General features: G+C 65.3%; 120 protein-coding genes and 2 tRNA genes (2 of these 122 cut by a window edge). 52 read left to right on the top strand and 70 right to left on the bottom strand.

Translation table 11 applies throughout. From position 1 onward, the window contains the following. From NO347_RS08065 to NO347_RS08090, 6 genes are all read right to left on the bottom strand, one after another. Nucleotides 1-783, bottom strand: partial view of a sensor histidine kinase gene (locus NO347_RS08065; RefSeq protein WP_256289111.1) — the 5' portion only. The gene continues 384 nt to the left of window position 1, outside the view; 783 of the gene's 1,167 nt are visible here — the first part of the coding sequence; its start codon is at nt 781-783; its stop codon lies off the left edge, out of view. 174 nt (nt 784-957) lie between these two features. Beyond that, the gene (locus NO347_RS08070; protein ID WP_256289112.1) at nt 958-2,019 is read right to left on the bottom strand and encodes an AbrB/MazE/SpoVT family DNA-binding domain-containing protein; all 1,062 of its coding nucleotides are present in this window, start codon (nt 2,017-2,019) and stop codon (nt 958-960) included. 133 nt (nt 2,020-2,152) lie between these two features. Next, nucleotides 2,153-3,058, bottom strand: coding sequence for a phosphate ABC transporter ATP-binding protein PstB (gene pstB, locus NO347_RS08075; RefSeq protein WP_256289114.1), 906 nt, complete (start codon nt 3,056-3,058; stop codon nt 2,153-2,155). After that, nucleotides 3,051-4,685 carry a phosphate ABC transporter permease PstA gene (pstA, locus tag NO347_RS08080; RefSeq protein WP_256289116.1) on the bottom strand — a complete coding sequence of 545 codons (1,635 nt, stop codon included), beginning with the start codon at nt 4,683-4,685 and terminating at the stop codon, nt 3,051-3,053. Before pstA (NO347_RS08080) ends, pstB (NO347_RS08075) begins: the two co-directional genes overlap by 8 nt. After that, complete coding sequence (gene pstC / locus NO347_RS08085) at nt 4,685-5,812, bottom strand: phosphate ABC transporter permease subunit PstC (protein WP_256289117.1); 1,128 nt, start codon at nt 5,810-5,812, stop codon at nt 4,685-4,687. Before pstC (NO347_RS08085) ends, pstA (NO347_RS08080) begins: the two co-directional genes overlap by 1 nt. Before the next feature lie 79 nt (nt 5,813-5,891). Beyond that, a complete protein-coding gene (locus NO347_RS08090) occupies nt 5,892-7,097 on the bottom strand; it encodes a substrate-binding domain-containing protein (protein WP_256289118.1) in 1,206 nt (401 codons plus the stop codon). 139 nt (nt 7,098-7,236) lie between these two features. Between NO347_RS08090 and NO347_RS08095 the strand changes: the two genes are divergently transcribed. Next, the gene (locus NO347_RS08095) at nt 7,237-8,235 is read left to right on the top strand and encodes a halo transducer protein (protein WP_256289119.1); all 999 of its coding nucleotides are present in this window, start codon (nt 7,237-7,239) and stop codon (nt 8,233-8,235) included. Between the two features lie 65 nt (nt 8,236-8,300). Here NO347_RS08095 and NO347_RS08100 read toward each other — a convergent pair whose 3' ends face one another. Further along, a complete protein-coding gene (locus tag NO347_RS08100) occupies nt 8,301-8,930 on the bottom strand; it encodes an SOUL family heme-binding protein (RefSeq protein ID WP_256289121.1) in 630 nt (209 codons plus the stop codon). 138 nt (nt 8,931-9,068) lie between these two features. Here NO347_RS08100 and ddfA point away from each other — a divergent pair, with 138 nt between their 5' ends. Next, nucleotides 9,069-9,329, top strand: coding sequence for a DdfA family disk-determining factor (gene ddfA / locus NO347_RS08105; RefSeq protein WP_256289123.1), 261 nt, complete (start codon nt 9,069-9,071; stop codon nt 9,327-9,329). A 261-nt stretch (nt 9,330-9,590) separates the two neighbouring features. Here ddfA and NO347_RS08110 read toward each other — a convergent pair. Together NO347_RS08110 and NO347_RS08115 are read right to left on the bottom strand one after the other, a co-directional pair. Further along, nucleotides 9,591-9,664, bottom strand: a tRNA-Ile gene (locus NO347_RS08110). A gap of 226 nt (nt 9,665-9,890) precedes the next feature. Continuing rightward, nucleotides 9,891-10,376 (bottom strand): FxsA family protein, encoded by a 486-nt coding sequence (locus tag NO347_RS08115; protein WP_256289124.1) that lies wholly within the window; start codon nt 10,374-10,376, stop codon nt 9,891-9,893. 135 nt (nt 10,377-10,511) lie between these two features. Here NO347_RS08115 and NO347_RS08120 point away from each other — a divergent pair, with 135 nt between their 5' ends. Beyond that, nucleotides 10,512-12,230, top strand: coding sequence for a DUF255 domain-containing protein (locus NO347_RS08120; protein WP_256289126.1), 1,719 nt, complete (start codon nt 10,512-10,514; stop codon nt 12,228-12,230). Nucleotides 12,231-12,296: 66 nt separating this feature from the next. Continuing rightward, the gene (locus NO347_RS08125) at nt 12,297-13,118 is read left to right on the top strand and encodes a TrmB family transcriptional regulator (protein WP_256289127.1); all 822 of its coding nucleotides are present in this window, start codon (nt 12,297-12,299) and stop codon (nt 13,116-13,118) included. Between the two features lie 36 nt (nt 13,119-13,154). On the opposite strand, the gene mptA is transcribed toward NO347_RS08125, so the two are convergent. The 5 genes from mptA to NO347_RS08150 form a co-directional block, all read right to left on the bottom strand. Next, the gene (gene mptA / locus NO347_RS08130; protein ID WP_121569874.1) at nt 13,155-14,084 is read right to left on the bottom strand and encodes a GTP cyclohydrolase MptA; all 930 of its coding nucleotides are present in this window, start codon (nt 14,082-14,084) and stop codon (nt 13,155-13,157) included. 124 nt (nt 14,085-14,208) lie between these two features. Further along, nucleotides 14,209-14,604 (bottom strand): DUF7124 domain-containing protein, encoded by a 396-nt coding sequence (locus NO347_RS08135; RefSeq protein ID WP_256289255.1) that lies wholly within the window; start codon nt 14,602-14,604, stop codon nt 14,209-14,211. Nucleotides 14,605-14,707: 103 nt separating this feature from the next. Then, complete coding sequence (locus NO347_RS08140) at nt 14,708-14,938, bottom strand: DUF7979 domain-containing protein (RefSeq protein WP_256289128.1); 231 nt, start codon at nt 14,936-14,938, stop codon at nt 14,708-14,710. A 157-nt stretch (nt 14,939-15,095) separates the two neighbouring features. Then, on the bottom strand, nt 15,096-16,340 hold the full coding sequence (locus NO347_RS08145; protein ID WP_256289130.1) for an NAD(P)/FAD-dependent oxidoreductase: 1,245 nt from the start codon (nt 16,338-16,340) through the stop codon (nt 15,096-15,098). Between the two features lie 87 nt (nt 16,341-16,427). After that, nucleotides 16,428-17,252, bottom strand: a complete 825-nt coding sequence (locus NO347_RS08150; RefSeq protein WP_256289132.1) for an NAD(+)/NADH kinase — start codon at nt 17,250-17,252, stop codon at nt 16,428-16,430. A gap of 214 nt (nt 17,253-17,466) precedes the next feature. On the opposite strand from NO347_RS08150, the gene NO347_RS08155 reads away from it, so the two are divergent. Beyond that, the gene (locus tag NO347_RS08155) at nt 17,467-18,810 is read left to right on the top strand and encodes a KaiC domain-containing protein (RefSeq protein ID WP_256289134.1); all 1,344 of its coding nucleotides are present in this window, start codon (nt 17,467-17,469) and stop codon (nt 18,808-18,810) included. A 22-nt stretch (nt 18,811-18,832) separates the two neighbouring features. On the opposite strand, the gene phoU is transcribed toward NO347_RS08155, so the two are convergent. From phoU to NO347_RS08180, 5 genes are all read right to left on the bottom strand, one after another. Continuing rightward, nucleotides 18,833-19,510 (bottom strand): phosphate signaling complex protein PhoU, encoded by a 678-nt coding sequence (gene phoU, locus NO347_RS08160; protein ID WP_256289136.1) that lies wholly within the window; start codon nt 19,508-19,510, stop codon nt 18,833-18,835. A 119-nt stretch (nt 19,511-19,629) separates the two neighbouring features. Further along, entirely contained in the window at nt 19,630-20,508 is an 879-nt protein-coding gene (gene pstB / locus NO347_RS08165; RefSeq protein WP_256289138.1) for a phosphate ABC transporter ATP-binding protein PstB, read from the bottom strand. A 10-nt stretch (nt 20,509-20,518) separates the two neighbouring features. Continuing rightward, on the bottom strand, nt 20,519-22,174 hold the full coding sequence (gene pstA, locus NO347_RS08170; RefSeq protein ID WP_256289140.1) for a phosphate ABC transporter permease PstA: 1,656 nt from the start codon (nt 22,172-22,174) through the stop codon (nt 20,519-20,521). Between the two features lies 1 nt (nt 22,175). Further along, nucleotides 22,176-23,135 carry a phosphate ABC transporter permease subunit PstC gene (pstC, locus tag NO347_RS08175; protein ID WP_121569881.1) on the bottom strand — a complete coding sequence of 320 codons (960 nt, stop codon included), beginning with the start codon at nt 23,133-23,135 and terminating at the stop codon, nt 22,176-22,178. 66 nt (nt 23,136-23,201) lie between these two features. Continuing rightward, on the bottom strand, nt 23,202-24,254 hold the full coding sequence (locus tag NO347_RS08180) for a PstS family phosphate ABC transporter substrate-binding protein (protein ID WP_256289142.1): 1,053 nt from the start codon (nt 24,252-24,254) through the stop codon (nt 23,202-23,204). A 364-nt stretch (nt 24,255-24,618) separates the two neighbouring features. Here NO347_RS08180 and NO347_RS08185 point away from each other — a divergent pair, with 364 nt between their 5' ends. Next, nucleotides 24,619-25,620 (top strand): phosphate signaling complex PhoU family protein, encoded by a 1,002-nt coding sequence (locus NO347_RS08185; protein ID WP_256289143.1) that lies wholly within the window; start codon nt 24,619-24,621, stop codon nt 25,618-25,620. Between the two features lie 25 nt (nt 25,621-25,645). Here NO347_RS08185 and NO347_RS08190 read toward each other — a convergent pair whose 3' ends face one another. After that, nucleotides 25,646-26,023, bottom strand: a complete 378-nt coding sequence (locus NO347_RS08190; protein WP_256289144.1) for a 30S ribosomal protein S8e — start codon at nt 26,021-26,023, stop codon at nt 25,646-25,648. A 327-nt stretch (nt 26,024-26,350) separates the two neighbouring features. On the opposite strand from NO347_RS08190, the gene NO347_RS08195 reads away from it, so the two are divergent. Continuing rightward, entirely contained in the window at nt 26,351-26,863 is a 513-nt protein-coding gene (locus NO347_RS08195; RefSeq protein ID WP_256289145.1) for a DUF5813 family protein, read from the top strand. 24 nt (nt 26,864-26,887) lie between these two features. On the opposite strand, the gene NO347_RS08200 is transcribed toward NO347_RS08195, so the two are convergent. After that, nucleotides 26,888-27,118, bottom strand: a complete 231-nt coding sequence (locus NO347_RS08200; protein WP_121569886.1) for an Lrp/AsnC ligand binding domain-containing protein — start codon at nt 27,116-27,118, stop codon at nt 26,888-26,890. Next, entirely contained in the window at nt 27,118-27,801 is a 684-nt protein-coding gene (locus tag NO347_RS08205; protein ID WP_256289146.1) for a potassium channel family protein, read from the bottom strand. Before NO347_RS08205 ends, NO347_RS08200 begins: the two co-directional genes overlap by 1 nt. 156 nt (nt 27,802-27,957) lie before the next feature. Between NO347_RS08205 and NO347_RS08210 the strand changes: the two genes are divergently transcribed. Both NO347_RS08210 and NO347_RS08215 read left to right on the top strand, forming a co-directional pair. Next, a complete protein-coding gene (locus NO347_RS08210) occupies nt 27,958-28,191 on the top strand; it encodes an Lrp/AsnC family transcriptional regulator (RefSeq protein WP_256289147.1) in 234 nt (77 codons plus the stop codon). 153 nt (nt 28,192-28,344) lie between these two features. After that, entirely contained in the window at nt 28,345-28,665 is a 321-nt protein-coding gene (locus tag NO347_RS08215) for a DUF7991 family protein (protein WP_256289148.1), read from the top strand. Nucleotides 28,666-28,706: 41 nt separating this feature from the next. Here NO347_RS08215 and tmk read toward each other — a convergent pair whose 3' ends face one another. Next, complete coding sequence (gene tmk, locus NO347_RS08220) at nt 28,707-29,306, bottom strand: dTMP kinase (RefSeq protein WP_256289149.1); 600 nt, start codon at nt 29,304-29,306, stop codon at nt 28,707-28,709. Nucleotides 29,307-29,428: 122 nt separating this feature from the next. Between tmk and NO347_RS08225 the strand changes: the two genes are divergently transcribed. From NO347_RS08225 to cofG, 5 genes are all read left to right on the top strand, one after another. Continuing rightward, nucleotides 29,429-30,355 carry a complex I NDUFA9 subunit family protein gene (locus NO347_RS08225; protein ID WP_256289150.1) on the top strand — a complete coding sequence of 309 codons (927 nt, stop codon included), beginning with the start codon at nt 29,429-29,431 and terminating at the stop codon, nt 30,353-30,355. Between the two features lie 219 nt (nt 30,356-30,574). Further along, nucleotides 30,575-31,756, top strand: a complete 1,182-nt coding sequence (locus NO347_RS08230) for a tubulin/FtsZ family protein (RefSeq protein WP_256289151.1) — start codon at nt 30,575-30,577, stop codon at nt 31,754-31,756. Then, on the top strand, nt 31,725-32,510 hold the full coding sequence (locus NO347_RS08235; RefSeq protein ID WP_256289152.1) for a hypothetical protein: 786 nt from the start codon (nt 31,725-31,727) through the stop codon (nt 32,508-32,510). The genes NO347_RS08230 and NO347_RS08235 overlap by 32 nt, the downstream gene beginning before the upstream one ends. 17 nt (nt 32,511-32,527) lie before the next feature. Next, nucleotides 32,528-33,238 (top strand): 2-phospho-L-lactate guanylyltransferase, encoded by a 711-nt coding sequence (cofC, locus tag NO347_RS08240; RefSeq protein ID WP_256289153.1) that lies wholly within the window; start codon nt 32,528-32,530, stop codon nt 33,236-33,238. Between the two features lie 64 nt (nt 33,239-33,302). After that, the gene (gene cofG, locus NO347_RS08245) at nt 33,303-34,481 is read left to right on the top strand and encodes a 7,8-didemethyl-8-hydroxy-5-deazariboflavin synthase subunit CofG (RefSeq protein ID WP_256289154.1); all 1,179 of its coding nucleotides are present in this window, start codon (nt 33,303-33,305) and stop codon (nt 34,479-34,481) included. Between the two features lie 25 nt (nt 34,482-34,506). On the opposite strand, the gene NO347_RS08250 is transcribed toward cofG, so the two are convergent. The 3 genes from NO347_RS08250 to cofH all read right to left on the bottom strand — a co-directional run bounded on the left by NO347_RS08250 (nt 34,507) and on the right by cofH (nt 37,828). Further along, nucleotides 34,507-35,055 carry a metal-dependent hydrolase gene (locus NO347_RS08250; protein ID WP_256289155.1) on the bottom strand — a complete coding sequence of 183 codons (549 nt, stop codon included), beginning with the start codon at nt 35,053-35,055 and terminating at the stop codon, nt 34,507-34,509. A 58-nt stretch (nt 35,056-35,113) separates the two neighbouring features. After that, nucleotides 35,114-36,271 carry a tubulin/FtsZ family protein gene (locus NO347_RS08255; protein ID WP_256289156.1) on the bottom strand — a complete coding sequence of 386 codons (1,158 nt, stop codon included), beginning with the start codon at nt 36,269-36,271 and terminating at the stop codon, nt 35,114-35,116. 147 nt (nt 36,272-36,418) lie between these two features. Continuing rightward, nucleotides 36,419-37,828 (bottom strand): 7,8-didemethyl-8-hydroxy-5-deazariboflavin synthase subunit CofH, encoded by a 1,410-nt coding sequence (cofH, locus tag NO347_RS08260; protein WP_256289157.1) that lies wholly within the window; start codon nt 37,826-37,828, stop codon nt 36,419-36,421. Between the two features lie 150 nt (nt 37,829-37,978). On the opposite strand from cofH, the gene NO347_RS08265 reads away from it, so the two are divergent. Beyond that, nucleotides 37,979-39,016, top strand: coding sequence for a phosphoribosylaminoimidazolesuccinocarboxamide synthase (locus tag NO347_RS08265; protein ID WP_256289158.1), 1,038 nt, complete (start codon nt 37,979-37,981; stop codon nt 39,014-39,016). 90 nt (nt 39,017-39,106) lie between these two features. Here NO347_RS08265 and NO347_RS08270 read toward each other — a convergent pair whose 3' ends face one another. After that, nucleotides 39,107-39,250 (bottom strand): hypothetical protein, encoded by a 144-nt coding sequence (locus tag NO347_RS08270; RefSeq protein WP_256289159.1) that lies wholly within the window; start codon nt 39,248-39,250, stop codon nt 39,107-39,109. A gap of 118 nt (nt 39,251-39,368) precedes the next feature. Beyond that, the gene (locus NO347_RS08275; protein WP_256289160.1) at nt 39,369-40,358 is read right to left on the bottom strand and encodes a formyltetrahydrofolate deformylase; all 990 of its coding nucleotides are present in this window, start codon (nt 40,356-40,358) and stop codon (nt 39,369-39,371) included. Between the two features lie 189 nt (nt 40,359-40,547). Here NO347_RS08275 and purS point away from each other — a divergent pair, with 189 nt between their 5' ends. The 3 genes from purS to NO347_RS08290 all read left to right on the top strand — a co-directional run bounded on the left by purS (nt 40,548) and on the right by NO347_RS08290 (nt 42,213). After that, a complete protein-coding gene (purS, locus tag NO347_RS08280; protein ID WP_256289161.1) occupies nt 40,548-40,799 on the top strand; it encodes a phosphoribosylformylglycinamidine synthase subunit PurS in 252 nt (83 codons plus the stop codon). A 111-nt stretch (nt 40,800-40,910) separates the two neighbouring features. After that, nucleotides 40,911-41,588, top strand: coding sequence for a phosphoribosylformylglycinamidine synthase I (purQ, locus tag NO347_RS08285; protein ID WP_121569901.1), 678 nt, complete (start codon nt 40,911-40,913; stop codon nt 41,586-41,588). A 115-nt stretch (nt 41,589-41,703) separates the two neighbouring features. After that, entirely contained in the window at nt 41,704-42,213 is a 510-nt protein-coding gene (locus NO347_RS08290; RefSeq protein WP_256289162.1) for a TspO/MBR family protein, read from the top strand. 78 nt (nt 42,214-42,291) lie between these two features. On the opposite strand, the gene NO347_RS08295 is transcribed toward NO347_RS08290, so the two are convergent. Then, nucleotides 42,292-43,389, bottom strand: coding sequence for an archaeosine biosynthesis radical SAM protein RaSEA (locus NO347_RS08295; RefSeq protein WP_256289163.1), 1,098 nt, complete (start codon nt 43,387-43,389; stop codon nt 42,292-42,294). A gap of 169 nt (nt 43,390-43,558) precedes the next feature. On the opposite strand from NO347_RS08295, the gene NO347_RS08300 reads away from it, so the two are divergent. Continuing rightward, a complete protein-coding gene (locus NO347_RS08300) occupies nt 43,559-45,496 on the top strand; it encodes an aldehyde ferredoxin oxidoreductase family protein (protein WP_256289164.1) in 1,938 nt (645 codons plus the stop codon). 243 nt (nt 45,497-45,739) lie between these two features. Here the strand turns inward: NO347_RS08300 and NO347_RS08305 are convergent, their stop codons facing one another. Next, nucleotides 45,740-46,654: an MBL fold metallo-hydrolase gene (locus NO347_RS08305; protein WP_256289165.1), complete on the bottom strand. Its 915-nt coding sequence runs from the start codon at nt 46,652-46,654 to the stop codon at nt 45,740-45,742. Nucleotides 46,655-46,769: 115 nt separating this feature from the next. On the opposite strand from NO347_RS08305, the gene NO347_RS08310 reads away from it, so the two are divergent. From NO347_RS08310 to NO347_RS08340, 7 genes are all read left to right on the top strand, one after another. Then, nucleotides 46,770-47,168 carry a DUF5778 family protein gene (locus NO347_RS08310; RefSeq protein WP_256289166.1) on the top strand — a complete coding sequence of 133 codons (399 nt, stop codon included), beginning with the start codon at nt 46,770-46,772 and terminating at the stop codon, nt 47,166-47,168. Between the two features lie 69 nt (nt 47,169-47,237). Continuing rightward, a complete protein-coding gene (ahbB, locus tag NO347_RS08315; RefSeq protein WP_256289167.1) occupies nt 47,238-48,308 on the top strand; it encodes a siroheme decarboxylase subunit beta in 1,071 nt (356 codons plus the stop codon). Between the two features lie 32 nt (nt 48,309-48,340). Continuing rightward, nucleotides 48,341-49,123 carry a precorrin-2 dehydrogenase/sirohydrochlorin ferrochelatase family protein gene (locus tag NO347_RS08320; RefSeq protein WP_256289168.1) on the top strand — a complete coding sequence of 261 codons (783 nt, stop codon included), beginning with the start codon at nt 48,341-48,343 and terminating at the stop codon, nt 49,121-49,123. After that, complete coding sequence (gene hemA / locus NO347_RS08325) at nt 49,108-50,508, top strand: glutamyl-tRNA reductase (RefSeq protein WP_256289169.1); 1,401 nt, start codon at nt 49,108-49,110, stop codon at nt 50,506-50,508. The genes NO347_RS08320 and hemA overlap by 16 nt, the downstream gene beginning before the upstream one ends. A 117-nt stretch (nt 50,509-50,625) precedes the next feature. Continuing rightward, entirely contained in the window at nt 50,626-50,901 is a 276-nt protein-coding gene (locus NO347_RS08330; protein ID WP_256289170.1) for a 4a-hydroxytetrahydrobiopterin dehydratase, read from the top strand. 1 nt (nt 50,902) lies between these two features. Then, nucleotides 50,903-51,274 carry an LWR-salt protein gene (lwrS, locus tag NO347_RS08335; protein WP_256289171.1) on the top strand — a complete coding sequence of 124 codons (372 nt, stop codon included), beginning with the start codon at nt 50,903-50,905 and terminating at the stop codon, nt 51,272-51,274. Nucleotides 51,275-51,376: 102 nt separating this feature from the next. Further along, nucleotides 51,377-52,084 (top strand): HAD family hydrolase, encoded by a 708-nt coding sequence (locus NO347_RS08340; RefSeq protein WP_256289172.1) that lies wholly within the window; start codon nt 51,377-51,379, stop codon nt 52,082-52,084. A gap of 41 nt (nt 52,085-52,125) precedes the next feature. Here the strand turns inward: NO347_RS08340 and NO347_RS08345 are convergent, their stop codons facing one another. Next, nucleotides 52,126-54,039 (bottom strand): molybdopterin biosynthesis protein, encoded by a 1,914-nt coding sequence (locus NO347_RS08345; protein WP_256289173.1) that lies wholly within the window; start codon nt 54,037-54,039, stop codon nt 52,126-52,128. Beyond that, entirely contained in the window at nt 54,036-55,331 is a 1,296-nt protein-coding gene (locus tag NO347_RS08350) for a molybdopterin molybdotransferase MoeA (protein WP_256289174.1), read from the bottom strand. Before NO347_RS08350 ends, NO347_RS08345 begins: the two co-directional genes overlap by 4 nt. A gap of 213 nt (nt 55,332-55,544) precedes the next feature. Here NO347_RS08350 and NO347_RS08355 point away from each other — a divergent pair, with 213 nt between their 5' ends. From NO347_RS08355 to speB, 5 genes are all read left to right on the top strand, one after another. Further along, entirely contained in the window at nt 55,545-55,913 is a 369-nt protein-coding gene (locus NO347_RS08355) for an Hsp20/alpha crystallin family protein (RefSeq protein ID WP_256289175.1), read from the top strand. A 7-nt stretch (nt 55,914-55,920) separates the two neighbouring features. Continuing rightward, nucleotides 55,921-57,597 (top strand): ABC1 kinase family protein, encoded by a 1,677-nt coding sequence (locus NO347_RS08360; protein WP_256289176.1) that lies wholly within the window; start codon nt 55,921-55,923, stop codon nt 57,595-57,597. Nucleotides 57,598-57,789: 192 nt separating this feature from the next. After that, on the top strand, nt 57,790-58,230 hold the full coding sequence (locus NO347_RS08365; protein ID WP_256289177.1) for a DUF5518 domain-containing protein: 441 nt from the start codon (nt 57,790-57,792) through the stop codon (nt 58,228-58,230). Between the two features lie 90 nt (nt 58,231-58,320). Further along, on the top strand, nt 58,321-58,695 hold the full coding sequence (locus NO347_RS08370; RefSeq protein ID WP_121569916.1) for a translation initiation factor IF-5A: 375 nt from the start codon (nt 58,321-58,323) through the stop codon (nt 58,693-58,695). Nucleotides 58,696-58,701: 6 nt separating this feature from the next. Then, entirely contained in the window at nt 58,702-59,532 is an 831-nt protein-coding gene (speB, locus tag NO347_RS08375; protein ID WP_256289178.1) for an agmatinase, read from the top strand. A gap of 60 nt (nt 59,533-59,592) precedes the next feature. On the opposite strand, the gene NO347_RS08380 is transcribed toward speB, so the two are convergent. Continuing rightward, entirely contained in the window at nt 59,593-60,039 is a 447-nt protein-coding gene (locus NO347_RS08380; protein ID WP_256289179.1) for a pyridoxamine 5'-phosphate oxidase family protein, read from the bottom strand. A gap of 167 nt (nt 60,040-60,206) precedes the next feature. Here NO347_RS08380 and NO347_RS08385 point away from each other — a divergent pair, with 167 nt between their 5' ends. The 6 genes from NO347_RS08385 to NO347_RS08410 all read left to right on the top strand — a co-directional run bounded on the left by NO347_RS08385 (nt 60,207) and on the right by NO347_RS08410 (nt 66,637). Next, entirely contained in the window at nt 60,207-60,971 is a 765-nt protein-coding gene (locus NO347_RS08385) for a Nif3-like dinuclear metal center hexameric protein (protein ID WP_256289180.1), read from the top strand. Between the two features lie 76 nt (nt 60,972-61,047). Continuing rightward, entirely contained in the window at nt 61,048-63,363 is a 2,316-nt protein-coding gene (locus NO347_RS08390; protein WP_256289181.1) for a methyl-accepting chemotaxis protein, read from the top strand. A gap of 1 nt (nt 63,364) precedes the next feature. Next, entirely contained in the window at nt 63,365-64,060 is a 696-nt protein-coding gene (locus tag NO347_RS08395) for a bacteriorhodopsin (protein ID WP_256289182.1), read from the top strand. A gap of 75 nt (nt 64,061-64,135) precedes the next feature. Next, nucleotides 64,136-65,239, top strand: coding sequence for a deoxyhypusine synthase (locus NO347_RS08400; RefSeq protein WP_256289183.1), 1,104 nt, complete (start codon nt 64,136-64,138; stop codon nt 65,237-65,239). A 385-nt stretch (nt 65,240-65,624) separates the two neighbouring features. Next, nucleotides 65,625-65,927 carry a hypothetical protein gene (locus NO347_RS08405; protein WP_256289184.1) on the top strand — a complete coding sequence of 101 codons (303 nt, stop codon included), beginning with the start codon at nt 65,625-65,627 and terminating at the stop codon, nt 65,925-65,927. A gap of 101 nt (nt 65,928-66,028) precedes the next feature. Then, on the top strand, nt 66,029-66,637 hold the full coding sequence (locus NO347_RS08410) for a translation initiation factor IF-2 subunit beta (RefSeq protein ID WP_121569924.1): 609 nt from the start codon (nt 66,029-66,031) through the stop codon (nt 66,635-66,637). Nucleotides 66,638-66,919: 282 nt separating this feature from the next. On the opposite strand, the gene NO347_RS08415 is transcribed toward NO347_RS08410, so the two are convergent. Then, on the bottom strand, nt 66,920-67,150 hold the full coding sequence (locus tag NO347_RS08415; RefSeq protein ID WP_256289185.1) for a PAC2 family protein: 231 nt from the start codon (nt 67,148-67,150) through the stop codon (nt 66,920-66,922). Nucleotides 67,151-67,378: 228 nt separating this feature from the next. Here NO347_RS08415 and NO347_RS08420 point away from each other — a divergent pair, with 228 nt between their 5' ends. Further along, entirely contained in the window at nt 67,379-67,750 is a 372-nt protein-coding gene (locus tag NO347_RS08420; RefSeq protein WP_256289186.1) for an Hsp20/alpha crystallin family protein, read from the top strand. A gap of 72 nt (nt 67,751-67,822) precedes the next feature. After that, entirely contained in the window at nt 67,823-70,036 is a 2,214-nt protein-coding gene (locus NO347_RS08425; protein ID WP_256289187.1) for a CDC48 family AAA ATPase, read from the top strand. 16 nt (nt 70,037-70,052) lie between these two features. On the opposite strand, the gene NO347_RS08430 is transcribed toward NO347_RS08425, so the two are convergent. Together NO347_RS08430 and NO347_RS08435 are read right to left on the bottom strand one after the other, a co-directional pair. Beyond that, nucleotides 70,053-70,556, bottom strand: a complete 504-nt coding sequence (locus tag NO347_RS08430) for a hypothetical protein (RefSeq protein WP_256289188.1) — start codon at nt 70,554-70,556, stop codon at nt 70,053-70,055. A 101-nt stretch (nt 70,557-70,657) separates the two neighbouring features. Further along, nucleotides 70,658-71,716, bottom strand: coding sequence for an inorganic phosphate transporter (locus NO347_RS08435; RefSeq protein WP_256289189.1), 1,059 nt, complete (start codon nt 71,714-71,716; stop codon nt 70,658-70,660). 94 nt (nt 71,717-71,810) lie between these two features. Here NO347_RS08435 and NO347_RS17360 point away from each other — a divergent pair, with 94 nt between their 5' ends. Together NO347_RS17360 and NO347_RS08440 are read left to right on the top strand one after the other, a co-directional pair. Further along, nucleotides 71,811-72,092 (top strand): DUF7577 domain-containing protein, encoded by a 282-nt coding sequence (locus NO347_RS17360; RefSeq protein ID WP_425492359.1) that lies wholly within the window; start codon nt 71,811-71,813, stop codon nt 72,090-72,092. 123 nt (nt 72,093-72,215) lie between these two features. Next, nucleotides 72,216-73,538 (top strand): APC family permease, encoded by a 1,323-nt coding sequence (locus NO347_RS08440; protein ID WP_256289190.1) that lies wholly within the window; start codon nt 72,216-72,218, stop codon nt 73,536-73,538. A 496-nt stretch (nt 73,539-74,034) separates the two neighbouring features. Here the strand turns inward: NO347_RS08440 and NO347_RS08445 are convergent, their stop codons facing one another. Continuing rightward, nucleotides 74,035-74,970 carry a tyrosine-type recombinase/integrase gene (locus NO347_RS08445; protein WP_256289191.1) on the bottom strand — a complete coding sequence of 312 codons (936 nt, stop codon included), beginning with the start codon at nt 74,968-74,970 and terminating at the stop codon, nt 74,035-74,037. Beyond that, complete coding sequence (locus NO347_RS08450; RefSeq protein WP_256289192.1) at nt 74,970-75,476, bottom strand: hypothetical protein; 507 nt, start codon at nt 75,474-75,476, stop codon at nt 74,970-74,972. Before NO347_RS08450 ends, NO347_RS08445 begins: the two co-directional genes overlap by 1 nt. Before the next feature lie 363 nt (nt 75,477-75,839). On the opposite strand from NO347_RS08450, the gene NO347_RS08455 reads away from it, so the two are divergent. Continuing rightward, complete coding sequence (locus NO347_RS08455; protein WP_256289256.1) at nt 75,840-77,051, top strand: inorganic phosphate transporter; 1,212 nt, start codon at nt 75,840-75,842, stop codon at nt 77,049-77,051. On the opposite strand, the gene NO347_RS08460 is transcribed toward NO347_RS08455, so the two are convergent. Further along, nucleotides 77,052-77,483 (bottom strand): universal stress protein, encoded by a 432-nt coding sequence (locus NO347_RS08460; protein WP_256289193.1) that lies wholly within the window; start codon nt 77,481-77,483, stop codon nt 77,052-77,054. Nucleotides 77,484-77,642: 159 nt separating this feature from the next. On the opposite strand from NO347_RS08460, the gene NO347_RS08465 reads away from it, so the two are divergent. Beyond that, a complete protein-coding gene (locus NO347_RS08465; protein ID WP_256289194.1) occupies nt 77,643-78,788 on the top strand; it encodes a cobalamin-independent methionine synthase II family protein in 1,146 nt (381 codons plus the stop codon). Between the two features lie 126 nt (nt 78,789-78,914). Continuing rightward, nucleotides 78,915-79,544: a class I SAM-dependent methyltransferase gene (locus NO347_RS08470; RefSeq protein ID WP_256289195.1), complete on the top strand. Its 630-nt coding sequence runs from the start codon at nt 78,915-78,917 to the stop codon at nt 79,542-79,544. A 46-nt stretch (nt 79,545-79,590) separates the two neighbouring features. Here the strand turns inward: NO347_RS08470 and NO347_RS08475 are convergent, their stop codons facing one another. The 4 genes from NO347_RS08475 to NO347_RS08490 all read right to left on the bottom strand — a co-directional run bounded on the left by NO347_RS08475 (nt 79,591) and on the right by NO347_RS08490 (nt 81,843). Then, nucleotides 79,591-80,433: an ion transporter gene (locus NO347_RS08475; protein WP_256289196.1), complete on the bottom strand. Its 843-nt coding sequence runs from the start codon at nt 80,431-80,433 to the stop codon at nt 79,591-79,593. A 472-nt stretch (nt 80,434-80,905) separates the two neighbouring features. Next, a tRNA-Val gene (locus NO347_RS08480) sits at nt 80,906-80,980 on the bottom strand. 84 nt (nt 80,981-81,064) lie between these two features. After that, nucleotides 81,065-81,598, bottom strand: a complete 534-nt coding sequence (locus NO347_RS08485) for a cob(I)yrinic acid a,c-diamide adenosyltransferase (RefSeq protein ID WP_256289197.1) — start codon at nt 81,596-81,598, stop codon at nt 81,065-81,067. Next, nucleotides 81,595-81,843, bottom strand: a complete 249-nt coding sequence (locus NO347_RS08490) for a glutaredoxin family protein (RefSeq protein WP_256289198.1) — start codon at nt 81,841-81,843, stop codon at nt 81,595-81,597. Before NO347_RS08490 ends, NO347_RS08485 begins: the two co-directional genes overlap by 4 nt. 84 nt (nt 81,844-81,927) lie before the next feature. Between NO347_RS08490 and NO347_RS08495 the strand changes: the two genes are divergently transcribed. Next, on the top strand, nt 81,928-82,122 hold the full coding sequence (locus NO347_RS08495) for a zinc finger HIT domain-containing protein (protein WP_256289199.1): 195 nt from the start codon (nt 81,928-81,930) through the stop codon (nt 82,120-82,122). A gap of 53 nt (nt 82,123-82,175) precedes the next feature. Here NO347_RS08495 and pyrF read toward each other — a convergent pair whose 3' ends face one another. Continuing rightward, on the bottom strand, nt 82,176-82,988 hold the full coding sequence (gene pyrF / locus NO347_RS08500) for an orotidine-5'-phosphate decarboxylase (RefSeq protein ID WP_256289200.1): 813 nt from the start codon (nt 82,986-82,988) through the stop codon (nt 82,176-82,178). Between the two features lie 174 nt (nt 82,989-83,162). Between pyrF and hmgA the strand changes: the two genes are divergently transcribed. Beyond that, entirely contained in the window at nt 83,163-84,374 is a 1,212-nt protein-coding gene (hmgA, locus tag NO347_RS08505) for a hydroxymethylglutaryl-CoA reductase (NADPH) (RefSeq protein ID WP_256289201.1), read from the top strand. Between the two features lie 16 nt (nt 84,375-84,390). Here the strand turns inward: hmgA and NO347_RS08510 are convergent, their stop codons facing one another. The 4 genes from NO347_RS08510 to NO347_RS08525 form a co-directional block, all read right to left on the bottom strand. Then, nucleotides 84,391-84,750, bottom strand: a complete 360-nt coding sequence (locus tag NO347_RS08510) for a hypothetical protein (protein ID WP_256289202.1) — start codon at nt 84,748-84,750, stop codon at nt 84,391-84,393. Between the two features lie 3 nt (nt 84,751-84,753). Next, on the bottom strand, nt 84,754-85,290 hold the full coding sequence (locus NO347_RS08515; protein ID WP_256289203.1) for a DUF5817 domain-containing protein: 537 nt from the start codon (nt 85,288-85,290) through the stop codon (nt 84,754-84,756). Between the two features lie 94 nt (nt 85,291-85,384). Next, on the bottom strand, nt 85,385-86,647 hold the full coding sequence (icd, locus tag NO347_RS08520) for an isocitrate dehydrogenase (NADP(+)) (protein WP_256289204.1): 1,263 nt from the start codon (nt 86,645-86,647) through the stop codon (nt 85,385-85,387). Nucleotides 86,648-86,815: 168 nt separating this feature from the next. Next, the gene (locus NO347_RS08525; protein ID WP_256289205.1) at nt 86,816-87,679 is read right to left on the bottom strand and encodes a hypothetical protein; all 864 of its coding nucleotides are present in this window, start codon (nt 87,677-87,679) and stop codon (nt 86,816-86,818) included. Nucleotides 87,680-87,866: 187 nt separating this feature from the next. Here NO347_RS08525 and NO347_RS08530 point away from each other — a divergent pair, with 187 nt between their 5' ends. Beyond that, nucleotides 87,867-88,547, top strand: coding sequence for a DsbA family oxidoreductase (locus NO347_RS08530; protein ID WP_256289206.1), 681 nt, complete (start codon nt 87,867-87,869; stop codon nt 88,545-88,547). Between the two features lie 61 nt (nt 88,548-88,608). On the opposite strand, the gene NO347_RS08535 is transcribed toward NO347_RS08530, so the two are convergent. After that, nucleotides 88,609-88,995: a winged helix-turn-helix transcriptional regulator gene (locus NO347_RS08535; RefSeq protein WP_256289207.1), complete on the bottom strand. Its 387-nt coding sequence runs from the start codon at nt 88,993-88,995 to the stop codon at nt 88,609-88,611. 120 nt (nt 88,996-89,115) lie between these two features. On the opposite strand from NO347_RS08535, the gene NO347_RS08540 reads away from it, so the two are divergent. Both NO347_RS08540 and NO347_RS08545 read left to right on the top strand, forming a co-directional pair. Next, nucleotides 89,116-90,144, top strand: a complete 1,029-nt coding sequence (locus tag NO347_RS08540) for a ring-cleaving dioxygenase (RefSeq protein WP_256289208.1) — start codon at nt 89,116-89,118, stop codon at nt 90,142-90,144. Then, the gene (locus NO347_RS08545; protein ID WP_256289209.1) at nt 90,141-90,797 is read left to right on the top strand and encodes an alpha/beta hydrolase; all 657 of its coding nucleotides are present in this window, start codon (nt 90,141-90,143) and stop codon (nt 90,795-90,797) included. Before NO347_RS08540 ends, NO347_RS08545 begins: the two co-directional genes overlap by 4 nt. 42 nt (nt 90,798-90,839) lie before the next feature. On the opposite strand, the gene NO347_RS08550 is transcribed toward NO347_RS08545, so the two are convergent. Further along, nucleotides 90,840-91,535, bottom strand: coding sequence for a metallophosphoesterase family protein (locus tag NO347_RS08550; protein ID WP_256289210.1), 696 nt, complete (start codon nt 91,533-91,535; stop codon nt 90,840-90,842). A 162-nt stretch (nt 91,536-91,697) separates the two neighbouring features. Between NO347_RS08550 and map the strand changes: the two genes are divergently transcribed. From map to NO347_RS08565, 3 genes are read left to right on the top strand one after another with little or no spacing between them, the layout of a single operon-like run. After that, the gene (gene map / locus NO347_RS08555) at nt 91,698-92,588 is read left to right on the top strand and encodes a type II methionyl aminopeptidase (protein ID WP_256289211.1); all 891 of its coding nucleotides are present in this window, start codon (nt 91,698-91,700) and stop codon (nt 92,586-92,588) included. Between the two features lie 5 nt (nt 92,589-92,593). After that, the gene (locus NO347_RS08560) at nt 92,594-93,205 is read left to right on the top strand and encodes an HIT family protein (protein ID WP_256289257.1); all 612 of its coding nucleotides are present in this window, start codon (nt 92,594-92,596) and stop codon (nt 93,203-93,205) included. A 24-nt stretch (nt 93,206-93,229) separates the two neighbouring features. Next, nucleotides 93,230-94,201 carry a cation diffusion facilitator family transporter gene (locus NO347_RS08565; RefSeq protein WP_256289212.1) on the top strand — a complete coding sequence of 324 codons (972 nt, stop codon included), beginning with the start codon at nt 93,230-93,232 and terminating at the stop codon, nt 94,199-94,201. A 99-nt stretch (nt 94,202-94,300) separates the two neighbouring features. Here the strand turns inward: NO347_RS08565 and NO347_RS08570 are convergent, their stop codons facing one another. The 20 genes from NO347_RS08570 to NO347_RS08665 all read right to left on the bottom strand — a co-directional run. Next, the gene (locus NO347_RS08570) at nt 94,301-94,888 is read right to left on the bottom strand and encodes a S26 family signal peptidase (RefSeq protein ID WP_425492364.1); all 588 of its coding nucleotides are present in this window, start codon (nt 94,886-94,888) and stop codon (nt 94,301-94,303) included. A 163-nt stretch (nt 94,889-95,051) separates the two neighbouring features. Next, entirely contained in the window at nt 95,052-96,305 is a 1,254-nt protein-coding gene (locus NO347_RS08575) for a tRNA (N(6)-L-threonylcarbamoyladenosine(37)-C(2))-methylthiotransferase (RefSeq protein ID WP_256289214.1), read from the bottom strand. Nucleotides 96,306-96,374: 69 nt separating this feature from the next. Next, nucleotides 96,375-97,520: an ABC transporter permease gene (locus NO347_RS08580; protein WP_256289215.1), complete on the bottom strand. Its 1,146-nt coding sequence runs from the start codon at nt 97,518-97,520 to the stop codon at nt 96,375-96,377. Next, nucleotides 97,517-98,182, bottom strand: coding sequence for an ABC transporter ATP-binding protein (locus tag NO347_RS08585; protein WP_121569949.1), 666 nt, complete (start codon nt 98,180-98,182; stop codon nt 97,517-97,519). Before NO347_RS08585 ends, NO347_RS08580 begins: the two co-directional genes overlap by 4 nt. After that, complete coding sequence (locus NO347_RS08590; protein ID WP_256289216.1) at nt 98,179-99,360, bottom strand: COG1361 family protein; 1,182 nt, start codon at nt 99,358-99,360, stop codon at nt 98,179-98,181. Before NO347_RS08590 ends, NO347_RS08585 begins: the two co-directional genes overlap by 4 nt. Nucleotides 99,361-99,525: 165 nt before the next feature. Further along, nucleotides 99,526-100,995: a preprotein translocase subunit SecY gene (gene secY, locus NO347_RS08595; RefSeq protein ID WP_256289217.1), complete on the bottom strand. Its 1,470-nt coding sequence runs from the start codon at nt 100,993-100,995 to the stop codon at nt 99,526-99,528. Between the two features lie 3 nt (nt 100,996-100,998). Further along, nucleotides 100,999-101,499, bottom strand: coding sequence for an uL15m family ribosomal protein (locus tag NO347_RS08600; protein WP_256289218.1), 501 nt, complete (start codon nt 101,497-101,499; stop codon nt 100,999-101,001). After that, nucleotides 101,496-101,960 (bottom strand): 50S ribosomal protein L30, encoded by a 465-nt coding sequence (locus NO347_RS08605; RefSeq protein ID WP_256289219.1) that lies wholly within the window; start codon nt 101,958-101,960, stop codon nt 101,496-101,498. Before NO347_RS08605 ends, NO347_RS08600 begins: the two co-directional genes overlap by 4 nt. Further along, nucleotides 101,960-102,613 (bottom strand): 30S ribosomal protein S5, encoded by a 654-nt coding sequence (locus NO347_RS08610; protein WP_256289220.1) that lies wholly within the window; start codon nt 102,611-102,613, stop codon nt 101,960-101,962. Before NO347_RS08610 ends, NO347_RS08605 begins: the two co-directional genes overlap by 1 nt. After that, nucleotides 102,610-103,164, bottom strand: coding sequence for a 50S ribosomal protein L18 (locus NO347_RS08615; protein WP_121569955.1), 555 nt, complete (start codon nt 103,162-103,164; stop codon nt 102,610-102,612). Before NO347_RS08615 ends, NO347_RS08610 begins: the two co-directional genes overlap by 4 nt. Further along, entirely contained in the window at nt 103,164-103,619 is a 456-nt protein-coding gene (locus NO347_RS08620) for a 50S ribosomal protein L19e (protein ID WP_121569956.1), read from the bottom strand. Before NO347_RS08620 ends, NO347_RS08615 begins: the two co-directional genes overlap by 1 nt. After that, nucleotides 103,619-104,323: a 50S ribosomal protein L32e gene (locus NO347_RS08625; protein WP_121569957.1), complete on the bottom strand. Its 705-nt coding sequence runs from the start codon at nt 104,321-104,323 to the stop codon at nt 103,619-103,621. The genes NO347_RS08620 and NO347_RS08625 overlap by 1 nt, the downstream gene beginning before the upstream one ends. Nucleotides 104,324-104,326: 3 nt before the next feature. Beyond that, a complete protein-coding gene (locus NO347_RS08630) occupies nt 104,327-104,863 on the bottom strand; it encodes a 50S ribosomal protein L6 (protein WP_121569958.1) in 537 nt (178 codons plus the stop codon). A 4-nt stretch (nt 104,864-104,867) separates the two neighbouring features. Then, nucleotides 104,868-105,260 (bottom strand): 30S ribosomal protein S8, encoded by a 393-nt coding sequence (locus NO347_RS08635; protein ID WP_121569959.1) that lies wholly within the window; start codon nt 105,258-105,260, stop codon nt 104,868-104,870. A gap of 2 nt (nt 105,261-105,262) precedes the next feature. Beyond that, entirely contained in the window at nt 105,263-105,439 is a 177-nt protein-coding gene (locus tag NO347_RS08640; protein WP_049985035.1) for a 30S ribosomal protein S14, read from the bottom strand. Beyond that, a complete protein-coding gene (locus NO347_RS08645) occupies nt 105,436-105,957 on the bottom strand; it encodes a 50S ribosomal protein L5 (RefSeq protein WP_256289221.1) in 522 nt (173 codons plus the stop codon). The genes NO347_RS08640 and NO347_RS08645 overlap by 4 nt, the downstream gene beginning before the upstream one ends. Next, the gene (locus NO347_RS08650) at nt 105,954-106,679 is read right to left on the bottom strand and encodes a 30S ribosomal protein S4e (RefSeq protein ID WP_256289222.1); all 726 of its coding nucleotides are present in this window, start codon (nt 106,677-106,679) and stop codon (nt 105,954-105,956) included. The genes NO347_RS08645 and NO347_RS08650 overlap by 4 nt, the downstream gene beginning before the upstream one ends. Then, complete coding sequence (gene rplX / locus NO347_RS08655; protein ID WP_121569962.1) at nt 106,676-107,041, bottom strand: 50S ribosomal protein L24; 366 nt, start codon at nt 107,039-107,041, stop codon at nt 106,676-106,678. Before rplX ends, NO347_RS08650 begins: the two co-directional genes overlap by 4 nt. Nucleotides 107,042-107,053: 12 nt before the next feature. Beyond that, nucleotides 107,054-107,452, bottom strand: a complete 399-nt coding sequence (locus tag NO347_RS08660; RefSeq protein ID WP_121569963.1) for a 50S ribosomal protein L14 — start codon at nt 107,450-107,452, stop codon at nt 107,054-107,056. Next, nucleotides 107,452-107,630 carry the 3' portion of a 30S ribosomal protein S17 gene (locus tag NO347_RS08665; protein WP_121569964.1) on the bottom strand. Its footprint extends 148 nt past the window's final position, so only the last 179 of its 327 coding nucleotides appear in the window; its start codon lies beyond the right edge, outside the window — the gene reads right to left on this strand; it ends in the stop codon at nt 107,452-107,454. The genes NO347_RS08660 and NO347_RS08665 overlap by 1 nt, the downstream gene beginning before the upstream one ends.

The following is a 107,630-nucleotide window of genomic DNA, read 5'->3' on the forward strand; positions in this document are numbered from 1 at the left end:
GCCTTTCGCGAGGTAGCCGAGATCGACCGCGTCGACGTTCCCCGAGAGCGGTTCGCCGCGAACGAGATCGAGGAGGCTCTCGGTGAGGCGGTCCATTCGGTCGACGGCACCGCGTGCGGCTTCGAGATGCCGCCCGTCGCCCTCGGTGCCGACGACGAGGTCGAGGTGTCCCGACGCGATACCGACCGGGTTCCGGAACTCGTGGGCGACGAGCCCGGCGAACCGGTCCAACCGCTCGTTTTTCCGCGCCAGCGCCGACTCCCGCTCGTCGAGCGCGGCCGCGTGATCGAGACGGTCGAGCGTCGTTGCGAACGCCTGGCCGATCAGCCCGGCGAGCGCGGCGTCTTCGCCGTCGACGCTCGTCGCATCGGGCCGCTCCGGCCGACCAGGACGCCGAAAGCACAGCACTCGAGTGTCGTCGACGGGCACGACGAACCCGGTCGTCTCACCATCGTCGACGACAACCTCGTCGGTGGCGAGTGCCTCGCGCGCAGCGGCGGAAATAGAGTCAGCCGGAGCGACACGCCCGCCGTCCGATCCGACTGCGGCGCCGTCGCCCCCTTCAGCTTCCACGTCGGTACCGGCGACGCGCTCGACGGCGACCGACTCCCGCTCGGAGTCGACGGCGCACAGTCGAACGTCGGCGACGCCGAACAGTTCTGCTGTGGCCGCGGCAGTTCGCTCGAAGAGGTCCGCCTTCGACTCTGCAGCGGCGATGTCACACGCAGCACCCCGGCACCGTCGCAACGTCGCTGCCGGCTCCCGCTCGGAGTCTGTAGCCATACACTCTCTCGGAGCGTTTCCCGAATGAGTGCTGCTAAGAACACTCAATAGTGGTCTGTGCCGACAATAGCGGTCCGGTACTCACGCAGCGGTGCCGAGCGCGGGACCGACGCAACCCGCTGGCGGTGCGCAAGACCGTGAATGCGGCTCGAAGAAGCGCCTACAGACCGCCGTTTACTCGTCGGCACCGCTGGCGACGCGGGAATCCGATCCCTCGTCGGAGTCGACGCCGACGCGCACGTCGTCGCTGGTGTGACCCTCTCGGATCGCAGCGCGAAGCCCGACGGTTGCGATGCGTCCCGCGCAGTCGGCCGTTCGACGGATGCGCTCTACCGCGTTCGTCGTCCGATAGTCCGCGTCGGCGGAATCGAACAGTCGTCGGTCGATCGACTCAGCCGTCGCGCGGACGTCGTCCCGCGCTTCGAAGACGAACCAGATGGCGTCGGGGTCGGGAGCGAACGTCGCGTCGACGGCGGTCTCGACCGCGTCGCGAGCCTGCGTCGCGACCGCGTCGATCTCGGCTGCGAGGTCGGCGTCGATCGGCTCGTCTACGTCGGCTGCGGTACTCGCGATCCGGTCGGCGTGCGTCGCGACCTGTGCGAGTTCGGCGGCCATCTCGTAGAACTGGAACAGTTCCGGACGGCTCTCGCCGAGGCTGTCGACCTCGTCCAACCGCGAGAGACTCCGCACGAAGTAGCGCTCGACCATCCCGTGCAGTCGGTCCCCGCGATTGTCGCTATCGGCGACGGTCGACGCCGGGCCGTCACCGAGCAGCGCGGCCGTCGCCTCCCGGTGTCGCGACAGCGCGACGAACTGGAGATGCCGAACCGACTGCCGAACCGACACCTCCTCGGAGTTGAGGACGTTCCGGATCTCGACGTGTGACTCCGACTCGTCGGCGACGGTCACGCCGGCCATCGCTCGCGTGACCGATCGCAGGGCGGTCCGCTGTTCGCCCGTGAACTCGCCGTCGGCTTCGATGTGGATTTCGAGCGCGCCGGTCGCGTAGGCCGCTCGAAGGAGCCTGGCGAGTTGCGTCGCCGTCTCATCTGAGATCGTCAGATCGATGCGTGCCGCCTCGCGCTCGTCGGCCGTCTGGACGACCAGCAAGCCGTCGATGTGCGTATGAAGGTCGACGACCGCGCCCGCGGAGAGGCCCTGCTCATCGGCCCACTCGCGCGGCAGCGACACCGTGTACGTCCCGTTGCTGACTCGTTGTATCTTCCGTGTCTCCATCGTAAACTTCGGTCTCTCGGGTCGGTCGCAGTCTCTACTCCGGGGTCAGTCGTCCGGACGGTGCCAGCAGTGTCACGGCGCGTCGAGTGGGGGCCGGGCGGCCGACAGCGGCACGCGGGAGGGCGAAGCCGGGTTATCCGAACTTGCCGCTGATGTAGTCATCGACACGCTGGCTCTGGGGATCCTCGAACACCTGGTCGGTGTCGCCGTACTCGGCGAGTTCGCCGCCAGTCAGGAAGACAGCGGTCTGATCCGAGATGCGGGCGGCCTGCTGCATATTGTGCGTCACGATGACGACCGTGTAGTCCTCCGCGAGGTCGTGGATGAGCTCCTCGATCTTCGCGGTCGCGATCGGGTCGAGCGCGGAGGCGGGTTCGTCCATCAGCAACACCTCGGGGTCAGTCGCGAGCGCGCGAGCGATACAGAGTCGCTGCTGTTGCCCGCCCGAGAGCCCGAGGGCGTTGTCGTCGAGGCGGTCGGAGACTTCCTCCCACAGCGCGGCCTGCCTGAGCGAGCGCTCGACCAGTCGTTCTTCGGCGTCCTCGTCGCTTCGCCCGAAGACCTTCGCGAGGAGGCTGGTGTCGATGTCGCCGTGCTTTCGCGGGCCGTAGGAGATGTTGGCACGAATCGACTTCGGGAACGGGTTCGGTGACTGAAACACCATCCCGACGCGCTTTCGGAGCTCGACCAGATCGACGCCGTCTTGGTAGATCTCCTTGCCGTCGAACGCGACCGAGCCGTCGACGCGTGCGGAGTTGATCCGATCGTTCATCCGGTTGAGACACCGGAGGAACGTGGACTTCCCGCAGCCCGACGGCCCGATGAGCGCCGTGACGCTCTGTTCGGGGATGTCCATCGAGACGCTCTTGAGCGCGTGGTCGTCGCCGTAGTAGACGTCGAGGTCCTCGACGGCGAGTTTCGTGCGGCCGTCGAACTCGTACTCCGTCCACTCCGAGCGCAGCTTCTCTTCTGATTCGCCGCTCGTGGTCTGCAGCGGCTGGGTCGTATCCTTTCGTGGGTTCTGTTTGGTCTCACTCATAGTCGAGTTTCCTCCGGAAGTAGTATCGCGTCACGATGCCGACCGCGTAGAACGACAACACGACCAGCAGTAGGATGAGCGCCGTCGCCCAGCGGAACTGGTCGGGGTTGCCGACGTTTCCGGACGCGCCGACACCGGCCGTGATGAGCGCGTAGAGCTGATACGGGAGCGCAGACGTCGCCTGCAGCAGTTCTGGATTCGAGACGAACGGCGGGGCAGCCGTGAACTGGAAGCCGCCGATCACGTCGGCGGTCTGGCTCCCCGGGACGAACACCCCGCCGGCCATCGTCAGGAGAATCGGGGCCGTCTCGCCGGCGATCCGGCCGACGCCGAGGATCGTCCCCGTGACGACACCGGGCAGGGCGGCCGGGAGCACGACGCTGCGGATGGTCTGCCACTTGGTGACGCCGAGTGCCGCGCTCGCGTCCCGGTACTCGTCGGGGACCGAAAGCATCGCTTCGCGGCTCGTGATCACCACAAGTGGGAGCAGCATAAAGCCGAGCGTCAGCATCCCCGCGAGCAGCGACTTCCCGTTGCCGAACCGGGGGATGAGGAACGCGAACCCGAACAGACCGAAGACGATGCTCGGGGTGCTCCACAGTCCGTTGGTCGCTACCTCGACGACCTGCGTGAAGCGACCGCGCTCGGCGTACTCGGTGAGAAAGATCGCCGCGCCGACGCCGAGCGGGACCGCGAACAGCACCGCGCCGACGACGAGCCAGAACGTCCCCACGATCGCCGGGAGGACGCCGTTGAGGTCGTTGAGGAGGCCGACGCCGTTCATCGCGAACGGCAAGTAGACCGGCCAAGAGAAGGTGACGCTCGCGCCGAACAGCGCGACCGTCGACTCCGGACCGACGCCGGGACCGAAGGTGAGGCCGCGGAAGAGGCCCGGAACGCCCTTGAAGACGGTGAACGCGACGAGCGCGAAGAGCACGCCGACGATCGCGGCCGCGTTCAGATAGACGAGGAGATACGCGCCGACGCGACGGCCGCGGGCGCCGAAGCCGCCGTAGGCCTTCGCGGCGGCCCAGCCGGTCAGGAGCGCACAGAAGACCGTCACGACGGGCACCATAAATTCGGCCGTCAGCGACGCCTTCTGTTCCCAGCCGAGGTCCCAGACCGACGTCGGCGCGATGTAGCCACTGAGAAAGACGAGGCCCACGAGCGCGGTCACGACGCCAGCGGGGAGCGTCGAGCCGACGTCCTCACGCGGGAGGACGGTCGCCGCGAATCCGGCTGCCCCCGTCAGAATCGCCCCGAGAAGCCAGCCGGCGAGACCGAGGCCGAGCACCTGGGAGGCGACGAGCCCGCCGACGACGAGCCAGATCAGCGTGAAGGCGACGGCGGCGACGATGCCGGCGTCCGGCCGCGGGTTCGTCTCGACGGCACCGAACCGGGAGCCGACGCCGAACACGACGACGGCGACACCCTGGACGAGCAGGAGGCCGCCGAGAAGCGGGAGCGTCGGAACGCCGGCGAGCGTACCTGTGAGTCCGACCACCTCGAACATCGCGGCGAGACCGAGTCCGAAGAGCACCGAGGCGACACCCACCGCGAGCGCCGCGACCGCGTCAGCACCCGAGGTGTCCTCTCGGACCAGTCGGGTTCGCGTCGCACCCGCCATCAGACGTCACCTCCGAACTTCTTGCGCATCCGCCACTCGACGTACTGCGACCCGACCGAGATGACGAGGACGGTGACAAACAGGATGACGCCGGCGACGAACAGCGCGTCCATCTGGAGGCCGTCTGCCTCGCCGTAGTTCCGGGCGATGAGCGACGTCAGCGTCTCCTGTCCGTAGAACACGTTGTACAGCGGGTCCGTGAGTTTGGGGACGCCGCGGAGCATCACCGTCGCGGCCATCGTCTCGCCGATGGCCCGGCCGACACCGAGGAGGACCGCCGCGGAGACACCGGAGAAGGCGGCCGGCAGCGTGATCGACGTCATCGTCTGCCAGTCGGTCGTGCCGACCGCCAGCGATCCGCTCTTCATCGACTCCGGCACGCTGTTGAGCGCGTCCTCGGCGACGGAGACGACCGTCGGCAGCGCCATCAGGCCGACGACGACGCCGACGAACAGGTACGTCCCCTGACCGAGGATGTTGAACTGATCGGACGCCCACGGACTCAGGACGGTGAATCCGATGAAGCCGTAGACGATCGACGGAATCCCGGCGAGGATCTCGACACCGGGCTTGACTAATTCACGAACGGTTCGCGGTGCGATCTCCGAGAGAAACAGCGCGGCAGCGACGCCGAGCGGCGCGGCGACGGCGGTCGCGACGAGCGTGACCATAACCGTCCCGTGGATCATCGGGACCATCGAGTAGCGGATCGGCGAGGAGACCGCATCCCACTCCGGTTGGATGAACATCCGGAGCCCGGGGATCTCGATCCCGAACACCGTCGCGCTCTCGTAGAAGACGACCGGAACCGCCTCGACGAAGATGAACGCGGTGATGAGGATCAAGATCAGGATCGTGGACACCGTCATCGTCAGCGTGAGAAGCCGTGCCGTCAGGCCCTGGTGTCGGAGCCAACCGTAGCTGGCCGTGACGAGGAAGACGGCGAAGGGAACGATCGTGTACGAGGAGACCGCGAGGAACCCGACGAAGGCGGTCAAGAGCGCGGCCGTCATCACGCCCACGACGGCGAGCGCCTCCCGGTCGGTCTCGTCGACGAAGTTACGGAAGCGTCTGACGAGGTGCCCGAGCGCCTCCGCGTCGGTGTCTTCGCTAGTTGCCTGTGCCATCGTTGCTGAACGTGTGCATCGTATGAGTGGATAAATGGACGAACTGGTTGTACGGCGAGGCGAGTTGCGACAGCCGGCGTTACACCTGCTCAGGGAGCTTCGCCTTCTCGGCCTCGATGTCGGCGGTCGGCAGCGGGATGTAGTTGTTCGCTTCGACGAACACCTGCTGGCCGAAGTCCGTCAGGAACATATTCATGAACGCGGCCTCGCGCATATCCGTGCCGCTGGGGGTGTCCTCCGTGATCTTCGTGTACTGGTGGAGGTCACGGTTGAGCGGGTACGCGGAGTCGAAGATCGTGTTCTCTGCGTCCTTGTCGGGCTCGTACAGCGTGCCCTCGAACTCGATCCCGATCGGGAGGACGGTGTCGCTCGTGAACGCCAGCGCCATATACGCGATGGAGCCCTCGTTCTGCGAGACGGCCTGGGCGACCTGCTGGTTCTGACCGAACCGGGTGTCGACGCCCGGCATCGGGGCGTCGGCGGAACCCAGCATATTGAGCCGGAACGCGGTGTCCGTCCCGGAGCCTTCCGCACGGCCGATCACGTAGATCTCCTGATCCGGACCGCCGACTTCGCTCCAGTTGGTGATCTCGTCCTGGTAGATCTTGCGGACCTGCTCACCGGTGAGCTGTGTGACACCGTTGTTGTAGACGTCGCTACTGACGACGACCGGCTGGCCGTCGCGACCGAGGACGTGGTCGACGACTTCCTCTTCGGCTTTGCTCTCGCTCCAGCCGAGTTCGGCCGTGATCGGACCCGAGGAGTTGCCGATGTCGACGAGGCCGTCGACGACCGACTGACACCCGGTACCCGAGTGGCTCAGGCCGATGCTGGTCGGGAACGGCGGCGTCGCCTGTTGACCGCCCGGCTCGAAGCCGTAGAGGCTCGCGAAGTAGTCGGCGATGCGCATATCCGGCTCGCCGAGCGCCTCCCACCCGGGAACAGTGTTGCCCTCTTCGGGGTTCGAGCCCCAGTATTCACCGTCGTCCGGCGGTGCGTTGGCGTTCCAGTAGGAACTCCCTTTGTTTGCGATCGGGTAGACCGTCGAGGAGCCCTCGGCGGTGAGCATCGAGGGGCCGCTGCTGCCACTCTCGGAGGACGCCGTGTCCTGGCTCGACTGTTCGGTCGGCGTGCTCTCGTCCGCAGCAGCCTCGGTCTCCGCGTCCCCACCGGAGTCCGACTGCCCCGAGCAGCCCGCGAGCCCGGCGGTGCCGACGGCGCCAGACGCAATTAGAAACTTCCGACGTGATACTCGGTCCGCGAGACGGTCTGATTCACGCGTCATCAACTGGATCGAATCCGTATCGGACAAAAGCGGTTTATAATAGGGGTCTATGCGTCTCCACGCCCGTACCGAGGGATGGGTTCCGAGCGTAACAGTATAGCCCGCACACACCCGTCTATAGCCCTATATACACCACAGTATGAACGAACGACAGGACGTAAACCGTCTCGCTGGCAACGCGTCGATAATGACCCGGAAGCGAACGGACGACGAGGACGACGGCGTCGTAGGACTGTCGACGGACGCGGCGGCGGAGGCGATCGTCGCCGCAGGCCCCGAACGCGACCCCGAGACGGTACGGTCGGTGCTCGGCCACGTCACCGACGGCGACCGGGTGACGCGCGATGGGATCGAAGAGACTGTCTCGGACACCTCGAAGATGCTCGCGACGGCCGAGACGCGCGCCGAACTCGGAGAGATGGCGCTCGACGACGCGCGGGACACCGCCGAGGGCGTCGCAGATCTCGATCTCGTCCGCGGGCGCTTGGACCGCTACGAGACGACGCTCGATGAAGTCACCACGCGTGTTCGCGAACTGGGATCCGAGCTTCAGCGCGTCTCGAACCCCGATGACGACCCCGACGACCTCTACGAGTCGCTTATCGGACTCCGACGCGTCGCGTCGGGGGCACAGGACGTCCAGCAGCGAGCCGACGAGCTGCAGCTCGACATCGAAGACTTCGAGACGTGGCTCACGACGCCCGAGCGGAGACAGAGCGCCCTCGAAGAGGACGTCGACGCCGTCGCGGAGGCGCTCGACGTCATCGCGCCGGGAGACGATCCTGACGCCGAGACGTGGGTCGACGCGGTCTTGCGCGCCGAACTGACGGGACTGCTCGTCGCCGACGTGCGCGCCGAACTCGACGACCACCGGCAACTGAACGCGTGGGACGACGCCGACGGCGAGTGGGTCGACGCGATCGAACGCCGGCTCGACGAGATCGACGCACGCGCCCAGGAACTCGGCGACGACCTCGCCGCCACCGCACGGCCCGCGTGGCGTGATCAGTACGGCAACCGGATCGACGCTTTCCGGGCCACGCTCGAATCGGTCGACCCGCCCGTCCCGTGGGGGGAGGTCCAGGCAGAACTGGAGCGGGCGCGCTCGCTCGACGAGGCGTACCCGCAGTCAGCGTAGACGGGACGAGACGGGCCGGCAGGTGTCGGGCCGTCTTCGGTGGACTGCTCCTCAGATTCGGTGGATCACCCATCGTCTTCGACCTCCACGACGACCTCGTTCCGGCGCATAAACGGCGGTGTCCACGGGTCGTTGTACCGGAGAAGCGAGGGGTCGCCGACGGGGTCGATGACAGCCCGATCGAGCGCCGCGAGGAGCGCTCGCTCCTGCCGTGCGACCCGCCATCGGGGTGCGTACCAGGAGAACTGTTTCACGGCGACAGTCCGCTCGGGTTCGGTGGTGAGTGTCACCGTCGACGCCGTCGGTTCCGGCGCAGTGTCGGGACCGTACTCCGGCGGCAGGTAGAAGGCCATCCGCACCGCGTCGCCGTCGCCGGTCGATTCGGTCCGCACCGGGGCCGTCATCGAGACGGACGCCCCCTGCGTCTCGACGGGTGCGGTCATCGAGATCGACGTTTCGCCTTCGTTAGCGCCCGAGATGTATCTGAACAGTCGGCGAAACGCTGTGATCTGATCGGACGCCGTCGTTTCGGCGAGCACCAACTGCGGATACCGCCGTACTTCGACGCCGTCGAGCGTTCGCACGCGTTCGAACGGGACTGACTCGGCCGACCGGGTCGCGTACAGTCCCCACGCGATCCAGCCGGCGAGGACCGCCCCGCCGCCGACGAGCGCGGCTCTGGTGAGTCTTCCCATACGTACTGTTCGCTCGGCAGACAGATTAATTCCGCCCCCAAACCGATGCGCAGACGACTCTGACCAGTCGGCTTCGGATGCTCGTGTAAAAAAACTTTCCTGACGAACGTTTATATGTGATGTGCCCCAGGCTGCACTATGGCCGGCGTAGAGCCGACGACGTCCGAACGTGTTGTCGAAGCAGTTGCGGAGGCATCCGAGTGCGACGTGTTGGAACTCCCCCCGCTGTACGAGTCGATCGATCCGGACGCACTCGAGGCACTCGTCGATGCGATGGCGAACGGCGATATTTCGTTCACCTACGCGAATCACCGAGTCACCGTCGATAGCGACGGGACAGTCAGCGTCGACGCCGACGTCACAGAGCGCATCGAGAGACTCCCAGCCGACGACGACTAAGCGTCTCGGGAATCCGGTCGGGGCCGCTCCCGGTTCCGGCGACCGCTACGAACAGCGTCGCCGTCGGTGACCGATCTGCTTCGGGCTCAGTTGCACACGCTACTGTAGGCCGTCGTCGACGCTGACGCCACTGACGAGAGAGGTACAGAGAACGCGCTTTGGATACACGAGTCGCTCTCGAGTGTGAGTATCGCACGAAGTTAGATGGCTGGGGAGTTGGGGCCCCAACCACGGCCGGTCGGAGACCGACCGTGTGGAAGGTGGGCCAACACGGATTTGAACCGTGGACCTCCCGGTTATCAGCCGAGCGCTCAACCTGACTGAGCTATTGGCCCAGGCGAGCGCATCTACTCGTTGTTCGATGAGTAGTTTAAGGGTTTCCTTTCGGTAGCGGCTTGCGACGCAGTCACCCGATCAGCGACGGCGAGACGTGACAAAGGCGGGATCAAAATCAGTCGACAGAATCGGGACGCGCGTGGTCATACTGTCGGACAGACGTTCGTGAATTATGTTCGCACCCACGGGGTGCCGATGATTTTCACATCGTTCTGTCCGACAGTATCAGGAGTTGTCGTCGCCGGGGCGGCCGTACTCCTCGGGGTCGAGATTCACGACGTCGTCGTCGCCCGGGAAGCCGCCGACCCAGACGTTCCCCGAGACGAAGCCGCCGGTCTGTTTGTCCAGATACGGCCGGACCACGTAGCGCTTCAGGACGCCGCGGATCGGATAGCGCGTGAACGGCAGCGCGAGCGTGAATCCGAGGACGTCGGTGACGATGCCGGGCGTCAGGAGGAACGCCCCCGCGGCGATGAGGAGGCCGCCGTCGAGCAGTTCGTTCGTCGGAAGCTCGCCCGTCGCGGTCTTCCGCTGGAGTTTCGAGAGCGTGTGGCGGCCCTCGGCCCGGACGAGCAACATCCCGAGGAGCCCCGTGAGGACCACGAGAAGTACCGTCGGAACGAAACCGATCGTCGAGGCGACCGGTAACAACAGGAGCGTGTCGGCGAGTGGGATGGCCAACAGGAGCGCGATGACCCAGCGCGTCTGCATACGCCACCGTTTGGGACCGCCGTTCATAGCCCTTGTGTCGTGCGGGTCGGCGTCTCGGCGACGAAAGTTGTGAGCGCGGCGGTGCGAGTGAACGTGCCTCGAAGGGCTTACCCGCCGGCACGTCGGAGCACAGGTATGACCGACGACCGGACGCACGTCGAGTGGCGCGAGTGGGGTCCCGCGCCGTTCGAGGAGGCTCGCGCGGCCGACCGCCCCGTCCTCCTCGCGCTCACCGCCACGTGGTGTGACAGCTGTCACGAGATGGACGCCGAGACGTACGCCGAGCCGCGGATCGCCGCCAACGTCAACGACGGCTTCGTGCCGGTTCGCGTTGACGTCGACCGCCGACCGCGCGTCCGCGAGCGATACAATATGGGCGGCTTTCCCTCGACGGTCTTCTGTACGCCGTCGGGGAAGGTCATCACGGGCGCGACGTACCTCGGTCCCGACGGGATGCGGCAGGTACTCGCTTCCGTTCGCGACGTCTGGGCGGACCGCGGCGAGGACGCCGGGCGGATCCCGCGCGCGCTGGCCGGCAATCCGACGCCTGCAGGTGCGGTCGACGAGCGAATCGAAGCGCACCTCGCCGGCCAACTCGACGAGAAGTGGGATCCGCGATTCGCCGGCTGGGGCGACGGCGCGAAGTTCCCGCTGCCGCGGACGATCGAGTTCGCCCTGAAGCGGGCGCGCGAGCAGGCCACTGAGACGCTCGGCGTCGTTAGCGAATCGCTATACGACCACGACGCTGGCGGGTTCTACCGCTACGCCGAGGGTCGCGATTGGACAGACCCGCACCGAGAGAAAGTGCTCGACGCGAACGCCGCCCTCATTCGAGCCTTCGCGAACGGCTACCTCTACACCGGCGACGAGACGCTGCTCGACCCCGCCTACGGGACGCGGGACTTCCTCGTCGACCGCCTCTGGAACGGCACCGCCTTCGGCGGGAGCGTCGCCCCGGACGACGACTCGAACGGCGACGGTGACGACGACGGGTTCGGACCGCGCCGCGATCTGACGGCCTTCGCCGGTGGCAACGCCCTGACTGCGGACGCGTTCCTCACCCTCGCGGGCTACACCGACGACGAGACGTCGCGGGAGTACGCCGAACGCGTCCTCGACGCGCTCGCGGCCGATTTCGTCGACGACGACGGCGTCGTCTCTCACTTCGATCCGGCCGCAGGGACTGACGAATCCGCCGACGAAAGCGACGGGGCAGTCCCCGAACTACTCTTAGAAGATCAGGCGCGCGCCGTCGCAGCTTTCACGCGCGCGCGGCAGGTCCTCGGCCCGGACGCGCTCGCGACCGAAGACGGTCCGCTCGAACTGGCGCGCCGCATCGCCGACGTCGCCATCGAGGAACTCCAGGAATCCGACGGCGCGTTCCGCGACGGCCCCGACGTGGACGTCGGCCTGCTCGACGAACCCCTGCGCCCGCTCGACGGCGGCGTCGAGATGGCGGATGCGCTGGTGGACCTTGCCGCGCTGCTCGATCAGACGGCCGACTCCGACGACGAAACAGGTCAGGGCGACCGCTACGCCGACGCGGCCCACGACGCCGTCGCCGCCTTCGCCGGCGCGTGGGACCGGATCGGCGTCCAGGTCGCCGGCTACGGTGCCGTGACCGCTCGACTCGTCCGTCCCGACCTCGTGATCGGCGTCGGCGACGCCGCCGGCGCGGACCTCCACCGCGCGGCCCTCCGCGTGGCCGACCACGAGGCGGTCGTCGTTCCGGACGCGCCGGCCGTCTCCGCCGGGACGGCCACTGTACGCCGAGGCGCGGAAACGCGCGAGGCGACCACGCCCGAGGAGTTGATGCGGGCCGTTTCGGCGCTCACCGACGGCACACAGGGGTAGTTCCGAGAACGCTCGCGGCGTGTAAACCTCCGATTCGTTTTTATTCGTGGGCTTGGAGAGTGAGGTATGGCGAGTCTGAGGGACCTCGGGTTGTCCGAATACGAAGCGCGTGCGTATCGGTCGTTACTCCGGACGGGAGCGACAACCGCCAAAGAGTTGTCGCGAGCGAGCGACGTGCCGATGGGCCGGATCTACGACGTTCTGAACAGCCTCGAACAGCACAATCTGGTTCGGAGTCAGGCGGCGAGCCGACCGAAGAAGTACGTCGCCGTCGAACCCGACACGGCGCTCGATCGACTCTTAGAGAACAAACGGCGAGAGCTTCGCGAGAAAGCCGAGCAGTACGAGAGCGTCGTCGACGACCTCACAGACGAACTGGAGACCGCAGAGCCGGTCGAAAGCCAGTTCTGGACGGCTGCGGTGGGGACCGAGGAGTCCGTCGAACTCCTCGTCGAGCGCCTCGCGGCCGCGGACGACTCGCTGGTGGTCGTCGCGGGCGCCGTATCCCCACAGTTCGATCTGGGTGCGGTCGGAAAGCGCGTCGTCGAGGAACTGGAGGCTGCGCTGGACCGCGGGGTCGACGTGTCCGTACTGATGGCGCCGGAACTCGTCGAATCGCTGCCCGAGAGCGTCGGCGAGCGCTACACCCAGCGGCTGGCGAATCATCCCGCATTCTCAGTTCGAACGGCCCCTGGACTCTCCGGGACGTTCGAGCTCATCGACGACGTGGAAGTCTGTATCGAGGTCCCGAACCCGCTGGATCCCGCCCAGGCGTTCGCGATGATCGACCTGAAAGACCCCGACTTCGCGGCTGACGTGCGCGAGATGTTCGACCCGCAGTGGGAGGCCGCCGAACCGCTCGCGTTGTCGTCACTCGGCGGCGAGTAGCGTCAAAAATCCGGGCGAACGTCAGCCAGTCGGTTGCTACTGGTTGTCGACTTCCGCCCGAAGCTGTTCGAGCGTAACCTCGCGCTCGGCGTGGGCGTTGTGCTGGTGGATCGACTCGTCGTTGGACTGCTTCATATGGACGACGGCGTCGTCGTCTAAGTGGTCGAACTCCTCGACGACCTGTTCGGCCATCGAGCGGACGCAGTCTTCGACGAACTTCGCGTCCGCGTGCGCCTGATACGTCATGTGGTCCTCGTCCGGGCGCTTCGCGAGGTTGTAGATCCGCGCGGACATCGAGTCGCGAGCCAGCTCTGCGATCTCCCGGAGGTCGACGTCGGGCGAGCCGTCGGCGGTGATCGTGAGCGTCGCGTGGCCGCGCTGGGAGTGACCGGGCTGGGGGACCGTATCGAGGAACTCCTCGATGGTCCCGTCGTCGACTTGCAGGTCCTGCAGAACCTCGCGGGCGCGAGAGGCCGACATCCCCTGTGAGCAGGGACAGACGGTCATCCCCGTCACTTCCGCACCGATCTCCTCGCGAGTGCCCTCGTCGGTCGCCGTCGCGCTGGCGACGATAGTGATCGTGCTCTGTGTCGGGAGACCGCTCGCCGGCGTGTCCTCGCGGATGACGTAGTCGGCCGTCATCCGCACCTCCGCGGTCGATGTGTAATCGTGCTTCGCGAGGAGACGTTCGGCCGCGTCGCCACACATGTCTTCGACGCGGTAGGCGGGCTCCGAGACGGCCGCTTCGAGAGTCTCGTCGATGACCTGCATATTCCGACTCATATCGATCCCCTTCCGACCGCTCGGGAGGTCGACGAACACCTCGAACTCCGCCATCAGAACGAGCGGTCGTTTGCCGTCGCGGGCGATCTTCACTAGTTTGTCGACGCCCGTGACGCCGACCTGACTTAACCCGACGGTTACGTCGGGCTGGCTCGCTTGCACGTCAGGAAGCTGGTGACTCATTGTCACACGGGAAGGACGCAGTTTGATTAACGCTTTCGTTAGCCGAAGTTTGAGAGTGAAGTTCCCGACGCCGCGTCGGGTAGAGGCGGTTCCGTCGCGTTCCGTCTCCCGACGAAAGCGCCGCCTACGGCCAGTCGTCGCGCCCGCTGGACTCGAAGGGATCTTCCTCCTCGTCGGCGTCACCAGCGAGTTGCCAGCCGGCCGCTTCGGCCGCCTGTTCGAGCGGGAGGTACTCCCAGCCGGCCGCCTCGGCGACGTCGGCGTCCGCGTCGGTGGTTCCGACCAGGACGTGTCGGTCGGTGTCGAACTGCGCTTTCACGTTTTCGAGGCTCTCGCGAACGCCTCGCGGCCCCGAGAAGAAGTCCTGTCGGACCCGGTGCTTCCGCGTGAAGTTCGTGACGACGTAGGTGGGCTTCTCACTCACGACGCCGACGTACTCGGTCCACTGACGGGCGTCGTTGAACACGGCATTCGGGTCCGCGAGGCCGCGAAGTGCCTCTAACTCGAACGCCAGCGTCATATCGGCGTCGCCGCCGGGGCCACCCGAGGGCTCGTCGCTCATACCTGCCCCTATCGCCTACCCGCCGAAAACTGCATCGGTCCCCCACAGTCGAGAGCGAAGATCAGATGATGCGGTAGTACTCGGTGAAGCGAACGACGTCGCCGGTCGCGAGTCCGGCAGCGTCGACTGCGCGGTCAGATCCGGACACTGCGTCGAGGAACTCCCGACGAGCGGCCGGCGTGAGCTGATCGAGGTCTCGGACGTGGTCGGTCGGACCGACGTCTGACGGGTCGCACTCGACGACGACGGTTGCGACGTCCGCACCCCCCGAGCCGCCAATAGATCGTGACATATGGTACCAATATACATTGTAGATCATAAAGATTTTGGGCAGGTGACAGACCGGTGGGTCCGGCCAGCAGAGGTCGCGGCCGAAACCGTCGCGTAGAGCGACGGACAGCAGTGGAAAAGAGAGCGTGTAGAACGCGACTGGGGTCCGTCTGTTACCGTTACTCGGCGGGCGTCTCTTCGAGGTCGAGTTCGTCGATCTCGAAGTTCTGCTGCATCAGGACGTCTTTCTGATCGGCGACGTCGCGCCGTTCGCGCATCAGCTTCTTGTACTTCGACTGCGGCGAGAGGTCGCCGATGAGGACGCCGCCGACGATCTGGCCGTCTTTGAACGCCAGGCGCCGCCACTCGGTGTCGGAGTACTTCGCTTCGGCCTCGTCGTCGCCCAGAGTCGGATGCCCGAAGGAGAGGAACGGGAAGTCGAAGTGGGTGATCGAGTACGAGGAGACCCACTCGAAGGGCTCGGAGCCGTAGTCGACCATATTCTGCGCGGCGATCGTCCCCTGCTCTTTCGCGGAGCCCCACGCGCCGTTCTGCGCGCGCTCGCCGAGGATGAGGTCGTTGAACTCGGTGATGTCGCCGGCGGCGAAGATGTCCTCGTGGTTCGTCTGCATATACTCGTCGACGACGATGCCGTCGTTGCACTCGATCGGCGTGTCCTGCAGGATCTCCGTGTTGAAGTTCAGCCCGATCGCGATGCCGACGAAGTCGGCGTCGTACTCGTCGCCGTTGGGGTCGACGGCGGTCGTCACGCGACCGTCCTCGTCGGTCTCGAAGTGATCGACGCCGGACTGGAAGACTGGCTCGACGTCGCGCTCTCGCAGCGCGTCGTGGATGATCTCTGCGCCCTCTTCGGAGAGCGCGTAGCGCCACCAGCAGTCACCGCGCATCAGGTACTTGCCTTCGACGTCCTGGGCGGCCGTGATCGCGGCGAGGTCGATCCCGAGCAGGCCCGCCCCGACGATGACGGAGCTGTCGGCCTGTTCCATGTGGGATTTGATCGCGCGGGCGTCCTGGAACGTCCAGAAGTGGTGGACGCCGTCGGCGTCGGAGTTGTCGACCGGGAGCTGTGTCGGCGTCCCGCCGGTCGCGATCAGCAGTTTGTCCCAGGCGTACTCCTCGCCCTCGTGGGTCTCGACGGTGTGGCCGTCGACGTCGATATCGACGACGAGCGTGTTGAGTTGGAGGTCGATGTCGCGCTCGTCGTACCACGATTCGTCGTGGATGGAGATCGGCGCTTCGGGGAGTTTCCCCTTGGCGAACTCCTTGATCAAGATCCGATTGTACAGGGCCTCGCCCTCGTCCGTGATGACGGTGATCTCGGCGTCGGGTTGCTCCTCGCGGAGGGTCTCGGCGGCGGAACTGCCGGCGACACCGTCGCCGATGATCACGTACGACTGAGTCATATTCGAGCGGTTCGGGTTCGGGGTTAATGGGGATTGCTATATTGCTGGCCTCCGACGAAACGTCGGCGACTGCACGCGGCGAACCCGTTACTCCAACTTCTTGAGCGCCTCGAAGAAGTCCGACGCCGGGCCAGCCATCCGAACGGGATCCTCGGCGATCTCGACGGTGACGTCGGCCGGCGGTTCGACGCGCTCGCGGATGCGCCCGTCGACGACGACAACGGCGTTCTCGGTTCCCTCGACAGTAACCGAGACCGTGGCGTCGCGGTCGACGACGAGCGGCGGCATCCCCTGCGCGCCAGCCATCTCGGTGACGACGAATCCCGAGACGCCCGGGTGGATCAGTGGTCCGTCCTCGCTGAGATTGTACGCGGTGCTGCCGGTCGGCGTCGCGATGAGGACGCCGTCTGCGTGTCCGGTGGCGTAGCGCGAGCCGTCGACGCGCACCTCGACCGATGCGCCGCCGCCGTGGCCGCGGCGAGCGCCCTGGACGACGACCTCGTTGACCGCCGAGGGGAGTTGCCAGTCCTCGCCGCTGGCTGCGAGCCGCGGCATCGACCGCGTCGGGAGTTCGCCCGCCTCCCGGAAGTTTCGCACCTCCTCCATCACAGCCTCGACGGCGTCCTCGGGGTTGACGGCGTTGAGGAAGCCGACCTCGCCGAGATTGACGCCGAGGATCGGCGTCGTACGCGCGCCGTGGGCCGCAAAGAGGAACGTTCCGTCGCCGCCGATACTCACCACGAGGTCGGCCGCGTCGAACGCCTCGATCGGCCGCCCCGGCACGCCGAGTTCGTCGGCCGTCGCCGCATCGAGCCACACCGTGACGTCCGCCGAGACGAGTCGCTCCCGGAGGTCGCCGGCCAGACGGGCCGTCCGGTCGTTACCCCATTGCGCGACGATGGCCACCTTCATCTCCGTCGCCAGGTTCGACGCGACGTCAAAAAAGGGCTCCGTCACGCGTCGGTCATCGCTCGCGAGCGGTCACTGCCACCGGCGCACACGGGCAACATTGATACCCGCGCCGGTCCTCTCGTTTCGACGACGGCGATGGAACACAGCGGCCACCACGTGGGGCGTCGGAGTCGAGCGTCGCAGCCTGACCCGAGCAAGGGGGCGGGTGACGGCTATGAGTGACGACGACGATTGGTTCGAGCGCGCGCTTCGGGAGGACGACGAGAGCGAAGACGCCGACGAGGACGGCCGCGAGGACGGCAAGCGCGACGGCGACGTAGCGGTGGAGCGGGAGCCAACGACCGCCGAACCGCACGGCGAGTCGCCGATCGATGAGACCGAAGGCGAAAGCGGAAGCGAGGACGAAAGCAAAGCCGGAAGCGAGGACGAAAGCAAAGCCGGAAGCGAGGACGAAAGCCAGGTCGAGCCCCAAGCCGCCGCTCGCGATACCGAGGGCGCGCGAAGCGACGAAGAAACTGACCAGCAACTCGGAGAACAGGCAGCCTCCACCGAGGGCGACTCCGGAGGATCCGACGAAAGTAGCGGCCCCGCCGGTAGCGAGCCCGGAGCGACGAGCGACGAGAGCGCCGGTGATAGCCCGTTCGAGGAGGACTTCGCCTCGGCGCTCGAAAACGCCCCCGAGCCGGGGTCCGGAGTCGGAGCAGCGATGGGCGAGGCTTCGGAATCGAGCCCGCCCGACGAAGGTGGGTCGGAGAGTCCGTTCGGCCCCGCGGACGCCGGCGCAGGCGACGGCGACGACTTCGGCTTCGCGAACTTCGAGGACGACACCGACGATTTCGACGAGGAGTCCTTCGATTCCGACCTCGAACGGCTGGACATCGGGATCGGAGGACTCGACCAGATGATCCTCGGCGGCGTCCCGCGACGGTCCCTGATGGTGGCCGTCGGGTCCGCCGGGACGGGCAAGACCACGTTCGGCCTGCAGTTTCTGAATCACGGGCTCGAAAACGGCGAGGACGCGGTCTACATCGCACTCGAAGAGAGCCACGAGCGAATCCTCGCGACCGCGGGCGAGAAGGGCTGGGAGTTCGAGCGCTACGTCGAGGAAGACCGCCTCGCCATCGTCGACATCGACCCGATCGAGATGGCGAACAGCCTCGACAGCATCCAGAACGACCTCCCGGAACTGATCAAAGAGTTCGGCGCGGATCGGCTGGTGCTCGACTCCGTCTCGCTGCTGGAGATGATGTACGAGAGCGCGCAGAAGCGACGCAGCCAGGTCTTCGGCTTCACGCGGGCGCTGAAGAGCGCCGGCATCACGACACTTCTGACCTCCGAGGCGAACGACGACAATCCCTACACCTCGCGGTTCGGAATCGTCGAGTACCTCGCAGACGCCGTGTTCGTGCTGCAGTACGTGCGGCCGAGCGACTTCCGCGAGACGCGGCTGGCAATCGAGATTCAGAAGATCAGAGACGCGAATCACTCCCGAGAGACGAAGCCATACGAACTCACCGCCGAGGGGATCAGCGTCTACCGGCAGGCGAACATCTTCTGAGAAAGAGAATCGAGTCCGCGAGTCAGTACAGCAGTTCGGCGTCGTCTTCGATCATATACAGCGTCCGCGCGGCGATGTTGACCGCGTGGTCGCCGACGCGTTCGAGGTCGCGGACCGTCAAGAGCAGTCGCGAGATGTCCTGTAGATAGGCTTCGGCGTCCTCGCTCCCGTCACCGAAGGGATCCTGCTCGATGAGGTCACGGACGACGATGGAACTGGCGGCCTCACACATCGCGTCGAGGTCGTCGTCGCGGTCGGCGACCTCGTAACACGCTTTTGGGTCCTCGTCGGCGTAGGCAGCCATCGCGGATTCGAGCATCTCCAGCGTCTCGACGCCGATCTGCTGGACGTCGACTTCGGGGAACACGTCCCGGTCGGCGTCCATCGCGTACTGCGCGAGGTTCACCGCGAGGTCGCCGATACGTTCGAGATCGGTGATGATCTTGAACGACGCGGCGATGAACCGCAGATCGGAGGCCACGGGCTGCTGAAGCGCGATCAGATCTACGCACTGGCCTTCGAGGTCGAGGTACATCTGGTTCACCTCGTCGTCGCCGTCGACGACTTCCTCGGCGGTGGCCTCTTTTTTCTGTTCGAGCGCGTCGAGGCCGAGTCGCAACCGTTCGGCGACGACCTCGCTCATATACAGAACGTCGTCTCGGAGATTCGAGAGCGACTCCTGGTACTCTTGTCGGGGCATACCTGTCGGCACACAGGACGGCAGTATAAGAGTGTCGCGAAGGAGAGGCACAGGCGAGAACAGCGAGCGGCGAAACGCAGAGCAGCGAAAGGGAGAGACAGAGACAGAATCGACGGACGTTACCCGAACTTGCCGGTAATGTAGTCTTCGACCCGCTGGCTCTCGGGGTTCTCGAAGATCTTCTGGGTGTCGTCGAACTCGACGAGTTCGCCCCCGGTCAGGAAGACGGCGGTCTGATCCGAGATGCGGGCGGCCTGCTGCATATTGTGCGTCACGATGACGACCGTGTAGTCTTGGGCGAGTTCCTCGATCAAATCCTCGATCTGGGAGGTCGCGACCGGGTCGAGCGCGGACGCGGGCTCGTCCATCAGGAGGACTTCCGGGTCGGGCGCGATGGCGCGAGCGATGCAGAGACGCTGCTGTTGGCCGCCCGAGAGGTCCAGGCCGGACTCGTCGAGTTGGTCTTTCACCTCGTCCCAGAGCGCGGCGCGCTTGAGCGACTCCTCGACGATTTCGTCGTAGTCGCCGCCTTTGTCCTGGATCTTCAGCCCGTAGGTGACGTTTTCGTAGATGCTCTTCGGGAAGGGGTTCGGCTTCTGGAACACCATCCCGACGCGGCGGCGGAGCGCCACGGGGTCGACGTCGTCGTCGTAGACGTTCTTCCCGCGGAGGTAGAGATCGCCCTCCACGCGGGCGCTGTCGATGAGGTCGTTCATCCGGTTGATACACCGGAGGAACGTCGACTTCCCACACCCCGAGGGGCCGACCATCGCGGTCACACTCTTCTCGGGGATGTCCATCGTGATGTCCTGTAGCGCCTGATCGTCGCCGTACCAGACGTTGATGTTCTCCGCGCTGACGACCGTCTCTCGCCTGCTCGGCCCGCCGGAGGAGGAGACGCTCCCGCTGACGTCGGTCTGGATGAGCATCTCGTCGTCCGTCGGGTCGGGCGAGCTATCCGCGCGCGCGTTTGATTCGTTCGTATTCTGTTGACTCATTGGCTGAAATTCACCCTGTTCGCTCAAACTTGTTCCGAAGCACGATCGCAACCGAATTCATCGCGAGGAGCACCGCGAGCAGCACGACCACGCCGGCGGGGACGGCCTTCGTGTAGAAGTCCTCGCTGGCGAAGAGACTCGACCACGCGTACACCTGCAGCGGCATCGCGCTCACCTTCGAGTTGAGCGCGGTCGGGAGGCTGAACACGACGTTCGGCGCACCGATCATAATGAGCGGTGCCGTCTCGCCGATCGCGCGACCCAGCGCGAGGATCGTCCCAGTCAGGATGCCGGGGAACGCCTCGGGGAGGACGACGTTGCGAACGGTCTGCCAGCGCGTCGCGCCCATCCCGTAGGACGCCTGTCGGAGGTCCGAGGGGACAGACCGGATCGCCTCCCGTGAGGAGATGATGACAATGGGGAGAATCAAGAGCGCGAGCGTCGCGCCGCCGACGAGGACCGTCCCCGCGGACTGCCCGAGGTACGTCACGAAGACGCCGAGCCCGAGCAGGCCGTAGACGACGGATGGAACGCCCGCGAGATTCGAGATGTTGACGTCGACGAAGCGCGTGAGCGCGTTGTCGGGCGCATACTCTTCGAGGTAGACGGCCGCGCCGACGCCGAGCGGGAACGACAGCGCCGCGACCGTCGACATCAGGAGGATCGAGCCGCCGATCGCCGGGTACAGCCCTGCGTCCACCGCTGAACCGCTGTGGGAACTCGTCAGGAACTGCCAGTCGACCCACGACTGGGGGCCGGCGAAGCCGAACGCTTCGACCGCTGCGGCACCCACGAGCGCGCCGCCGACGACCGTCGCGGCGAATCCCAGCCCGATAGGCGTTCCGTCCTCGCCGAACGCACCCCGCCAGGCGTACGTCGACGTCGGCACGAGCGCGACGGCGGTCACGACGACGGCAGGGACCGGATTGAGACCGACGAACGGCCCGACGACCGCGCTCGCGACGCTCACAGCGAACGCAGCGAGTCCGGCGTACAGCCCCGAGCGAGCGTCGCGAACGCCGGCGACGTACGCGCCGACCGCGGCAGCGGAGCCCCCGCCGACGACGGCCGCGACCATCATCCAGTCGACCGGGATCACGGGAATTGACTGGACGAACTGGACGAAACTCGGGACGACCTGCGGGAGGCCCGCGGCGTCACCGATCGGTCCCGGCAGGCCGAAAAGCGAGAGATAGAAGGCGAGCGAGGTCGCGACGAGCCGCGTCGTGAACGAGATCCGATGGGAGTTCCGGGTGAGCACGACGGCGACCGCGGCGGGAACCGCGAGTCCGAGCGCGAACGAGAGCGCGACGAGCGGTGGGACCACGTCGACGACGAGGAGCCCGACGCCCCCGCTGAACATCAGCGAGACCACGAGCAGTCCAATGAGGAAGACGCCGAACGAGAACGCTGCGCGGTCCCGCGTGCGGACGTACGCCCCGACCAAAAGCGTCGGTACGACGAGCGTGAAGAAGTAGGTGAGATACCAGCCGGGACCCGCAGTGAGCGGCCGGATCGCGTCGTTGGCGACGTACACGAGGAGTACCGCCAGCGTGACGATGCCGAACATCGTCGCCGCGATCAGCAGGTATCTGAAGACCGTACCGACGGTCCGGCTGACCTGTCCGAACCCTTCGATTTCTCCGTGTTCGGTTTCGGTGGCCATCTCAGTACTCCTCCCGGTACCGCTGTGCGACGAAGTCGCTGATGACGTTCATAACGAGCGTGATGACGAAGAGGACGAGACCGATCGCGAAGAGGCTGCGATACGCCAGCCCGCCCCCGGTGATGTCACCGAGGAGCAGTTGGACCATCGCGGCCGTCATCGGGAGCGATCCCTCGAGGAACGAGGCGGGGTTGACGGGGTTCAGAAACTGCGCGCGCGACCCGGCAGCGATCGTGACAGCCATCGTCTCGCCGATGGCGCGCGAGAGCGCGAGGATGAACGACGAGAAGATGCCCGAGAGCGCCGCGGGGACGACGATGCCGGTCGCGACGTCGAACTTCGTCGCGCCCATCCCGTACCCGGCCTGCCGGAGGTCGTCGGGGACGGCCGACATCGCGTCCTCGCTGATGGAGGCGACCATCGGGATGATCATAATCCCGACGACGATGCTCGCCGAGAGCATATTGAACGTCCCGATCTGTGGGATCACGGTGGCGAGCGCCGGGGTGATGTAGATGAGTGCGAAGAAACCGTAGACGACGGTCGGCACGCCCGCGAGAATCTCGAGTGCGGGTTTGAGCACCGAGCGAGCCCGCTGGCTGGCGTACTCGCTGAGATAGATCGCCGTCGCGACGCCGAGCGGAATTGCGATGACCGCCGAGCCGATCGTGATCATCAGCGTCGCCGAAACCAAAGCGAGGACGCCGAACTCGCCGCTGTTGATCTGCCAGGTCGTGCCGGTGAGAAAGTCGACGAGCGACGCCGTCTCCCCGGTCACGCCCATCAGCGGGGCGGTGATAGTGAAGAACTTCGCCGCCTCAGTCACGAGCAACACGACGATACTGATCGTCGTCACGATGGACAACGCCGCGCACAAGAAAAAGAACGTCCGCGTCAGGAGTTCTCGCGGGGAGTTCTCCGTCTGCCGCGTGAGGTCGGTTTCCAACTCGTCTGTGCTCATTGTGTATTCAGATTATTGTGGGATGAAAAAGCGCTTCGTTAGACGTACGAGCGCGGCACGCGTTGTCTAGTTCGATCCGTCGACGGCGTCGTCGATTCGGGTCAGCATCGCCTGCTGTTCGTCCTCGCTGAGCGGGACGTATCCAACTTCCTCGGCGACGATTTCGCGACTCGTCGCGTTCTCGATCCAGAAGCGCGTGAACGCCTCGATGTGGGCTTCCTGCAGCGCCGAGACCTTCGGGTAGGTGAAAAGCGGCCGCGACAGCGGCGTGTAGTCACCCGAGAGCGCCGTTTCGAGCGACGGTTCGACGTAATCGCCCTCGCCGTCTTTGACCGAAACCGCCTGCACGGAGTCCTGATTCTCGCTGTAGTAGGCGAATCCGAGATAGCCCATCGCGTACTTCGAGCCGGTGACGCCCTGAATGATGGTGCGGTCCTGCTCGGTCGGCGAGTAGTCCTGTCGGTGGCTTGTCTCTTCGCCGAGGATCGCCTCGTGGAAGTAGTCGTAGGTCCCGGAGGCGTCGGAGGGACCGTACAGTTCGAACGGCTCGTCGGGCCACTCGGAGTTGATGTCGGCCCACGTCTCCGGCGAGGAGTCGGCCGACCAGATCTGCTTCAGTTCTTCGACGGTAAGCCCCTCACCGATCCAGTCGTTGTCGTTGTTGACGATGACCGTCAGGGCGTCGGTCGCGACCTTGAGTTCTACGGGTTCGACGTCGTTGCCCGAACACTGGTCTTCTTCCTCGGGCTGAATCGGTCGCGACGCGTTGTTGAAGTCCGTCTGGCCCGTACAGAAGTAGTTCGCGAAGCCGCCACCGGACCCCGTCGACTGGAGACTGACGTTGACGTCGCTGTGAGTCTCCTGGAAGCGCTGGGACATCGCCGTCGCGAGCGGGAAGACCGTCGAGGAACCGGCGATCGCGATGTCACCGGAGAGCGCCTGTGACCCGCTGTCGGTTCCATCCGAGCCGGACTCGTCGCCACCCGACGTCGGTTCCGCAGTGGAGTCGCCGCCCGTGTTCTGCTGTGTGCAGCCAGCGAGACCGGCGACGCCGAGCCCGCCGGATGCGAGAAGGAACTTGCGACGTGAAACACTACTGCGCTTGGATTGGCGCGTCATTATCACTCCGTATCCGTAGGCAGGATAAAACGGCTACTAATACAGCTATATAGAAAAAATATCAGTACGTACTCTATGGTCGAGTCTGAAACTGCTGTTTTCGGGACTCTGAGAGCGACTGTTCGGGCAAACTGACGCCAGTATTTTGTTGGTATTTCGCATACTACACTAATAAAATTCAGTTACAGAACTATTTTGGAGAAATAGTGTTAATAAAACATATTATGAGCAGATATGGATTCGATCAACAAGTGCGGTTGTGAGAACCCCCCGTCGTGGGAACACACTACATAAATAGGAGCGTTCGCCGATTCTATATATAGTAATGGTCAAGTTTATACTATGGGGTTCACAACGGCCAGATATGGTCGAAACGCGGAAGGTGCAGGTCACCGGGGGGTCGACGTTCACAGTTTCAATCCCGAAGGAATGGGCGACTGAAAACGACGTCTCGGCCGGAAGCGTCGTCGAATTTTACCCCGAGGGTGATTCACTATTCTTGGCACCGGCGAACGGTGAGGAACGAACCGAGGGAGCGCTCGACGTAACCGACCTCGAAGGCGACGAACTCACGCGCGCGGTGATGACGATGTACGTCAGTGGCTTCGACATCATCTCGCTCGAGAGTTCGCGGATCACGACCGATCAGCGACGGACGATTCGGGAGGCGACCCAGAGTCTCGTCGGTCTCGAAGTCCTCGAAGAGACGCGCGATAAGGTCGTCATCCGCGACCTGCTGGACTCCGCCGAACTGTCGATCCACACCGCCGTCAGGCGGATGCGGCTCATTTCGCTGTCGATGCTCGGGGACGCCATCGACGCGCTCGCGGAACTCGATACGGATATGGCCCGCGACGTCATCCAGCGCGACGACGACGTCGACCGCCTGTGGATGGTCGTCTCGCGGATCTTCCGGGCGACGCTGCGGACGCCGAAGGCCGCCGAGGAACTCGGACTCCCCCGGGAGGTCTGTTTCGACTACCAGTCCGCGGCGCGACAGCTCGAACGCATCGCCGACCACGCGACGAAGATCGCACACCTCACCTTAGAGTTCGAGAAGCCAGTTCCCGACGAGGTCATCAGCGCGCTCTACGAACTCCACGAGGAGTCCCGCGAGATCGTCGACGACGGAATGGACGCGCTGCTCACAGACGACAGCGACGAGGCGACCCGGCTGGCCAACGACGCCCGCGAGTCGGTCCAGGCCATCGACGAGCGCGCTCGCAAGATCGACGAACTCCTGCGTGATCTTGATCCCGCACGCGCGCAACTACTCGGGCTGATCGTCGACTCCGTGTCGCGGAGCGCCGACTACGGCGGCAACATCGCCGAAACGGCGCTGCAGAAAGCCGCGCCGACCCCCTAGGATCGACGCGTAGTTCCGAGAAGAGTTACTCTTCGTCGACGAGAACGGCGTTGATCTGACCGGTCTGCCCCGGACGGGACGTCACGCGGGCCGTGCCCTCGCTCGTCTCGATGATCGCGCCCTTCGTGATGATGTTCCGTCGAACGTAGTTGACGTTCGCGGGGTTCTCGACCACGTTTTCGATGGTCGCTTCCTCGACTTCGCCGTCGATCGCGACCTGCGCAACGTTCGCCGAGAGGGCGCGGACCTTCTTGTTCTGGCCGCGTGCGTCGACGACCTGGAATCGCGGCTCGCCGACGGTCGTTTCGGTTGGCTGACGGCCGAGCTGGTGGCGCGTCTTCTTGTGCGAGCGTCGGCGTCGACCGCCGGTCCGCTTCCGCTTCGAACGTCCTTGGTCCTGCATACGGGATAACTGACCGGGTGAGTACTTCAATCGCTCGAATCGATGACGCGACGCAGACACTGTGGAGACGGCGTCGAGCGACCGACAGCGACGTCTCTCGGGAGTCGACGTCGCGGAAAAGGTAGCAGCCGTCCGGGAACAGCCCGGACGGCCGCTGCCGCCCTGAATTGGTCCCCGCTGACGCTTCGGCCCTCCAGACGAAGCGTCACTTGGCGGGAAGAGTGGGAACCACTTAAACGTGCCGCACCCGGAAACCGTTTCGCCCTCGTTGACATATATAGAGCCCGGCGCGAGACGTTTTTGTCGCTACGAGTCCTTTGGGAGACAATGAGTGAGAGCGACGCCGTCGCGCGCGCCCGGCGCGCCGCGGAACAGCACGATTCCTTCGAACGACTCGACGACGGACGCTACGCAGTAACGACGACCGCCTTCGACGGCGAGGTCGTGATCGACAGCGACGGCGGCGCAGCCGTGTTCGCCGTCACCGTTCGCGTGCCGATGCTCGATGCCGTCACCGAAGACCACGTCGCTCCGGTCGTCGAAGACGGCTGGTTCGACACGCTCGCGCTTCGGCTCGAAGACGTCGACGGGGCGTTCCGCGGCACCGACGACCCCGACGTCACGGTCGAACGAGACGGCGAACGCGCGGTCCTGAACGTCGAACTCACCGACCTCGACGCCAACCGCGCTGCGGCCGACGCGGTCGCCGCCGTCGAGTACGTCGAAGGGACCTACGTCGAGGGGATCATCCCCGGCTACGACTACACGGAGCCAGTGACGCATCTCATCCAACGGGCGGCAAGCACGGGCGGCGGGACGAAGGGCGGGACGCCGCTGTAGGGCCGAGACGACGGTTCGCAGCGGTCAGTCCATCGCGATGTACGTCTGGGTGTGTTCGATACCGGCCATCTCGTGGATCGACGTCGCGATGTCTTTGACGTCGCCGGGGCTCTCTACGCGGACTTTCACGATGTAGTCGATGTCGCCGGCGACGACGCTGACGCTCTCGACTGCGTCGTCGACCGACGACATCGCCGATTTCAGCCGATCGACGTCGCCCGTCGAGGCTTTGACCATCACGTAGGCGGTGACCATCAGACCGCACCCCCCTCGGGCGCGAGTTTCTCTCCGACGATGAGCTGTCTGGCCTCTTCGAGCACGTCGAAGTCGGCGAGGACGGCGAGCCGATCACCGACTTCCAGCGAGTCGTCAGACAGCGGGAGCCCCATCGGCTTGTCGGCCTTGCCGAACGCCAGGATCCGGGCGTTCGCCGGGAGTGCGACTTCCTCGATCGTGTACCCACGCATCGGCGACTCCTCGGTGACGGTCATCAGGACCACCTGGAGGTTCTGCGCGATATCTGCGATCGCGCGCACCGAGCCACCGAGCAGTGCGTTCTTCGCGCCCAGCGCGCCGAGGCGTTCGGGGTAGACCACCTCGTCGACCTCGTCGGCGTACTTGTGGTAGACCTCCTCGCGGTAGTCCTCGTCGACGCGGAGCACCGTCCACGTGTGGTGGTACTTCGCGATCGAGCACGCCGCGAAGTTCACGTTGAGGTCGGCCGTGAGCGCCCCGAGGCCGTCGGCGTCTTCGATGCCGGCCTCGACGAGGACTTCCTCGCGGGAGCCGTCGCCTTCGACGACCTCGAAGCCGTCTTCGCGGGCGCGCTCGACCCGATCGCGGTTCTGTTCGACGAGCGTGATCTGGTGCCCTTCGTCTCTGAGAACCCGGGCGGTCCGGAGTCCCACGCGACCTGCACCAATGATAACGAACCGCATACGAATGAGGTACGCCGGCGGGCGTGAATAATGTTTCTCCGGAACGTCCCTGTACGATTCGTCGGTCCGGTCTCGTTCCGACCCGTCCCATCGAGTCAGCGTGGTACGCCACTCGCGGCACAAATGCTATGAAATGGTATCACGTACCGTGGTAGTATGGTTCACGCGTTCATTATGGTGAAGACCGACGCCGGGGAGTCAGAGCGACTCATCGACTCTATCCGGGAACTGGCGAACGTGACCGAGGCGCACATCGTCGCGGGCGCGTACGACATCATCGCCGAGGTGGACGCCCCCGAGGTGTACAAAGTCCTGAGCACGTCCTCGACCGAAATCCAGGGGTTCGAGGGCGTCACCGACACCAAGACGTACATCTCGATGGACGAGTAGCCGCCGCAGGCGGGGAAGACTGCTGCGGACGGGAAAACCGCCGCAAACGACGGAACCGCGCGAACGACGCGTCGGTAGCGACGCGCAGTCGCTCGGGCGGGGCGAACGCCGCGGAGCCGAACGCGTAAAGTCCTCGGCGCCCCTACTCCCGGTATGGTCTCGGTCGTCGGACTCGTGCTGTTCGGGGCGGTGCTCGTGGTGCACACGCTGCTGGCAGCCGTGCTGACCCGTTTCTTCCGCCTCCGATTGAACACCCAGTGGGGATACGTCGTCTACTCGTTCGCGCTCATCCCGATCGCGCTGCTCGTGACGACGCTCGTCTTCTTCGGGATCCTCCCGATCGGCGCCGGTCTGAACCTCGGTGCGACGGCGCTTCTCGGTGCGGCCATCGCGCTCCCGCTCGCACTCGGATTCACCATCGACACGCTCTATATTCCGGCACCGGAGGAGTACGACCTCCCGGACCGACAGTGAGCCGGTAACGAACCTCCCCCGCGCTGCTTGGCCTCGGACAGCTATCGGTCTGCGACCAGCCGCTCGACGTGTCCTTCGACGGCGTCGATCACGTCCGGGAGCGACTGGGTCGCGTCGACGCGGACGAACCGCTCGGGGTCGCTTTCGATGAGTCGCTCGTAGTTCTCACTGACTCGTTCGAGGTACTCCGCGTGTTCGAACTTGTTCGTCGCGCCCGCCCGCTCGGCGGCCGTCTCGGGGTCGACGTCGAGATAGATCGTCGCGTCCGGCGGATGGGTGAAGACGTCGTGGATCTCCCGGATGTACGTCAGCGGGTCCCGACCGCCGGCGAGATACGATTCCGCGAGCGACGCCGCTTGATATGCGAACCGCGAGTCGGTGTAGCGGTCGGAGACGACGAGCGTCCCGTCTGTGAGCGCCGGTCGCACGACGCGAGAGAGATGGTCCGCGTGATCGGCAGTAAACAGGAACAGCTCGGCCAGCGGGTCGGCGTCGTCGTCGTGCATCGAGCGGGTGACGGCGTCGCCGTACCAGGAATCGGTCGGTTCACGGGTGAACACCGCGTCGGGGTAGTCGTCTCTGAGGGCCTGCCAGGCGGTGGTCTTCCCGCTCCCGTCCAGTCCCTCCAGCGTGAGGAGCATAGTTCGAGATGGCGGATCGGGGAGTAAAATCCCACCGAGTCGCTGCGACGCGCCGTCGAGGCACCCGTGCGTCGACGGAAACGGCAGTTAGCTTTACGTCGACACGGAGAGATATCACGGGTATGAAAGTACTCGTCGTCGGCGGGAGCGGATTCATCGGAAGCACCCTCTGCCGGGAGCTGAAGGGCCGGGGGCACGACGTAACCGCACTCTCGCGAAGCCCCAGCGGCCAGGACCTTCCGAAGGGCGTCAACAAAGTGATGGGAAACGTCACCGACTACGGTTCCATCAAGGGCGCCTTCGAGGGGAAAGACGCAGTCTACAACCTCGTCGCGCTCTCGCCGCTGTTCAAACCGAGCGGCGGCGACAAGATGCACGATCGGATCCACAGACAGGGCACCGAACACGTCGTCCGCGCGGCCGAGAAACACGACGTCCGGCTCGTTCAGATGAGTGCGCTCGGTGCCGATCCCAAGGGTCCGACAGCGTACATCCGGTCGAAGGGCGAGGCCGAGGAGATCGTCACCGAGTCCGTCCTCGACTACACGATCTTCCGTCCCTCGGTCGTCTTCGGCGAGGGTGGCGAATTCATCTCGTTCACGAAACTGCTCGCGCCGCCGTACCTCAGCGCGCTTCCGGGCGGCGGCAAGACCCGGTTCCAGCCCATCTGGGTGGGCGACCTCGTGCCGATGCTGGCCGACGCCATCGAGTCCGACGAGCACGTCGGAAAGATCTACGAGATCGGCGGCCCGGACAAACTCACGCTGGCGGAGATCGCGCGGATGATCCACAAGTCCGACGGCCGGTCGACGACGGTCGTGCCGGTCCCGATGGGACTCGCGAAGGTGGGGCTCACGATCGGCGGCGCCATTCCCGGCTTCCCGATGGGCAAAGACCAGTTCCGCTCGCTGCAGTTCGACAACGTCACCGACGACAACGACGTCGACGCCTTCGGCGTCGGGACCGGCGAACTCACCACGTTGGAGGCGTACCTGAACGGGCGCGCGGGCGACGCTGGGACCGCTGCCACTGCGGCGAGTTCCGGGTGAGACCGACGCGTTGTCGCCGCTTTTGACTCACTGCGCCGAATTTAAATCCTGAGAAATAGGTCCTGACCTGACGGGTACAGCGGTCTAATGACTCATTAACGCCCACTCGCAGTACTGCGGTTTCGGTGGTACGCCTCTCGTTCTGCCCGTTTCACACCATCACAAGGTTTATGTCCGCGTTTGCACTGGGATACACCCAATGGCGAGGGGACCCGATAAATGAAGCTCGCAATGATCGGTTTCGGGCAGGCCGGGGGAAAGATCGTCGACAAATTCGTCGAGTACGATAAGCGCCACAACTCGAATATCGTCCGCGCGGCAGTCGCGGTCAACACGGCGAAGGCCGACCTGATGGGATTAGAACACATCCCGAAGGACCAGCGGGTCCTCATCGGTCAATCGCGCGTGAAAGGCCACGGCGTCGGCGCCGACAACGAACTCGGCGCGGAAGTCGCCGAGGAAGACATCGACGAAGTCCAAGGGGCGATCGACAGCATCCCGGTCCACGAGGTCGACGCGTTCTTGGTCGTCGCCGGTCTCGGCGGCGGTACCGGCAGCGGCGGCTCGCCCGTTCTCGCGAAACATCTCCAGCGAATCTACACCGAACCCGTCTACGGATTGGGGATCCTACCCGGAAGCGACGAAGGCGGGATCTACACGCTGAACGCCGCGCGGTCGTTCCAGACGTTCGTGCGGGAAGTCGACAATCTGCTCGTCTTCGACAACGACGCCTGGCGGAAGACCGGCGAGTCCGTCCAGGGCGGCTACGACGAGATCAACGAGGAGATCGTCACCCGCTTCGGCGTCCTCTTCGGGGCCGGCGAGGTCGGCCAGGGCAGCGAAGTCGCCGAGAGCGTCGTCGACTCCTCGGAGATCATCAACACGCTGGCCGGCGGCGGCGTCTCGACGGTCGGCTACGCCTCCGAGACGGTCGAAAACGAGTCTTCGAGCAGCGGGCTGCTCTCCCGGATCACCGGCGGCAACGAGGAGACGGAACTCGACACCGCACACACGACGAATCGAATCACCTCGCTCGTTCGAAAGGCCGCGCTCGGCCGTCTGACGCTCCCCTGTGAGATCGAAGGCAGCGAACGCGCGCTGCTCGTGATGGCCGGTCCCCCGCGGCACCTCAATCGGAAGGGAATAGAGCGCGGTCGCAAGTGGATCGAAGAGCAGACCGGTAGTATGGAAGTCCGCGGCGGCGACTACCCCATCAAGGACTCCGGAAAGGTCGCGTCCGTCATCCTCCTCTCGGGCGTGACGAACGTGCCCCGCATCAAGGAGCTCCAGCAGGTCGCCATCGAGGCACAGGACAACATCGACGACATCCGAGAGGAGAGCGAAGACAATCTGGAGAATCTCATAAACGATGACGAAGACGAGCTGGAGTCGCTTTTCTAAGCTCGCGTTAGCCTGTCTCTTCGTCCTCTCGGTCGCCACGGTCCCCGGAGCAGCCGTCTCCGTCGGCGACTCGGACGTCACCAGCGACGCTGAGGTCGGGACACAGGTCACTGCGACAGCTACGCTGACAGAACTGTATCAGAACCCCTCGCTCGAATCGTGGACGCTCGCCGGGCAGACGGACCTGACCGACGTGACGTGGACGGTCTACTACTACGACCAGACCGGCGCGAAAGTCGATCAAGAGTCCTTCGACGGGCAGTCCTTCTCGGGCGCCGAGGTCGCGACGTCCGACGGGACGAACGAAGTCGAAGTCGAAGTGACCGGTACGGTCCCCGAAGTCGCGTCGTACTCCTACGAGCCCGCACAGACGTTCACCGTGATCGGACTCGAACAGACGCGTCAGGGCGGTTCCACGAACGAGATCGACAGCTGGAACGCGACGTACTACACCGGTGAGAGTCGCGAGGCGCGGAACGCGATCGACGAGGCGTCCGCGGACGTCGAGCAGGTGAACTCCCAGGAGGCCGAACGGTCGCTCGGAAACGCGATCGACGCCTACAACGGCGAGGAGTTCTCGCTCGCGAGCGATCTCGCCGAGCAGGCCCAAGAGCAGGCCCAACAGACCCAGCAGTCCAATCAACTGATGCAGTACGCGCTGTACGGCGTCGGTGGACTCGTCGTGATCGGCCTCCTCGTCGGCGGCTTCCTGTACTGGCGCTCCCAGCAGCAGGGTCACGACAAACTCGGCTGAGTCTCTCCTCTTCTGCGATGCACGTCCTCGTTCCGTACACGAATCAGAACCCGAAGAGTCGCCTCGCGCCCCCGCTCTCGCGGTCCGAGCGCCACGAGTTCTCGCTCGCGATGCTCCACGACGTCGTCGACGCCGTCCGGGAGACGGGCCACGAGCCCGAGTTGCTCCTCTCGGCGCCCCTCGATGAGGGTACCGCGGGCGATGGTGCCGACGAGTCGTCGACGGTCGACGATACGGGGAGTCGGCCCGAAACCGAATTCGACGCAGGCCCCGTAGATTCTCTTTCAGCGACCATCGACGACAGACCACTCACGGCAGCGGTGAACGGAGCGCTCGATCGGATCGGCGGGGAGACGAGCGCGGTGGCGATCGTGATGGCCGATCTCGCACTCGCGACGCCGGCGGCGCTCCGTCGACTGTTCGCCGTCGGTGGCGACGTCGCGATCGCGCCGGGCCGCGGCGGCGGGACGAACGCACTCGTCGTTCGCGACCCCGCGTTCTCGGTCGACTACCACGGCGCGTCCTATCGGGACCACCGCCGCATCGCCGAGGAGGCAGGGCTCGCGGTCGACACCGTCGACTCGATGCGGCTGGCGACCGACGTCGACGAGCCGGCAGACCTCGCCGAAGTACTGTTGCACGGCCGCGGACGCGCTCGCGAGTGGCTGCAAGACGCTGGCTTCGGGATCGACACCAGCGACGGACGAGTCGGCGTCGACCGATCGTGATCCGCCTCGGCGGCGTGCCGGAGTGCGACTGTTTTTGTACGTCCGACCGCGAAACGTGACCACGATGTTCCCCGCGGCCGAGGAGTACGGCGTCGACGTTACGATCGAGGAGTCGGCGGTCGACCGACTGCTGTCGGTGACGCCGGCGGACGTCGCGGCCGCGCCGGAGCTCACCTTCTCGCGGAACGTCTTCCTGCCGTTGACGACCGCCTGTCGCTACACCTGCACGTACTGCACCTACTACGACGTTCCGGGCGAAGCGACGCTCCTCTCGCCGGACGAAGTCCGCGATCGACTGCGCGTCGGCGCCGACGCCGGCTGTACGGAGGCGCTTTTCACCTTCGGCGACGAACCGGACGAACGCTACACAGCGATCCACGACCAACTCGCCGAGTGGGGCTACGACGACATTCTCGGCTACCTCCGTGACTGCTGTGAGATGGCACTCGAAGAGGGCCTCCTGCCGCACTCGAATCCGGGCGATCTGACCGAAGCCGACTTCGAGCGCCTCGCGCCGGTCAACGCGAGTATGGGAGTGATGTTAGAGACGACCGCGGACGTGCGCGCACACACGGGCACGCGACGGAAGACGCCGGGGCAGCGGCTGAACACGATCCGCGCAGCGGGGGAGGTCGGTGTCCCCTTCACGACCGGTCTTCTCGTCGGCATCGGCGAGTCGTGGCGTGACCGCGCCGAGAGCCTCCTCGCGATCCGAGAGCTCCACGAGCGCTACGATCACGTCCAGGAGGTGATCGTCCAGAACGTCGTCCCGAACGAGCGCTCGGATTTCGAGCAGCCGTCCGTCGACACGATGCGGCGGGCTGTCGCGATGGCGCGCGCCGCGCTCCCCGCGGAGGTGTCGGTCCAGGTGCCGCCGAACCTCTCGCCGACGCGCGACCTCGTCGACTGCGGCGTCGACGACCTCGGAGGGGTCTCACCCGTCACGGAAGACTACATCAATCCCGACTACGCCTGGCCCGCGCTCCGGGAACTAGAGGAGATTGCGGCGGAAGCCGGCGTCCCGCTGTACGAACGCCTGCCAGTGTACGACCGCTACCTCCCTGAGTCGCTCCGCAGAGACGACTTCGACGGCCGGCCGGCAGCGGGCCAGTGGCTCTCGGAGCCGATCGCCTCGGCGATCACCGCGGGCGACGTCCACGGCGAGCGCTACCGGAGCGTCGCACGGCGAAATGGTCCGCTGTCGGTGGACTCTCCGCTGCCGTCGGGCGGATCGGCCGACTGAACGCCCGCGACGGAGTGCGGAGACTTCACATACCGAGCCAGTCCGGAACCCGTTTTCTGAAGAGCGTGTACGCCGCCGCGAGAAGGACGCCGCCGACGACCAGCACCCGGAGCCAGCCGTCGAACGTCGCAGCGGCGGGAACCGCGAGAACGACTGTCAAGAGGAGGTCCTCAGGTGCACCGTCGTAGCGGACGACGTAGCGGGGGCGGAGCCACCGGCGCCGCGGATGGAGGTAGACGGCGCGGTCGGAGGTGCGCTCCCACGGGCGAAGTTCCTCGCCCGCGCCGAACCAATCCGACAGCGAGTGCATACCCGCCGCGAGGAAGAACAGCGCGACAGCGACCGTGAGTGCCGACGGAGAGGCCACCGCGAGGGCACCAGCGAGAGCGCCGGCGGCGGAGTAGTACACCGGGAAGTGCAGCGTCTTGCGGTGGACGCCGACGAACAGATCCACGTCCGGGAGGATACCGCCGAGGACCGCTCCCACAGCAGCCGGGACGGCTAACTCGGGGGCGACGTAGGCCACGGGCGCGGCGAGGAGGAGCCCGGCCGCCACGTGCGTGGTGACCATCATCGACTGGTGGAAGGATCGGAGCGAACTTGAGTCTGTCCGGCGTCGCCAGCGAAAGCAGTCAGAACAGCGGATCGAGACCGCCCTCGTCACCCCAGACGAGATCCCGGAGCGCCTCCGGCCGCTCTGCGGCCCTGGCTTCGAGGTTCTGCTGCGTCTCGCGACCGATCTGCTGGAGTTCTTTGATCCGCGGGACGTCGGTGACCCCCGCGAACACGACGAGCGCCGCGACGTAGTTCGACTCCGGGATCGGGTAGTCGCCGCCGCGGACCTCCATCGTGCCGGTCTCCTCCTCCAGCCAACGCCGTGCCTCCTCGATCCCCTTTCGGTTGAGGTACTTCGGCGGTCCGCTGACGACGACGAGCGCGCGCTCGGTGCTCTGGACGTTCGCCGGGAGCGTGAGGTTTCCGAGCGTCGCTCGGCGCACCGTCGTCGTGATCCGGTTGACGACGTCCGTCGCGTCGGGAGCGGCCTCGCGCCGGCCGAACAGCCCCCGAGACGCCCGTTCGAGTTCGGAGTTGGCGTAGCCGATGGTCGTCACGCCGCCGCCGGCCAGCGTGTTGATGATCTCGGAGGCGTCGACGACCGACTCCGGGACCGGCGCGTTCGACACCTCACCCGCGGTGAGGAGGACACCGAGACGGCGGGCGATCTCCTCGTTGATGGCCGCGTAACCGCCGTGGAGGCTCTCGCCCGACCGTCGCCAGGTGTCGTTGTCGAAGACGAGCAGATTGTCGACTTCCCGCACGAACGTCTGGAACGACCGCGCGGCGTTCAGCGTGTAGATCCCGCCTTCGTCGCTCCCGGGCAGGACGCCGAGTCCGTACGTCGGCTCCGTGTAGAGCCGCGAGAGTTCACGCGCGATGACCGGCGCGGCGCCCGATCCGGTACCCCCGCCCAGGCCGGCGACGACCAAGAACGCGTCGACCTCGTGGCTCGGCAGGTCGTTGACGGCCCCGCGAACCTCGTCGATGTCCTCCTGGGCGACGGTCACGCCGAGTTCGTTGTCGGCCCCGCAGCCGTGGCCTTTCACGCGCGATTGACCGATGAGGACACGGTTGTCGACCGGGATTTGGGTGAGGCCGAGTAGATCGGCCGTCGCCGAGTTGATGGCGACGGCGTCGGTGACGAAATCGGCCCGGCTCGCCGCCTCGTACTCCAAGATCGCGTCAGCGACCTTGCCGCCGGCCTGGCCGACGCCGATCAGTGCGATCTTCATCTCAGCGAACTGTTGGGAGCCAGCGACAATAAGGCTCCGCCCGGCGGGGTCCGGTGAAATCGCCGCTCGTAGGGATTATCGTAACTGTTCGGAGAGTCTCGCCGTGCCGTCCGGCGAGAAATCTACGGGTACTTGCGATAATCTCTATCAGTCGTCGGCAGGGGCGGGGTCGCTGCCCGCCCGCGACTGTTCGTCGAGCAGCGGTGTGCCGTCGGCTCGCGGCCCGAGACGCGGCCCGTGGGGTCGGTCGTCGACGTCGATTCGGCGCACCGTCCGGTAGTCGGTCGAACGCTCGACGGGCGTACGACCGATCGCCGAGATCATCTCGACGTAGTCGTCGAACGAGCGGAACTCGCCGAACGATCCACCGGCGCGGGTGGTGATCTCCTCCGAGAGAATCGTCCCCATAAAGTCGTTCGCGCCGCAGTTGAGCAGTTTCAGCGCCTTCGCGTTCCCGAACTTCACCCACGAGGACTGGATGTTCTCGACGTTGTCGAGGAACAGTCGGGCGACTGCGACCACCAGTTCGTCTTCGGCGTCGCTCGCGCCGCCGTCGACGACGCCGCTCTCGTACAGCGGCGTGTTCTCGTGGACGAACGAGAGCGGGACGAACTCGGTGATGCCGCCGGTGCGGTCCTGCAGATCGCGGATCACTTTCAGATGTTCGATGCGGTGAGCCGCGTTCTCGACGTGACCGTACATCATCGTCGAGGTGACGTCGAGTCCGGCCGCGATCGCGCCCTCCATCGCGGCGACCCACTCGTCGGTACCGATCTTCCCCGGGCAGATGACGTCGCGGACCTCCTCGACGAGGATCTCCGCGGCGGTGCCGGGCGCGGAGGCGAGCCCCGTTGTCTTGAGTTCGCGGTAGACCTCCTCGTAGGACCAGTCGGTGCCGCGGCGGGCGTGCTGGGCCTCCTCGGGCGTCATCGAGTGGAGGTGGACTCCGCCGATCGACATCGCGCGCATCTGCTCGACGTACGTGCCGGGATCGGTCTCGTAGACCGTCGGCGGTTTGTAGTCGACCTCCTTCGCCGGGTCGTCGTACGTCGCCAGGATCTCGCGGTGCTCCTCGTTCAGTGCGAACGCGGGGTGGAGTCCCGAGACCGACGTCACCTCGTAGATGCCCATATCGAGCGCGTCCTCGACGACGGCGCGCGACTCCGCGGGCGGTTTGGTGAAGCCCGCGTGCTCGCCGTCGTAGTCCGCCTCGAACTGGTGGGCGGTGTTCTTGAAGTTGCAGAACAGACAGCCCGTGTTGCAGGCGGTGGTGACGTTGTTGTTGAGGTTCGCCACGAACGTGACCTCGTCGCCGGCGACCTCGGCTCGTCGCCGGTCGGCGGCCTCGAGGACCTGCTCTTTCCGTATCGGGTCGATTCCGGGCGCGTCGGTACCGGTCGTGATCAGTTCGATCCCGTCGTCGACAGTCAGGCGGTCGCCCGCGCGGGCCTTCGCCAGCGCGTTCTCGAACGACTGGTCCGTGTCGGGGACGACGTCGAACTCGAAATCGGAAGCGGAGTCGGACCCCTCGTCCGTCGGTGCGGCTGGCTCGCGCATACCGGTTCACAACGCGATACGAGACAAAAAGTGAGGTGGTAGCGGCACTGGCGTGGTATATCACAGACGTGTATAGATCCTACCGCTATTCGGGGAAAGTACACACGGGAGTGGAAGCCTTCTTGTGCGATGCCGACGCCACTTCGGCGTATGACGAGCGTCAAGGAGTTCCGCGTCGACGCGGAACCGACGGCGTCCGACCTCGGGCGCGGACGGTTCGTGTTCACCGACCAGTACTCCGTCTTCGACTGGGGGGAGATGCCCGATCACGTCCCGAACAAGGGCGCGTCGCTGTGTACGATGGGCGCACACAACTTCGAGCGCCTGGCCGAGCACGACGTCCCGACGCACTACGCGGGCGTCTATCCGGCGGACGCGTCGGCCAGCGACGACCCCGTCGTCCTCGAAGCGTGCGAGGAACCGCCGACCGAGATGGCGATCGAACTCACGCAGGTGCCGGACCTCCCCTACCTCGGCGACGACGAGTACGACTACGACGCCTACCACGATGCCGCCGGCGAGAACTACCTGATCCCCCTAGAGATCGTCTTCCGCAACACTGTCCCCGCGGGATCGAGCCTCCGGTCTCGGGGAACGCCCGCCGAATACGGCCTCGACCTCGCGTCGTGGCCCGACGAGGCCGTCGACCTGCCGGAGCCTGTCGTCGAGTTCTCGACGAAGTACGAAGAACAGGATCGCTACCTCTCGCGGCCGGAGGCCGACCGGATCGCCGGCGTCGCCGCCCTCGAGGACCTCGAAGACCTCGCGCTCGCGGTGAACGAGGTCCTGAACGAACGCGCCGCCGAACGCGGGTTCGTCCACGAGGACGGCAAAATCGAGTGTCTGTATCACGACGGCACCGTCAAGGTCGCCGATGTCGTCGGCACCTTCGACGAGAACCGCTTCTCCTACGACGGCCAGGAGGTCTCGAAGGAGGTCGTCCGGCAGTACTACAAGCGGACCGACCCCGAGTGGGTCGACGCCGTCTCCGAGGCGAAGTCGCAGGCGCGCGAGGAGGGCGTCGCCGACTGGCGCGGCCTGTGCGATCGCTCGCCGGAGTCGCTTCCGGCGGACGTTCTCGAAGCCGTCGCGGACCTCTATGCGGCCGGGACAAACGCCTACACCGGGTCCGCGTGGTTCGACGCGCCCGACATCGACGACGCGGTCGCCCGCGTCCGCGACCTCTGATAGTGATTACTCTCACTGTGTACCGCCGAGCGCCACTCCCGGTGGCGATGGTCGGCGGTAAGAGACGAGAGTAATCATTATGAGAAGGTCTCACCGCGGCGTGTTCTCCGCCACCGTCTCGATCAACTGGAAGTAATCGAGCGCGAACCAGAGAAGTAGCGCGCCACCGAGGAGGACGAGGAGGACGTAGAGCAGATACTCGACCTCCTTCGCACGGAACGGAGACGGCCTCATCGCAGGCAGAGCGGGCGTGGACGTGGCAGTCGTCGGCTCATTTTTGTAGGTGGCCTCACAGGGCGTCGAACACAGCACGTCGATGGAGCCAGTAAAAGGGTCGGCGTGTCCGACCGTATCAGTCGTCAGCCGGGTCCGGAACCGACGGCGACTCGGGCGCGTTCCGAAGCGCCGAATCGAGGTCGTCGACGGGGCCGTCGGGTTGGGCTGCCTCGGCGTCTCCCGAGAGACCGAGCTGGTAGTCCTCGGCGTCGGCGCTCTCGCGGAGACTCGTCCGCCCGCGGTGCGAGGAGACGGCGTCGTCCAGATGCAGTCGGATGGCTTCGAGGAACGCCTCCGCTTCGAGCGGTTGTCCGCGCTCGCGGAGTTCCTCGACGGACGCGTCGTCGGGGACGTCGAACACGCGCTGGGAGATGATCGGCCCCTGGTCGAGGTCTGTAGTGACGTAGTGGGCCGTGACGCCCGCGATCCGGACGCCCTCCTCTTTCGCCTGCCGATAGGCCTTCGCGCCGGGGAACGCCGGCAGGAGCGAGGGGTGGACGTTGATGATGCGGTCCTCGTAGCGGAAGACGACCTCGGGGCTGAGAATACGGATGAAGCGCGCGAGCGCCACGAGGTCGATCTCGTAGTCGTCGAGCACCTCCAGCAAGTGGTCTTCGTCGGGGACGCCGGTCTCGTCGCCGACGTCGACGAACGGCACGTCGTAGGCGTCCGCCAGGGGTTCGAGATCGTCGTGGTTCCCGATCACGACCGCGATTTCGGCGTCGAGGTCGCCGTCGGCGCGAGCCTGCAGGAGCGCTTCGAGGCAGTGACTCTCTTTGGTCACCAGCGCGGCGATCCGTCGCGTCTCGCGGTCCGTCGGGAACCGGACCTGGATGTCGACGCCGAGGTCCGCGCCGAGGTCCGATAGAGCATCTCGGAGCGTCTCCTCGGTGCAGACCATCTCGGAGGTGTCCGCGTGCAGCGTCATTCGGAAGACGCCATCGCGGACGGCCTGGTCGATGTCTTCGACGTTGATTCCGCGCTCGAACAGCAGCGTCGTGACGTTCGCAACGAGTCCCGTCTTGTCTCCTCCGACGACGGTGATTTCGGTCAGATCATTCGTCATCGCTTCCACCTCGCTGCCGCGGCGCGCGGTCTCATCGGTCGATGCGAATCCAGCGACGGCTAAAAGCGTTTCTTTCCTTTCCGAGTAAATCCTCCAAACGCTGAGACGTCTCTCCCCGCCGATATCACGTTCGTGTATACCCGAACCAGTCCAAAACGTCTTTTACACACGACCGCGCACTACGATTCGATGACGACGTACACCGCGACGGTGACGGTCCGCCTCAAGCGGGGCGTGTTGGATCCCGAAGCCGAGACGACAAAGCGCGCGCTCGAACGTCTCGGATTCGAACTGGAGGCGCTCCGCTCTGCGGACCAGTTCGAGCTCGATCTCGACGCCGAGTCGGCCGACGCCGCGGCCGACCGCGCCGACGAGATGGCCGAGCGACTGCTCGCGAACCCGACGATCCACGACTACGACGTCGAGGTGACGGAAGCCTGATGAGCCTCCCTTCCTCGACACCGACCGTCTTTGTCCGCCACGGAGGTCGGTCCCTGTGACGGTCGCGTTCGCGACACCGACCGTCTTTGTCCGCCACGGAGGTCGGTCCCTGTGACGGTCGCTGTCGTCCAGTTCGGCGGCTCGAACTGCGACCGCGACGCGGTCCAGGCGCTCGCTCACGTCGGCGTCGACGCCGAGCGCGTCTGGCACGAAGACGGCCTCCCGTCGGATATCGACGGCGTCGTGCTCCCGGGGGGCTTCTCCTACGGCGACTACCTCCGCGCGGGCGCGATGGCCGCGCACTCGCCGATTATGAACGACGTTCGCGACGCCGCCGAAGACGGCGTCCCGGTGCTCGGCGTCTGCAACGGCGCACAGATCGGCTGCGAGGCCAAACTGACGCCGGGCGCGTTCACGACGAACGCGAGCGCGCGCTTCCAGTGTGAATCGGTCTACCTGCGCGTCGAGAACGCCGACACGCCGTGGACCGCCGCCTACGACGAGGGCGACGTCGTCGAGATCCCGATCGCGCACGGCGAAGGCCGCTTCGAGATCGCCGACGATCGCTACGACGACCTCGTCGCCGAGGACCGCATCCTGTTCCGGTACTGCGACGCCGACGGCAACGTCACCGCCGACGCGAACCCCAACGGCTCGCGCGGGAACGTCGCCGGCATCACCGGCGACCACGAGAACGTCGCGGTGCTGATGCCCCACCCCGAGCGCGCGACGCTGCCCGACCTCGGTCGGAGCATCGACGGCCAGGGCGTGCTGTCCGCGTTCGCCTGAGCCGACGCGACCCGTAGTTTCGGACAGCCGCCTGGGAGGTGACCGACCCGCCGGCGAGCCGAAGGCGACCCGTCGGCGGACGTATTATGTCGCCTGCGATGGAGTATTCACTGTGGTGTCATTACAGACGGAAGTCCGCCGATTGCCCGCGAAGCGTCCCCTCCTCGCGCTCGTGCTGTCGATTCTGCTCGTCGAACTCGTCGGCGCCTCGGGCGCGGTCTTCACCGCACAGGGCCTCGGCACGTGGTACGACTCGCTCGTCCGACCCGCAGTCGCGCCGCCAAGTTGGGTGTTCGGGCCCGTCTGGACCACGTTGTTCGCGCTGATGGGCACGGGACTGTGGCTCGTCTGGCGGCGGGCGACCGACGCGCCCGGTGCGGTCCGCCTCGCCGTCGTCGTGTTCGCCGTCCACTTCGTCTTCAATCTGGGTTGGTCGGCCGCGTTCTTCGGGCTGCAGGCGGTCGGTCTCGGTCTCGCGGTCATCGCCGCCCTCTGGGTGCTGATCGTCGCGACGATGTGGGCGTTCGCACGCGTCGACCGACGTGCGGCGCTGCTGCTCGGTCCCTACCTCCTCTGGGTGAGCTTCGCCGCGTACCTCAACTACCGCTTCTGGGTGCTGAACTGATCAGGCGAAACGCCGGCGGCTGCGTCGATATCGCGACAGCGACGTCTATCACGACAGCGGCGTCTATCGTAGCGACACCTACCGCGCCAGCGGCATCCCGTAGCTCGTCTCCTCGTCGACGACGTACTCCCAGGTGGCCTCGCACTCACAGGAGACCTGCGAGAACACCGCGGGGTCTTGCCGCTTGTCGAAGTCCTTGATCGCTTTCTGGACCCGGTCGTCGCACTCGCCGCAGTTGTGCGGGCCGCGGTCGGAGCCGTGGCCGACGGGGTCGGAGACGACGATGGCGTCGACGTCCGCGGTTGCTTCGAGGACCTCGGCGACCGACCAGAGCCACGGCGGGCGGTAGCCGCCGCGGAAGAACAGTTCGTCGACCATCGTGTACCGCTGGACGTTCGTGGGATTCATCGAGACGGTGTGACAGCCGTCGACGGCGGCGCATCGCTCGACCGACGAGATCATATCGTCGATAGCCTCCGACTCCGAGAGGAACGGCGGCTTCATCAGCAGGTAGGCTTTCACGCCGGCGCTGACGCCGTCGGCGTCGATGTCGGCGTCGCGGGCCTCCGCGCAGGCGGCCTCGAAGTCCGCGAAGTCGAAGTACTTGTTCACGCAGTCGTGACGGACGCGGTCGGTCGCGGTCTCCAGTCCGATCGCGACGTCGGTCGAGAGGCCCACGTCGGTGAACTCGGCGATCTTCTCTTTGTCGACGAAGTCCGGCAGCGACTCGACGACGATCCGCTCGCGGTCGGCGAACGTCTCGGCGATCGCCTGGCGACTCTCGGCGCCGACCTCGCGCTCGTCGAGGAACGACCCGGAGGTGTAAATCTTGATGAGGTCTGCAGGCTCGTCCGCATTTTCCGCTTCGTGTTCGAGACAGACGTCGATCTGATCCATCAGCGCCTCGTGGGAGACGCTGCCGCCCTCGACGGACTCGGCGACGTAGCCGCACATCGTACAGCCGCCGGCGCGGGCCCACCGACAGCCGCCGGTGTTGAGGATGATCGTGAGCGAGTTGACGACCCCATCGGGCGTGTTGTCCTCGTCGAGCCAGACGCGCGTCGGCTCGTGAGGGTCGTAGTGTTTTTCTTTCTCCGACCGGATCTCTCGCATCACCTGATTGTGGGCGTCCATCCCCTTCCCGTGCTCGTAGACCTCGGGGCTCGGCTGACTCATTGCGCGTCTGTAACCGACGAGTCGGTAAATCTCCGTCGTCTGTGCGCCGGACCGGTGGACGTGGAGATCCCGACGAGTGCTCCGTCGGCCACCACGTAACCACTTACGGTTACCCCGTGGTGGCAACGACTAACATATTTCCGCCCCTATGAAACGATGGACATTAACAATGACTGATCTGGGAGGATTCAACGACCACGTCGCTCGCGTCGACCTCACGAGCGGCGACGTGCAGTACGAGGGAATCGACGACGAGGACGCGCGCAAGTACATCGGCGGGCGCGGCCTCGGCGTGAAGTACGTATTCGATCAGGGCGTCGACGTCGACCCCGAGGGACCGGAGAACCTGCTCGCGTTTATGAACGGCCCGCTGACGGGGACGCAAGCGCCGATGAGCGGACGCATCGCCGTCTGTACGAAGTCGCCGCTGACGGGGACAGTCACCGACTCTCATCAGGGCGGCTGGTCGGGCGCTCGACTCAAGTGGTCCGGCTTCGACGGCCTGCTCTTCGAGGGCCAGGCCGACGAACCCGTCTACGCCTACGTCGAAGACGGCGAAGTCGAACTGCGTGACGCCTCGGAGCTGTGGGGACTGGGCGTCCACGACGCGATGGACAAGATCGAAGCGGAGCACGACGGCACGTTCGGCCGGAACCTCTCGGCGATGGCGATCGGCCCCGGCGGCGAGAACGGAACCAAGTACGCCTGCATCATCAACGAAGACGACCGCGCCTCCGGGCGCGGCGGCACCGGCTGTGTGATGGGCTCGAAGAACCTGAAAGCCGTCGTCATCAAATCCGGCACGAAGATGCCAAAGCCCGAAAAGCCGGAGACGTTCACCGAGGGCTACCAACAGGCGATGCAACTCATCCGCGAGTCCGACATCACCGCCCCCAACGAGGGCGGACTCTCGCTGTACGGGACGAACGTCCTGATGAACCTCACCGAGGAGATGGATGGGCTGCCGACCCGAAACGGGAAGTACACCTCGACGCACTCAGAAGCGGAAGCGGAGCCGGACGAACCCAACATCGAAGCCGAAAACGTCTCCGGTGAGAACGTCCGCGAGAACATCCTCGTCGACGAGCCGACGTGTCACTCCTGCCCCGTCGCCTGCAAGAAGGAGACGGAAGTCACCTACGAGCACAAGGGCGAGGAGATGAACGTCCGCGGCGAGTCCTACGAGTACGAGTCGGCGTTCGCGCTCGGCCCGAACTCGATGAACGACGACCGCGACAGCATCGCCGTGATGATCAACAGGTGCAACCAACTCGGCATCGACACCATCGAGGCAGGGAATATGATGGCGATGGCGATGGAGATGACCGAGCAGGGCAAACTCGACGACCTCGACGAGGGGGTGGAGTGGGGCGACACCGAGCGGATGATTGACTTACTCGACGAGATCGCCCACCAAGACACGGAACTCGGCAAACTCCTCGCGAAGGGCGCACGCCGCATTGCAGAGGAGCGCGACGCCCACGACAACTCGCTGGCCGTCAAGGGGCAGACGATCCCCGCCTACGACCCCCGCGCGATGAAGGGGATGGGCATCGGCTATGCGACCTCGAACCGGGGCGCGTGTCACCTGCGCGGGTACACGCCGTCCGCGGAGATCCTGGGCTTCCCGGAGAAGGTCGATCCGACCGAGTGGGAGGGCAAAGGCGAACTCTGTGCGCTCTTCCAGGACCTCCACGCGATCTCGGACTCCTTCGACATCTGCAAGTTCAACGCCTTCGCGGAGGGTATCGACGAGTACGTGGCGCAGTACAACGGAATGACCGGTCTCGACGTCACGGAAGACGAGCTGATGGAGACCGGCGACCGCATCTACACCCTCGAACGGTACTACAACAACCTCGTCGGCTTCGACGGCAAGGACGACGACCTGCCCGGCAGATTCGTCGAGGGCGAGGAAGCCATCCCCGGACAGGGCGGCTCCGAGGGACAGCTCTGTGAGCTCGATAAAATGAAAGACGAGTACTACGAGCGCCGCAAGTGGGTCGACGGCGTCGTGCCCGACGAACGCCTCGACGAACTCGGCATCGACATCGGACCCGGAACCGGTGTCTCCAGTGGCGACAGCCAGGCACCCGCCGACGACTGATCAAGCGGCGAGCGGTCTCGGACCGTACACAGGGTCAACACGGCAAAGTTGATTTTAGTGCGGTCCTGACGCCGAACTGCGTCCGCCGTCGCAGCGCAGTCGAGCGCCCACGCGGCGTCGCTCGGGGAAACCCGACGCGAGCGGGCGGGGTCGAACCACGCGAACCCGCGTTTTCACGGGAGATACGAGCGTCAGGAGCGACGCCGCCGCGCGGGCGGCGAACTGGACGCTGTTGGTGACCGACTAGTCGTCGCGTTCGACCCTATCGAGCGCCACGAGCACGCCGCTCGCGTTCAGACGCTCCTCGGCGCTCGCCTTCTGCTCGCCCCAGACTTCGACCAGCTCCGAGTGGTTGGCGAAGAAGTCGATCACGGCCTCGTCGTCGTCGAGTTCGGCGCGCTTCTGCCGGACCGCTTCGACCCACTCGACGAGCGCGCGCTTGTACTGTTCCATCAGGGCGGCGTCGTACTCCCGTGCGCCGAAGTGCCCGAAGCAAAGCGTCTCGGGTTCGAGGTCCTCGATCTTCCGGACGTCCGCCAGGCTCTGTTCCAGGTCGAACTGCGGCGGCGGCGACGTCTGTCGGACGACGTCGCGTTCGGGGACGTAGATCCCGGCGGCGTCGCCGGTGAAGAGCAGGCCGTCCTTCGAATCGAGGAAGATCGTCTGGTGCGGGGCGTGGCCGGGCGCGTGGATCACCGAGAGTGTGCGGTCGCCGAGGTCGATCTCGTCGCCGTCGACGAGCGGGTCGATCTGCGATTCGGGAACCGGCACGGGCTCGGCGTAGTACTCCCAGAGGTCGCCGACGGCGTCTTTCGTGCCCGCGACGAGGCGCTCGGGGTCGACGAGGTGCGGCGCGCCGATCTCGTGGGTGCGGACCGTCGCGTTCGGACACGCCTCGGCGAGGTAGCCCGCGCCGCCGGCGTGATCCAGGTGCGCGTGCGTCGGGAGGATGTGCCGCACGTCCTCGCGCGCGATGTCGAGTTCGTCGAGCGCGTCGAGGAGGTACTCGCGGTTGCGGCCGAGGCCCGTGTCGACGAACGTCGGTTCCGCGGCGTCGATGATGTACACCGAGCCGTAGCGCGGAATGCCGTGCGTCCCGACGTCGACGTAGTAGACGTCGTCCGTTCCCTCGACCGGGGCGAGATCGCCGATAGCCATAGCGGAACCGGCGACGCGCGGCGAAAAAAGCGTTCCGTCCGGGCGAGGCCGTCGATCGGTCGTCGGGGCCGACGCGAACCGCCACCCGTTTATCTCACGCGGCCGACGCACACGTATGAGCGAGACACTCGACGAGGACCTCTATCAGCGCACCCTCAGACTGCTCGAACCCGGCGACATCGAACTCGTCGGTGCGATCGTCCACACCGACCTCGCTGGGCAGGAGGATCTGGAGATGCACGAACTCACCGTCGACATCAACGACGTGATCTCAGAGCACGCCGGGAAGGGCGAGACGTACATCTACGCCGGCAACGACACCGACGAGTTCGCCTCGAATCAGTTCCAGGGGCTGACCCTCGACGACGAGGAGTTCGTCTGGGAGTGCCAGCAGTTACTCCGCGAGGGCGCGTTCGACCTCGTGTTCTACTACGAGGCCGGCCCCGAGCAGGAGACGCTTGCCGACGATCTAGAGGCCCTAGATCACGTCGAGCGCGTGAGGACCGTCCCGTAGCGACCGGCGGATCCCCTCGTTTTCGACCCCTTCGAGACGCTTATCCTCCCGGAACTCCGAGCGTCAGGTATGAGCGAGGCAGACGCGGACGTCGCCGGGCTTTCGGAACTCGATCGCGCCGCGGTCAACGCCTTTCAGGGCGGCTTTCCGGTCGTCGAACGGCCGTTCGAGCCGGCCGCGGCCGCACTGCGCGAGCGCGGAATCGACGTGACCGCGGCAGAGCTACTCGAACGTATCCAGGATCTCGACGAGGAGGGCGTGCTGAGTCGGTTCGGCGCGCTCGTGAACGCCGAGGAGATCGGCGGCACGGCGACGCTCGTCGCGATGCACGCGCCCGAGGAGCGCTTCGACGAGGTCGCAGAGACCGTCAACGCGCATCGGGAAGTCGCACACAACTACGAGCGCGAACACCCCCACCTCAATATGTGGTTCGTCGTCAGCGTCGCCGACGAGGACCGCGTCCGCGAGGTGCTCGACGAGATCGAAGCCGAGACCGGCCAGGAGACGTACAACCTCCCGAAACAGCAGGAGTTCCGCGTCGAGGCGAAGTTCCTGCTCGACGGGCCGATTCCCGACGGCGACGTCGACCTCTCCGATCTGGGCCCCGACGTGACGCCGACGGACCAACAGACGCTCACGCCCGAGGAGCGCGACCTCGTCGTCGAAATCCAGGGTGGCCTGCCGGTGACGGCGACGCCGTACGCCGACGTCGCCGACGCGATCGGCGCCGAGACGGCGTGGGTCGTCGAGACGATCAAGCGCTTCGAACAGGAGGGCAAAGTCCGGCGCGTCGGCGTCGTTCCGAACCACTACGCGCTCGGCTACACCGAGAACGGGATGACCGTCTGGGACGTCCCCGACGAGTTGGTCGCAGAGGTCGGCCCCGCGGTGGCGTCGCTGCCGTTCGTCACGCACTGCTATCACCGCCCCCGTCACGAGGGCGTCTGGCCGTACAACTTCTTCGCGATGACGCACGGCCGCTCGGAGGCCGAGAGCGACCGCCGCATCGAACAGGTGCGCGATCGGATGGCCGAGTACTGGGACGTCGACGAAGACGACTGGGACTCGCTGTTCTCGACGCGAATCCTGAAGAAGACGGGCATCCGACTCGACGAGCGAGCCGCGGCGAACACGGAGTGATTCGCCGTGCAACGGGAGGTAGCCACAGACAGATGATTCCGCTGTACCACGATTTTACCGACGAGACGGTGCTCGTGTTCGGCGGCGGCCGCATCGGCGCGCGGAAGGCCCACCGCTTCGCCACCGAGGCGACCGTCGTCGTCGTCAGTCCCGACTTCGGGGAGTACGACTTCGGCGACGCGGAACTCGTACAGGCACGGCCCGATCCAGACAGTGTCGGGACGTGGCTCGATCGAACGGAACCGGCGCTCGTCGTCGCCGCGACCGACGACGACGACGTGAACGATGCGGTCGCGGCCGCCGGGAGGGAGCGAGGCCTGCTCGTCAATCACGCCGACCGGAGCGTCGGCGGTGACAGTGCGGTCGACGGTGACACATCCGACAGTGGCGACGATGCCGACAGCGACTGCACGGCTGACAGCGACGACGACACTGACAGCGACGACCTAGCCGACGGAGACGACGCTACCACCCGAAGTGCGACTGACGTCGTCGTGCCGGCGACCGTCGAGGACGGCGATGTCCGGGTCGCAATCTCGACCGGCGGGCGGAGTCCGGCGCTCGCGAAGTATCTCCGTGAGCAGATCGAAGCCGAGATCGACGGCGCAGAGTCGATGGCGGCGCTCACAGCGGACCTGCGCGCCGAATTGAAGGCGTCTGATCTCGATCCATCGACACGTCGTGATGCGATTCGAGCGGTTGTTCGAGAGCCACTGGTTTGGAAGGCTTTACGTACGGGGGAATCTAATCCCCGCCAAGAGGCGACACGCGTGATACGGAACACGACGGGGGGTGACCGATGGACACGGGAGTGATCTGTGGGACTCGTGTGTCGCACGACCGCGCCAGCGTCGACCAAATCGAGGCGGCCACAGGCGAGGACGTACGCAGCGTCGTCGAGGCGCTTCTGGACTCCGAGGGCGTCAGCGAGGCGTTCGCGATCCAGACGTGCAACCGCGCGGAGGCGTACGTCGTCGCCGACAGCGTCGATGCCGGGCGGCGTGCGCTCGAACCGTTACACGAGGACGTCGACGACGACGTCGTCGTCGAGATGGGCCACGAAGAGAGCCTGCGGCACCTGATGCGAGTCGCCGCGGGGCTCGAATCGCTCGTACTCGGCGAGGACCAGATCATCGGCCAGTTCAAGCGCGCGATAGAGGTCGCTCGCGGCGCCGGTGCGCTCGGCCCGACGTTCGAGACGGGACTGACGAAGGCGGTTCACGTCGGCGAGCGCGCTCGCACCGAGACCGGAATCAACGAGGGCGCGATCTCGATCGGGTCGGCCGCCGCACGACTGGCCGAGACGGAAATCGACCTCGACGGCGCGACGGCGCTCGTGATCGGGGCCGGCGAGATGGGCAAACTGACCGCGGAGGCGCTCGCGGACGCGGGCGTCGCAGAACTCGTGATCGCGAACCGGACGGTCCCGCACGCCGAACACCTGGCGTCGACCGTCGGGACGGCCGCTCGGGCGATCTCCCTCGAGGAGATCGGCGGCGTACTCGGCGATGCGACCATCGTCGTGACGGCGACGAACCATCCGGACTACCTCCTGGATCCGACCGACATCGACGACGCGGGCGAGACGCTCGTGATCGATCTCGCGCAACCGCGAGACGTCGATCCCGAGGCGTCGACGATCGAGCAGGTGATCGTCCACGACATCGACGCGCTGGAATCGGTGACCGAGGAGACGAAAGCCGCCCGGAAGGCAGCGGCCCGTGAGGTCGAGGCGATGATCGACGAGGAGTTCGATCGGCTTCTCGACGCCTACAAGCGCCGCCAGGCCGACGAAGCGATCAGCACGATGTACGAGGCGGCCGAACAGGTCAAATCCCGTGAAGTCGAGACCGCGATCACCCGGCTCGAATCTCAGGGCGACCTCACCGAGGAGCAGCGCGAAACCGTCGAGGCGATGGCGGACGCACTCGTCGGGCAGTTGCTCTCGGCGCCGACGAAGAGTCTCCGCGAGGCCGCCGTCGAAGACGACTGGTCGACGATCCAGACGGCGATGGCGCTCTTCGATCCGGAGTTCGGCACGGTCTCGCGATCGCGGACACGAGCCTCGGCCGACCGGCGTGAGGTCACAGAGGAAACAGCCGACGCTGAGCGGACGTCGACGGACGCCGAGGGAAACCCTAACGACGCGGGCGAGGAAGACGTCCCGCCGTACGTCCTCGAAAGCGTCTCCGACGACTGATCCTGTTTCTGCGACTCGCCGCCCGGACGCTTCGGAGACCCCGCCGAACCGGAGACAGCCCGTAGTTTCGGGGTAACGGGGCGAACCATTATGCGCCCAGCGAGTGACACGTAGCGTATGGCTGAACTACTCTCCGACGACGAGATCCGAACGCAACTCCCCGACCAGTGGGAACGCGACGGCGACGAGATCGTCCGGACCTACGAGTTCGACGACTACCTGGCCGGCATCGCCTTCGTCACGCACGTCGGCGAAGTCGCCGAAGAGGAGTTCCACCACCCGGAGATCCGGGTCGGCTACGAGGAAGTCGAAGTCAGACTGACGAGCCACGAAGAGGGTGGCATCACCGAGAAGGACATCCGACTGGCGAACCTCTTCGACGCCGAGTACTGACGTGCACGCCGCGTACGTCTTCCGCGTCGAGGCCCGCTTCGAGACAGCCCCGGGCGTCAGCGTCACGCCGGAGACCGTCGAGACGGTCGTCGAAGTCGCCGCCGATCCGCCCGGCGAGGGCGAGTGGCTGTTCTTCCGGGACGTGCTCTGGCGCGGTGAGGTCGGCGACGAGGGACACGCCCGCAACCTCGCGGAGTCGTGGCTCTCTGTCCCTGCCGACCGCGTGAGCTTCAGCGAACTCAAACTCGACCAGGAGTATCGCGAGGCGCTCAAAGCGGAAATCGCGTCGAATCCCGAGCCTTTCGACGGCGACCCGCCCCGCGATGTTCTCCATCGACACCTCGGCTCCAGCATTCGAACCGTCGACTCCTGAGGGCGAGGAGCGAGGATCCGTCACCGATCACGGCTCGAATCGACCGATTCGACTTCGAACCGACGAAATACACTTACGCGGGGGCGTCCTATAGCCGGCCCAATGGTCCCCTCCGACCCCGATGCCGACTACGACTTCTGGCTGTTCGATCTCGACGGCACGATCGTCGACGCCGAGTGGTCCTACACCCGCGAGGTGTTCGATCGCGTGGGCCAGCGACTCGGCCGGGAGTTCACCGACCGGGAGGCCGAGGTCATCTGGCACGGCCTCGGCGGAGCGCGAGACCCCCAGCTCCGGGCGTGGGGGATCGACCCCGAGGAGTTCTGGCCGGCGTTTCACGCCGTCGAAGACCCGCAGGCCCGCGCGGAGGCGACGTACCTCCACGACGACGCCGCGGCGTTAGTCTCTGAACTCGTAGCCGCCGACGTCCCCGTCGGCGTGGTGACGCACTGTCAGGAGTTCCTCGCCGAACCCGTGATCGACCACCTCGACGTCGGCGACTGGTTCGACGCGTTCGTCTCCTGCACGCCCGAAATCGGATGGAAGCCCGACCCGGCCCCAGTCCAACACGCGATCGAGCGGTTGGGGCTGGACGCCTCACAGCCGGGACGCGGCGTCCTCGCGGGTGACGGCGCGAGCGACGTCGAAGCGGCCTGGAACGCTGGCCTCGAAGGGATTCACGTCGAGCGGCACTCGCCACACCGACGCGGCCGCTGCGTGCTCGCGGATTACCGCGTCTCCTCGTTCGACGAACTGTCGCGTGAGTTCCTCGGTAGCAACGTCGCCGCCGACGGCGGCACGGTCGAGTAGCGCGGGCAGGCCGGGTGAGGAGAGCAGTTAGGCGGCGGCGTTCAGGAGGAGTCGTGATCGTACCCGGAGAGCGACGCGAAGACGTCCGAGGCGGTCTCTAGTTCGGCGGCCAGTTCTTCGACGCCCGTTTTCTCGACGCGGTCCGGGTTCGCGCGCACGCGAACTGGCTCCGTACCGAGCGGGACGAAGTCGAGTCCGAGAGCGTCGGCCGTCGCGCGGAGGCCGAGTCCAGCGTCGGCGTTTCCGCGGCCGACCGCGCGTGCGGGACTCTCGAAGCCTTTCGTTCCGACGCCGTAGCCACGAATCGCGTTGGTGAGGTCACGTCGAGAGGCGTCGCGTTCGGTAGCCAGGTCCTCGATCGCAGCGTCGAGGCTCGCGCGGATCCCGGCGTCGCGGCCCCGGTTGACGAACGCGAGGTCGCGATCCACGAGGTCGGCGAGGCCGTCGACGTGTTCCGGGTTCCCCGCCGGCACGACGAGTCCCCACTCCCGGGTCCAGCCGCCGAGGTCGACGGTCTCGACGTCGCGGTCGACCGGGCCGGCGACGACGGCGACATCCGGGATCGTATTGGAGAGTCGACGCAGTCCCTCGCGGCTCCCGACCGGGAGGAAGCGCGGATTGTCGAGGCGGTCGAGCAGGCGCGAGAGCGCGGGGTCGTCCTCGCCGACGGCCAAGAGCGTCGGCGCGCGCACGTCCGGCGAGAACAGTTGGACCTCGACTTCCTCTCCCTCCCCGAGGTACTCGGTGTCGGGATCGACCGCGACGACGCCGTCGGCTTCGACGAGCGAGGTCGTCGCGCCGGAGCCTTTGTCGACCGGGTAGACGAGCGTCTGGCCGTCCGCGTCGGTCACGAGGCCGGCGGGCATCAGGCGGAGGCGGCCCTCGGCGTAGCGCTCACGGCGGGCCATCCGGCCGCGCACGGTCGCGGTCTGCGGTTCGGGGAGCGCTGCGGCCTCGCGGATCGCGGGCGCGACGAACGTCCGGAAGATGGTGAGCGCGGAAACGGGATAGCCCGGCAGCCCGACGTAGGCGCTGTCGCCGAGTTCGCCGATGAGCATCGGCTTGCCGGGTTTGACCGCGACGCCGTGTAAGAGGAGTTCGCCGCGCTCTTCGACGACGCGGTAGATCACGTCGACCGCCGAGGCCGAGGTCGACCCCGAGGAGAGGACGAGGTCGCACTCGTCGGCCGCCTCGAGGAGCAACCGCTCCATCTCCGCGTAGTCGTCGCCGGCGTGGGGGTACAGTTTCGCCTCCCCGCCAGCCTCCTCGACGCCCGCGGCGATCGTGTAGCTGTTCACGTCGTAGATCTCGCCGCGCTCGCTGTGGAGTTTCTCGCCCGGTCGGACGAGTTCGTCGCCGGTGGAGACGATGCCGATCGTCGGCGTCCCACGGACAGGGACCTCGTCGAGGCCGAGCGCCGAGAGCAGGCCGATCTCGCGGGGCGTGAGTCGCGTTCCGGGGCCGAGCGCCCGCGCGCCGGCCGCGACGTCGGTGCCGGCGAGCATCACGTTGTCGCCGGGCGCGACCGCGTTGCGGACGGCGACCGCGCTCGGTGTCTGCGCATCGGCGTCGGTCAGTTCCTCGGTCCGCTCGACCATCACGACCGCGTCCGCGCCGGCGGGCATCACCGCGCCGGTCGAGATCTCGGCCGCCTCGCCCGCACCGACTTCGACCTCGGGTTCGGTGCCCGCGTGGACCGTCCCGACGAGGTCGAACTCGATCGGGTCGGCCTCGTCGGCCCCGAAGGTGTCGCGACCGCGGACCGCGTAGCCGTCGACGCTCGCGCGGTCGAACCCGGGGACATCGAGGTCCGCGTCGATCCGTTCGGCGAGGACGCGACCGCGCGCCTCTGCCAGCGGGACTGTCTCGGAATCGGGCGCGAGATCCAGCGACGCGATGGCCTCGCGGGCGACTTCCGGATCTGCGAGGTCGCGGAACTGCTTGCGGTCGCTCACGCCGACCACTCCCAGTGTTCGACCGTCACGGTCTCACCGACGTCGAATCCCTCGCGACCCTCGGGAACGACGACCCAGCCGTCGGCCAGCGCCACAGACGAGAGGACGCCCGATCCGGAGGCGCGCGTCGGCGTCGCGGTCGGGACACTCGACGCGTCGTCGTCGCCGTCGTTCCCGCGTCCATCGTCGTCGACTTTGACGCGGGCGAACGTCCGGACGCCGGGTTCGCTCGGGATCTTTCTGGCGAGTTCGGCCTCTGTAGTCGGCGGCGGATCGTCCGGGAGATGACCGACGTACTTCAGCACGGGACGGAGGAACTGGACCGCGTTGACGATGGCGGCGACGGGGTAACCCGGCAGCATCACGATCGGTGTGTCCTCGACGATGCCGAGCGCGACCGGGTGCCCCGGCTTGAGCGCGACGCCGTGGACGAGCACCTCGCCGAGGTCGTCGACGACTTCGGGCAGGAGGTCGCGCGCGCCGACCGAGGAACCGCCGGTCGTGACGACGATGTCCTTCGTCAGATCGCGCTGGATCGCCGCGCGAAGGGCCGATTCGTCGTCGGTGACGACGTTGCGGTACGTCGGCACGCCGCCCCAGCGGTCGACGAGCCGCGAGACAGTCAAGCCGTTGGTCTCGATCACTTCGCCCGGTTGCGGGTCCTCCTGTACGAGTTCTTCGCCCGTCGGGATCACGCCGACGGTCGGGCGCTCGTACGCAGTGACGCGGTCGACGCCGACCGATTTCAACAGGCCGAGATCGGAGGGTCGCAGGCGGTGTCCGGGCTCGAACAGCTCTTGGCCGTCCGCGACGTCCTCGCCGACGGGCGCGACGTTCTCGCCGTCGGTGACGGCGTCGAACACTTCCAGGTCGTCGCCGACGTGCTCTGCGTGTTCGATCATCACGACGGCGTCGGCACCCTCGGGGAGTTTGCTCCCGGTGTGGACCCGAACGGCAGTCTCGGGGTCGACGGGCGTCTCCGGGACGGAGTGCGGTTCGGCGTCGGCGACGCGGAGGATGCCCGGAGAGCGGTCCGACGCGCCGAAAGTGTCGCGGGCGCGGACCGCCCAGCCGTCCATCGCCGCGCGGTCGTAGTTCGGGACGGCCCGCGGCGAGGAGACCGGTTCGGCGAGCGCGCGGCCGTCCGCTGGAACGAGCGAGAGCCGCTCAGTCCGCTCGTGCGGCGTCGCCGCGTCGAGGAGTCGACGCCGGGCGTCGGCCACTCGCGTTCGGTCCTTGAACCCGGCCGATCGGCGGTCGGGAGGCGTCTCGTCAGTGTCCGCAGAATCCATACCGGAGGTTGCGCGCGCCAGTACAAAAAGAACCGCGCCACAAGAGCAATGCCGACGCACCGTTGGTGAGGCGAGCGGGACCGCCGATCGGCCACTGCGACAGCCGACTGGAAACGGCCGTCGCCGGCCGCCCCGGGCGCTGTATAGCTTTTGTGGCCGATATTCGCTAGCACAACCGCGGCCTTTTTCGACCCGCCGGTCTAACTCTCGTCTATGTCAGCCCTGCGGGACGCGCTTCAGGAACTGCCGGAGTCGGTGTTCGCCGATCTACTGGAGTCCGACGACGCCTATCAGATCGTGCTCGACCTCCCCGGAGTGACTGCCGAGACCGCCGAACTCCGAGTCGACCGCGGACGACTCGTCGTCGAAGCGCGACGCGAGAAGGACGTGCCTGCGGAGTTCCACTACGTGAGCGAGGAGCGACCGCTGTTCGTCGACGTCGAACTCCCCCTCCCGCCGGACGCGACCGGCGCGGGAGCGTCCGCGGAAGTCGACCGCGGCGTGTTCACCGTGCGCGTGCCGAAGCGGTCGGCCGCGCCGGAGCAGACCATCCCGATCACGTCGGCCGGAGACGACGCGTAACCGTCGGGTGGTCACGCTGGTGAATCTCCGTGCGTACTGGCGGTTTCTCGTCGTCGTTCGACAGTTCTTCCCCCTGATCGTCGCGTACACGCGTGACCGTCGGAAGTACGTCCTCTTCGGCGGTCGGCGGAGCGTCGACGCCAAGACGCGCGTCGAGCGCGCAGAGATCCTGCTCGATTCGCTTTTGACGCTCGGCCCGACGTTCATCAAACTCGGGCAACTGCTCTCGACGCGGCCCGACATCCTCCCGGCGGAGTACATCGACGTCCTCTCCAGTTTGCAGGACGACGTGCCGCCGGCCCCGTGGGAGGAGTCGAGGAAGGTCATCGAAGCCGAACTCGGGCCCGTCGACGACGTCTTCGAGGACTTCGACCGCGACCCGATCAGCGGCGCGAGTCTGGGACAGGTGTACACCGCGACGTACCAGGGCGAGCCAGTCGCGGTGAAGATCCGACGCCCGGGGATCGAAGAACTCGTCGAGGCCGACCTGCGCGTCATCCGCTGGTCGCTGCCGCTCATCCGGCGGTTCATCGGCCAGGGTCGGGCGTTCTCGCTGGAGAACCTCTCCGACGAGTTCGCGAAGACGATCCGCCAGGAGATGGACTACAGCAGGGAAAAGCGGATCCTCGAAGAGATCCGCGGGAACTTCGCGGACAGCCCCGATATCCGGATCCCGCGGCCGATCGCCGCGCGCTCGGGGCCGCGCGTGCTCACGATGGAGTATCTCCCGGGAACGAAGATCAACGACATCGAGACGCTCGATGAGAAGGGGATCGACCGCACGGAACTGGCGACGACGCTCCAGCGCGTCTACCTGCAGATGATCGTCGCGGACGGCGTCTTCCACGCCGACCCCCACCCGGGGAACCTCGCGGTGACCGACGAGGGCAAGATCATCTTCTACGACTTCGGGATGTCGGGAACGGTCGACTCCTTCATCCAGAACAAGATCGTCGATTTCTACGTCGCCGTGGCGAACCAGGACATCGACGCCATCCTCGACACCCTCATCGAGATGGGGACGCTCTCGCCGGACGCCAACCGCCAGGTGATGGGCGACGTGATGGAACTCGCGATTGCGGACGCACGGGGCGAGGACATCGAGCAGTACCGAGTCCAGCAGATCATCGAACAGGTCGAATCGACGATCTACGAGTTCCCGCTGCGGTTGCCGCGAGACCTCGCGTTGATCCTCCGGGTCGCGACCGTCGTCGAGGGCGTCTGTGTCACGCTCGACCCCGACTTCGACTTCATCTCGGTCGCGACCGACTACCTCGAAGACGAGGGCTACTACGAGGAGACGGCGCGTCAACTGATCGAGCAGGGCGGCCAGCAGGTCCAGCAGACGACGCGGGCGCTCTTCGAGGTGCCGCCGAAGATGAACCGGACGCTCGATCGGATCGACAACGACAACCTCACTGTCAACGTCCGACTGGAGGACGAAAACGACGTTCTCGATCGGCTGGCGCGCCGCATCGTCTACGGCCTGTTCGTCGCCGTCGGTGCCCTCTCGACGGCGATTCTCTACACCTTCGATGCGACCAGCGTCGTCCCGGCCGCGGTCGCTGCCGTGCTGACGCTGCCGCCGCTGTTTGCCCTCTACCGGTCGTTCCGCAGCAAGCGCGGCATCCGCGCGAAGCCACAGTTCACCCGGCAGAGTATGCGCGAGCGCCGCGAGGACTGATAGGGATTATCGTAACTGTTCGGAGATTCTCGCCGTATCGTCCGGCGAGAAGTCTATGGGAACATACGATAATCCCTATGAGATCGCAGCGGGACGGCGGGCCAACCCGGGTGGTGTCCGCTCTCCCTCGCCGTTATCACAGTTGATGATTTGACACGTACCTTTATTCGGAGTAGCGCCAAACCGGGAGATATGACGCGGTGGCGGTCCGTCGCGGCTGGGTTTGCGCTCGCGGCCTGTAGCGAGGCCCTCGTGTTCGGGGCCACCGGACGCGTGACGCTCGTCGGCGGCCTGGCGGGGAGCGCGCTCGCGGGCTATCTCGCCGGCGGCGACTCCGCGGACGGGGCGTGGCACGGGCTCTTGACGGCGATGGCCTGGGGAATCGTTCTCATCCCGGGGTTGGTCGTGCTCTCTGTCGTCTCCGACGTGCCGCTTCCGTTCCCGATGGAGTTCCTCCTCCCGTTTCTGAACACGGCCGGTGAGGCGACGACGATGATCCTTCTGACGGCGAGCCTTCCGAACGTCGCGACCGGCGCGCTGGGAAGCGTCGCACGGCGACAAGACGACCGCACCCGGAGCCGCGAGGATCGGTCCCAGCAGCGACCGTCCGATGGGGACCTCGAAGAGGTCTGACCGCGCTCGCCCGTGTGCGATTTCGTCGCGTAGCCGAAGTCTCGGGGCGTTTCCAAACCGTTTATACCGAGCACACGACAATCCCGACGTATGCCGAAAGAGCAAAAGCAGGTCCGCGAACTGCAGGAAGGCAGCTACGTGATGATGGAAGACTCCCCTTGTAAGATCAACGCTTACAGCACCGCAAAGCCCGGCAAGCACGGCAGCGCGAAGGCTCGAATCGAGGGCCGTGGCGTCTTCGACGACAAGAAACGCTCGCTGAGCCAGCCGGTCGATGCGAAGGTCTGGGTCCCGATCATCGAGCGCAAGCAGGGCCAGGTCGTCTCCGTGACCGACAACGACGCGCAGATTATGGACCTCGACACCTACGAGACGTTCACGATGCGCATCCCCGAAGACGAGAACCTCTCGCCCGACGACGAGATCGAGTACCTCGAGTACGAGGGCCAGCGGAAGATCGTCTGATCGGAGATGTTCCCAGGGGCGACCGCATCGCGTGGCAACGCCGCGTACGTCGTCGTGGGCGCCCCGCTGGATATCTCGACTTCGTTCCGACCCGGGACCCGCTTCGGTCCCGAGAGAATCCGGCGGTTCGCCCGGCCGTTCGACGACTACGACCGGCGAACCGACCTGCGCTTTTCCGACTGTGCCGTTCACGATCAGGGCGACGTCCGCGCGTGGGACGACGCCGCGGAGTACCTAGAGTGGCTGACGGGCGAACTCCGGGACGTCGTCGCCGAGGACGCCGTCCCGCTTCTCCTCGGCGGTGAACACACCGTCACGGCGGCCGGCGTCGACGCCGTCTCGCCGGACGTGTTCGTCTGTCTGGACGCACACCTCGACCTCCGCGAGGCGTACGACGGCAACGAGTACAGCCACGCGACCGTCACCCGGCGGATTCTGGAGGATCACGGCGCACTTGACGCTGCGGTCGAGGAAGCGATCGTGCTCGGTGCCAGAACTGGCTCGCCCGAGGAGTGGGACCGGGCCGACAGCGAGGACGTGACCGTCGTCCCGCCCGAGGACGTCCCCGCGTTCGACCTCGAATCGCACCTCGATGGCCGCACGGCGTACCTGAGCGTCGACGTCGACGCCGCCGACCCCGGGTTTGCACCGGGCACCGGCACGCCGGAGCCGTTCGGACTCGACCCGCGGGAGATGCGCGAGGTCGTCCACGCTGTGGCTCCGCACGCCGCGGGCTTCGACGTCGTCGAGGTCAACGATCGCGACGACGGCCAGGCGGCGTCGCTGGCGGCGAAACTGAGTCGGGAGTTCGTGTACTCGCACGCGGCGTCGCGATAGCGTCGGCTGCGGCAGTTGGCCCCGTGTCGTTACTGAGAGAAGCTCGACGCTCGCGAACCGCTACGGGGCGCCCTGTCTACCCTGCTTGTCGTCGATCCGGAGTTCGTACCACTCCAAGTCGAGTTCTTCGAGCGGCTGTTGGAACACGTCGAGCGACGCGATCTTCGCGTGCGCAGCGAAGATCCCCGCAGCGGTGGCCGTCTGGGAATCGGGGATCTGATGCAGCGTGCCGCGGACGACCGCGCTGCGCCACTCGGTGATCGATTCCCACTCGTACACCGACAGCGAGACGGGGTTGTCGGCCTCGATAAACGAGGCCTTGGTGCTGTCCGCGCCGAACGCGAACTGGAAGATGCAGCGGTCACGCGAGCGGCCGTAGCCGTACGAGACCGGAAACGCGTACCCGCCGCGCTCGCTTCCCAGCGCCAGCGTCCCGAGCCCCTGGGACTCCAGAAACTCCGTTAGCGTGTCGTCGTCCATCGCGACGCCGTACTCTTCGAGGGGCATTTTCTTGTGTCTCCGATTCGACAGGATGCCTATAGGGATTATCGTAACTGTTCGGAGATTCTCGCCGTATCGTCCGGCGAGAAATCTATGGAGACGTACGATAATCCATATAATAAGCCCCGGTGCGGAACGATAGCCTCTATCCGGCGGCGTGTGATGGTTCCCGTATGCAGCTTTCGACGCTCGCCGACGACCTGGACGACCGACTCGACACGGACGCCTACGCCGACGTCGACGCCAGTGCGAACGGCCTGCAGATCGGCCCCGACGAGGGGACCGTAGAGCACGCCGCGTTCGCGGTCGACGCCGCCGCAGCGACGATCGAAGACGCCGCCAATGCGGGCGCGGACGTGCTCGTGACACACCACGGCCTGATCTGGGGCGGTCTCGACCGCGTCACCGACCGCGAGTACGACACCATCAGCGCGCTCGTCGAGAACGACATCGCGCTGTACGTCTCGCATCTCCCGCTCGACGGTCACGACACGCTGGGGAACGCCGCAGGGCTCGCCGACTACCTCGGCCTCGACGGGCAGGAGCCGTTCGGAACCCTGGGTCCGGTAACGATCGGCCAGCGGGGCCGTACCGCAGAGTCTTACACCGTCGCGGAACTGCGCGAGCGGCTCTCGGGGCTCGATACGGGCGGCCAGGAGCCACAGGTGCTCGACTTCGGTCCCGACGAGATCAGCGAGGTCGCGATCGTCACCGGCTCGGGCGCTGACTGGCTCGGCGAGGCGGCCGACGCGGGCGTCGACGCGCTCGTCACCGGCGAAGGGAAACAACAGGTGTACCACGAGGCGCGCGAGGCGGGCGTCCACGTCTTCCTCGGCGGTCACTACGCGACCGAGACCTTCGGCGTCGAACGCCTCGCCGATCTCGTCTCCGAGTGGGGTATCGAGACGACGGTGCTCTCGCATCCGACCGGCTTGTAACCGTTACGGCCGAGCGTTATCACCCGAGATAATCGGCGGGTCGGCTTTTTATCCGATGTGTCGTTAAAAAGTGTAGATGCAACGGTCAGGACTCTTCGAATCCATCCGGTCGAGCTATGGGGCAAAGCTCGGCGTCGCGTTGCTCGCTGTCGTCGCACTCGTCGTCGGGTTCGGCGTCGTCGTCCAAGAGGAGACCTCGGCGACACTCCAAGAGGAGGTCAAAGGCGAGTTGAGCACGTCGGCGGCGGCTCGGGCCGCGGAGCTCGATACGTGGATCAGCGGCATCGAAAGACAGACGCGGTTGCACTCGACGAACCAAGTTCTCAAGTCAGGGGACCGCGACGAGATATCGACGCATTTGACCGAGACGGTCGATCGCGAGGCCGTCCCCGAGGGCGTCGTCGCGGTGCACTACTACGACAGAGAATCGAAAACGATACTCGCGAGCTCGATGGCCAAGATGGAAGGCGTCGACACCGCCGAACAGGGGGCGGCGTTCGCGACGAACCCGCCGGAGTTCAGCGGTACGAACGACGTGGCCGTCACGTCGCCGTTCACCGTGCCGGTCGTCGACTTCCCGGTCGTTTCGGTCATCTCGCCGATCGAGGGGACGAACGGGAAGGCGCTCGTCTATATGATCAATCTCGAAGCACACACGCGGGCGTTCGCCGACGCCGCGGGCCAGGGATCGACGGTCGTCGTCGACAGCCAGGGTCGGATCGTCGCCCACCCCGACAGCAAGCAGCTCCTGAGTTCCTACAGTCGCGACGTCTCGGAACTCACTGACGGCGGCTTCATCCAGGGTGATGAGCAGCTCGTCGCCGGGGCGGGAATGGACGCGGTAGACTGGACGGTTCTCGTCCGCACCGATCGAGCCGAAGCCTACGCGCTGGGCTCGCAGATCACGTCGTCGATTCTGGGGCTCATCCTGCTCGCGCTGGTGAGTTTGGCCTTCGTCGGCGTCGTCGTCGGATCGAACACGATCGTGTCCGCACGGTATCTCGCCCGACGGGCGAACGCGATGGCAGAGGGCGATCTCGACGTCGACCTCTCGACGGCCCGGACCGACGAGTTCGGCACGCTCTATCGCGCCTTCGACGAGATGCGCGGGGAGTTGCGCTCGCAGATCCGCGCGACCGAGCAGAAAAAAGAGGCGATAGAACGGAAGAACGAGGCGCTGGAGGCGACCGCCGCGGAGTACGGCAACGTGATGGACGCCGTCGCAGACGGCGATCTGACGCGGCGACTCGACCCCGACACCGAAAACGAGGCGCTTGCGGACATCGCCGTCTCGTTCAACGAGATGCTCGATGCGGTCTCGGAGACGATGGCGGAAGTCAAAGCCTTCTCCGAGCACGTCGTCACCGCCGCAGAGCGCGTCGACGACGGCGCCGACGAGGTTCGTGAGGCGTCTGCGCAGGTGACGACGGCGACGACGGAGATCTCCGACGGGGCCGAGCGGCAGACGGAGGCGTTACACGAGGTCTCGACGGAGATGGACGCGTTGTCGTCCTCCGCAGAGGAGATCGCCGCGACCGTCGACGAGGTCGCACAGGCCTCAGAGCGCGCCGCGGACGTCGGCGAGGAGGGGCAGGCCCACGCCGAACGCGCCATCGACGAGATGGACGCGGTCGAGCAGACCACCGCAGAGACCGCCGCGGAAGTGACCGCGCTGGCCGAGGAACTCGACGCCGTCGGTGAGGTCGTCGAAGTGATCACCGACATCGCCGCGGAGACGAACCTGCTCGCGCTGAACGCCTCGATCGAGGCCGCGCGGACGGGCGAAGCGGGCGACGGATTCGCTGTCGTCGCCGACGAGGTGAAGCAGCTCGCAGAGGAGACGGCGACGTCGGCCGCCGAAATCGAAGAGCACATCGAACAGATCCAGGCCCGCGCCGACGAGACCACGACGGCGATGATGGAGACCCAAGAGCGGATCGAGAGCGGCGTCGGCACTGTCGAGTCCGCGATCGACGCGCTCGACAACGTCGCGTCGGCCGTCGAGGAGACCGACGACTCGATCCAGGAGATCCGCGATGCGACGGCCCAGCAAGCGTCCTCGGCGACCGCCGTCGTCGACCGCGTCGACGACGTGGCGGCGATCGGCGATCAGACCGCCGAGGAGGCGACCGCCGCAGCAGCCGCGGCCCAACAACAGACGAGTACGATGCAGAGCGTAAACGACGCCGCCAACCGACTCACTGAACAGGCACGCGAACTCCGGACCGCGCTCGAAGACTTCACCGTCGCGAACGAACACGAGGCGGGACAGTTCGGAGGTGGCGCCGGACGCGGCGCAGGTACAGCAAGGTCCAACGCTGCCACTGGAACGACTCTGCGGACCGATGGCTCCGACGACCCGGAGTCCTGGACGAGTGGGGGAGGTGACTGAGATGGAGATCGACACGGCGGTCTGGCTGTGGCTCGGCCTCGCGGGGATGACCGCGGGAACGATCCCGACGGCGTACCAGTTGCTGACCAACGACGAGAACCGACACCTCTCGGCGGTCCTCTTCGGTGTGACCGGCATCGCGGCGCTCGCCTATCTGGCGATGGCGCTCGGCTACGGAACTGTCGAGGTGGGCGGGACGGCCATCGAGGTCGTCCGCTACGGCGACTGGCTCCTGACGACGCCGCTAATGGTGCTGTATCTCGGCTTGCTCTCGCAACCGGGCAGCCGCGTCCTCGGGGCGCTGGTCGTCGTCGACGCAGTCGTCGTCCTCGCGGGCGTCGCCGCGACTGCGCTCGGCGGCGTCGTCGGCTACGCGTTCTTCGGCGTCGGCTCGGTGGCGTACCTCGTCTTGGTCGCGCTCCTCGTGTGGACGCTCCCGCGGCGGGCGTCGTTCGATACGCCCCGGCAGGCCGCGTCGTTCACCACGCTGCGGAACCTCACAGTCGTCGTCTGGACGCTCTATCCCGTCGTGTGGCTCCTCGCGCCGACGGGCGTCGGACTGCTGCTCCCCGACACGCAGGTGCTCGTGCTGACGTATCTCGACCTCGTCTCGAAGGTCGGCTTCGTCGCCGTCGCGGTCCGCGGAATGTCGGCGCTCACGGGTTCGGCGACCGATATGAGCGTGAACGCGGACTGACGCCGGCGCGAACGCTTTTGTACCGCGCTCGTCCGGATCGCGAAGCATAACCGACCGGATCGCACACGACTCGGTATGAGCGACGAGCACGAGCACGGCACAGACGAGTCGGAGGCGGGATCCGACGGCGAAGACGCCCACACACCACACCGCGAGGAGTTCCACGAAGCGCCGATCGGACACGCGCAGGTCCGCAGCGGGATGACCGTCGGCGACCTCGCCACCGAGTACGGGAAGGCCGGCATCGGCGCGGCGACTGTCGACCGCGCGGTCGACGTCTACGCGGAGATGCTCGGCCGCGAGGAGGTGACGAACTTCTTCGGGCTCGCCGGCGCGATGGTGCCCGCCGGAATGCGCCAGATCGCCGTCGATCTGATCCGCGACGGCCACATCGACGCGCTGGTGACGACCGGCGCGAACCTCACGCACGACGCCATCGAGGCGATCGGCGGCAAGCACCACCACGGTCGGGCGGAGCCGCACGATCCGCATCCGGCCGCGGCCGACGCCGAACCGACGGGCGAGACGCCGCGCGAACACGACGAGCACCTCCGCGACGAGGGCGTCGACCGGATCTACAACGTCTACCTGCCGCAAGAGCACTTCGCGCTGTTCGAGTCCCACCTCCGCGACAACGTCTTCCCGGCGGTCGAACGGCAGGTGTCGATCCAGGAGTTCACCGCCGAACTCGGGCGCGCGAACGCCGAGCAGAACGCGGAACGCGACGTCGACGAGGACGCCGGCATCGCCGCCGCAGCCTACGAGAACGACGTGCCGGTCTACTGCCCGGCCATCCAGGACTCCGTGTTAGGAATCCAGGCGTGGATCTACTCACAGACCTCCGATTTCGGGCTGGACGCGCTCGGCGATATGACGCACCTCTCGGATCTGGCGTTCGAAGCCGACCGGGCGGGCGCGATGGTCGTCGGCGGCGGCGTGCCGAAGAACTACGTCCTCCAGACGATGTTGACGATTCCGGACGCCTACGACTACGCGGTCCAGTTGACGATGGATCCCGACCACACCGGCGGGCTCTCGGGCGCGACCCTCGACGAGGCGCGCTCGTGGGGGAAACTGGAGAAGTCGGCGCGGAACGCGACAGTCGTCGGCGACGCGACGATCACGCTTCCGCTCGTCGTCGCCGCGGCCCGCGAGCGGGCGGCCGAGCGCGACTTCTGATACGGTCGGATATAGCGGTGTGGACGTTCTCGGTACCGCGGGGGATGAAGTGCCCCCGAAGGTGCCTCAGACGGGGCGAGGTGTCACAGCAGGACGAGTGATACTGTCGGACAGCAGTTCGTGAATCATATTGGCACCCACGGGATGCCGATAATTTTCACATAGTTCTGTCCGACAGTATGAACGAACACGGTCGGGGGTGATCTGTCCGGACCGAATCCCCTCTCGGTCCATCGATGTGATCGCCGCAGCATTCGATCATACATTAACATTTATTATGGTCAGGGCCAACGGTGCTCGTATGCCCCTCGTACGCGTACGCGAGTGACTCGTTTTCGACCCGCGTATCGCCGTACGATCGACCGCCGAATCCGACCCGAAACCAGTGAGCACACACGTCCGACACACACGCACGAAGCGCACAGACCGACAGACCGACCGATCCGCGACGACCGAGAGCACGAGCGCGGCCGGAGCGACCACCGAAAACCGTCCGACAGCAGGGCGGCCGCGACCCGGCGAGCGCGACGCGGCGACTGCGAAACCCGACAGCACGACGGCGTTCCGCGCGACAGACGGCGCGTGGGTCGAGCGCTGCCAGCGGCAGTTCGACGCAGACGCGACGGCACGCCTGGCGAACCTCGTCGACGAGGAGAACCAAGTCGTCATCGCTCCCGGCGAGGCGTAGCGACAGACAGCGGAACCCACACGGTCACCCGACCGCGAATCGCCCTCGTTCGCGAATCCGACACACGGAACGGCTATACGGCCCCGTCCATTTTGAGGCGTATGGACTACGCTGATTCTCTCGACCGGGCGCTCGATGAACTCCCGGAGCGAAACCAAGAGCAGTCCCGACTTCGAGTGCCGGACCCCGAAGGCGAGACAGACGGCGCGTTCACACGCCTGACGAACCTCGGCGAGATCGCCGACGCGCTCGGCCGCGACGTCGAGCACGTCCACCGGAACGTCCAGCGCGAACTCGGGACGAACGGCCAGCTTGACGACGACCGCGCGCGGTACAACGGTTCGTTTAGCGTCGCGGACTTCGAGGCCGCCATCGACGAGTACGTCGCCGAGTACGTCACCTGTACGGAGTGTGGCCTGCCGGACACCCGACTCGTCACCGAGGACGGCGTCGATATGCTCCGCTGTGAGGCCTGTGGTGCGTTCCGCCCCGTCCAAAAGGGTGCCGCGAAGACGCAATCGCAGTCCGGTCCGGCCGTCGAAGAAGGAACGACCTACGAACTTGAGATCACCGGCACCGGCCGCAAGGGCGACGGCGTCGCCGAGAAAGGCAAATTCACGATCTTCGTCTCCGGCGCGCGCGAGGGCCAGACCGTCCGCGCACTCGTCGAGCGGACCAGTGGGACGCTCGCGTTCGCGCGTGTGGTCTGAGAGACGGTACGTTTCGTCGCGGCCTCGCAACGCTCTTTGAACTCCTCTCGCTATAGCCGACCGGCCGATGACGACGGCACCGTTCCGAGCCGGGGTGGCGCTCGGCGACGACGAGCCCTATGAGTGCCGAGGTCTGCATCTCCTATGTAAGGGGATGCATCCGTTATTGAACAGATGCGCAGCTAAGCATCCAGAATAAGTCCGCTAAACGGAGAATGTAACAACTAATCCTCGTGGTCCTGATGGCGAAGACCGGGTGTCGGTTGGAGGAGGCGCTGGAGATCAAGGTGGATGACCTGATGCTTGAGGATGGATTTGTCCGACGTCGGCGAACAGCCGGACCGGTGGCTTGACGTCCGGATCCGGCCCTCCGAAGAGAGCGATTTGCGGGAGTTCATCCCCAGACACCTCGCCGAAGTACTGCATGTCGAGTTGGTTGATGATGTGGTCGGTCGCGATCTTTCCGATCAGATCAACACAGGGAAGCCCCTCAATTATAACCAGCTCACTCAAATTGCCGGTTTGGTCTCTACAGTTATGTTGATTTCACAGAGTGAACTATAGACTCTTTCACAAAATATTCCACGCTGTCCAATCCATCGCTTCCTCTTGGTTCCGACGATACAGTTCTCTGTTTATGCCCTGCATCTCGCTGTAGCAGTGTATATATGATACTATTCTTATAACAAGATTTATTACGAACCGCGAACATAGAATAGAGTGGAATCAGGGTGATTAGCAATGGCCCTGCCGAACAGACCGACCAGTTCGTGGCTACAGAACTCCGGATTCCCGAGCCGACTGTTCGAAACCGGTAGCAACGACTACGAACTGTACGAGGAGGACGACGAGTTCGTCCTGAGCGTCGAGATGCCGGGCTTCGATCCCGACGAGATCGACGTCTCCTGGGACGAGGGTGTCCTCAACATCGCCGCCGAACACGAGGACGAGACGCGCGGTCAGCGCAAAACCTATCACCGTCGGTTCCGCTTCCCGAAGAACGTCGAGGACGAGAACATCACGGCCCAGTACAATAACGGGATTCTCGAAGTCCGGTTGCCGGTGATAACGGGAGCCACCACCCGTGGCAAGCAGATCGAGGTTCAGACCTAACAGCGTCTCCATACCTCGTCACCGGTATATCGATCGATAGCCGTTTTTCCGTGAACAGTCGAGGTGAGACCCATGCGACTCACGGTCAAACAGCTCAAGAACCGCGATCCCGGAAGCGGCATGGCAGTCATCGATCGTGAAGCGCTACAAGAACTCGGCGTCAGCAGTGGTGACTTCGTCGCAATCGAGGGTCGTGACGGTGGACGAACAGTCGCCCGCGTCTGGCCCAGTAACACGAGCGACGCGGGGCACGGTATCATCCGTATCGACGGGCAGCTCCGACAGGCAGCGAACGTAAGCATCGACGATCGCGTCGAGGTCGAAAAAACGGAGGTCGAGCCAGCGGACCGTGTTACAGTCGCCCTGCCACAGAACCTCCGGATCACGGGCGATCTCAGCTCGCATCTCCGCGAACACCTCACCGATCAGGCAGTGACCGCGGGACAGACAGTTGCGTTCCCAATCGGGTTCGGTATGTTCTCTGGACGATCCGGCCGCCGCATCCCCTTGACGGTGGTCGATACACAGCCGAGCGGGACGGTCGTCGTCCAGAATACTACCGACATCGAAATCGCCGACCAGGGCGCACAAGAGGTTTCCGTCGAATCGGGTGACCCCGACGATTCGCCCACTCCTGGTGTCACGTACGAGGACATCGGCGGGTTAGACGACGAACTTGAACAGGTCCGGGAGATGATCGAGCTGCCGATGCGCCACCCCGAGCTGTTCGGGACGCTCGGCATCGAGCCACCCAAAGGGGTGCTGCTCCACGGCCCGCCGGGCACGGGGAAGACCCTGATCGCGAAGGCCGTCGCCAACGAGATCGACGCTCATTTCCAGACGATCAGCGGCCCGGAGATCATGTCGAAGTACTACGGGGAGAGCGAAGAGCAGCTTCGCGAGGTGTTCGAGGAGGCCGAGGAGAACGCTCCCGCGATCGTCTTCATCGACGAACTCGACTCGATCGCCCCAAAGCGAGAGGAGGTCAGCGGTGACGTCGAGCGACGGGTCGTCGCCCAGCTGCTCTCGCTGATGGATGGCCTCGAGGAGCGCGGCCAAATCACGGTCATCGGTACGACCAACCGCGTCGACGCGATCGATCCGGCACTCCGCCGTCCTGGCCGGTTCGACCGCGAGATCGAGGTCGGCGTCCCCGACCGCGACGGACGTGAGGAGGTTCTCCGGATCCACACTCGTGGGATGCCGCTCGGCGATGGCGTCGATCTCGAACGCTACGCCGAGTCCACCCAGGGGTTCGTCGGCGCTGACTTGGAGAATCTTGCCAAAGAGAGCGCGATGCACGCGCTCCGACGGATTCGGCCGGAGCTGGATCTCGAAGAGGAAGAGATCCCTGCGAAAGTCCTCGATTCGATCGAGGTGACCGAGAACGACTTCAAAGAGGCACTGAAAGGCATCGAACCGTCGGCGCTCCGCGAAGTGTTCGTCGAGGTTCCCGATGTCACCTGGGACGACGTCGGCGGCCTCGATGGCGCGAAAGAACGTCTTCAGGAGACCGTCCAGTGGCCCCTGGAATATGCCGACGCCTATGAGCGAGTCGCACTTGATCCGGCGAAGGGCGTCCTGTTGCACGGGCCGCCCGGCACCGGCAAGACCCTGCTGGCGAAGGCCGTCGCCAACGAGGCCAACTCTAATTTCATCTCGATCAAGGGGCCGGAGCTGTTCAACAAGTACGTCGGAGAATCCGAAAAAGGTGTTCGTGAAGTGTTCTCGAAGGCCCGCGAGAACGCACCGACGGTGATCTTCTTCGACGAGATCGACGCGATCGCATCAGAGCGTGGCCGAGGCGTCGGCGACTCGAACGTTGGTGAGCGTGTGGTCTCCCAGCTCCTGACCGAACTCGACGGCCTCGAGGAGCTTGAGGATGTCGTGGTGATCGCCACGACCAATCGCCCGGACCTCATCGACGATGCTTTGCTCCGACCTGGGCGACTTGATCGTCACGTTGAGGTAGATGAGCCAGACGAGGCGGCTCGGCGTGAAATCTTCGAGATCCATGCCAGAGGCAGACCATTGGCCGACGACGTCGATCTCGATGAACTCGTTGAGCGGACTGGCGGCTTCGTCGGTGCCGACATCGAAGCGGTCTGTCGCGAGGCCGCGACAATCGCAGTTCGCGAGTACGTTCGTGCGACTGCGAGTGGCGAATCGGCCAGTATCGATGAGATCGAGCTGACGATGAACCATTTCGACCAGGCACTCGAGGAGGTCGACTCAAACGTCGGGTCCGGAACGCGGGAGTTCGAGGGGACACCTGAAGCGGTGTAGAACTCGCGGCCGTCTCTTACGCAGTTGAATCGTCGGCTCGATCCCCTCGGGGGTCATCGGCTTCTTCGATTTGTTCGGTCACACGCTTGTCGATCTGTTCGTCTAGATCTCCAACCTCGGCTTCGACTTGTTCTTCGACCTCCGCTTCGAGGCGTTCGGAAACCTCTTCACCAACCTGCTGTTCGATCTCATCGCTGACCTGTTCCTCGACCCGGACTCCCACTTGTTCCTCGACCTCGGTTTCGACTTCATCGCCGACCTGCTCTTCGACCTCGGCCTCAACCTGTTGTTCGGCCTCCCGTGAAATCGTTTCCTCGAGAATCCGCTCGTAAATCGACATCTTCTCCCAAACTCTCAATAGGTAACCGATGACAAGGCCTCCCTCGAACGCGGCTACCCGGGGGTCAATACGGAATACGAGATACCCGAAGCCGGCGATGAAGAGCAAGCCGTACACCAGTTCGATGTGAAACTGCGTCTGTCTTCCTTGGAAGCGACCACTGAGCGTACTCAGTGACATCGTTGTCTGATATCTTCGAGTTTCGTGTTCAAAAGCCTGACTTGGGAACTCAGATGAGTAGACGCCCGGTTCCGATCTGATGACACACTGGTGCGAACTACTCATACGAGAAGGTGGAATTGCTCTGCTGCCTCGAACGTGACGAAGGCGATGACGCCAGCGACGGTCGGGGTGGCGATCCACGTCGTTACGATCCGTTTCGTAGTAGAAGGATCGAACAGATTGAGCTGGTCATCCGCCCAGTCCGATCGTTCCGCACTCGAGAGCCCTTCTGGTCGGACGATCGCATGAAGGGGCACCCGACGGCTTGCCCGCCCCCACCCGAGTCCGATGACGCACGCAGTGAGCACGACGGCGAGGCTCGCCGGGATTCCGGCCCAGCTCAGGCCGGTGAGGATCGAGGCCGCGATCGTTTCGGCGATCAGCGACGCTTCCAGCGACAGGTCCGTGATATCCTCGCCGACGGTCTCCATCGTCCGAGGACCGATAGCGAAGGCACCGATCCCGATCGCCACGCCGCCGATCGCGACCCCAGGCGTCATTTCAAGCTGCCCGGAGCCGACGAGCGGCGCGACGGCGTTGGCGACGTTGGAGGCCCCGGCCGAGAACGCCATGTAACAGCCGATCCCGATCACGATGAGTTCCGCAAAGCGACTGGCATCTTTGGATCCGAGATCAAGCATGTCCACGACCGCGTCGTAGAAGTACCGCCCGACGAACGCACAGACCCAGAAGGCGAGGATCGTCGAAAGCACCCACCACATACCGACGACGCCGACGGTCCGCCAGTCAAGCACGCCAAGAGCTGCGCCCATTCCGACGACAGCGGCAACCGCTGTCTGGCTGGTGCTAGTCGACACCTTGAGCACATTGCCGAGCAGGATGCCGAACCCGATGAAGAGGAGTACGCCGATCGACGCGCCGAGCGTGAAGTACTCTGCTGGGACGAAGTCCGTCCCCAAGGTGTCGACGACGTTCGTGCCGATAGTGAACCCGCCGATCAGGACGAACACGGCCATCAACCCGGAAGCTTGTCGCATCGAGAGCACGCCACTTCCAGTCGCGGGGCCGAATGCCACGCCCGTTGATGAACCCCCGATGTTCACGCCGACAAAGATGGCCGTTGCTATGCCGATGAGGAACACCACCGATAGCGCCATACGATCGGATATAGGGCATAATTCTGCAAAAGAATATTGATTTCGTGAGAGCGAGTAATTCCTAAGTGGATCCAGACAATATTTTCTGATAGGTATGGCCCTCCAGCCGTGGCTGTACACGCTCTTCGTAGTCGCCGGAGGGTTCCACGTGTTCGTAGTCCTCTATGCGTATTGGTCCAAGCAGGTTTCTGATGATTGCGTGGAACCTGCGGACAGTACCGAAAAATCAGTACAATTAACGGAAGTTGATTGTCCGGAGTGTGGGACTACCAACGAACGGGGATACAGGTACTGTGCGAACTGCGTGTCAGAACTCCCTGGCGGGAGCAACGTCGACAGAGTGCCTACCGCACCTGTCGGGCGGCAGATTTTCTGATCACTCCAGCCGATCGCCAGCAAATGAAAGAGTTAATTCTTCGGCCTCGTAGATATTGATTCATATATAAGAGAATTAACCGGACTAACGGTCATGGATGTGAACTCGCTCAAATCCTTGGTGATGCGCACTCGCGACGGAAAACTCGGTCTGATAGAAGTCGTTGCCATGGGCGTCGGCGGGATGGTCTCGGGCGGCATCTACGCTGTCCTCGGTGTCGCGATGCAGCAAGCCGGCAACGCCGTCCCGCTTTCATATCTCATCGCGGGAATAATCACGCTGCTCACCGCGTACTCGTACCTCAAACTGACGTTTCACTTCGACGAACACGCCGGGGCGTTCACGTTCGTCGAACACCTCGTTGACCACCCGAGCCTTGCAGCATACACTGGGTGGGTGTTAGTCGTCGGCTATATCGGCGTCATGGCGATGTATGCCTTCGCGTTCGGCGCGTACACTCTCACCGCCGCACGGGCCATCGTCGGGATCGAACTTCCACAGCTCCTTCGCCCCGTTATCTCGGTCGTTATTGTCGCTCTCTTTGTGGGATTGAACCTGTCGGGCGTCCGCGAAACCGGCCTGTTCGAGGACATCGCCGTCTACATCAAGATCGTAATTCTGCTCTCGCTCGCCGGGCTCGGAATTGTCTTCTTTCAGGGCGATCCTACCGCATTCGATTTTTTCAACGAGGGATATATCAGCCCGATTACTGGATTTGCGATCATCTTCGTTTCCTATGAAGGGTTTCAGCTACTGATCTACGACTATGAAGAGATCGAAGACGTCGAACGAACCCTTCCGATCGGGATGTACCTCGCCATCGTGATCGCAATTTTGATTTACGTCTCGGTGTCGTTCATGGCGACCCTCCAACTGACGCCAGAGCAGCTCATTGCACACGAGGAGACGGCGCTTGCAGCAGCCGTCTCGAACATTCCGCTCCTGGGTGCTGCCGGGTTCGTGCTCGTGATCCTGTCTGCGATGAAAAGCACCTCGTCGGGAATCAACGCGACGCTCTTCGGTACCTCACGGCTCGCCCACGAGATTGCAACCGAGGGCGCTATCCCGCGACTTTTCTCGTTTCGGAACCGCGAGGGCATTCCGGTCTACTCGCTCCTACTCATGGGTGGTCTGACCGCCACCTTCGCCGCGCTCGGGACGCTCAAGCAAATCACCGAGTTCGGTTCGGTCGCATTTCTGATCGCGGACGCTGTGACTAATTTCGTGAACTTCCAACTCGCGGACGAAACGGGATCGAACCGACTGTTCCCAGCCCTCGGCCTCGTCGGAACGACGGTGGCGATCCCGATCGTCTTCTATCATCTCTATCGTACCGACGTTGAGATCCTACTCTGGATTGTCGGTATATTTGTCACGCTCTTTGTGCTTGAGTTCCTCTACCTGGAGCGGAGACCTTTCGAACCTGAAATCGACGATAAGGTATGATGTCCGACACTCGGTACCCCCGTATTGAGTGGTTGCCATCTGCTGTTGCTTGGGTGTATGAGAATTGGATGCAGTCTACGGGTGAAAGTTACCCCGTGTGAAGAGTTGTACGACACCTTCAGGAAAAGTTATTATTTTTCCATAGAACAGCCGAGTCCAGATCCGTTCTACAGCAGATTACCGATGAATCCGGTTTCTGGCGGTATCCTCAGTATCGAATCAGTCCGCAGAATTGAAATTGCGCAAATTCGAGGCGAGAAGCCGTATAAAGAATGCAACGTGCTTCAATTTCTATCTAACGTGACGGTATCACTTTGAAAGGCCTCGGCACTCACAGAGACGGTATCATTGCTGGATTTCTATCTTGACTTGTCCATTCTCACGGAACTTTCTCACTTCTTCAGCCGTCAAAAAGACGGATGCTCCGATGAGTTTGCCCTCCCGGTCCTTCCATTCATTCAAATTATGCATTTAGCGAGTTGTCCACCTCCGTCTGCTATAGTCCAAGGATTTTGATGCAGTCCAAGTATTCCTTGCGAGCGTCCTCCCGGTCGACTCGTGTGTAGATATCCATCGTCTCACTCGCCGCATCACCACGAATGTACCGCAGGATGTGCTGTTTCATCCCCTGATTCCGCATCAGCGTCGTGAAGACAGTCCGGTATGTGTGCGGTGTGAACTTCTTGTGGAACCGATCTTCCCCACGATCCATCACGCCTGTCTCGACGGCGGCATCCTTCACAGCTCTCTGTACTTGCGTCTTCGAGACGCGATTCCCGCGGATGCTGAGGAACAAGTAGTCCGAATTGCCGTTCGTGGGACGGGTGAATTTGAACCGCTCGATGGCTTGGATCGTTTCCTCGTCTACAGGCACGACCGTCTGCTTCCCGCCTTTCCGCTCCCGGAGGCGAACGAACCCCTCGTCCAGCATCAGGTCGTCCATCTTCACTTCCAAGGCCTCGCTGACACGACAGCCAGTCTTGGCGAGGAGGACGGCGACCGTCTTGTTCCGCGGGTCGGTCATCTCGCGGATGATCTTCGCACCGTTCTCCCACGTTGCGCAGTCAGGCCGCTCTCGGATCTTCTTTGGGATGTCCTCTAAGACGACGGCGGCTGGATTCCCGGTGATGTCCTCGAAGCGTGGGCGTTTCATCGTCCAGTCGTAGAACGCACTCAACGATTCCAGGTACCGCCGCTTCGTATTCTGGGAGAGTCCGCGCTGATCGAGCGTGACCACGTAGTCCTCTACGTGCCGTACCGTCACCTCAGAAGGCGTAAGATTCGGGAACTGTTCGTGGAAGAACTTCTTCAGCGTCCGGCTGTAAGAGTTGAGCGTCCGGTGGCTACAGCCGGTGCTCTGTTTCTTTCGGATGAACTCGTTCACCACGTCGTGTTTGTTCTCGTAGACAGTCTTGTACCAGTCATCGGCCATCACTCATCACCTCCGTCGGTGAGTCGCCAGCCGTGCCCTCGCTCGTATTCGACGCGGTCCTGCGAGGCGAGGTAGTAGAGTTCGTCCTCGACAGGCTTCCGAATCAAGTTATCCAAGGCACCGCTCTCCATGATGTCCTGCAGAATCTCGGGGAGCGTCTGGTACTCCGTGGAGAGAAACTGTTCGAGGAAGTCGATGTCGTCGATCTTCGTCGTTCCACTCTCCTTCTTCCGCTCTCGCTCCAGCTGTGTCTCCAACTCTTTGATCCGTGATTTGAGTTCGGCTATCTCTTCCTCACTCTGATGATGGGCGAGGTAACCCTGTTCTCGGTAGGCGCGAGCCTCTTGGACCAGTTCGTAGAGGTACTTACTGGTGCTTCGGTAGCCTTTCTCCTCTGCTTCTCGATCCCATTCTTCTTTGTCGGGTTCTTTGCAGACGATCTGGGCGACCGTCGAGTCGGTCGCGAGGCCTGCTGTTTGCTTCCATTGGTCTTTGTCGTCGGACATACTGACACCTCTTGCGTACAGGAGAAGGCGGGAAAACCCGCTCCGCCTCCGCACACTCTGAAATTTATTATCAACTTTTTAATATCTTATCTATGTTGATATTTACCAGAGTGCCGAGGCCAGCTTTCGATCTGTATGGTTGCCAAGTGGCGTGGACGGGCGTAAGCGAATCACGTCTGTTTGCTCCCGAGGGAGGGTACTGTCTCTCGGCGGTAGTTCCGATGGGGTCGTCCTGCCAAGAGCGCTGAACGTTTATGCTGCAGCCAATACGGAGTGTAGGTATGGACAACGCCCGAGGATGTGTCACCGTGCCTCGTCACGCTGGCGACGAGGGTCGGCACGAACTCGCAGGGTGGCACTGAGATGACGGTCGGCGTCGCCGGACTGGTGTTTTGGATTCTCGTCGCACTCGCAACGGTCACCAGCCTGGTGACGGCGTGGACCCTCGGCGCGAACAGCAACTCGCCACCGTTTGCGCCCGCGATTGGTGCGCAAGCCATCTCGACGATGAAAGCCGCGTTCCTCATCGGGATCCTCGCCGCACTGGGGGCACTGACGCAGGGAGGAAGCATCTCCGCGACGGTCGGCTCGGGGCTGGTAGCTAACGCACAGATTACCTCTCTCGGCGCGATAGCTGGCCTGCTGACGGCGACTGGCTTCATGGCGTTCGGAGTGTATTCGGGATACCCGGTCCCGGCCGCGTTCGCGACGACAGGCGCGATGGTCGGCGTCGGGCTCTCACTGGGTGGGGATCCCGTCTACAGCACCTATCAGCGCATCGCCCTCTTCTGGGTGCTCGTTCCGCCGATATCCGGCGGGTTGGCCTACCTGACCGCGAAGGTTCTCCGGCGCGACGACATCCCAGAGACACTCGGGGTCCCGATTCTGGCAGCCGTCGTCGGAGCGATCGTGGCAAACATTCCGCTCGGTGTCATCCCCGCACCCGCCGGTGACCAGCAGGGCACGATCGCCGGGGTAGTGCGACTACTCGTCGACTCCGCAGTGCTGCAGACGGCCGGGGAACTCCTCGTGACGCTCTTGGTCGCAGCAGTGAGCTTTCGGTTCATCCGGCAGCGGACGCAGGACTCGGTGGATCGCGGTATCAAGACGTTTCTCGTGCTTCTCGGAAGCGTCGTCGCCTTCTCCAGTGGTGGCAGTCAGGTCGGGCTCGCCACTGGCCCGCTGGAGAACCTCTACTCCGTAGAACTGGGCGTCCCAGGAATCGCGCTGCTCGCACTCGGCGCGGTCGGCATTCTCGGTGGTGTGTGGATGGGCGCACCGCGACTCCTGCAGGCCACGTCCCGTGAGTACGCCCAGTTGGGCACGCGCCGCTCGATTGCGGCGCTGGTACCCGGGTTCATCATCGCGCAGGTGGCGATCACGCTGGGCATCCCGATTTCGTTCAACAACATCATCATCAGCGGCGTCATCGGTGCTGGCCTCGCGGGTGGGAAAGCAGGCGTCTCCCGCCGGAAAATCGGCGTCACAGTGGTGTTTTGGTTCATCACGCTGGCCTCCTCGACAGCGATCGGATTCGGGCTCTATCGGGCATTTGCCACCGTTCTCGGGGTGTAGTCACCGGACGACGGTGACTGTCACAGGTGCGCCACCGACGACATCAGTCGCGACAGTACCGAGGAGCCGGCGGGTGAGTTTGTGTCTATCGCCGCCGTGACCACCCATCACGATGTGGTCGACCGCGTGGTTTTCAGCGAACTGGAGGATCGTGTCGGCGGGCTTGCCCGTCTCGATAGCCGTGTCGACATCGTAGCCTGCCTGTTCGGCTTGTCGCTTCGCGCGGTCGATGAGAGTTTGGGCGCGCTCGCGGGCGGTTTCTTCCCGTTCTTCCCCAGTTTCCACGATGCCACTCTCGCTCATCGAACTGTCCACCGGCGTGACAACGTTGAGTACGGTCACGGTACAGTCGAACGTCTCGAGTGCGTGGACGAGTGCGTCGTCGGCCAGTGGCGAGCCGTCCAGCGGAACCAGCACGTGCGATGGAGCCATACGGCTACTCTGTGACCGAACGTCAAGTCGTTTGACATCCGCTCGCGGGCGCCACGCATCTGGTGGGCGCTCGTGATTAGACATAACCTATAAGCATACTTTTTGAGATTATAATAGCACAAATCATATTACGTCCGGGATGGTGTATTTCGACAACGAATGACCGTCGACCGCATCCTGACGACCCACATCGGAAGCCTGCCTCGAACGCCGAAGCTCCTCGAACTCCTGAAGAAGCGCCAGGACGGTGACGCCGTCGACGAGGAGGAGTGGCACCAGACCGTCGTCGATGCGACCGAGACGGTCATCCAGCGGCAGGCCGACGTCAGCCTCGACATCGTCAACAACGGCGAGCAGCCTCGGGTCTCGTTCAACTGGTACGTCGCGAACAGGCTCTCGGGCATCGGCGACACCCGTGACGCCCCGCTGTGGGACGATCTCGCGGACTTCCCCGAGTACGCCGAGGACGCGTTCCACGCCGAGGGGATCGATCTCACAAAGCAGCCGTCAGTCACCGGCCCCGTCGAATACATCGGCGAGAAAGCCGCACGCGAGGAGATCGATACGTTCTTCGAACTGCTCGACGCCGGCGAGTACGACTTCGAGGGAACGTTCCTGACGGCAGCCTCACCGGGCGTCGCGGCCGCCACCCTCGTCAACGACTACTACGACTCCCACGAGGAGTTCCTCTCTGTGGTCGGCGACGCCCTGAAAAAAGAGTACGAGCTCATCGCCGAGACGGGCGCGACCCTCCAACTCGACGCCCCCGACCTGCTGACGACGGGCCACCGCGGCTTCGGTGACCGACCAGTGGAGAAACTCAAACCGATCGTTCGGATGCACGTCGAGGCGCTGAACGAAGCCACGAAGGACATCCCAGACGAGCAGCTCCGCGTCCACACCTGCTGGGGTAGCTACGAGGGACCCCACCACCGCGACAAGCCGCTCGAAGAGCTCATCCCGATCCTCTACGACCTCGACATCGGCGGGCTCTCCATCGAGGAAGCCAATCCCCGCCACCAGCACGAGTATCGGGTGTTCCGCGAGCACCCCCTGCCCGACGACTGGACGCTCATCCCGGGCGTGATCGACGTGAAGACGAACGTCGTCGAACACCCCGAAGTCGTCGCCGACCGGATCGAGCGGGTCGCTACCGCCGTCGACGACCCGTCGCGAATCGTCGCCGCGCCGGACTGCGGCTTCGACACCCAAGCCGGTCTCGCGATGGTCCACCCCGACATCGCCTGGAAGAAGCTCGAAGCCCTCGTCGAGGGCGCTGCGGTCGCCACCGACCGCTTGTTCTAGGACCGTCCGACCAGCTCTGCTAAGACCGTCGCGGCCGACCCGTCCGCAGGTCGACCTCGACGGGCCCATCACGCCTCGTCGCTCCGTCCATTCGCTCTTATGTCGTCACAGCCCGTACCGCCTCGTATGCCCACATCGGAACCGTTCGAGACCCACACCGAGCGGTACGAGGGATGGTTCGACGAGCACCCGGACGTCTATCGCTCCGAACTGGAGGCGCTGGGACGGCTCGTACCGACGGACGGCTACGGCCTCGAAATCGGCGTCGGGAGCGCGCGCTTCGCCGCTCCGTTGGGAATTGACGTGGGAATCGATCCCGCCGGCGAGATGCTCGCGTACGCCCGCGACCGCGGTATCAGCGTGGTTCGCGGCGTCGCCGAGTCGCTGCCGTTCAAGACTGGCGCGTTCGACACCGCCCTGCTCGTGACGACGATCTGTTTCGTCGACAACATCCCGCGGACGCTGTCCGAGGCCGAGCGCGTTCTCGACGCCGATGGCTCGCTCGTGATCGGCTTCATCGACAAGAACAGCCCGGTCGGCGAGATCTACCAGGAGACGAAAGAACAGAATCCGTTCTACCGCGACGCCACGTTCGTCTCGACCGCGGAAGTCATCGACGCGCTGGACGCAGCGGGGTTCACCGACTTCAAGTTCGTGCAGACGGTCTACCAGTGGATAGAGGAGGTCGACGATCCCGAACCGGTCGAGGAGGGATACGGCGACGGCTCGTTCGTCGGCATCAAGGCGACGCGGTAGGCGACGTCGCAGGCCGTCGGCGCAGTCAGGAGACGACGGCCGGACGTCACTCCCGGGAGTCCGCCTCCTGATAAATCACGTGTCCGCACGCCTTGCAGTGTGAGGCGTCGGGGTCGTGATACTCCAGCCCGCAGTCCGGACACCTGACGTTGACCTTCTCTCTGGAGGTCCACTCTTTGAGAATCTTGCTGGCCTGCCGCGGGATGACGATGATGGCAGCCAGAATCGATCCCACTGTCACCCAGCGTCCTGGCTGTGTCACCGGGACGATATCGCCGAAGCCGACCGTCGAGAGAGTGACGACGGTGTAGTAGAAGGCGTCACCGAACGTCTCGACGTTCGGATTCGCGCCGCTCTCGGCGCTGTAGAACAGACCGGTGGAGGCGAAAAGCAGGACGAGAATCGTCAGAAGAAGTTTCATCGCGCGCAGCGTGTTGTCCGAGACCGTCCCGAAGAAGAACTCCGCGTCCCGCGTGAACCGGTAGAACCGGAGCACGCGAATCACCCGAAGCACGCGCAGGAAGCCGATGTTCAACGCGCCGAAAGACACCGGCAGGAGCACGACCGAGAGCGTCGGCAGAATGGCCATCAGGTCCACCATCGTATAGCCGTTGAAGAACTCCGCGACGCGGTCGCGCGCGCCGTAGAGTCGGAGGACGTACTCGACCCCGAACACCAGCGCGATCACGACTTCGAGATTCCACAGCAGTGGACGGAATCCTGCAGAGATCGGGTACGTCTCGACGATGAAGATGGCGACGAACACCAGATTCAGCCCCAGCAGCGCGATGTCGATGGCCTTCCCCGGCGCAGTTTCGTGATCCAGGAGATAGAACCGTACCAACTGCCGGGGGCGCCCCTCACCCGGCACCGACGCGTCGCTGTCCATAGGATGTGTAGTTGCTACCCCATTATAATGGGCGGCCGTCCTCGATTCTCGCGAGCGTGTTTTTGCGACCCTCCGATGCGCAGGAACCGGCCGCAAGACACAGGCTGACTCGCAGTACCGGTCTCCTCATAGGACGCCGAGGGCTCTGCCCAGTTCGATCCGAGTAGCCAGTTCGACCCTCGCTACGCTCCTCGGGTTGTACCGTCAGAAAGTGGGTCGGGGCGGGTTGCGAACCTCGGTCGGACGTGCTCACTCACTTCGTTCGCTGCGCGCGGCCTCCCTGGCTCGAATCCGCGTGTCCACTTCGACGAACGGACTCCTCACTCGTTCGTCGGTGCGGTTCGTCAGAAGTGGGTCGGGGCGGATTCGGAACCGCGCGAGACTCCCTCCGGTCGTCTCGCTGGGTTCGAATCCGCGTGCCCACTTCGTGGCGCTGGCTCCTCGCTCCGCTCGTCGCGTTGCGCCACGAAAATGGGTCGGGGCGGATTCGAACCGCCGGCCTGCTCCGTGTGAAGGAGCCGTCATAACCGGACTAGACCACCGACCCGCGCCTCGATTCTTCCGCGTGGCTGGACTTAAGCGTTCTTCTTCGCGGCGTTGCCAGCGAACCGGCCGCGACCGCGTCGACCCGTCAGTACGTGGGCGACTCCTCTGGAACGCCGTCGCGGGCGTTGACGAGGCGTCCGAGGACGAACAGCGCGTCCGAGAGCCGATTGAGATACCGGATCGCCTCGCTGTTGACGGGGTCGTCGGCGGCGAGCGCGACCGAGCGCCGTTCAGCCCGGCGCGCGACGGCGCGCGCGTGGTGGAGCGTCGCGCCGGCTTCGCTCCCGCCCGGGAGGATGAACGACTCCAGTGGGTCGAGCTCCGCGTCGGCCTCGTCGATCGCGTCCTCCAGTTCGTCGACGTGCGCCTCGGTCACGACCGGGTCGTCCTCGTCGGGGTTCGGGTTCGCGAAGTCCGCCTGCACGACGTGGAGATGGTTCTGGATTCGTTCGAGCGTCTCGTCGACGTCGTCGTAGCCAGTCGGGCGGGCGGTCCCGATGAGCGCGTTGGCCTCGTCGACGGTGCCGTAGGCCTCGATTCGCGGACTCGTCTTCGCGACGCGCGACATATCCCGCAGGTCGGTCATCCCGTCGTCTCCGCGGCCGGTGTAGATCTTCATTGGTTCGAGGCGAGCGTACGCTCGATGTAGGTTTCGATGTTCTGGCTCTCGTTCATCGTGACGCCGCGCTCGTCGTCGACGAGGACGGGCACGACGCGCTGGCCACTCACGCGCTTGACCTCGTTGCGCTGTGAGTGCAGCGCGTCGACCCACTCGGTCTCGTACGCGACGTCGTGTTCCTGCAGCGCGTCGTGGACCGCCTCACAGAAGGGACAGCCGTCGAGCGCGTACAGCGTGATGCTCATACGGTCCCTTGCGGGCGCTGGACCAAAGAGATTTGCTCGTGACCACACCCCCGACTGAAGTGGGTGCGCCGCGTACGCGCACGTATGAGCGTGACGGGTGTCTGTCAGGTGTGCGAACAGCGGGAAGCGGAGTACACTTGCCACCGGTGCGGCGCGGCCGTCTGTTCAGTGCACTTCGACCAGGATCGCGGCGTGTGCGTTCACTGCGCGGATCCGGAGGGCCGAGAGGACGTGTTCGCCGAGGGCGACGCCTCCGGCGACGTTCCGGGGTTCCGGTAGCGTCCCACAGCCGTACCGCGCAGCAGCACCAGTCGCTGATGCGGCGCGCCCCGTCAGTCGCTGCCGCGGTACTGGTTCAGCCGTCGCTGGAGCCGACGAGCGGCGTCTCCCGCCGCCTTCGCGAACGCCTCGCCCTCATCCTCACCTGCGAAGATGATGCCGCGCGAGGAGTTCACGAGGCCGACGCCGTCGGCTAAGCCGTGTTCGACGGCCGCCTCGGCGTCGCCGCCCTGTGCGCCGATTCCGGGCACGAGGAAGGGGAGGTCGGGGACCTGTTCGCGGATCGACTCCAGTTCCTCGGGCGCGGTCGCGCCGACGACGAGGCCGACGTTCCCGTGTTCGTTCCACAGGTCCGCGAGCGCGGCGACCCGTTCGTAGACCGCCTCTCCGGAGGCGAGTTCGAGGTCCTGGAGGTCGGCTCCGCCGGGATTCGAGGTGCGGCAGAGCACGAACACGCCTTTGTCCTCGCGGTCGAGGAACGGCTGCAGCGAGTCCCGACCCATATACGGATTGACCGTGATCGCGTCGACCTCGTCGAGCAACTGCGCGTACTGGCGCGTCGTGTTCCCGATATCGGCGCGCTTTGCGTCCAGGAGAACCGGGACGTCCTTGCCCTTCGCGTAGGCGATCGTCTCGCGGAGCGCGCGCCAGCCGTCCGCGCTCTCGTAGAACGCCGCGTTCGGCTTGTAACAGGCGGCGTACTCGTGCGTCTCGTCGATGATGCGGCGGTTGAACGCCCACTGCGGGAGGTCCTTCTCGAGGAGATGGTCGGGGAGTCGCGAGCGGTCGGCGTCGAGACCGACGGAAACGACGCTGTCGACCCGCTCGATGCGGTCTGCGAGTCGCTCGAAGAACGGCGCGGTCATATCTGATGCTGTCTTGCGGGGGACGAGTAGGTTTCCCTTCGGGTGCGGCCTGCTGTCAGCGTAGGCGGGCGAGCGATACGGCGAATCCGCAGGATGGAGTCACAGGTAAACGACCCTTTCCCCCGGCATCAGTGAATCGGAAACCGTTAGGGAGCCCCCGCGGAATGAGAGCGTATGACTGACGCCGCTGACCTCGCCGCGCGGGTCCGCGAGGGGGAGCTTCGACTCCACGAACTGGACGACCACGCCGACGCCGACACCGCCACCGAGGCACGTCGACTCGTCGTCGAATCGGACACCGACGCCTCGCTCGACGCCGTCGGGAACTACGGCTTCCCGGCCGAGCGCGCGGAGTCGAACATCGAGAATATGCTCGGGACCGTGCAGGTCCCGATCGGCGTCGCCGGCCCCGTGTCGGTCGACGGCGGCGCGGCCGGCGGCGAGACGTACCTCCCGCTGGCGACGACCGAGGGCGCGCTGCTCGCGAGCGTCAACCGCGGCTGTTCGGTGCTCTCGCAGGCGGGCGGCGCGAACGCGCGCGTCCTCAAGTCTGGGATGACGCGCGCGCCCGTCTTCCGCGTCGCCGACGTCGTCGAGGCTGAAGCGCTCGTCTCGTGGGTCCGCGACAACACCGACGCGCTCGTCGAGGCGGCCGAGTCGACGACGAGCCACGGCAAACTCCTGGACGTGACACCGTACGTCGTCGGCAACTCCGTCTACCTCCGCTTCCGCTACGACACGAAAGACGCGATGGGGATGAATATGGCCACGATCGCCACCGAGGCTGCCTGCGAGGTCGTCGAGTCCGAGACCGGCGCGGACCTCGTCGCCCTGTCGGGGAACCTCTGCACCGACAAGAAGCCCGCAGCGATCAACGCCGTCGAAGGGCGCGGCCGGAGCGTCACGGCCGACGTGACGATCCCGCGTGACGTCGTCGAAGACCGCCTCCACACGACGCCCGGCGCCATCGCGGAGCTGAACACGCGGAAGAACCTCGTCGGCTCGGCGAAGGCCGGCAGTCTCGGCTTCAACGCCCACGTTGCGAACGTCGTCGCCGCGATGTTCCTCGCGACTGGCCAGGACGAAGCCCAGGTCGTCGAGGGAGCGAACGCCATCACGACCGCCGAGGAGCGCGACGGCGACCTCTATCTCTCGGTGTCGCTGGCGTCGCTGGAGGTCGGAACGGTCGGCGGCGGGACGAAGCTCCCGACACAGGCCGAAGCGCTCGACGTGCTGGGCGTCCGAGGCGGCGGCGACCCGGCGGGCTCGAACGCCGACGCGCTCGCGGAGTACATCGCGGTCGGCGCGCTCGCGGGCGAACTCTCGCTGCTCTCGGCGCTCGCATCGCGGCATCTCTCCAGCGCCCACGCCGAACTGGGCCGGTAACGACGCCCGTTCTCGGTCAGTCGCCGCCGAACGGCCCGAGGAGGAGCATCATCCCGACGGCCACGAGTCCGAATCCAACGGCGACCAGCGGCGTCTCCGGGAGCGCGGTCTCCGCACCGGCCGCTGTCCCGCTGCCGACTCCGAGTCCGATCGAGAGGGCGAGCCAGCCGATGCCCGAGAGCGACAGCCCGACGCCCCGGCGACGCTGTCCCTGGATCACCGCCGCGACCGCCAAAATCGTGTGCCCGGCGAGGAAGGCGACGCCGGCGAACACGAGTTGGCGGGTGACGAGCGCGAAGACGCCGCCGGCGACGAAGCAGCCCACGACGACCGCGCGAGCGATCGTACCGACGAGACCCGAGCGCGTTCCACCCATCGTTCAGAGGAGGCGGTACGTCCCCCGCGATTCGGAGGCCTCGCCGCGTCGGGTCAGTTTGCTCAGTAGCTCGCGGGCCTTCTCGCTCGGGACGCCCCGCTCGTCCGCGTACGCCGCGATGTCGTCTGCGGTCGGGGCGTCGCATTCGCGGAGCGCGTCGCGGACGACATCGATCTGACTCCCGGACGAGCCGGCGTGTGTCCCCTGCGAGGCGCGCTCGCCGGCGGCTTCGACCTCGTCGGCGTCGAGACCGGACCCTTCGAGGTACTCGGCGTCGTCGACGCCGCTGTCGTCGATCTCGCGCTCCATCTCGGCGACGTGTGCGGTCTCTGAGAACGCCTCGCTGTTGCCGCCCTGCTTCGCGAGCAGGGCCGCCCGCGCCTGTCGGGCCGCCTCGCGGTCCTCCTCCTCGACGAACCGGCGGAGCTTCTTCGTCTGATGAGTCCTCCCGCACCGCGGACACGTGGCCGTCTCGGCGGCTCGTGCGTCCTTTAGGAGCCAGAGGTGCTCGCAGTCGGTGCAGCCGACGACGGCGTACATACTCCGGAGTTCCTCGTGATCGGATTTGAACCTTCGGCTCGGCGGCGTCGAGGAAAAATACAGAAGAGATCCGAAACCGTGCGTCGAGCGGCGCTTACGCCAGCTCTTCGATGTTCTCGACGACCTTTTCGGCGAACTCGGAGGTCGCGAGCTTCGTGCCGCCCTCGATCTGCCGGTGGAGGTCGTAGGTGACGTCGCCCTCGGAGATCGTCTTCTCGACGGCGTCGCGGATGAGTTCGCCGGCGTCCTTCCAGCCGATGTACTCGAACATCAGGCGGCCCGAGAGGATCATCGCCGTCGGGTTCACCTTGTCCTCGCCGGCGTACTTGGGTGCGGAGCCGTGGACCGGCTCTGCCAGACAGAGGCCCTCACCGAAGTTCGCGCCCGGCGCGATGCCCAGGCCGCCGATCTGTGCGCCGGCCGCGTCGGACATATAGTCGCCGTTGAGGTTCATCGTCGCGATGACGTCGTACTCGCTGGTCCGGGTCAGAAGCTGCTGGAGCATATTGTCCGCGATGCGGTCGTTGACGACCAGCGTGTCCGCGGGAGCCTCGCCGTCGTACTCCTCCCAGAGTTCGTCCTCGGTGATGACGCCGTCGTCGTACTCCTCTTCGGCGACCTCGTAGCCCCAGTCACGGAACGCGCCCTCGGTGAACTTCATAATGTTCCCCTTGTGGACGAGCGTGACGGTGTCGCGGTCGTTCTCGAGTGCGTAGTCGATGGCCTCGCGGACGAGTCGCTTCGTCCCGAACTCCGTGATGGGTTTGATGCCGATCCCGACGGGGCCGTCGTGGATCACGTCGTCTTCGCCCATCTCGTCTTCGACGAATTCCTTTACCTGCTCTACCTCGTCGGTTCCGGCTTCCCACTCGATGCCGGCGTAGACGTCTTCTGTGTTCTCACGGAACGTGACCATATCCATCGCCGCGGGGTCTTTGACGGGCGAGGGGACGCCGTCGATGTGGTAGGTCGGGCGGACGTTCGCGTAGAGGTCGAGCTTTTTGCGGAGCGCGACGTTCAGCGAGCGGAAGCCGGCGCCGACGGGCGTCGTGAGCGGGCCTTTGATCGCGACGCGGTGCTCGCGAATCGCGTTCACGGTGTCGTCGGGGAGGTTCTCACCGTACTTCTCGCGGGCGGACTCGCCGGCGTAGACGCGCATCCACTCTACAGAGCGACCGGTCGCCTCTGCGGCGGCGTCGAGTACCTTCTGGGCGGCGGGACCAACGTCGGTTCCGATCCCGTCGCCGTGGATGATCGGAATGATCGGGGTGTCGGGGACGTTCAGCTCGCCGGTCTCCTCGTCGGCAAGCGTGATCTTCTCGCCCGTCTCGGGGGCTTCGATCTGGTCGTAGCTCATAAACATCAGCTACTTTCCGCACCTGTCGTAAATTACTGCCGTTATCGCTTTCCAGAAGCAGAACTTGCCAGCAGCAATCATACACGGAAAAACGGGATATTCCCCATCGTCAGCGTCAGTTCGCCGGTTCCGCTCCAGTTTCCGTGCGCACTTCCGCGTCTGTTTTCGTTACTCGACGACGAGCCAGGGGACTTCCATCAGCGGCGGGATGTGCGTCTCGATGTGGTGCTCCCAGACGCCTTCCTCGCCGAATGCCTCGCCGTGGTCGGCGGTGACGACGACGGTCCCGTCGAGTTTCGGAACTAGGTCTGCGATGACTTCGAGCGCGATGCGGAGGTTCTCCTCGTAGAGTTCGAGGGCGGCCTCCCGCGTCCCGTTCTGGACGAGTTCGGTGGGGTCGAGTTCGAGCCAGAGACCGGCTTTCTGTGCGAGTTCGCTGCCTTCGAGAACGCTCTCGATCCGCGGGCGGATCGTCTGGCCGAGCGACTCGATAGGTCCGCTCTCGGCGCCGTCGCCGTTTTCGACCGCCTCTTCCTGTCGACGGATCCCCTTCTGGATCTGCTTGAGCTTCTGCCCCGCGCCACGGGAGAGATACGGCGCGTGCGGCTGCATATAGTGGAGGACGGTGCGCTCGTTGCGGGCGACGAGGTCGCGTCGTTCTTCGAGCGACGCTTCGAGACTCTCTGGCGGGACCGTCCCGAGGCTCTCGTCCCACCCGTGCTTCCAGACGTCGACGATGTCGCTGATGTGTTCGTTGGCGGTCCACTCGTAGTCGCAACTGGCCCCCCACTTGAGTTCGTTCAGTGGGATGCCGAGATCGTTGATGAACGGATTCCCGGAGAAGTACGCGATGTCGTGGTGGTCGGTGAACGTCCGGTAGGCCCACTCGGGCGTCGACGAGCCCACGCTCCAGCGCTTTTCCACCGTCCCGTCGAGATACTCCTCGTAGACCTCAGAGAAGACGTCGTAGCGGCACGCATCCAACACCAGACAGTAATCCCAGTCGGATGCCAGAAAGTCCTGGTCTCTCATCACCGACCGGGGATTTCATCTCGGGCACCGTATTTGTACTGTTTCACGACACCTTTCTCACCGCGTGCGAACGTGCAGTACACCCCTCACGAGCACGTACATTCGCCACGAACGCGCGGAGCCGTGTCGCGTCACCTGTCTCGCCATCAGACGCTTCTTGTGCGCGCGCCTCCACGATGCGAACGCGATGACCGAGTCCGACACCGACGACAGTGCCAGCAGCGACATCGATACCGAGACGGACGCGCCCGCAGAGATCACAATCTACTCCGATTACGTCTGCCCGTTCTGTTATCTCGGCCGGCAGTCCCTCTCACAGTATCAGGCCGAGCGCGACGAGCCGCTCCGGATCGACTGGCGGCCGTTCGACCTTCGATCGAGCAAACGGCGCCCGGACGGCACGATCGACTACGAGGCCGACGACGGCAAAGACGACGAGTACTACGAACAGGCGAAAGAGAACGTGCGGAGGCTCCGCGACCAGTACGGGGCCGAGGAGATGGAACTCGACATCGCGACCGACGTGGACTCGTTGCCGGCGCAGTTGGTCTCGGTCGCCGTCCGCGAGACGTACGACTACGAGACGTGGCTCGCGTTCGACGAGGCGGTCTTCGCCGCACTCTGGCACGAGGGGCGCGACATCGGCGGGGAGGACGTGCTGCTCGACCTCGCAGACGAGGTCGGTGTCGAAGCCCAATTCGTCCGCGACGCGCTTGCCGACGAGGAGCGGCGGGGCCGGCTTCGCGAACGCTTCCGCGACGCGCAACAAGCCGGGATTACGGGCGTTCCGGCGTTCGTGTACGACGATTACGCCGCCCGCGGTGCCGTCCCGCCCGAGCAACTCCGACGGCTCGTCGAGGGCGCGTGAGCGGGTAGTGAAGAATTGAGAGAAGCGAGAACAGAAGCGTTGCCGCCGCGGTCTCGGTCCCCTACTCGTCCGCAGAGCCACCGTCAAGGGCGACGGCAGCGGGGTCCTCGCCGGTCGGCGTCGTGTGCAGCCACTCGTTGGCCCACGACTCGATCTCGTCGAAGACCGGACACAGAGAGCGCCCCTTCGGCGTCAGCGAGTAGTAGGTCGCGACCGGCGCGTCCTCTTCGAGCCGCCGGTTCACGAATCCCAGTTCCTGGAGGTCGTCGAGGACGCGAGAGAGCGTCCGCGAACTGGCGTCCGTCGAGCGCTTGAGCTCGTTGAAACGCTTCTCGCCGTCCTGAAGGTCGTGCAGGACGATGAGTCGCCACTGCGAACCGATCTGTTCCAGCGAATCGATCACCGAGCAGGCCTCCTCGTCGTATTTCTCGTCGGGTTCTGGGGACACAGGCGTCACCTGGTGACATTTTCGTCCGCGAAGGTACAAATGGTTTCGCCTCTATAGTAGGTAACAGAGCGATACCTGCCGAGAGCGACATCCGTTCGGCAGTACGCTGCAACATTCACTATGAAAACCACAGGCATTCACCACGTCACGGCCGTCGCCGGCGATCCGCAGCAGAACCTCGACTTCTACACCGAGGTTCTCGGACTTCGCCTCGTCAAGCGAACGGTCAACTTCGACGACACCACGACGTATCACCTCTACTACGGCGACGAGACGGGCAGCCCGGGTACGGCGCTGACGTTCTTCCCCTTCGAGGGCGCGCGGCAGGGCCGTCCCGGCCGCGGGCAGGCAGTCGCAACGGCGTTCGCCGTGCCCGAGGGGAGCCTCGACTACTGGGCCGATCGGCTCGACGCCAGCGACGCGACTGTCCACGACCGGCAGACGCGCTTCGGCGTGGGCGTGCTCCCCTTCGAGGACCCTCACGGGCAACCCCTCGAACTCGTCGAGTCCGAGTCGCCGATCGAACCGTGGGCGGACGGCCCCGTTCCAGCCGACCGCGCGATTCGCGGCTTCTTCGGCGTGACGCTACACTCCGAGGAACCGGACGCGACGGCGAACGTCCTCGACGTGCTCGGCTTCGACCGCGTCGACTCGGAGCCCGACCCCGACGACGGTGCAGAGCGGGTCCGCTACGCCGCTTGTGGGGATCGCGCGGCCGTCGTCGACGTGCTTCACCGCGGGCCGCCACGGGGTCGCCCCGGCGTCGGCACCGTCCACCACGTCGCGTTCCGCGCGGTCGACGAGGACGAACAGATGGCCTGGCGCGAGCGCCTCTCCGATGCTGGACAGTTCGTGACGCCGCAGAAGGACCGGCAGTACTTTCGATCGATCTACTTCCGCGAACCCGGTGGCGTCCTCTTCGAGATCGCGACCGACGGGCCGGGGTTCACGGCCGACGAGTCGGTCCCGGAACTCGGCTCGGAACTCAAACTCCCGTCGTGGCTGGAAGACGAGCGCGAGCGGATCGAAGCGGCGCTGCCGTCGCTCGGCGGCACCGATGAAACGGCGACGAACGACGAGGGGAGCGGGGCACCGACGACTGACGAGGATGGTGAAGCCACAGTGACCGACGGTGGTGAGCGCCGATGAGCCGACCCGCCGATTCCGAGGACCCGCACGCGGGGCAGCCGATTCAGACCGCCGGCGCATCGCCTGCGGAGGCCGACGCCGCCGTCGTCCTCGTCCACGGACGGGGCGCGCGAGCCGACGGGATGCTCCAGTTCGCCCAGGAGTTCCACCACGACGGCGTTCACTACGTCGCGCCGCAGGCCCAGCGCGGCACCTGGTATCCGAACCGGTTCGTCGCGCCGGTCGAGCGGAATCAGCCCCACCTCGACTCGGCGCTGTCGCACCTCGAACGCGCCGTCGCGAAAGCCCGGTCGGGCGGGCTCCCGGCTGAAAAGGTGATTCTGGTCGGATTCTCGCAGGGCGCGTGTCTCGTCTCGGAGTTCGTGGCGCGCACGCCGCGGCGGTACGGCGGACTCGTGCTGCTCTCCGGCGGACTGATCGGTCAGGAGGGGACCGACTTCGACTACGAGGGCGACGTCGACGGAATGCCGTTCTTCCTCGGCGTCAGCGACGACGACCCCCACATTCCGATGTCGCGCGCGGAGGAGACCGTCGAGGTGTTCGAGCGTCTCGGCGCCGACGTCCGGTTCGACCGCTACGAGGGTCGTGGCCACGGAATCTTCGAGGAGGAGATCGAGTACCTCGACGAACTCGTCGCGGGCATCGTCGAGTGAGAGACAGGCGCGAACGGCAATCTCTCGTCGATCGACCGTCGATCAGTCGGCAGCGATCGTGGTCTGCCGCGGGCGGACCCACTTCGACTCCTTTCGGGACTGGACCGTCTCCTCGGGGCAGACCGTGACGAACTCGTCGTTCCGCCAGTCGTAGGCGGTGAGTTCGTTGCCGTAGACACAGCCGGTGTCGAGGCCGACGGCGTGCTCGCGGACGACGGGCGCGGCCAGCGGCGTGTGCCCGAAGAAGACGCGATCGGGGCCCTCGTAGACCTCCCACCAGAACGGCCGCTCGTAGCCCGACGACAGCGAGCGGAAGTTCTGGAGGTCGTCGACGTCGTGGTCGGCGAGCGACTTCCGGGGGTCGACGCCGCCGTGGACGACGAGCGTGTCCTCCCACGAGAGGGCGACCGGCCGGTCGGCGATCCAGTCGAGGTCCTCGTCGGTGAGCGCCGCGATCGACTTCGAGCCGCGGAGGAGTTTCTCCTCGTTGTTGCCGCGGACGGTCACCATATTCGCCGACTCGCGGACGAGGTCGAGTACGCCCTTGCTGTCGGGGCCTTTCCGGACGAGGTCGCCGACGAACGCGACGAGGTCGTCGTCGGTCACTTCGAGTTTTCTGAGCAGTCGTTCCAGGTCCGCTCGGCAGCCGTGGACGTCGCCGACGACGTAGACGTCGTCCCACTCGCTGACGTCCAGGCGTTCGTGGTCGACAGCCGCGGCGAACTGGGGCTCGGTCATCGTTCGTGCCGTGAACTGTCGGGAGGCCTGTAAACGGTTGCTAGTATTCTCGGTGTGAGCTATATAGTCACGCGTGGGTCTTGGCGCTACTGTGGGACGCCTTTCGCCGGTCGGATCGGCGGGTCCGGAACCTCTTTGAGACGTTCGACCAACTGTTCGGGTATGAGCGACGGACCTCTCGACGAGGAGACGCTAGCGAAGTACAGGGAGGCCGGATCGGTCCTCCGGCAGGTCCTCGACGAGGCCGTAGAAAAGGTCGAACCGGGCGTCACCCACCTCGAAGTCGCCGAGTTCGCCGAGGCGCGCATCGAGGAACTCGCAGACGGGTGCGCCTTCCCGGTGAATATCAGCATCGACGAGGAGGCCTCACACGCTACGCCCGGCCGCGACGACGAGACCGAATTCGACGACGGGATGGTCTGTCTGGACTGCGGCGTCCACGTCGACGGCTACATCGCCGACGCGGCGGTGACCGTCGACCTCTCCGGGAACCCGGAACTCGTCGAGGCCGCCGAGGAGGCGCTCGACGCCGCACTCGACGCCGTCGCACCCGGCGTCGAAACTGGCGTGGTCGGCGGCGAGATCGAGGACGTGATCCGCGGCTACGGCTACACGCCCGTCCTGAACCTCTCGGGTCACGGCGTCGCGCAGTGGGACGCTCACACGGGCCCGACGATCCCGAACCGGGGCACCGACCGCGGTGTGGAACTCGAAGTCGGCGACGTCGTCGCCATCGAACCGTTCGCGACGACCGGGCGCGGCAAGGTCACCGAGGGCTCGAAAGAGGAGATCTACAGCCTCGAACGCGACCGCTCGGTGCGGAACCGCTCGGCGCGGAAGGTCCTCGAACAGGTGAAAGAGGAGTACCGAACCCTTCCGTTCGCCGCGCGCTGGCTGGACGAGCCGCGCGCTGAGATGGCCATCACACGGCTCGAACAGCAGGGCGTCCTCCACGGCTATCCCGTGCTGAAAGAGGACGACGGCGAACTCGTCAGCCAGGCCGAACACACCGTCGTCGTCACCGAGGACGGGTACGAGAACCTGACGGCGTGAGCGAGATGGACCAGGTGTTCGCACCGTGGCGGATCGAGTGGGTCGAACGCAACGGCAACGAGGACATCGACGGCTGCCCGTTCTGCGTTCTGCCCGAGCGTCACGACGACCGGGAGAGCCGGATCGTCGCCCGCAGCGAACACGCCTTCGTGATCCTGAACAACTACCCGTACAACCCGGGGCACCTGATGATCATCCCGTACCGCCACACGGGCGAGTGGAGCGACCTGCGCGACGCGGAACTGCTCGATCACGCACGGCTGAAAGTGGCGGCGATCGACGCCCTCGACGCCGCGTTCGACCCCGACGGCGTGAACGCCGGCGAGAACCTCGGCGGAAAGGCCGCCGGCGGGTCGATCGGCGATCACGTCCACACGCACCTCGTTCCCCGGTGGAGCGGTGACACGAACTTTATGCCCGTCATCGGCGACACGAAGGTGATCGTCGAGGCGCTCGAAGACACCTACGACCGCCTGCACGAGGCGTTCGCGTCGCTGCCGGCAGCGACAGCCGACGCTGACGCGGCGGACGGAACGGCCGCAGGCGAGTCAGGCGACAGCGACGATCCGACGCGGGCCGTCAGGCTCGACTTCGATCTGGCGACCGAAGCGACTTAGCCCTCCGAGCGGTAGGCAAAAACGATGAGCGACGACCGGAAACGGGTCGTCCGCCGCGTCGGGGCGATCATACTCGCGGTCAATCTCGGCCTCGCGCTGGCGAAAGGGGGCGTCTGGTGGCTCACCGGGAGCCTCGCGGTCGGCTCCGAAGCGGTCAACAGCGTCGCCGACAGCGTCTACAGTCTCGTCATCCTCGCCGGCCTGTACCTGACGACGCAGCCGCCCGACTTCGAGCACCCGCACGGCCACGAGCGAATCGAGCCGTTCGTCTCGCTGTTCGTCGCGCTGGGCGTGTTCGCGGCGGGCGCGGCCGTGCTCTGGAACGCCACGACGGCGGTGCTGAACGGGACGTACGGCGTCGAGGCCGGAACGACGGCGGTCGCGGTTCTCGTCGGGACTGCCGTCACGAAATACGGACTCTACCGGTACTGTCTCCGGATCGGTGAGCGCCGGCACTCGCCCGCGATCGTCGCGGCCGCGCTCGACAATCGAAACGACATTCTGACCGCGGGCGCGGCGCTCGTCGGCGTGCTCGGGGCGTCCTTCGGCGCGCCGATCCTCGATCCGATCGCCGCGGGCGTCGTCTCGCTCGGCATCTTCTACACGGGCTATGAGATCGTCCGCGACAACGTGAACTACCTCGTCGGCGCGGCACCCCCCGAAGAACTCCGCTGGGAAATCATCGAACGCGCGCTCGAACACCCAGAGGTCCGCGGCGCCCACGACGTCGTCGCCCACTACGTCGGCCCCGAAGTCGACGTGAGCATCCACATCGAAGTAGAGGGGGATATGACGCTGTTCGAGGCCCACGACATCGAGTCGGCCGTCGTCGACTCGATCCGCGCGATGCCCGAGGTCGACGACGTATTCGTCCACGTCGATCCGAAAGAACTCGGCGAGTGGAAAGAAGACGCAGAGGCCGATCAGCTCCTCGAAACCGTGGCAGAGGACGGCGACGACGGCGACCGCGCCGAACGGAGAGAGCAAGCGCGCTGATAGCGAATAGACGCGACACGACGCATAGAGCGACGAGACACGCGGACGTAGCAGACGCGAGTACTCGCATCCACCGACTCTCGACTCGTCCCGCAGTGCTCACGCCTTTCCAGCGATCGTGAGCCGGACCCACCCGAGTTCGGGGATGTGGAACTGCGCTTTCGCTCTGACCCAGGAGGGCTTGACTACCGGCGCGATGCCCGCGGCCTGGTCGTACGCGCGGTTGTTGTCGCCCTTCGTGATGTAGCCCGCGTGCGGTGCGGGACAGGCGGCCAGTTCCGCGCAGTCGTCCGCGCCGCGAAGATACGCCGGGTCGGCCTCGTCGTACCAGTTCTCATCAGCGTCGACCCTGAAATGTGCGCGGTGGATGATCGGCGATCCCGCCCGGGAGGGCGGAGCGAAGACGATGACGTCGCCAGAGGCCCCCAGGCGCGAGTAGTTCCCGGCGGTCGCAGCAGTAACGACGCCACGCGCGTCCGCCGATTCCCCGGCGAACCGGCCGGGATCGGAGACGACGACGAGATCGCCGGTTTCGACGTGCGGCACCATACTCGGGCTCTCGATGGCCACCATCGGCGGCCACACGCCCGCGACGCCGAAGAGCACGACGCCGAGGGCGAGGACCACCGCGACCGTCGTGGCGGCGTCGCGGAGGTGGAGGAAGGCGGCGGACCGATCCATCGACAGTCCGTGCGTGACGAGGCCGAAAAAAGACCGCGGTCAGCGCCGACGCGGCAGCGTCGGAGGCGCTTGTCGAACGCGACGACTCATAGTGATTACTCTCACTGTGTACCGCCGAGCGCCACTCCCGGTGGCGATGGTCGGCGGTAAGAGACGAGAGTAATCATTATCACACCGGATCGCCGAACGCGTACACCGTCTGGTGGCTCGTCACCTCGACGTCGAGGAAGTCGCCGGGTTCAATCCCGTGTTCGGCGGCGTTCTGCACGATGATCTGCCGGTAGGCCTCGTCGCGGCACTTCAGCGAGTCGCCCGTCCCCTCGCGGACGGCCATCACCCGATGCGTCTCGCCGACCATCGACTCGTAGGCTTCGGCGACGACGTCCATCTTCAGTTCGGACATCTCCTTCGAACGCTCCTTTTTCACCGTCCCGCCGAGGCCCTTCATCTCGGCGGCGTCGGTGCCGGGGCGTTTCGAGAAGCGCGTGATGTTCACCTTCTCGGGCCGAACCTCGCGGAACAGCGCCATACTCTGGGCGTGGTCCTCGTCGGTCTCGGTCGGGAACCCGACGATGAAGTCCGTCGAGAGCGTCCAGTAGTCCAGCGTCTCGTCGAACGTCTCGACGATTTCGGTGAACTTCTCGACGCGGTGTTGTCGCCGCATCGCTTCGAGAACGGTGTCGGAGCCGGACTGAACGGGGAGGTGAATGAAGTTGTACAGTTCGTCGTGGCGCGCGAAGACCTCCGCCAGTTCCTCGCGGATGCCGTGGACGCCACCGGGGTTGGCCATCCCCAGTCGAACCCGGAAGTCACCGTCGATCTCGGTGCAGATCCGGTCGAGCAGTTCCGGAAGCTTGCGGTCGCCCGTATCCCAGCCGTAGACGCCGGTGTCTTGGCCGGTTATCCGCAACTCCTTCGCACCGGCGTGGACGAGTGCGCGGGCCTTCTCGACGTTCTCTTCGACCGGCGGCGAATCGACGCGGCCGGTCGCGAACTTCGTGATGCAGTACGAGCAGTTCGAGAGGCAGCCACGAGCGATCGGGAGGATGCCGACGACGCCGTCCAGCACGGGTTCGGTCCCCGGGCCGGGCGTCGGGCACTCGCCGTTCGTGACCGCGGCGGGGACGTCGTCCCAGTGGAGGATCTGGGCGTCGACGTCCTCTTCGCGGAACTCCTCGCCCTGTGCGAGGGCCATACAGCCGGTGATGATGAGATCCGCCGTCTCAGACTCCAGTTCTTTGGCCCGACGGAGCATATTGCGTTCCGTCTTCTCGACCACCGTGCAGGTGTTCATAATGGCGACGTCGGCCGCCTCCGGACCGTCGACGGGGTAGTGGCCGGCGTCGCGGAGCGCGCTCTCGATCTGCCGGCTCTCGCCGCGGTTGGAGGTACAGCCGTACGTCTCGATGTGGTATCGGGCCATCCGATCGGTGCGAGATACCCGACGAGCGGCCAAAAGCGCGACGGTTCGGGGACAGTCCGCTGGCCGAGATCAGCCGCGAAGCGCCTCGACTGGCGGATCGTTCGCGGCCTTCCACGCGGGGTACAGCCCGCTCAGCACGCTCGCGAAGACGGCGAAGCCGAACCCGATCAACAGATAGCGGATGCTCTCCCAGCCGAAGACGAGCGTCGGATCACCGGCCAGGACCTGAAACACCACGAGCCCAACCGCGAACGAGACGGCGGCGCCGACGACGCCCCCGATCACTCCCAGGAACGCGGCTTCGGCGAGGATCATCCGGAGCACTTCGCCTCTGCGGATTCCGACGGCCCTGAGCACGCCAATCTCACCGCGGCGCTCGATCGTGCTCATCAGCATCACGTTGAGGATGGCGACGCTCGCGACGACCAGCGAGATCGAGCCGATCCCGAGCAGCGCGAGGTTGAGCGTGTTCAGAAACGAATCGATGTTCTCTTGCACGCTCGCGAAACTGGTGACGCTCAGCACCTCCTCGTCGTCCTCGTTGACCCGCGCTTCGATGGCGTCGGCGATCCGCTGGGCCTCCTGGCCGTCCGCGGCCACGATCGTTACCGAGTCGTAGTACTGCTGCTCGGCGAGCGCCGACAGGGGCAACACGAGTTCGTTGCCGCCGCCACCGAAGCCGCTCTGCGATTCGATCAGCCCCCGAATCCGGTAGAGCCGTCCGTCGTACTCTACCGGGTCCCCGAGCTCGAAGCCGAGTTGGGTCGCGGTGCTATTGGTGAGTAACGCCCCCGACTGTAGCCGGTCGGGGTTATCGCCCGCCGAGACGTCATAGAGCGCGCTCGCCTCCGTCAGGGCAGTCACGCTGACGCGGGCTTCCTGACCGTCACGCGAGGTGAGCGTCGTCCGGTTGGACTTCTTCGGGACGACCGCAGCGTCGCCGGCGAGGCCTCGGATCTCCTCGACTTGCTCTTCGGTCACACCCTCGGTGGTGCTGTCCTCGCCGGCGGTGACGGTCACTTCGTCAGCGAGCGTGCCGAGATTCGCGGTCGCCTGCTGTTGGAGGGCGACGCCGGCGATGCCGAGCGACGCGATGGCGACGACGCCGATGACGATTCCGAGCGTCGCCAGCGCCGTCCGGATTCGGTTCCGGCCGAGATTCCGCCACGCCATCTGGACGCTCGGGAACCGCCACAGCGCGCTGGTGATGCTCACGACTGCACCTCCCCGTCGACGAGGCGAACGACGCGGTCTGTGTACTCGACGAACTGCTCGTCGTGCGTCACAGCGACGATAGCGATGTTCTCCTCCTCTTTGAGCCGCGTCAGTTCCTCGAGGATCGTGCGCCCGGTGTCCTGATCCAGATTCCCGGTCGGCTCGTCGGCCAGCAGAATCTCGGGTTCGTTGATCAGGGCGCGAGCGATCGCGACGCGTTGTTGCTGGCCACCCGAGAGTTGGCTCGGCGTGTGGCTAAGCCGGTCACCCAACCCGACGCGCTGCAGGAGATCCACCGCCCGGTCGTGCCGGTCGCGTTTCGTGTCCCACATCGACGGCAGTTCGACGTTCTCCGTCGCGGTCAGCATCGGCAGCAGGTGGAACGCCTGAAACACGAACCCGATCGTCGAGCGTCGCTCCTCGGTGAGTTCGTCTTCCGTGAAGTTGGTGACGTCACGGCCGTCGAGCCGAACCGTTCCCTCTGTCGGCGTATCGAGCAGGCCGATCATATTCAGCATCGTGCTCTTACCCGACCCCGAGGGACCGATCACCGTCACCATCTCGCCGCGGTCGGCGTGGAAGTCGACGCCTTTCAGCGCCTCGATCACCTCCTCGCCGCTCTGATAGCGCTTGACGACGCCTTCGAGTTCGATGACGCTCATTGTCGCCAGCGGTAGACGCCGAACGCGACGAGTACGAGCACGACGATGCCGCTTCCGATCGCGATCAGCGGGAGGCCACCAGCACCAGAGCCACCCGGCGACTGCTGTCCGCCGCTGTCGGCTTCGCCGCCGGTCGCAGACACGACCGCCGCGTCGAGACTCACCTGCTGTGTCGTCGTCACGCGCTCGTTGTCGACGATGTACGAGATTTCGACGGGGACCGACGTCACGTCCGACTCAGCGTGCGCCGTCAGCTCGAACCGCGCGAACTCGCTGCCCTCGATCGCGCCGATGAAGTACTCACCCGACGGAGGCGCAGGGCTCACACCGTCAGCGTCGGGGACGCGCACGAGGACCGACTGCGTGTCGGTGGTCCCGAGGTTCGCGGCGTCGCCCTGAATAGTAATCCCCGTGCCGGACCGGGTGACTTCCACGCCGGTGAGGCGGATTTCGCCCGTCACTGGGGTTTGGTCGTCGAGGTCGACGTCGAGCGACGTCGTGTGGGAACCTCCGCCGGCGGAGTAGGTTGCGGTGAACGTAACCGTGTCTGTTTCGAGGTCGTCGGTGTCGAAGGCGGTCGATTGGCTCGATCCGGGGTCGACGTCGAACAGGAAGTTGCGTTCGATCGGCTCCCCATCGGCGGTGGCCGTGATCTCGACGTCGGTGAGGTTCGTGTTTCCGAAGTTCGTGAGCGTGAGCTCAGTTCCAGACCCGCTTTCGGGCGTGCCGGCCGACAGGCTCGCTCTAACCGTCGGGTCGGACACTTCGACGTACACCGGGTACGAGTAGGAGTAGTACTCGCCCGCGTCGTCTTGAACGACTACCTTGAGCGTCAGCCGCTTTTGGCCGGGGCTCTCAAAGCTCGTCCGCACGGGTACCGTGACCGAGCCGCCGGGGGCGATCGATCCGAGTTCTTCGACTCGCGCGTACTCTCTGGTGGTTCCGGGCACGCGAACGAAGACGTCCCGCACGTTGACCGTCGACGGACTGTTTTCGAGGTTCGAGATCGTCGTCTCGATAGTTACTGTTTCGCCCGTGTTCGGGTCCTCGGGACTGATAGTGACAGCAGACATCTGGACGGCCGGACCGGCGGCCGAGGCGGTCGTTACGACAGCGCTCGAGCTACCGAGCAGGAGGGACAGTACGACGAGCACGCGGAGAGATGTGGACCAATTCATAGTGCGTATTGTGGCGTCGCGACCCGTGGCTGTAGGTCGATCGACACGAACACGTCGCTCTGGGAGCGCGGTGCTTGCAAGTCTTTCCCTATTCGTTCGACGAACAAGGCACCGAAAGCGACGCCACTCGGCGGTAGAGAAAGAAGGGAAGAAAGCGTATCGTGGCTAGTTGTTGAACATCTCGCGCATCATCGGGTGCATCTCCATCAGCTGCTCCTCGGCGATCTCCTCGTACAGCTTGTACGTGATGGAGACCGTAAGCAGCAGCCCCGTTCCGGAGACGCCGCCGATCGTGCCCAGCATATTCGCGAGCACGGCCAGCAGGCCGACGAGCGCACCGCCGATGACGGTCACCTGCGGGATGTAGCGCTCCATGACCTTCTCGATGACCTGTGGGTTCCGCCGGAAGCCGGGGATCTGCATCCCGGAGTTCTGGATCTGACGGGCGGTCGCTTCGGGACCCATCCCCGTCGTCTCGACCCAGAAGATGGCGAAGATCGCGCCACCGACGATCATAAAGATCAGGTCGATGAGCACGCGAGCGACGATCGCTGCGGGCTCCTGGGAGGTGAATCCGAGGAACCACATCCAGTCCTGACGGGACTGGATCGGCGCGAGATACCAGAACAGGCCACCGGTGACCTGTCCCTGCGTGTACTGACCGAGCCACGCGGGCATCCCCGCCCACCAGTTGTTCAGGATCTGCCCGAGGAACTGGAGGTTCGCCTGCAGCGCGCGAACGAGGATCATCGGCAGGACGCTCGCGTAGATGAGCTTCACCGGGAAGCGACCGCGCGCGCCCTTGACGTTAGCGTGCGAGAGCGGGATCTCGACCCGGACGCTCTCCGCGTAGACGACGATGCCGAAGATGAGCAGCGTCGTGATGAGTGCGAGGATCTGCCCCTGTCCGAGGAAGATGTCGGAGAGACCACCCGGCGTCAGCGGCGAGCCGATCTCGGCTGCACCGGTGAGGATCCCGATCCACGTCGGGAAGAACCCGCTTTGCCCGCCGAGGCTCTGCCAACTGAACAGACCCGCGACGAGTTGCTGGCTGACGCCAGCGATAATGAACAGGCCGACACCGGAGCCGACGCCCCACTTGCTCACGATCTCGTCCATGAATAGGATGAGGACGCCGCCGACGAACATCTGCGCGAAGATGATACCCTTCACGCCGACGGTGCCGATACCGAGCGACTGCGCGAGCGGTTCGCTCGCCGGCAGGAAGTTGCCGGCGAACACCATCGGGAGCCCGGTCAGACAGATCATCACGACCACCAGCAGCTTCTGGAGACCCTGATAGAGGATCTGATCTCGGGGGTCGTCGGTGTCCAGCCCCAGCAGATCGGCTCCGCCGAGCAACTGGAGAACGATGCTCGCCGTGACGATCGGACCGATACCCAGCTGCAGGATCGACCCCTGCGAGCCGGCGAGGATACTACGGAACTGTCCGTAGAAGTCCCCGCCCGCGCCACTGGTCTGCAGTCCGAACAGCGTCACGTTCGTCAGGAAGAAATACAGCACGAGGATCCCGGCAGTCCAGCCAAGCTTCCGGCGGAACGGGACGTGTCCCTCCGGACGCGCGACTGACGGCATCCGCGTCAGCACCGGTTCGGCGGCCTCCTTCCAACCCATGGATTACTCCTCGGCGTCGTCTGTGTTAGATTCTTCTGCTTCGTCCTCGGCGGCGAGTTCCTCGCCGCGTTCGGTGAGTTCGACGCTGCCGCCGGCGTCCTCGACGAGTTCGGCCGCGCCGTCAGAGAACGCGTCGGCGACGAGGTGCAGTTCCTGTCGGACCTGCCCGCCACCGAGCACCTTCACGATGTCGGCGTCTTCGGCATCGTCTGCGACGTCGCGAGCGTCGACGTGGTACGCGTCGCCGTCCTTCTCTGCGAGACCGTCGGCGGCCAGCAGGGCCGCGTCCTCGTCGATCTCTTGGACGTTGACCTCAGCGATCGTTCGCTGGGAGTCCTCGGGTCGCTTGAACCCGTGTTTGCCGATCGGCTCGTAGTTGTGGAACTCGTGCTTGTCGCGACCGGCGCGACCGCGGCCGCCACGGTGGCCGGCACCGCGCCGGTTCTTGTGGGTGCCGCCGCCGTGCGTGCGCGACCCGCGCTGGCGTCGTTTCTTCGACGTCATCGCATTGCCTCCAGGAGTTCGTCGATCTCTTCGGTCTGGTGCTTTCCGAGCTGACCGCCTTCGATGGTCGGGTGCTTCTGACCGCGGTGTCCGCCGCGCGGCGGGTGCAGTCGAAGGACCGGCGAGAGACCCTGCTCACGCAGCGTCGTCTCCTCGTCGACCAGCGCCTCTGCGAGCGCACCGAAGTCGTCGTAGTCGGTGTTCTCCGCGAGCCACTCGTCGTCGACGTCAGCCTCGCCCTCCTCGGGCTCGGCTCGGGTGCGGAGCACCGTCTCGACGGCGTCTGCGCTCGGCTCGCCGTGTGCGACGTAGTCGTTGACCTTCGTGATCATTCCGCGGTACGTCTCCGTCTCCGGGACGAGCGCGCAATGGTTCACGTGATGGATGTTGAGCATCTTGAGCGTGTCGTGAACGCCCGTGCTCATATTAACATCGCCGCGGATCTGAACGACTGCCTGCATCACTCGTTCACCTCTTGTTCACGCTGCTTGGCCGCGGCGCGTCGGGGCGTCCGCGACTGCGAGGCGTTCTTCAGCGCGTTGTACGTCGCTTTCGCGAGGTTGACCGTGGTCCGCGTGTTCCCGTTCGAGCGGGTCCAGGCGTCCTGGACGCCCGCCAGTTCGAGGATGTTGCGGACGGTCGGTGCAGCCGCGAGGCCGAGGCCCTGCGGCGCGGGCATCACTTCGACGGTCACCGAGCCTGCTTTCCCTTCTGCCTTCCGCGTCAGGGAGTTGAGGCCACCGGCGGAGTCCTCCCAGGACCCCGAACCGCGGTCCACCGAGATGATGTTGAGCTTCGCGACGTCGATCGCCTTCTGGATAGCCGATCCGACCTGGTCGTCTCGCGCCTCGGCGTAGCCGAGGTAGCCGTCGCGGTTACCGATCGCGACGACGCAGCGGAACTTGACCCGGCGCCCGGAGTCGGTCATCCGCTGGACCATATTGATGTCGAGAACCTCGTCGTCGAGCCCCGGCAGGAGCTGATCGACGAGTTCCGGCTCTTTCAGGGGCAGGCCCGTGTTGAGGGCCTGCTCCATCGAGGTGACGTCGCCTTCCTGTACCATTCGGCCGAGCCGCGTGCGCGGCGTCCAGCCGTTGTCGTTGCGTTGGCTCATGCGTCCTCCTGTAGTCGCTCGAGCACTTCGTCGAAGTGCTCAGGGAGTTTCGTGGCGTCGAAGTCCCCGGAGTAGAGGTCCTCGTCGAGCTGCTCGGCGTACTCGGCGATGTGCTCGCCGCGGTTACGCGACCAGTCTGCGAGAACCGCGTCGTTGTGCGGGATCTCGAGGCCAGCGTCTATTGCTCCTTCCTGCACCGCGAACACCTTGTTACCGGGCGTCGCGGTGTTCAGTCCGATGTCGAGTACGGCCTCTTCGAGGCCGGCTTCGATGGCTCGCGTCCCAGCGAGGAACCCGGTGAGGTACGCGCTCGGCAGGTTCCCAGTGGGAGCCTCCCAGCCGTACTCGCCGAGGTCCTCCGAGGACGCGGCCGCGTGCGTTTCGTCTCCGTCCGGACCGGGGGTGATCAGCTGCGCCCTGACGTGCTTGTTGCTCACGCGAGCAACGAGGCGGGGCTTGCCCGATTTCAGCAGGCGCAACCTCTGGTGGTAGTCCGTCCGGACCTCGCGGCGACGCCGCATCGGCACCTTGTAGCGTGGTCCTGTTGCCATTATTCTATCTCCACGTCGTAGTTATTCCGGATGTGTGCTTCGAGCCGCGCCACGTCTTCGAACTCGCCACCCGACGCCTTGTTGTACACTTCGCGGTACTGCGTCGGATTGAGCGGGCCGTCGTCGCGCAGTTCCTTCAGGCGACGACGCTGTGCGCGGATGCGGCTGACCCATTCGTCTTTCGAGTTCTTCCGACCGCCGGCTTTCCCTTTGCGGGAGCCGGGGCCCTTGCGGTGACCGTAGGCGCGCTTCGATGCGCGCTCGCGAGCGCGACCCTTGGAGTTGCCCTTCGCGTCCTTGGCGCGAATGGTCCCCTGATCGACCAGGTCACGGATGTCGTCGCGAGTGATGGCCTCCGCAATCTCGGACTGTTCGTCTGGATCGAACCACACGCGGTCCTTTCCGACGTCGAGGACGTCGGCGGCCATACGCTTCTGTGCTTTCAGATCCGTCATTACTCTTCGACCTCCACTTCGACGTAGGTCGGGTTGAGGACGCGGATCTCGCGGTCCTCAGCCACTTCCTCGATGCGTTCGCGCTTGCGCGCGCCGACTTTCGAGGCGATTCGGACGGCCTGGGTGTCCCCGTCGACGCCTTCGAGGTCGTCGACGTTGTGGACGCGCACTTCCTCGAATCCCGAGGGGTGCAGACCGCGGGCGGCCTTCGGCGTGCGGTAGCCCGCCTCGACCATATCGCCCTTGCCCTTGATGCCGCGGCGCTGTTTCGAGAGGTTGCCGCGGGGCTTCCGCCACGATTCGGGCGTCCGCTTCTTCTTGTGGTACTGCTGCCGACGGAACGCGGGCTTGCCCTCGCGGTGCTTCTGGCCCAGCGCTCGCGCGGTATCGTCGTCGAGGGTCGGCGTCTTGTCGGCGTGGCCACGGGGACGGAGTTCGGTCTCGACCTCCTCCTCGGGCTCGGCTTCCTCTTCGGTCTCCTCTTCGACTTCTGCCTCGGTCTCCTCGGTGACTTCGAGTCCGCCCACGTCGGCCTTGATACGGGCCGCGAGCGCGTTCCCGATGCCGTCGACCTCTGCGAGTTCCGATTGGCTTGCGGCCTTCACGTCGTCGACCGACTCGTAGCCTGCCTCACGGAGCGCGTCGGCCTTCGAGGGGCCGACGCCGCTGATGTCTTCGAGTGTCTCGATGTCGTCGTCGGACATATGTTAGGCACCTCCCGTCTGCGGCTTCTGCGTGATGTAGACGCCGTCCTGGAAGACGCGCGTGTCCTTGTCCGTCACGCGAGTGAGCTGTTCGATGTCGGCGGCGGTCTGCCCGACGTCCTCTTTCGAGGGTCCCATCAGGGTGACCTCTTCGCCGTCGACCTGTACGTCCGTGTCTCCGCGGATCGGTGTCCGTCGCGAGGACTTCTCTCCGAGGAAGTTCTCGATGACGACCTCGTCGCCGTCGACGTCGACCTGCATCGGGAAGTGGGCGTAGTAGACTTCCATCTTGTACTCCCAGCCTTCGGTGACCCCGTGGATCATATTCGACACGTGGCTCTCGAAGGTCCCGACAGTCGCGTTCGTCTTGGCGTCGGTCTCGTCGGATTCGATGACGACCTGGTCGTCCTCGACGCTGACGCTGACGGAGGGGAACCACAGCGTCCGGGTGACGCTGCCGTTCGGCCCCTCGACTGTCAGATCGAGGTTCGACACCTCGGCGGAGACCTCGTCCGGAATTTCGATTTCTACTCTGGTCATTGTCTCAGTACACGTAGGCGATTACCTGACCACCGATGCCCTGGTCGCGGGCCTCGTAGTGGCTCATGACGCCGTGGCTCGTCGTGACGATGAGCGTCCCGTAGTCTCGGGCGGGGAGGTATCGCTTCTCCCACTTCTCGAACTCGTCTGCACCCGCGGAGTAGCGGGGCTTGACGGCACCACATTCGTTGATCGCGCCGCTCAGTTCGACCTCGAACTGTCCAGCCTTGCCGTCGTCGACGAACTCGAAGCCGTCGATGTACCCGCGGTCGTAGAAGACCTCGAGGACGGAGCCGATGACGTTCGAGGCGGGCTGTATCTCGTGCGACAGGTGCCCGACGCTCTCGGCGTTGTTCACGCCGGCGAGCGCGTTGGCGAGTGGATCGTTTCCTGCCATAATTATCGGTACTTCTTGAATCCCATCTCGCGGGCGACCTCGCGGAAGCACTGACGGCACAGGTAGATCTCGTACTTACCGACGAGTCCCTGGTTGCGTCCGCAACGTCGGCACTCGTGGCTCTGACCCGTGCGACGGCTCGCGTGCTCGCCCGTCTGTTCTGTCTCTGATTCGCTCATTCTGTGACCTCCACGTCGACGTCGAATGCGTCTTCGAGGAAGGCGATCGCGTCTTCAGGCGTGAGTCGGTGCGCGTTGGGGATCGAGCGCGACACCTTGTCGCGCTTTTTGACTCGGTAGCCCGGACGGACGAGGTTGACCGTCACGTCCAGCCCGTAGATCCCGATCTGGGGGTCGTACTCCTGGGAGGGGAACTCGGTGTGCTCTTCGACACCGAAGCTGAAGTTCCCCGTGTCGTCGAACTGCTTGTCCGACAGGTCGGCGATCGGCAGCGCCGTCTCCAGGAACTCGTTGGCCCGCTCGTTGCGAAGGGTGACCTTCGCGCCGACCGGGTCGCCGGTGCGCGCACCGAACTGCGTCGCGGCACGCGTCGCCGTCGTGCGGACGGCTTTCTGTCCGGCGATCTCTTCGAGGATCTCCTCTGCGTTCGCGAGTTCGCGGCCACCTTCGCCGACGCCCATGTGGACGACGACCTTCTCGATCCGTGGCTCGCGCATCTCGTGGAACGACTCGCTCATTCGTCGTCACCTCCGTCTTCGTCCTCGTCGGCGACGAAGTTCTCGTCGATGACGACGACGTAGTCTTCGATCGTCTCGAAGGCGCCGTCGTCGGTCTCGACGATGACGGTGTTGTCGCCGCTGCCGGCGGTGACGGTGATCTCGTCGATCTCGCCGATCTCACCCGAGTGGGTGCCGTCAATGGCGGTGACGAGTGCGCCCTCCTCGTAGGGGAAGTGCGCGACGATCTCCTTCGTCTCGTTGTCGACGACGAGAGAGTCTTTCGTGCTGTACTCGTCGCCGCCCTCGTCGAGGCGGACGTTCGCGCCGTCGTGGAGCGTGAGCTGCGTCGCGCCGCCGCTGACGTCCTGCTTGCGGACGATCTTGCCGAGTCGGCTGTCTGCGGCGTCGGCGTCGATCGGGGTCAGCGCCAGGCGTCCACCCTCCTCGGGGAAGACGCGGTAGTACTCTTCGCGCTCGGTGAACGCGAGGATGTCGAACATCCCCACCGGGCGCTGTTCGTCGGAGACGGCGTCGCCGTTGACGAGGACCGCGCCCTCGTTCAGCGCGTAGCGCGCCTCTTTCTTCGAGTCGACGTAACCGAGCACGTCGCGCAGGAGGATGAGCAGGGGAACCCCCGCCTCTCCGTGCGGACCCGCGCCGGCTTTGACGGTGAACGTCTGGGTCTTCCGTTCGACGGGCCAGGCGTTCGGTGCCGAGAGTCGCTTCTGATGTCGAGTCATTGTTCGTCCTCCGTGTCGGCCTGCAGCCGCGCCTCACGGCGGTCGTCTTCGAGGTCCAGTTCCGTAACGCGGAGGTTCGAGGCGTCGAGGGGACGAGGCACTTCCTCGCCGTCTGCCTTCTCGACCGTCACGTCTTCGACGTGTACGACCGCGTCCGTGAGGTCGACCTCGACGACTTCGGCTTCCGTGCCGGCGTAGTCGCCGCGGAGGACCTCGACGGTGTCGCCCGCGTTGACGCGAACGTTGCGCTGTCCGTACTCCTCGCGGAGGTCGTCAGACAGCGTCGCGCGGACCTGGTTCTGCCGCTCGTGCAGGGGCGCGTTCTGCTTCCGAGTTCGCTGTTTGCGTGGTTGTTTTGTCATACTGTTCAGTGTTCAGACGATCATCGTCGCCGTCGAAGCGATGCTCCCGAAGCGCTCGGCCACTTCACGCGCGATGGGACCCTTGATCTCGGTCCCGCGAGGCTCTTCCATCTCGTCGATGATGACGGCGGCGTTGTCCTCGAACTTCACGCGCGTGCCGTCCGGCCGGCGGATCGGTTTCCGCTGGCGGACGATCACGGCTTCGAGCACCTGGCGGCGCATCTCCGGCGTCCCTTTCGTCACCGAGACGGTGACCTGGTCGCCGATGCCCGCCTTGGGGTGTCGGTTCTTGGTTCCTGAGTAGCCCTTCACGCTGATGACCTTCAGTTCGCGCGCGCCGGTGTTGTCGGCGCACGTGATGAGGGAGCCTCGTTCGAGGCCCTTCGTGACGTCGGCTTTCAGCGCCTCCATCACTCCTCACCTCCGAGCACGTCGACGACGACGTGCGATTTGGTCTTCGACAGCGGTCGGGTCTCTGCGATACGCACCGTGTCGCCTTCCTCGATGTCCACGCACGGGGGTGCGTGAGCGGGGATGCGACTACGCCGCTTCATAAAGCGGTCGTACTTGGGAACGCGAACGTCGTATT

The organism is Halobellus inordinatus (genome assembly GCF_024464655.1).
Lineage (GTDB): Archaea > Halobacteriota > Halobacteria > Halobacteriales > Haloferacaceae > Haloquadratum > Haloquadratum inordinatus.

Excerpts from the sequence above, each read along its gene's own strand:
- NO347_RS08070 (WP_256289112.1), bottom strand. The coding sequence starts at position 2,019 with ATGGAGACACGGAAGATACAACGAGTCAGCAACGGGACGTACACGGTG.
- pstB (WP_256289114.1), bottom strand. The coding sequence starts at position 3,058 with ATGAGTGAGACCAAACAGAACCCACGAAAGGATACGACCCAGCCGCTG.
- pstA (WP_256289116.1), bottom strand. The coding sequence starts at position 4,685 with ATGGCGGGTGCGACGCGAACCCGACTGGTCCGAGAGGACACCTCGGGT.
- pstC (WP_256289117.1), bottom strand. The coding sequence starts at position 5,812 with ATGGCACAGGCAACTAGCGAAGACACCGACGCGGAGGCGCTCGGGCAC.
- NO347_RS08090 (WP_256289118.1), bottom strand. The coding sequence starts at position 7,097 with ATGACGCGTGAATCAGACCGTCTCGCGGACCGAGTATCACGTCGGAAG.
- NO347_RS08095 (WP_256289119.1), top strand. The coding sequence starts at position 7,237 with ATGAACGAACGACAGGACGTAAACCGTCTCGCTGGCAACGCGTCGATA.
- NO347_RS08100 (WP_256289121.1), bottom strand. The coding sequence starts at position 8,930 with ATGGGAAGACTCACCAGAGCCGCGCTCGTCGGCGGCGGGGCGGTCCTC.
- ddfA (WP_256289123.1), top strand. The coding sequence starts at position 9,069 with ATGGCCGGCGTAGAGCCGACGACGTCCGAACGTGTTGTCGAAGCAGTT.
- NO347_RS08115 (WP_256289124.1), bottom strand. The coding sequence starts at position 10,376 with ATGCAGACGCGCTGGGTCATCGCGCTCCTGTTGGCCATCCCACTCGCC.
- NO347_RS08120 (WP_256289126.1), top strand. The coding sequence starts at position 10,512 with ATGACCGACGACCGGACGCACGTCGAGTGGCGCGAGTGGGGTCCCGCG.
- NO347_RS08125 (WP_256289127.1), top strand. The coding sequence starts at position 12,297 with ATGGCGAGTCTGAGGGACCTCGGGTTGTCCGAATACGAAGCGCGTGCG.
- mptA (WP_121569874.1), bottom strand. The coding sequence starts at position 14,084 with ATGAGTCACCAGCTTCCTGACGTGCAAGCGAGCCAGCCCGACGTAACC.
- NO347_RS08135 (WP_256289255.1), bottom strand. The coding sequence starts at position 14,604 with ATGACGCTGGCGTTCGAGTTAGAGGCACTTCGCGGCCTCGCGGACCCG.
- NO347_RS08140 (WP_256289128.1), bottom strand. The coding sequence starts at position 14,938 with ATGTCACGATCTATTGGCGGCTCGGGGGGTGCGGACGTCGCAACCGTC.
- NO347_RS08145 (WP_256289130.1), bottom strand. The coding sequence starts at position 16,340 with ATGACTCAGTCGTACGTGATCATCGGCGACGGTGTCGCCGGCAGTTCC.
- NO347_RS08150 (WP_256289132.1), bottom strand. The coding sequence starts at position 17,252 with ATGAAGGTGGCCATCGTCGCGCAATGGGGTAACGACCGGACGGCCCGT.
- NO347_RS08155 (WP_256289134.1), top strand. The coding sequence starts at position 17,467 with ATGAGTGACGACGACGATTGGTTCGAGCGCGCGCTTCGGGAGGACGAC.
- phoU (WP_256289136.1), bottom strand. The coding sequence starts at position 19,510 with ATGCCCCGACAAGAGTACCAGGAGTCGCTCTCGAATCTCCGAGACGAC.
- pstB (WP_256289138.1), bottom strand. The coding sequence starts at position 20,508 with ATGAGTCAACAGAATACGAACGAATCAAACGCGCGCGCGGATAGCTCG.
- pstA (WP_256289140.1), bottom strand. The coding sequence starts at position 22,174 with ATGGCCACCGAAACCGAACACGGAGAAATCGAAGGGTTCGGACAGGTC.
- pstC (WP_121569881.1), bottom strand. The coding sequence starts at position 23,135 with ATGAGCACAGACGAGTTGGAAACCGACCTCACGCGGCAGACGGAGAAC.
- NO347_RS08180 (WP_256289142.1), bottom strand. The coding sequence starts at position 24,254 with ATGACGCGCCAATCCAAGCGCAGTAGTGTTTCACGTCGCAAGTTCCTT.
- NO347_RS08185 (WP_256289143.1), top strand. The coding sequence starts at position 24,619 with ATGGTCGAAACGCGGAAGGTGCAGGTCACCGGGGGGTCGACGTTCACA.
- NO347_RS08190 (WP_256289144.1), bottom strand. The coding sequence starts at position 26,023 with ATGCAGGACCAAGGACGTTCGAAGCGGAAGCGGACCGGCGGTCGACGC.
- NO347_RS08195 (WP_256289145.1), top strand. The coding sequence starts at position 26,351 with ATGAGTGAGAGCGACGCCGTCGCGCGCGCCCGGCGCGCCGCGGAACAG.
- NO347_RS08200 (WP_121569886.1), bottom strand. The coding sequence starts at position 27,118 with ATGGTCACCGCCTACGTGATGGTCAAAGCCTCGACGGGCGACGTCGAT.
- NO347_RS08205 (WP_256289146.1), bottom strand. The coding sequence starts at position 27,801 with ATGCGGTTCGTTATCATTGGTGCAGGTCGCGTGGGACTCCGGACCGCC.
- NO347_RS08210 (WP_256289147.1), top strand. The coding sequence starts at position 27,958 with ATGGTTCACGCGTTCATTATGGTGAAGACCGACGCCGGGGAGTCAGAG.
- NO347_RS08215 (WP_256289148.1), top strand. The coding sequence starts at position 28,345 with ATGGTCTCGGTCGTCGGACTCGTGCTGTTCGGGGCGGTGCTCGTGGTG.
- tmk (WP_256289149.1), bottom strand. The coding sequence starts at position 29,306 with ATGCTCCTCACGCTGGAGGGACTGGACGGGAGCGGGAAGACCACCGCC.
- NO347_RS08225 (WP_256289150.1), top strand. The coding sequence starts at position 29,429 with ATGAAAGTACTCGTCGTCGGCGGGAGCGGATTCATCGGAAGCACCCTC.
- NO347_RS08230 (WP_256289151.1), top strand. The coding sequence starts at position 30,575 with ATGAAGCTCGCAATGATCGGTTTCGGGCAGGCCGGGGGAAAGATCGTC.
- NO347_RS08235 (WP_256289152.1), top strand. The coding sequence starts at position 31,725 with ATGACGAAGACGAGCTGGAGTCGCTTTTCTAAGCTCGCGTTAGCCTGT.
- cofC (WP_256289153.1), top strand. The coding sequence starts at position 32,528 with ATGCACGTCCTCGTTCCGTACACGAATCAGAACCCGAAGAGTCGCCTC.
- cofG (WP_256289154.1), top strand. The coding sequence starts at position 33,303 with ATGTTCCCCGCGGCCGAGGAGTACGGCGTCGACGTTACGATCGAGGAG.
- NO347_RS08250 (WP_256289155.1), bottom strand. The coding sequence starts at position 35,055 with ATGATGGTCACCACGCACGTGGCGGCCGGGCTCCTCCTCGCCGCGCCC.
- NO347_RS08255 (WP_256289156.1), bottom strand. The coding sequence starts at position 36,271 with ATGAAGATCGCACTGATCGGCGTCGGCCAGGCCGGCGGCAAGGTCGCT.
- cofH (WP_256289157.1), bottom strand. The coding sequence starts at position 37,828 with ATGCGCGAGCCAGCCGCACCGACGGACGAGGGGTCCGACTCCGCTTCC.
- NO347_RS08265 (WP_256289158.1), top strand. The coding sequence starts at position 37,979 with ATGACGAGCGTCAAGGAGTTCCGCGTCGACGCGGAACCGACGGCGTCC.
- NO347_RS08270 (WP_256289159.1), bottom strand. The coding sequence starts at position 39,250 with ATGAGGCCGTCTCCGTTCCGTGCGAAGGAGGTCGAGTATCTGCTCTAC.
- NO347_RS08275 (WP_256289160.1), bottom strand. The coding sequence starts at position 40,358 with ATGACGAATGATCTGACCGAAATCACCGTCGTCGGAGGAGACAAGACG.
- purS (WP_256289161.1), top strand. The coding sequence starts at position 40,548 with ATGACGACGTACACCGCGACGGTGACGGTCCGCCTCAAGCGGGGCGTG.
- NO347_RS08295 (WP_256289163.1), bottom strand. The coding sequence starts at position 43,389 with ATGAGTCAGCCGAGCCCCGAGGTCTACGAGCACGGGAAGGGGATGGAC.
- NO347_RS08300 (WP_256289164.1), top strand. The coding sequence starts at position 43,559 with ATGACTGATCTGGGAGGATTCAACGACCACGTCGCTCGCGTCGACCTC.
- NO347_RS08305 (WP_256289165.1), bottom strand. The coding sequence starts at position 46,654 with ATGGCTATCGGCGATCTCGCCCCGGTCGAGGGAACGGACGACGTCTAC.
- NO347_RS08310 (WP_256289166.1), top strand. The coding sequence starts at position 46,770 with ATGAGCGAGACACTCGACGAGGACCTCTATCAGCGCACCCTCAGACTG.
- ahbB (WP_256289167.1), top strand. The coding sequence starts at position 47,238 with ATGAGCGAGGCAGACGCGGACGTCGCCGGGCTTTCGGAACTCGATCGC.
- NO347_RS08320 (WP_256289168.1), top strand. The coding sequence starts at position 48,341 with ATGATTCCGCTGTACCACGATTTTACCGACGAGACGGTGCTCGTGTTC.
- hemA (WP_256289169.1), top strand. The coding sequence starts at position 49,108 with ATGGACACGGGAGTGATCTGTGGGACTCGTGTGTCGCACGACCGCGCC.
- NO347_RS08330 (WP_256289170.1), top strand. The coding sequence starts at position 50,626 with ATGGCTGAACTACTCTCCGACGACGAGATCCGAACGCAACTCCCCGAC.
- NO347_RS08340 (WP_256289172.1), top strand. The coding sequence starts at position 51,377 with ATGGTCCCCTCCGACCCCGATGCCGACTACGACTTCTGGCTGTTCGAT.
- NO347_RS08350 (WP_256289174.1), bottom strand. The coding sequence starts at position 55,331 with ATGGATTCTGCGGACACTGACGAGACGCCTCCCGACCGCCGATCGGCC.
- NO347_RS08355 (WP_256289175.1), top strand. The coding sequence starts at position 55,545 with ATGTCAGCCCTGCGGGACGCGCTTCAGGAACTGCCGGAGTCGGTGTTC.
- NO347_RS08365 (WP_256289177.1), top strand. The coding sequence starts at position 57,790 with ATGACGCGGTGGCGGTCCGTCGCGGCTGGGTTTGCGCTCGCGGCCTGT.
- NO347_RS08370 (WP_121569916.1), top strand. The coding sequence starts at position 58,321 with ATGCCGAAAGAGCAAAAGCAGGTCCGCGAACTGCAGGAAGGCAGCTAC.
- speB (WP_256289178.1), top strand. The coding sequence starts at position 58,702 with ATGTTCCCAGGGGCGACCGCATCGCGTGGCAACGCCGCGTACGTCGTC.
- NO347_RS08380 (WP_256289179.1), bottom strand. The coding sequence starts at position 60,039 with ATGCCCCTCGAAGAGTACGGCGTCGCGATGGACGACGACACGCTAACG.
- NO347_RS08385 (WP_256289180.1), top strand. The coding sequence starts at position 60,207 with ATGCAGCTTTCGACGCTCGCCGACGACCTGGACGACCGACTCGACACG.
- NO347_RS08390 (WP_256289181.1), top strand. The coding sequence starts at position 61,048 with ATGCAACGGTCAGGACTCTTCGAATCCATCCGGTCGAGCTATGGGGCA.
- NO347_RS08395 (WP_256289182.1), top strand. The coding sequence starts at position 63,365 with ATGGAGATCGACACGGCGGTCTGGCTGTGGCTCGGCCTCGCGGGGATG.
- NO347_RS08400 (WP_256289183.1), top strand. The coding sequence starts at position 64,136 with ATGAGCGACGAGCACGAGCACGGCACAGACGAGTCGGAGGCGGGATCC.
- NO347_RS08410 (WP_121569924.1), top strand. The coding sequence starts at position 66,029 with ATGGACTACGCTGATTCTCTCGACCGGGCGCTCGATGAACTCCCGGAG.
- NO347_RS08420 (WP_256289186.1), top strand. The coding sequence starts at position 67,379 with ATGGCCCTGCCGAACAGACCGACCAGTTCGTGGCTACAGAACTCCGGA.
- NO347_RS08425 (WP_256289187.1), top strand. The coding sequence starts at position 67,823 with ATGCGACTCACGGTCAAACAGCTCAAGAACCGCGATCCCGGAAGCGGC.
- NO347_RS08430 (WP_256289188.1), bottom strand. The coding sequence starts at position 70,556 with ATGTCACTGAGTACGCTCAGTGGTCGCTTCCAAGGAAGACAGACGCAG.
- NO347_RS08435 (WP_256289189.1), bottom strand. The coding sequence starts at position 71,716 with ATGGCGCTATCGGTGGTGTTCCTCATCGGCATAGCAACGGCCATCTTT.
- NO347_RS17360 (WP_425492359.1), top strand. The coding sequence starts at position 71,811 with ATGGCCCTCCAGCCGTGGCTGTACACGCTCTTCGTAGTCGCCGGAGGG.
- NO347_RS08440 (WP_256289190.1), top strand. The coding sequence starts at position 72,216 with ATGCGCACTCGCGACGGAAAACTCGGTCTGATAGAAGTCGTTGCCATG.
- NO347_RS08445 (WP_256289191.1), bottom strand. The coding sequence starts at position 74,970 with ATGGCCGATGACTGGTACAAGACTGTCTACGAGAACAAACACGACGTG.
- NO347_RS08450 (WP_256289192.1), bottom strand. The coding sequence starts at position 75,476 with ATGTCCGACGACAAAGACCAATGGAAGCAAACAGCAGGCCTCGCGACC.
- NO347_RS08455 (WP_256289256.1), top strand. The coding sequence starts at position 75,840 with ATGACGGTCGGCGTCGCCGGACTGGTGTTTTGGATTCTCGTCGCACTC.
- NO347_RS08460 (WP_256289193.1), bottom strand. The coding sequence starts at position 77,483 with ATGGCTCCATCGCACGTGCTGGTTCCGCTGGACGGCTCGCCACTGGCC.
- NO347_RS08465 (WP_256289194.1), top strand. The coding sequence starts at position 77,643 with ATGACCGTCGACCGCATCCTGACGACCCACATCGGAAGCCTGCCTCGA.
- NO347_RS08470 (WP_256289195.1), top strand. The coding sequence starts at position 78,915 with ATGCCCACATCGGAACCGTTCGAGACCCACACCGAGCGGTACGAGGGA.
- NO347_RS08475 (WP_256289196.1), bottom strand. The coding sequence starts at position 80,433 with ATGGACAGCGACGCGTCGGTGCCGGGTGAGGGGCGCCCCCGGCAGTTG.
- NO347_RS08485 (WP_256289197.1), bottom strand. The coding sequence starts at position 81,598 with ATGAAGATCTACACCGGCCGCGGAGACGACGGGATGACCGACCTGCGG.
- NO347_RS08490 (WP_256289198.1), bottom strand. The coding sequence starts at position 81,843 with ATGAGCATCACGCTGTACGCGCTCGACGGCTGTCCCTTCTGTGAGGCG.
- NO347_RS08495 (WP_256289199.1), top strand. The coding sequence starts at position 81,928 with ATGAGCGTGACGGGTGTCTGTCAGGTGTGCGAACAGCGGGAAGCGGAG.
- pyrF (WP_256289200.1), bottom strand. The coding sequence starts at position 82,988 with ATGACCGCGCCGTTCTTCGAGCGACTCGCAGACCGCATCGAGCGGGTC.
- hmgA (WP_256289201.1), top strand. The coding sequence starts at position 83,163 with ATGACTGACGCCGCTGACCTCGCCGCGCGGGTCCGCGAGGGGGAGCTT.
- NO347_RS08510 (WP_256289202.1), bottom strand. The coding sequence starts at position 84,750 with ATGGGTGGAACGCGCTCGGGTCTCGTCGGTACGATCGCTCGCGCGGTC.
- NO347_RS08515 (WP_256289203.1), bottom strand. The coding sequence starts at position 85,290 with ATGTACGCCGTCGTCGGCTGCACCGACTGCGAGCACCTCTGGCTCCTA.
- icd (WP_256289204.1), bottom strand. The coding sequence starts at position 86,647 with ATGAGCTACGACCAGATCGAAGCCCCCGAGACGGGCGAGAAGATCACG.
- NO347_RS08525 (WP_256289205.1), bottom strand. The coding sequence starts at position 87,679 with ATGAGAGACCAGGACTTTCTGGCATCCGACTGGGATTACTGTCTGGTG.
- NO347_RS08530 (WP_256289206.1), top strand. The coding sequence starts at position 87,867 with ATGACCGAGTCCGACACCGACGACAGTGCCAGCAGCGACATCGATACC.
- NO347_RS08540 (WP_256289208.1), top strand. The coding sequence starts at position 89,116 with ATGAAAACCACAGGCATTCACCACGTCACGGCCGTCGCCGGCGATCCG.
- NO347_RS08545 (WP_256289209.1), top strand. The coding sequence starts at position 90,141 with ATGAGCCGACCCGCCGATTCCGAGGACCCGCACGCGGGGCAGCCGATT.
- NO347_RS08550 (WP_256289210.1), bottom strand. The coding sequence starts at position 91,535 with ATGACCGAGCCCCAGTTCGCCGCGGCTGTCGACCACGAACGCCTGGAC.
- map (WP_256289211.1), top strand. The coding sequence starts at position 91,698 with ATGAGCGACGGACCTCTCGACGAGGAGACGCTAGCGAAGTACAGGGAG.
- NO347_RS08560 (WP_256289257.1), top strand. The coding sequence starts at position 92,594 with ATGGACCAGGTGTTCGCACCGTGGCGGATCGAGTGGGTCGAACGCAAC.
- NO347_RS08565 (WP_256289212.1), top strand. The coding sequence starts at position 93,230 with ATGAGCGACGACCGGAAACGGGTCGTCCGCCGCGTCGGGGCGATCATA.
- NO347_RS08575 (WP_256289214.1), bottom strand. The coding sequence starts at position 96,305 with ATGGCCCGATACCACATCGAGACGTACGGCTGTACCTCCAACCGCGGC.
- NO347_RS08585 (WP_121569949.1), bottom strand. The coding sequence starts at position 98,182 with ATGAGCGTCATCGAACTCGAAGGCGTCGTCAAGCGCTATCAGAGCGGC.
- NO347_RS08590 (WP_256289216.1), bottom strand. The coding sequence starts at position 99,360 with ATGAATTGGTCCACATCTCTCCGCGTGCTCGTCGTACTGTCCCTCCTG.
- secY (WP_256289217.1), bottom strand. The coding sequence starts at position 100,995 with ATGGGTTGGAAGGAGGCCGCCGAACCGGTGCTGACGCGGATGCCGTCA.
- NO347_RS08600 (WP_256289218.1), bottom strand. The coding sequence starts at position 101,499 with ATGACGTCGAAGAAACGACGCCAGCGCGGGTCGCGCACGCACGGCGGC.
- NO347_RS08605 (WP_256289219.1), bottom strand. The coding sequence starts at position 101,960 with ATGCAGGCAGTCGTTCAGATCCGCGGCGATGTTAATATGAGCACGGGC.
- NO347_RS08610 (WP_256289220.1), bottom strand. The coding sequence starts at position 102,613 with ATGAGCCAACGCAACGACAACGGCTGGACGCCGCGCACGCGGCTCGGC.
- NO347_RS08615 (WP_121569955.1), bottom strand. The coding sequence starts at position 103,164 with ATGGCAACAGGACCACGCTACAAGGTGCCGATGCGGCGTCGCCGCGAG.
- NO347_RS08620 (WP_121569956.1), bottom strand. The coding sequence starts at position 103,619 with ATGACGGATCTGAAAGCACAGAAGCGTATGGCCGCCGACGTCCTCGAC.
- NO347_RS08625 (WP_121569957.1), bottom strand. The coding sequence starts at position 104,323 with ATGTCCGACGACGACATCGAGACACTCGAAGACATCAGCGGCGTCGGC.
- NO347_RS08630 (WP_121569958.1), bottom strand. The coding sequence starts at position 104,863 with ATGACCAGAGTAGAAATCGAAATTCCGGACGAGGTCTCCGCCGAGGTG.
- NO347_RS08635 (WP_121569959.1), bottom strand. The coding sequence starts at position 105,260 with ATGGCAGGAAACGATCCACTCGCCAACGCGCTCGCCGGCGTGAACAAC.
- NO347_RS08640 (WP_049985035.1), bottom strand. The coding sequence starts at position 105,439 with ATGAGCGAATCAGAGACAGAACAGACGGGCGAGCACGCGAGCCGTCGC.
- NO347_RS08645 (WP_256289221.1), bottom strand. The coding sequence starts at position 105,957 with ATGAGCGAGTCGTTCCACGAGATGCGCGAGCCACGGATCGAGAAGGTC.
- NO347_RS08650 (WP_256289222.1), bottom strand. The coding sequence starts at position 106,679 with ATGACTCGACATCAGAAGCGACTCTCGGCACCGAACGCCTGGCCCGTC.
- rplX (WP_121569962.1), bottom strand. The coding sequence starts at position 107,041 with ATGACAAAACAACCACGCAAACAGCGAACTCGGAAGCAGAACGCGCCC.
- NO347_RS08660 (WP_121569963.1), bottom strand. The coding sequence starts at position 107,452 with ATGGAGGCGCTGAAAGCCGACGTCACGAAGGGCCTCGAACGAGGCTCC.